This is a genomic window from Mycolicibacterium boenickei (assembly GCF_010731295.1).
In the GTDB taxonomy this organism is placed as follows: domain Bacteria; phylum Actinomycetota; class Actinomycetes; order Mycobacteriales; family Mycobacteriaceae; genus Mycobacterium; species Mycobacterium boenickei.
The window spans coordinates 1,130,819-1,242,835 of sequence record NZ_AP022579.1 but is presented as its reverse complement, the minus strand read 5'-3'; the positions used below and the strand labels follow the sequence as shown (position 1 = coordinate 1,242,835).

Below are 112,017 nucleotides of genomic sequence, written 5' to 3'. Positions count from 1 at the left end.
TACTCGGTTGCGGTCTCGGGTGCCGGTGTCACGTCGGCGCCGCCCGCACCCTTGACGGAAGCCTTCGCGCGATTCTCGGCCCGGACGGCCCGCTTCCCCCGCACGAACCCGGTCGGGGAGATCGATGCCGACAGCAGCGCATCCTCGCCGTTGACGAACGGATGGAATCCGACACCTGCACCGCCGCGGCCCTTGACCGGGATATCGGCGACTTCGGTTACCTTCCAGCCCTTTTCGGAAATCGACAGGATTGCTTCGCCGTTGCGACACGAGACGGGCAGCGCCGCGATGACTTCGTCTCCGTCGCCCGCCAGCTTCACCCCGGCCACGCCATTACCCGCCACGCCCTGCGGATTGACCGCCCCCGGGTCGATGCGCAGGATCTTCCCGCGCCGGGTCACCAACGCCAGGTGGTAGCCGTCGGCGAGCACCCCGGAACGCAGCAGCCCGGTGATGTCCGGCGCCACCGGGATGTCGCGGATCTTGAACGGCAGACCGTTGCCGGCGGTGAACTTCACCCGCCCGTCGGTCCACACCGCCCAGCCGAGACCCGAGGTGAGCAGCTCGCCGTGGCTATCGGAGAACACGCCGCGGTCGTCCAGTCGCCAGGAAGCGTTGACCTTCCGCTCGCGCGGGCCGTCGTCGTCGGAACTCGACACGGTGGGGGTGGCATCGAAGTCCAGGACGGTGCGCCGGTCGAACTCCGGGCCCTTGAACAGCTTCGCGGTCTCCACGAGCTCCTTGTCGATCACCACCCGGCGCGCGTCGGGATTGCCCACCAGTTCGGTGAGCTCGGCGAACTCGGCATCCAGCTTTTCCGCCTCGGCCTGCAACTCGATCACATCGAGCTTGGTCAGACGCCGAAGCTGCAGGCTCAGAACATAATCGGCCTGCTCGGAGTCGATCGAGAACCGTTCCTGCAATCCCTGGCGGGCCTCGTCGACGGTCTCGGACGCCCGAATGATCGCGACGGCGGTGTCGATGTCGAGGTGGATTTTCATCAATCCGGCGACCAGGTGACGCCGCGCGGAGACCTTGTCCAGGCGGTACTCGCTGCGGCGCAGCACCACAGAATCCCGCAGGTGCAAGAAGGCTGAGATCAGTTCGCGCACCGACCACCAGCGCGGCACCCGATCCTCGTCGAGCGCGACCAGGCTGGCCGCGAAGGTCGACTCGAGCGGAGTCAGGGCCAGCAGTTGCTCGCGGATCTGTTCGGCACTGTGGCCACGCTTGGCGGTGACGACGATGCGCAACCCGTTACGGCGGTCGGTCAGGTCCGACATGTCGGCCACGCCGGACAGCTCCCCGGACTCGACCATGGCCCGGATCCGGTCCTGCACAGTGTTACTCGCCACACCGGGGGGTAGCTCGGTGATGACACAGTTCTTACCGTCGACGGACACCGTCCCGCGGACCGTGAACTGGCCGCGGCCGGTGGTGATGTACTCACGCAGGCCGGCGGTGCCGACGACGGTGGCCCCGCATCCCCAGTCGGGACCGGGGATGAGCTTGACCAGCCTGTCGTCGGTCATGTTCGGGGTTTTCAGCAGCGCCCGGCAGGCTGCGAGCACCTCGCGCGGATTGTGGGCGGGCACCTTGGTGGCCCACCCTTCGGCGATGCCGACGGCGCCGTTGCACAGCAGCACCGGCCACTGGGCCGGAAGCCAGGTCGGCTCGGTCCATTCACCGTCGAAGGTTTGGACCATCGGCACCGCGTGGCTGTCGAGCTCGGCGGTCAGGGCCGCCCCCTGTGCAGACAGCCGCATCTCGGTGTACCGGTCGGCCGCGGGAATGTCGCCCTGGATGCGGGGGAAAGCGCCTTGTCCGTCAATGACTTTGACGCGCTGGAACTCGGCAGCCATCAGGGCCGCCGCCCCGTACATCGACGCACCGCCGTGCGGGTGCAGGTTGCCGGTGACTGCCGAGCAGATCTTCGACGACTTCTGCGGCTTGTTTCCGGGCAGCAGTTTCGACTCGTGCATCTGGTAGAGCAGGCGCCGTTGACCGGGTTTGAGCCCGTCGAACGCGGACGGGATGGCCCGGTCGCTGACGCTGTAGAGCGCGAAGGTCAGCTGGTAGTGGTTCCAGTAGTCGTCGGCGCTCTGGTCGAGCACCAGATCTTGGTTCTGTTCGGGAACGTCCAGGGTGGCGGTCACGGTACTTCTTCCTAGGTCAGGTCCAGCGCGGAGGTGTCAACACGGGCGGCCACATCGGCCATCCACGTGCGCCGGCCCTCCGGTGGCCCGCCGAACAAGATGTGGTGCAGCTTCTTCTCACTGTCATCGGGATGTACCCGAATCACTGTGCGGCGCTGGGGATCCAGCACGGTATTCCAGAAGTCGTCGGCGTCCATCTCACCGAGACCTTTGTTGCGCTGAACCTCCACTCGCCGCTTCGAGGTGGCTTTCATCTGGGCCACGGCGGTGTCGCGTTCGGACTCGTCCTGGCAGTAGACCCGCTGCTGGCCGTCTTTGACCACAAACAGCGGCGGCAGCGTCACGTAGACCATCCCGGCCGCGACGAGCGGGCGGTAGAAGTCGAGGAACATCGAGATGAGGCTGGAGTTGATGTTGCCGCCGTCCGGGTCGGCGTCGGAGGCGAACAAGATCCGGTCGTACCGGCACAATTCGGGGTCGCAACTGTCACGTATCCCGCAACCCAGGATGCGTTCGATCGAGTCGAACTCGTCCTTGGCCCGCGCCTTGCTCACGGCGAAGCCGTAGACGTTGGGCGGCTTGCCTTTCAGCGGGAAGGCGGCCTGGAATGTCGCGTCGCGCGCAGCCTTGATGGTGCCCAGCGCCGAATCGCCCTCGCACAGGAACAATTCGGCACCCGAGCCGCGTCCGGTCTCCCGGCTGGGTAGCAGCTTGGGCGGCAGCGACAGATTGGTACCCAACCCTTTGGCTTTCGACGCCGCGCGGGATCGGGCTTTGGCCCCCTCGGCGCTGCGGCGGGCCCGGGCCGACTCGAGTGCCAGCTTCGTCCACAGCGTGACGGTGTCGCCGTTGGCGGGGTTGGCCGCCCAGATCGTGACGCTGCGCGCCACGTCCGGTGCCATCGCCACGTTCAGCGAACGTGACGACACCGCGGTCTTGGCCTGGGAGTCCCATCCGACGTCCGGCGCGCGGGTGTCGACGGCCAGCGCGGTGACGGCGGCGAAATCCTGGGGCTCCGGGCCGTCCTCACCTTTGGCCAGGCCGAGATCGCGGATCCGGGACGCGCGATCAGCCAGTGCCTCGGACAGGCCCTTCACCGCGGCGGTCAGATGCGATCCGCCACCTGGGGTGCGCACGGTGTTGCAGAACGCGGCCACGGTGATCGGTTCGGCCGGTCCGGCGGTCAGTGACCAGCGAAACGGAGTGGGACCGCGCCCGGTGGTGTATTCGCCGCGGCCCTCTACGACCGCGCGGACCGCCGGGAGGGGAGTTCCGGCGGCGGTGCACATGAGGTCCAGGAGGGCGTCGGTGCCCCACGGGCCGCTGAACGGCTCGAGCAGTGCAGGCGGCACTTCCTCGCCGGGCCAGCCTTCGTCGACGACGGTCAGGTGCACGCCCGGACACATCCGGGCCGCGGCGTGTGCCCGCAGCAGGACCTCGCCGATGTCCACACTGGCGTCCGGAACCACGGCGGCGTCGAACAGGATGCGCACCGTGGTGCCGTGCGCGTCGGGCTTGCGGTTGCCCGCGCCCTTGAGCTTCTGCGTGTCCGCTCGGGTGAAGGGGGCGTCCGGGTCGAACTCTTTACCCTCGAACGTCCCGGGATAGCCGTGGCCGAAGCTCTGTAGGTAGGTCTTGCCGGCGCGGCGCACGGTCACGTCGGTGCGGGCGGAGATGAACACCGCTGCGGCGGCGCCGATCCCGTTCAAACCAGCTCCGGTGCTGGTCGCGTCGGTATGGGCGGAGAACTTGCCGCCGGCGCGCGCGGTGCCCAGCGTCTTGACGATGCCGTTCTTCCCGGTCACCGGGTCGGAGTCGACGGGCAGGCCGCGGCCGTCGTCGGCGACGCTGACCGATCCGTCGGTGTGCAAGGTGATCGTCACCGTGGATCCGCCGTGGCTGGGGTCGGCGACCTCTTCGATCGCGTTGTCGACCAGCTCACGCAACGCGGTGTTGAGGACGTCGAGGCCCAGGTTTACCGCCGGCCGCAGGCGTGTGTGCTGGACATCGTCGAGCTCGGTGATGTCTGCGGCGTTGTAACTCACTGCTGTCCTTTCCTACCAGGGCCGATGCCCCGCGCAGCCACCCCTGTGGCACGGGAGGCATACGCATTCTGCCCTGAGTTGCCGACACCGGGCCCCACTGCCACGGCCAAACCGGCCATGAACCTGGCGATATCGGGAGAGATTGCCGGGAATGCGACCATATGGCCATGACCGCAACGCTTGTCGCGAAGAACGTGGCCGGCGGATTCGCCCACCGCACCCTGTTCGAGGGGCTGGACCTGACTGTGGCGCCCGGAGATGTGGTGGGGGTCGTGGGCGCCAATGGTGCGGGTAAGAGCACGTTGCTGCGCATCCTGGCCGGAGATCTCGAGCCACTCGAGGGTGTGATCAACCTCGCTCCCGTGGACGGTTTCGTCGGGTGGCTGCCGCAGGAGCATGAGCGGGTGCCGGGCGAGACCGTCGCGGCCTACATCGCGCGGCGTACCGGCTGCACTCAGGCGACCGTGGCGATGGACACCGCCGCGGCGGCCCTCGCCGATCCGGACGCAGATGCCGACGCCTATTCCGCCGCGCTCGATCATTGGCTGGCCACCGGTGCGGCGGACCTCGACGAGCGGATGCCGGTGGTGCTGGCCGAGCTGGGGTTCGATGCCGACACGATGCGACCCGATTCGACGCCGATGACCGCGTTGTCAGGCGGGCAGGCGGCACGGGTCGGGCTCGCCGCGCTGATGCTCTCGCGGTTCGACATCGTCCTGCTCGATGAACCGACCAACGATCTCGACCTCGACGGCCTGGACCGGCTGGAGAACATCGTCTCCGACCTCCGCGGTGGCGTGGTGCTGGTCAGCCACGACCGGGAGTTCCTGGCCCGCACCGTGACCCGCGTCCTGGAACTGGATCTGGCGCAGAACCGCACCACGGTCTACGGCGGTGGCTACGAAAGCTATTTGGAAGAGCGGGAAGTCGCGCGCCGGCACCGCAGGGAAGAGTACGACGAGTTCGCCGAGAAGAAAGCCGATCTCGTGGCTCGGGCTCGCACCCAACGGGAGTGGTCGAGCCAGGGGGTGCGCAACGCGATGCGCAAGGCGCCGGACAACGACAAGAACCGGCGGCGGGCGCAAACCGAGTCCAGCGAGAAGCAGGCGCAGAAGGTGCGGCAGATGGAGAGCCGGATCGCCCGGCTGGAGGAGGTCGAGGAGCCCCGCAAGGAGTGGACCCTGCAGTTCACGATCGCCGCGGCACCACGGTCGAGTTCGGTGGTGGCGACGCTGGACAATGCTGTTGTGCGGCAGGGTGATTTCACACTCGGTCCGGTATCGCTGCAGGTGAATGCCGGCGAGCGGATCGGGATCACCGGCCCGAACGGGGCGGGGAAGTCGACGTTGCTGCGGCTCCTGCTCGGCCGTCGGCAACCCGACGAGGGTCGCGCGAGCCTGGGTGCGAATGTCGCCATCGGTGAAATCGACCAGGCGCGAGCAGATTTCACCGGCGAAGGGCGGCTGGTCGACCGGTTCGAGCGCCATGTGCCGGAGTGGCCGACGGCCGAGGTCCGGACGCTGCTGGCGAAGTTCGGCCTGAAGGCCGACCACGTGGAACGCGCAGTCGACGACCTCTCACCGGGCGAGCGGACCCGGGCCGGGCTGGCGCTGCTGCAGGCCTGTGGCACGAACGTGCTGGTGCTCGATGAGCCGACGAACCATCTCGACCTCCCGGCCATCGAGCAGCTGGAGCAGGCGCTGGAGTCCTATGACGGTGCCCTGCTCCTGGTGACGCATGATCGCCGGATGCTGGAGAACGTTCGCCTCGACCGGTCGTGGCTGGTCGACAAGGGGCAGGTCACCGAGTTGTAGCCACAGCGGTCAGCCCGGCCACCCCATCTCCATCGGGAACTGGCCCTCGATCAGGTGACGTTTCAGCACCTTGCCGGTAGCGGTGCGGGGCAGCTGATCGACGAAGGTGACGTCGCGCGGAATCGAGAAGCGGCTCAGGCGGTTCCGGACGTAGTTCTTGACGGTGTCCGCGTCGAGCGACGACCCGTCGGTGCGCACGACGAACGCGGCCAACCGCTGGCCGAATTCCGGATCCGGTACGCCGACCACCGCGACGTCGGCGACCTGGGGCAGCACGGCGATCGCCTCTTCGACCGGGCGGGGGAAAACGTTCTCGCCCCCCGAGATGATCATGTCGTCGTCACGTCCGGCGACGAACAGACGGCCGCTGCCGTCGAGGTACCCGAGGTCGCCGGTGTCCATCAGCCTGTCCTCGATCGCAGGCGATTTCGCATTGGTGTAGCCGTCGAACAGCATGTCGTTGCCGACGAAGATGCGGCCGACGGCGCCGACCGGCGCCACCCGGCCGCGCTCGTCGAGGATGGCGATACGGGTGCCCAAGGGTGGCCGGCCCGCGGTGGTGGGAGCGACGCGCAGGTCGGCGGGATCGGCGATGGTCGCCCAGGACACCTCGGTGGATCCGTAGAAGTTGTAGAGCACGTCGCCGAAGATCTCCATGAACTTGGTGACGGCCGCGCCAGGAATCGGTGACCCACTGCTGGCGACCACCTTCAGCGATGAGGTGTCGTATCGGCTGAGTACGTCGGCCGGCAGTTCGAGAATGCGTTGCAGCATCACCGGAACCAGGATCACCACGGTGCAGCGGTGGCGCTCAATGGCTTTGAGACATTCCTCGGCGTCGAACCGTTCCATCAGCACCACAGTCGCCAGCAACGGGGTGCTCACTTGCAGCGCGGCCAGGCCCCAGGTGTGAAACAGCGGCGCGCTCAGCAGCATCACTTCGCCGTGCCGCAGCGGCATGCGGGACAGCATCGCGGCAATAGCGCCGAAGCCGGGTGGCGTTGGCCTCCGGGCGCCCTTGGGTGTGCCGGTGGTGCCCGAGGTGAGTGCCACCAGCTTGCCTGGTTGTTTCGGTGGCGATACCGGGGCGGCGCCGGTGCCGGTGGCGATGAGGTCGTCCACCGACCTGCGGTGCCGCGTAGCCGAATCGGCGTGGATCGAGATTCGTGGGATGTCCGCGGAGACATACCGCACTTCCGGTTCGAAGTCGCCGTCGACGAATATGGCGTCGACGTTGTGGCGGTTGACGATCTCTTCGATCGCACGGGCAGCCAGGCCGGTGTTCAGCAACACCAGGTCTGCGCCCAACTTGCTGGCCGCCACCATGCACTCGACCATCGCCGAATGGTTGCGGGCCAGAACCGCGAACGTGCTGTCGCTGCTGAATCCGATCACCGCAAGGCCCGACGCCAGGTGGGTGGTGCGTTCGGCCACGTCGGCGTAGGTCGATGTCCCGTATTCGTCGATCGACGCGATGGTGCGGGGTGCCCGCGCGGCGGCGGCGGTGAGGCCGCCGGCGAGCGTGAATCCCCATTTGGCGAGCGAATTGAGTTGGCGAAGACCGCGATCGGGGCGGGATGCGCGGACCACACCGCTGGTGATCATGGTCCTCAAGACGTTGAGCTGCAGAGACCGCCCGTCACCCATGTTGACCAGCTGTGCCGACGGCTCGCCCGCGAGGTAGTCCGAGATGCGCTGCAGCCCTTCGCGGATCCAGTTCTCGACGGCGTTGTCGCTGGCTTTCGCGATGTCGGGGTGCAGCGTGCCGACGGCAAAGATCCTCAGCGCGATCCGGGCGCCGCGTCCTTCGGGGGTCAGCCGGATGGAGGCGAAACACCGACCCGTCTGCGTCGCGTCGAGCCGTAACTCCACACCCGACAGGCGGACCGTCCGGCGCATCTCGTGGACCACGACGGCGCCGCGGGACGTGGACAGCCGCACCTCGAAGAGTTGCGGGTCGCCTGCGACCTGTTCGCACGACCCGATACCGCGAAAGAACCGCGGGTAGAGATCGGGTGCCTCCAGGATGGGCCAGATATCGGGACATGGGTGATCGAGCGTCGTGTCGACGGCGATCACGTCTCGTGCCACTGTGGTTCTGCCAGGATGTCGGTAGTTAGCTGCGACTAGCCATTCTGGTTCATCCGTCCCCGGTGCGGGCCTGTTTTCGCCGACGAATGCGATTGTGATCGTTTCCCGGGCAACTTTCGGGGGTGGAGTTGGGCCAGATCCGCGGATACGCTTCGGTCCGTGCCGCAGTCTGCTTCACGGCGCGACGTACTCAGGTACGCCGCGTTGTTCGGCCCGGTGTTGGCCGTGCCCGGTGCCCTGACCGCGACGGCCGGCGCTCCACGGGCCGCTGCCGGCGGCTTGCAGATCGTCGATTTCGCCGACCGGTTGGTCCAGCCCGAGCAGTTGAAGTCCGCGGGCTTCGGTGGCGCGCTGGTCTACGTCTCCGAACTGCGCCCGGGAGCCACGTTCGATTTCAAACCCGTGACCCGTGACTACGCCGACCGCTTGCGGGCGGCAGGTCTTCAGGTCGTCAGCTGCTATCAGTTCGGCAAACCGGGTTGGCCGACGCCGTCGGACTTCACTCGCGGCTATGACGGGGGAGTGGCCGACGCTCAGACTGCGTTGGGCCTGCACACCGCGGCCAGCGGTCCGGCGTCGGCGCCGATCTTCTTCAGCGTCGACGAAGACATCGATGCCGCAACCTGGAAAAGCCAGGCAGTCAGGTGGTTTCGGGGCATCAACTCCGTCTTGGGTGTTGGCCGCACCGGGATCTACGGCGGCCGCCGTCAGTGCGGGTGGGCCATCGCCGACGGTGTCGTCGGGTCCTCGACCAGCCCGGGCTATCGTTGGGCCTGGCAGACGAAGGCTTGGTCTCGGGGTGAGCGTGAACCGGCTGCCGTGTTGTTCCAGAGGGAAGTGGTCACCGCGTCCGACCCGGGTTTCGTGATCGACGGCATCCATGTTGACGTGAACGATGTTCTCGCAGCCGATTTCGGCCAGTGGGATCTCGCCAGATAGGAGTCATCGCCTTGAGCAACACCGACATGGCCGACGCTGCGGCTGCCGCGGGTACGGCGATGGAGCAGGCCGTCGCCGTCTTCATGCTGCATCCGGAGAACTTCGGTGCCAGTGTCGCCGCGGGTTATGAGAACCCGCTGGCCGGCTACGTGGCCGGCCGTGGCGGAGTGCTGGGCGAGGCCACCGGCGCCACAGTCAGCGCGGTGTTCGCGGTATTCGAGCCGAACGGGCTCGCGGCGATGTGGGACGAGGGTGTTGCGGTGCGCGGGGCTGCCGGTGCGGCGCAACAGTATTGGCAGCAGGCCGCCGATTTCGGGCGTAAGTATCTGTCGGGCGCCGAGGGGCTGGATCGTATCGCCGCACTGGGGGAGAAGATCATCGCCGTGACACCGATCGCGGGGTTGCCGTTGTTCGCCGGCTGGCGGGCGATGCCGTTGGCCGACGATCCCGCGGCCCGCGCGTTGCAGGTGATGTTCGTGCTCCGTGAGCTGCGCGCCGGGGTGCACTTCAATGCGCTGACGATCTCGGGCATCGCTCCGGTGGAGGCGCACATGCTCAACAAGGGGCCGCAGTACACCACGATGTTCGGCTGGCCCGAGCCGTTCGCCGACGGTGCGGACAAGAAGGACCGCTACGCCGAGATCGAGCAGGCGACCAACCGGCGGATGACCGAGATCTTCGCGGCCGCTCTGGATCCGGCCGAGGCCCGGGAGCTGGCCGATCTGAGCACCGCGGCGTTGGTCTCGCTGAAGGCCGGCGTCCCGCGCTGAGCAGGCCGGGCTGTGCGGCTGGGCGCGGAGGAACGCGAGCGGGTGTTCGCGGCGGTGGCCGACGGGCGCCGGGCGATCGCCGACCTGGTCGAGGGTCTCGACGCGGAGCAGCTTGGCACACCCAGCCTGTGCGCCGGGTGGGACGTCAAAACCGTTGCGGCCCATTTGGTCAGCGATTTCACCGACGGGTTCTGGGGGTTTCTGGCCAGCGGCGTTCGCCACGGCAGCGTCGACCGCGGGATCGACGCGCTGGCCCGCCGCCGAGCGCGGGCCTCGGCGGCCGAGATCGCCGAGACGCTGCGCCGCGGCGCCGACTACCGACTGAGCCCGCCGGTCACGGGCCCGGTCTCGGGGTTGACCGACGTGTTGGTGCACGGCGCCGACATGCGGATCCCGCTGGGTCTTCCGCATCGGCCGGATCCACACCAGGTCGCCTGGGTGCTCGACTTCCTCACCAGCCGAACGCAACTCGGCTTCTTTCCGCACCGGCGCCTGCGCGGCATCGAATTGCGCGATGCGGATACCGGGCGAACCTGGGGTGAGGGCCGGGTGATCACCGGCCCGGGCGTTGCCCTGATGCTGGCGGTGTGCGGACGCACCGTCGCGTTCGAGCAGCTGTCAGGCGACGGCCTGAGCGTTCTGAGGTCGCGGCTGTCTTAGCTGAAGCGGACGTTCATGGTCGCCAGCCCGAAGATCTTCTTGCCGTCGGACTTCGCGGCGACGATGACGACACCGGTTCGGGTCTCCGGATCCAGCGACTTGATCTTGCCGCTGAACTCGATGTCGGCGCCCTCCTTGGCCGACACGATGGCGGGCTGGGACAGCCGCACCGCGTAGCGAGTGACCGCGCCGGGATCGCCCGTCCAGGTGGAGACGAATCCGGCACCCAGACCCATGGTCAGCATGCCGTGGGCGATCACGTCGGGAAGCCCGGCCAGCTTGGCGATGTCCTCGTCCCAGTGAATCGGGTTGGCGTCGCCGGCCACGCCGGCGTAGTTCACCAGGTCGCCCCGGGACAACCGGGTGTGGTGCACGCCGAGCTCGTCGCCGACCTTCACGTCGTCGAAGGACGGCGTGCCCGGCGTGCGGGTCGTGCCGCCGTCGGCGATCCGGATCTCGCCTTCGGGGCGCACGGTCTTCTCGTACTCGTCGTCGCCGACGCCGAAGATGTCGACGTCGTGCATCATCGCGCGTTGCACGGCGGTCTTGATCTCGGGGTTGAGATCCTCGGCGGTGACACCGACGACGGTGGTGTGCAGCGTGTGCACGCGCTCCCCGGCCCGGTCGGTGAAGGTGTTGGTGACGGTGATCATGTCGCGTCCGGCGATCCTGCGCACCGATGTCAGTTCGACGTCGACGTGCAGCTCGTCGCCGGCCACGATCGGGCGGTGCTGCTCGAAGACCTCTTCGGTCTGCAGGTAGGTGTCATAACCGACCACGATCGACTCGAACATGCGCCGGTTGCAGGCCATGGCCGGGGTCGAGGTGAAGGTCAGCGGCGCGACCAGACCCGAATAGCCCAGCTTCGCGGCGGCGTCGACGTCCCAGTGTGCGGGGTGGTAGTCCTGCACGGCCCGGGCGTACTCACGTACCTTCTCGCGGCCGACCAGGTAGAGGCCGTCCGCCTCGTAGTAGTGGCCGACGCGGGCTTCGAGCGCCGATGCTTCTGGTGCTGCGGTCATGAATCTGCTCAACTTTTCTATCGGCCTGTTCGCTGAAGCCGACGAAAGCACACTAACGTCTGGCCGGCGCTACGCGTAAAACCGGCAGATATGGTTCGCACCGTGCCGGGCCTCCGTATGTTCAGCGCGTGGGTCACCGAGCCGCAGGACACGGTCATCGAAGCGGCGGGCCCGCCGCGGCCAGGCGCTGTTCGATGACGGCGAGTGCCCGGCCTGCCCAGGCGACGTTCTCTTCTTCGAACTGGATTCCGCGCAGCAAGGTCAGGTAGGGGCCGACGCGCTCGGCCTCGGCCAGGTAGGCATCTTCGGTACGCCCCGCCAGGAGGTGGTCCTGCGTGCGCCGGTAACGCGCGAGTTTTGCGGTGGCCCACTGCAGACGTTCGGCCAACGCGTCGCGGACTGCCCCGATGTTGCCGGAATCCACCGCCTGGATCTGCACCAGCAGGTCCTCGCGAATCGCGCCGGGTTTCGGCGGTGTCTCGGAGAACTCGAGCAATGCCTGCCGGCCCGCGTCGGTCAATGAGAACAGGCGCTTGTTCGGCCGGCGGTCCTGTTCGACGAGTCGCGCGGCGATCAACCCATCGGCGGCCATCCGGTCCAGCTCGCGGTAGAGCTGCTGGGGCGTCGCCATCCAGAAGTTGGCCACGGACGCGTCGAACCCTTTGGCCAGGTCATAGCCCGATGCCTCGCCGTCGAGGAGCGCGGCCAGGACTGCGTCGCGTAGCGCCATGGGCCGATGCTAGCAGCGAAGTGATTAATCAAAATGTTGACTATGGGAACTGGCCGCGCCTAGCATCGCGCTAATCGATTGAGTTGGGTGATGGAGGTTCAGATGCATCCGTTCCGGGAAGCCGTGGAGGCCCGTGACGAGGCCGCGATGGAGGCACTGCTGGCCGACAATGTGGTGTTCACCAGTCCCGTGGCGTTCAAGCCGTATCCGGGCAAGCCGATCACCGCGGCGATCCTGCGCGGGGTCATGCGGGTGTTCAAGGATTTCCGGTACATCCGCGAGATCGCCGATGCCGACGGTCACGACCATGCGCTGGTCTTCGAGGCCACGGTGGACGGAAAGAAGATCACCGGATGCGACTTCCTGCACCACGACGCCGACGGCAAGATCGACGACTTCATGGTGATGGTCCGGCCACTGTCCGGCGCCACCGCCCTGGCCGAGGCCATGGCCGCACAGTTCGACCAGATCAAACAGGAAGCCGCGGAACAGATTCAGCGAGAGTCCGCTTCTGCCTGACCACCGGCGCGCCGCTCACGGCCTGATCAGCGTCCCCGCATCCGACGCCGCCTTTTGCAGCTCCGGAATCGTCATGTCGGCGTAGTCGGCGTTCACCGGCCCCGATGCGTTGCCCAACCACGGCACCACGCCGGGGTCGGGGTCGACGCCCAGGTGGTACGCCTGGATGCCGGGCAGGTGGTACTGCAGGAAGTTCACCAGGATGTCGACGACGAAGATGGCGCCGCCGATCGGTCCGGTGTTCAGCAGTGCCGCCGAGTTCATCAGGGGGAGGGCGGCGTCGGGGTTGCCGATCATCACGATCGCGCCGTAGTGCGGCTTGCTGCCTCCGCCGGGCACGTACTCGGGCATGAACGGCTGCAGTCCGGGCAGGTCGGTGGAGAAGTAGGCCGCGGTGTCGCCGTAGGTGAGGACGTTGACGAACCCGGAATCGGCTCCGTTGCCCGGCACCGTGGTGTTGAGGCCGGGGCTCTCGAAACCGATGCCCCCCAGGCCCGTCTGTTGTGCCACGTATGCGGCTTCCCATCCGCCGAGTGAGTGGCCGGTGACGAAGATGTCTTCCTTGCGGTAGCCCTGCGCGATGGCCGCGGCCTCTACCTCCTGCTCGAAGTCCACTGCGTCGAAGAAGGCCTGGGGCGGGGTGTCGGTGAAGATCACCTGGGTGTCCGCGATCACCTGGGAGATCGCGATCAGCGGGTTGTGCAGCAGGTTCGTGCCACCCGTCGTGCCCTGGTAGGCGATGATGATCTGGCCCTCCGGCGTCACCCACGCCTTGCCGGACATGCCGGTGAGCACGTTGGTGGATTCCATCTGTTTGCCGTCGACCACGAAAGGTTTCAGGTCGCCCGGGGTGCCGCCCCACACGTATGCGGCGGTCGCGGCGTTGAGGAACTGTGACACCGTCGGGGTCTTGCCGGTGGTGGGCCCGTTGTAGGTCATCGTCGGCGGTACCGGTTGCGCGGCAGGCGTTTTGGTCAGGCCCAGCTGCCCTTCGATCTCGCGGAACGCCGCGAAGAGGGCGTTGTTGACAGGCGCGAAATCGATCGGGCTCTTCGGCCCGTTGGCCGAGACGGTGATGTCGAGCACCTGCAGCACCGTGTTGACGATGCGGCCGGGCAGTTCGGCGATCTTGGCGATCGGCGACAACGGCTCCGGGGGTTTCGGAGTGGTCTCGGTGGTGCTGGATACCGCGGCGACCTTGGCGGTGAGCGGAACGGTGCTCACCGCGGACTTCGGGGCTGCCTGGAAGACGGCCGTGATCCGTGGGTGCGCGGCCTTGCTCGCCGGCAGGTCGATCTTGCTCGTGACCGCCGAGATCGCGGAACGGATCTCCTCGGGTTCGGGCGTCGCCGAGGGGGCGACCGCCACGAGGCGCCTCGCGGTGGCCCGGGGTGAGAAGTCGGACTTGGCCGGTTCGGTGTCCTCGGCCCGTGCTGGCCCGGCTGGCTTGATGGCGCGGAGCTTCCCGCGCACGATGTCGGCAATCGACTCGAGCTGCGGCGCTGCCGAATTCGGCTGGGCGGCGGGGGTGTTGTTGCCGTCGTCCGCGGTGGTGCCGGGAGCTGTCTTGTCAGCTTTGTCGGCGGTCTCGGACGCGTTGGTCTTCGTGGGTGACGACGGCCGCTTCGGCCCTGTGCTGCGCCGGCCGGCAGGTTTCTTGGGCCCATGGCCGGTTCCCGCGGTCGAGCGATTCGCGGTCTGGCCCGATGAGGCCGACGACGTCGACGAGCTCGATGAACCTGTGGTGCCGGGATCCGCCCATGCCACGGGGTGCGCACTGACGCCCGCGAGGCCGATGCCGATGGCCACGACCGACAGGCCGTACCGCAGCGGTATGCGTCTGGCGTTCTCCGGGCAGCACGAACTGTTCACCATTACCGATGTCCCCCTTGACATTCCGCGATGGTGTTCGGAGCTGCCGGTGGCGGGAATGCCAGCCGTCGCGAACACACGCGGGGTCAATATATGACATCGGCTGATGTCGGCATGGCGTTTTGGCGACCAAGGTGACACTCCGTCGTAGTCTCAGGTATGCGTGGACGCAGCGGACTCAAATGGGCGAGTGTCGGTGCTGTGTTGGTTGCCGCGGCGGCCACAGGGTGCACCACGACTACGGGAACACCGGTGGCGATGACGACGAGCGCCGCGGCATCGGAGTCTCCCGAGGTGTCCGAGCCGACCGGCCCACCGGTAGGCACAGCCGTCATGAAGGTCACCGGTGGCAGCGCTCCGGTGACCATTCGCTACCGGATCAACGGCGGCGCGGAGCAGACCGAGACGAATGTGACGCTGCCGTGGGAGAAGCAGTACCCCGTCTACGACGAGCTCGAATCGGAGGTTGCCGCGGACGGCGGGAGTACCGCACTGACCTGCACGATCATGATGGATGGCGACAAACTCGTGTCGTTCAAGACCGAGGTGAACCCGGTGTGCAACTTCTCGTACTGGGGTTGACCCGCGAACACTCTTGACAACATACAACCAATCGGTTGTATATTGGAGTGGTGACCGAGAGCGATGAGGACCGGGCGGATGCCCTGTTTCACGCGCTCGCCGATCGGACCAGGCGGGACATCATGCGCCGGGTCCTGGCCGGTGAACACTCGGTCTCGGTGCTCGCGGCGAAGTACGACATGAGCTTCGCGGCAGTGCAGAAGCACGTCGCCGTGCTGGAGAAGGCCGGGCTGATCATCAAGCGGCGCAACGGTCGTGAGCAGCTGGCCAGCGGTGACGTGGAGGCAGTGCGGTCGGTGGCGTCCATGTTGACTGAGCTGGAACAGGTTTGGCGTGGCCGCATCGCCCGTATCGATGAACTGATCGCATCCGATCCCAAGGAGGACTGACCATGCCCGTGACCGATGTCAAACACGATCTCGACAACCTGACGCTGACGATCACCGCGGACTTCGCCGCGCCGGTGCAGCGCGTCTGGCAGGTGTACGCCGACCCGCGCCAGCTGGAGAAGGTATGGGGGCCGCCGACTTTCCCGGCGACCGTGGTCGACCACAGCTTCGCACCCGGCGGCCGCGTCACCTATTTCATGACCGGCCCGGAGGGCGAGAAGTACGCGGGATACTGGGAGATCACCGCGGTCGACGAGCCGGCGAGCTTCTCGTTCGACGAGGGATTCGCCGACGAGGATTTCAACCCCAACCCCGAGCTGCCGGTGTCGAAGAACGTCTACACCTTCGCCGAACACAACGGTGGCACCCGGGCGGTCTACGTCAGCACCTACGCCTCCGCCGAAGCACTTCAGCAGGTTCTGGACATGGGTGTGGTCGAGGGCGCTTCTTCGGCGATCAACCAGATCGACGAACTCCTCGCCGCCTGACCTACCGGTGCCGGCCGCCGGCCGTGGCGGCCACCGGACGCGACTCGGCTTCGCTCTCCTCGGCGTTGCGATCGGGAGCCAGCATGACGGCGGTGATCGGCACGCCGAGTGCGAGCAGGCCGATCACGAAGACCGGGAACAGGAACGAGAACACCTCGGGCCCACCGGGAACCGGCATCATGTGATCGACACTCACCCGGACCGCGGCCATGCCGGTGTAGTGCATGCCGACGACGGCGACGCCCATCACCAGGCCGGCCACGAATCGGAGCCCGCGCGATTTGAGGACCAGGGTGAACCACAGCGCTGCGGTCGCGGCGACCACGGCGATCACGAAGGAGAGCACGACGAGGGTGGTGTCGTAGGTCATGGTGCCCTGCATCTGCACCGCCCACATGCCGGTGTAGTGCATCACCGCGACCGCCAGGCCGGTGATCACGCCGCCGGCCAGCAGTCGGCGCAGGTCGAATTCGCGGCCGATGGTGATCAGCCCGACGAAGACGGCGGCGATCGCGATCACAGCCGAGGCGATCGTCCAGCCGAGGTGGTACCGGACCGTGCTGTTCGGGATCGCGAAGCCGAGCATCGCGATGAAGTGCATGAGCCAGATGCCAACCCCGCCAATGGCGATCGAGGCCATGAGCAGCCAGCGGAGGCGATCGCGTCCGCTGGTTGCCCTGGCACCGCAGCGGGTGCAGGCCAGGCCGACGACCGAGCCGGTCACCGAGACGATGTACGCCAGGAACAGCAGCCAGAGGCCCATGTCGAAGTGATGTACTTGGTGGTTCATGACGGGTTTCCTCGAGACTGTGAGACTGGCGGACGGTGGATCTAGAACGCTGACGACGGAAGACGTTCCAGCGCGAACGACGTGATGGCGATCAACGCGTTCTTCGCCGAATCACGTTGCCGTGCATCGACATTGATGATGGGTACGTTGGGGGACACCGACAGTGCCTCGCGCAGCTCGTCGATGCTGTACTTCGGGGAGTCGTCGAACTCGTTGACGGCGATCAGGAACGGCAGGCTGCGGGCCTCGAAGAAGTCGACGGCCGCGAAGCTGTCCTCGAGCCTGCGGGTGTCGACGAGCACCACGGCGCCGATCGCACCATGGACCAGGTCGTCCCACATGAACCAGAACCGCCGCTGCCCCGGAGTGCCGAACAGGTACAGCACCAGGTCGTCTGCGATCGTGATCCGGCCGAAATCCATGGCGACCGTGGTGGTCTCCTTGCCGGGGATCGCCTCGAGGTCGTCGTGGCCCTGCGAGGCGTTCGTGACGAGTGCCTCGGTGCGCAACGGCACGATCTCCGACACGGCGCCGACGAACGTGGTCTTGCCGACGCCGAATCCGCCGGCAATCACGATCTTCGTCGAAGACACCGTGGGGCCGGAGTCAGAGTGCGCGTAAGCCACTGAGGGTCCTTTCGATCAGTAGGCGCCGTTCTGCAACGGTCGAGCGGTCGGTCAGGGTGGCGTGAACACGAAGGTGGCCGCTGTCCACCAGGTCGCTCACCAGCACCCGGGTCACGCCGATGGGCAGACCGGCGTACGCCGAGATCTCCGCGATCGACGGCCGGCTGTCACACAGCCGGACGATGACGGCGGGGATGTCGCCCGGCGCGCAGTCGAGTTCACCGGCTGACAGCAGGGCCTCCACCGGAGCTTCGATCGGTACCTCGACCCGGGCCCGGGTTCGTCCGCCGGTCAGGGTGTACGGGCGCGCACGACTGGCGGCCCGTTTCTGCTCGGGTCTGTCCATGCTCAGGGTCATCGAGCTCCACGCGTGCCGCGCGGCGTCGCCTCGACGGTCTTGCCGACCCGGTCGACCAGCAACGCCATTTCGTACCCGACCTGTCCGATGTCGCACGAGATCGAGGCCAGGGTGGCCAGATACGAACCGTTGCCGACGCCCATCAAAAGCAGGAAACCGTCGTCCATCTCGACGATCGACTGGCGTACGTTGCCGGCCTCGAAGAGCCGGGCGGCGCCGGTGGACAAGCTCGCCAGACCGGAGGTGACCGCGGCCAGTTGCTCGGCCCGATCGGACGGAAGGTGCGAGTTCGAGGCCATCAGCAGACCGTCGGCCGACACCAGAATCGCGTGGGACACACCCGGCACGTCGCGGACGAAGTTGGACACGAACCAGTCGAGGGTGCCGGAGGTCCCGGACGGTGTTGCAGCAGACCCCGCGGACCGTTCATGTGGTTGCGTGCCGGTGTTCATCGATCTCCTTCGATTCGGCTGTGTGCTGCATCGGTTTCGGCTCGGCCCCTGCGTACGCCGGCCAGCTGGCGGCTCAGGATGTCGCGGATGGCGGCGGGATCGTTGGCGCCGTCGGCTCTGGCCTGGGTGTCCGATCTTGCCTCATCCGGCACCAGACGCGCGCCACGTTCGCGAATCGGCAGCCCGGATGCGGTGTGCCGCTTGGGTTCCTGGTCCGCGGCTTTCGCCGCGGCTTCCCAGCTGGCGTCGGCGGAGCTGGCCCAGACCCGGCTGCGCGATTCCGGCGTGGTCGGATCCATCAGCCACTCGGAGGCCATCCGCTCGAAGATCGGCGCGCTCTCCAAACTCTCCGCCTCGATGCGCCGTGGCTCGGATTCGGTGCTCGGCTCGGGTTCCTGGCTCTGCGGCGTGGAGGTGTCCGGTTCGCCCGAACCGGCATTGCCCGAGGTGAAGTAGGAGAGCGGGTTTCCGCGTTGCGGGCGTTCGGGCTCTTCGGGGGCCGGGGCGGTCAGCCCGTTCACCGGCGCCGGGATACCGGTCACACCGCTGGCACCTGGCGACCGTTTCGGCAGCCCGCTGGCGGTCGACCGGGCCGCAGCCTCCGGTCCGCGTTCGGGCTGCGCCGGCGGCGCGCCGGGCGAGCCGTTGGTCGCGGCCAGTGCCCCGATGCCGGCGCTGGTGTGCGGACCCCGCCCGTCGGGAGCAGTCCGTGGCGAGGGTTCGGTGAACGAGCCGTTGCGCAGATCGTCCAGGGTTTCGCCAACGCCGAGGGGCGTGACCAGCGTGCCCGGCAGGTGCACGCTCGCCGTCACGCCAGGCCGGTCGGTCAGTGCCGAGGTGGTCCGCAGCCGCACCGTGGCCTCATGTCGTCGGGCCAGTCGGCCGACCACGAAAAGACCCATTCGCTTCGCGGTTTCGGATGTGACCTCGCCACCGAGCGCGAGCCGCTCGTTCGCGGCGGTCAAGTCGTCCTTGGACATGCCCAGTCCACGGTCGGCCACCTCGACCAGCAGGCCGGCGTCGACCGCGCGCCCGACCGTCACGATCACCGGCGAGTCCGGCGGCGAGTACCGCAGGGCGTTGTCGAGCAGCTCGGCGATCAGGTGGCCGATGTCGCTTGCGGCGGAGCCGGCGATCGAGACGTCGGCCATGTGCCCGACCTGCACTCGTCGGTACTCCTCGACCTCGGACATCGCGGCGCGCAGCATGTCGGGCAGTGCGACGGGGGCCGCGGCACGGTGGCGTTCCACGGTGTCGGCGAGGACCAGCAGGTTGTCGCCGTTGCGGCGCATGCGCGTCGCGAGGTGATCGAGTCGGAAGAGGTGATCGAGACGGACCGGATCTTCTTCGTCGAGCTCGAGGGTCTCGATGAGGGCCAATTGCTCTTCGACCAGTGACCGGCTTCGGCGCGACAGGGTCTCGAACATGTCGCCGATCTGCAGGCGGACCCCGTGCTCGCTGGCGAGGCGGACGGCTTGGGAGTGGATGTCGTCGATCGCGCGGGCGAGCTGACCCACTTCTTCGTTGGTCCGGAACGGCAGCGTCTGGATCTCCGGCATGCCGCCGCCCTTGCTGAGGCGTTCGATCTCCTCAGGTAGCTCGACCTGCGCGACCTGCAGCGCTCCCTGGCGCAGCCGGCCGATCGACCGGATCAACGAGCGGCCGACCGCCAGGGCGAAGACGAGGGCGGCAAGCACGGCGCCGAGGATGATCGCGGTGTCACGCAGGGCGTCCGAACGCAAGATGTTGGCGCGGTGGTGCAGCGTGCCGTCGAGGTCGGCGGACAGGCGTTGCGTCATCGCGCGGTACTGGTCGACGCTGGCCCGCATCGCCTCGGTGAAGGCCGGTGTGCGCACGTTGTCGGTGGACGGCTGCGTGTAGGTGCCGCGACGAACGTCGGATTCCTTGGACAACGCCGCGGTTTCATCCGTGGGCGTCAGCCGGCTGAGCCGGTCGATGGCTGCTGCTTCTGCGCCTGCCGCGTCCGCCACCTTGGTGCGCAGGTCGTCGGAATCGGCGAAATCGGGGCTGGCGATCAGCACCCGCTGCGTCGTCAGCGCGCGTTGCGCCGTGAGCGCGTCCACGAGTTGGTCGGCGAGCGGCCGCACGACGCGGTCGTCGACGGTTCCGGTGGTCGTCGCGATCGCGGAGACCACGCCGGATGCCACGTTGGCCGCACGGTCGGCGATCACCCGCTGGGGGAGCGGTCCGGATTTGATGTCGTCGCGCAGGGTCTTGGCGGTCGAGGTCGCGGCCGTCAGCTGTGCGGCGGCGGTGGGATCGAACTCGGCGGACGTGATCAGGGTGTCGAGGGCCTTGGCGCTCTCGTCGAACTGTGTCAGCGGTTCCTCGAGCGGAGCGCCCGAGGCTGCGGCGTAGGCCAGTCCGTCGAGCCGGTCGACCAGCTCGACGGCAGGCACGACGACCACCGAGTTGTCGGATGCCACGTTCAGCCGCGACGCGGCCGACAGCTCGCTGTAGATACGGACAGCGCCGAACGTCGCCGCGAGCAGGATCGGCAACACCAGGGTCGCCGCAACCTTCCATCGCAGCGGCCAGCTCTCGATCGATGTGCGAGACGCCCGAGTCACGGTCGGACGCGCATGTTCTCCGACGCTCGGATCATGTGCATCCACAGCCGTACCACCCTTCACCGAGCTAATTGACGTTCCAGCAGGGGAGCTCGGCCACGGGACAGGTTAAAGGATAGGTAACGATTGTGCATCGACGGGGCTAACGGCGGCGCGTTCGCTGGCGCGCTTCCTTATTTTATGGGCCGCCCCTACGTGCGAGTTTCTTGCGAATGTAAGAAAGTGGGCCGATTCCTGTCAGTGTCGGCGACGGCCGGCTGTGGCGAGGAGCGGAATCCGGTAGCTGGAACCTTCGGGGGCGACCATGAAAACCCCGAAATAGCCGAACCGCGTCGGTCAGTCTGAGACTCGCAGGGTCCGGCCGGGCGATCCCCGGGGCGCGGCGTCCTCGGCACTTGTCGGATGGCTGTATATACGGCAAACCACAGGCCGGTTACCGGCCGGTCGCCGCGCAGCTTCGGCGGAGCGCCCGGGTGATCTTCACCGCTTCGTCGAGATCCGGAAATGACTGGCCCGGTTCGAGTTTGCCCCGTTCCCCGGTACCGGGAGTATCGGGATTGACGGATTCCGTTGTGTTGGAGGATGATTCGTGATCAGAACCCCGCGGAGGGTATGGCTGGCCCGGTGCGGGGGCCGCCAGGTGCCCTCCGGGCGGGCCGGGCCACCTTCCCGCGGCCTCGCAAGGATGCGCAGGTCATCGCGGCGGCAGCCCCTGCTTCGACTTGCCGGAGCAGCCACAGCAAATAATGTCAAATTCAGGAATGTGAATTACGTCTCTGTTCAAGCTCTTTGGATGTGTAAAAGACGTTTAAGAGGGATCCTTAAGGTGTCCACGGCCAACTCGATGCACCGTCTCAGCTTGGCCGAGCACGCTTGGCACTGAAGAGAAGTGCCGTGAAGCTCCGCTGGAGGTCATTGAACATGGCGATTAAGGCTGCCGGCTCGACTGTCATCGAGCTGGCGACGCATCCGCTTTGGTGTTCGTCGCAGCGGTACGCCCGTGAGCTCGCCGCGGCCAAACGCAGGCATCCGTCGTCCTACCGGTTCGACGACGAAGGTGAGGAGCCGGATCCGGAGTCCCAGCGCCTGGCGCAGTCGGGGCTTCGGACCAACGCGCTGGTGACCCCGCTGGCCTGCGCCCGCGTTCTCACGTTGAACGCTGCCCGCGCCGAGGTCATCGGCGACTGACGTCAGGGAAGTTCCGCGCCGGGTCTACAGCGTTCGCAACGCTCCGCCGTCCACCGCGATCGTGCAGCCGGTGAGGTAGGACGCCGCGGGCGATGCCACGAATGCGGCGGTTCGGCCGAACTCGGCCGGATCGCCGATCCGCCCGAGCGGGATGTTGCCGAGTTCTCGGGCGCCTGCACCGGCGCCGCGTGCGGTGTCGAACAGGCCTGGCAGCAGGCTCACCACCCGGATGCCGCGCGGCCCCAGCTCGTCGGCGATGTCCTTGGCCGCCATCGCGAGGCCCGGCCGCAGCCCGTTGGAGATCCCGAGCCCGGTCAGCGGGGATTTCACCGACGTCGACAGGACCAGGACGATCGCACCGCCGTCCGGCATTTCCGGGACCGCGGCGCGGATCAGCCGGAGCGCCCCGAGAAACACTGACCGGAAAGAACTTTCCCAATCTTCATCGGTGGCGGCCAGTGCGGTCGACGGTGGCGGGCCGCCCACGCTGATCACCAGCCCGTCGAGCCGGACCCACCGCGCGACGGTCGATGCGACGAGGTGTCCGGCCGCCGCGGGGTCCCCGTTGTCGGCGGCCACGCCCTCGACCGCGCCGTGCCAGTCCGCATCGAGTCGGTGCACCGCGGCGGCGACCTTGGTTTCCGAGCGCGACGCCACGGTCACGACGGCGCCCTCGCGAAGGAGTTCGCGTGCCGAGGCGAAGCCAAGGCCTTCGTTGCCGCCGGTCACCACGAATGCCTTGCCGGACAATCCGAGATCCACGGGCTCAAGCCTAGATCTGGCGACGCGGGCACGGCCGGGCACCGTGGCCGAACCGTGATGAACGCTTGACCGAATTGTCTACGTGTGCCTACACATTCGGGCAGGTCACGGCCAATACGATGACATCGTTCAAGATCATGGGGGCATCGCAGAGAGATCGGTTTGATGCGCGCGGTAGTACAGGGTGTTCTCGTTCTGGTCGTGGTCGTCATGACCTATTTCTCTGGAGGTACGAACAGCGTCGACACGGCGGCGGTGAGCCTGCCGTTGACCTCGACCATCGAATCGATCGCACCGGCCCAGGGCGCCGTTGTCGGCGTCGGTCATCCCGTGGTGGTGACGTTCAAGAACGCGATCACCAATCGGTCGTCGGTGGAACGTGCCCTCGGGCTGAAGACGACACCGGCGCGTACCGGCACCTACGAGTGGCTCGACGCCAACGTCGTGTCCTGGACCCCGGCGCAGTTCTGGCCCGCACACAGCACGGTGATGCTGTCGGTCGGTGGGATGCGGACGGAATTCCAAACCGGCCCAGCGGTTATCGGTGTCGCCGACATCTCCGATCACACCTTCACCGTGACCATCGACGGGATCGGTGAGGACCCGCCGATCGCCCTGCCGGCACCGCACCACCTGCCGCACGCCGGCGAACCCGGGGTGCTGCTGGCCTCTCTGGGGCGGCCGGAATACCCGACCCCGGTCGGCACCTACACGGTGCTCGGGAAAGACCGCACGGTGAAGATGGATTCGAGCAGTGTCGGCATCCCCGTCGATGCGCCGGACGGCTACCTCCTCGACGTGGATTACGCGGTCCGCTTCACCCACCGGGGTCTGTTCGTGCATTCCGCGCCGTGGGCCGTGCCGTCGATGGGGCTGGACAACACCAGCCACGGTTGCATCAGCCTGATCCCGGCGGCCGCCGAATGGTACTTCAACACCGTCAACATCGGCGATCCGGTGATCGTGCAGGAGTAGCGAATCCCGGTGTGGGACAGTTCAAGGCCAGCCCACACACCTGCAGGCACTCACCTGAAGACACCTGAAGACACGGAAAAGGCGCCTGGCTCACGAGCCAGGCGCCTTTTATGGTGCGGAGAGGAACTACTCGGCGGGGCCGGGCAGCGTGGGCGTTCCGGCGACGGGTCCGCCGCCGGGCGAAACGGTCGGTACACCCTTGCCGGACGGTGCGCCTGCCGCGACGGCCACCGGAGCGGCGGGTACCGGCGCCGCTGCGGGCACGACGGGAGCGGCGGCCGGGACGACCGGCACCGGCGGCGGCGCCAGCGGTACCGGCGGAACTCCCACCGGCGGAGGCACCACGGGAACCGGAGGCGGCGCCAGGGGCACCGGGGGCACGGCTGCGGGTGCCGCTGCGGGCACGACCCCCGCGGCTTCCACGGCGGCAGCTGCGCACACGGGCGCGCCCGGTGCACCGGCGGCGCCGGCGGCGGCATCGACGCACTTGTACCCGCCGGTCTTGAGTTGCAGGGCTGCCGCGGCATGCGGACTGAGCGCCAGCGCGGCCGCTGCTGCGGTCATGCACAATCCAGTGCTGACAACAGTTTTGACCGTGAAGTGAGCAAAGGTGGCCATCCCCGATCAGCTCCTTTGATTCGTGTGGAAATTACATCGATGAAAATTGTGACGAGCTGAACCGTAGAACTGTCTGAAATCGGTGTCTACACAAGTTCTCAGATGGTTGCGGGGTTGAAATGCGAGCGAGCCACAGTCGTGACCGCATCGTTTCCCACCGGCGGTGTGCGTCGTGATAGTGCGGAGCGGGGCAACGGCGCAACTGCGCGGAAGGGCGCAATTTTCGCAAACGTCATTGACCGAGCTGCATCCGGATCCCTTTTGCCACAAGCTGTTCGAAGCTGTAGCTGAACTCGCCGCGCCGTCCGACGGACAGTACGTAGCGATCCTGGCCTTCCGTCAATGGCACCGTGAAGGTGAAGGTGCAGGTGGCGGGGCTGCCCTTGCCGGTCCCCAGCGTGGTGGTGGCGAGCATCTCGCCTTTGCCGTTCTTGACCGTGACGATCGTGCCGGGATTGACATCGGAGTAGCCGTTCGCGCCTTGGCATGTTTCGCCATCAGAGACGATGCCTTCCGCGCCCGCATTGTCAGAGAGCACAAAAGTGCCTGTGACCGTGGTCTTTTCGAGCACATGGAAGCCTTGCGAGAAATTGGGGCAGAACGTGTCGACAGCGATCTTGTCGGCCAACAGGCCCTGTTGCGCTCCGCCGTCCTCCAGTTGACGGCACACCTGCCGTCCGTGTGCGATTGCGTTGGCGTCGGAATTGAACTGATCGCTGACCCCGGCATCCTTCAGGGCGGCAAGGTATCCGGCTTCCGGCGGGGGTGGCGTCCTTCGGCCTGCCACCAGCAGGACCCACACCACCGCGGCGGTCATCACGATGATGGCTGCCGCCGCGGTGGTTCCCAGCCAGGTCGAGCGGATGCCTGACGTCTTCAACTCGAGATAGTCGGGCAGCATCCGGCCGCCGACAGGGTCGGTCGACGTGGTCCTGCCGTCGCGCACTCGATTCGTCGGGTGTCCGGTGACGAAGTAGCGGCCTTCGTGGCGGGCGGTCGGGTCCGGCCTCCACCCGGTCGGCGCGGACCCGTGGAGCTGTCCGCACCGGCTGCAGGTGTCGGTTTCATCGAGCGGGGATCCGCAATACGGGCAGGTCATCACTACCTGTTATATGCCGGTCGGTTCGCCCGCACAGCGGGCCGCCCATATTGGCGTAGTGCGGTCCTCGCGGCTGCTCGTGGGTTCGGCCAGGGACACCCCGCCCTGAGGATGCTGAGCAGTTGCACGACCCCCGACGCGACCGGGCAGGAATCGGCCATTACGGTGCTAGGCATGACTCGGGTGACGGTGATCACAGGCGGCGCGGGTGGCATGGGATTGGCGACGGCCAAGGTCGTCGGCCGCGACCAGGCGGTCGTGCTGTGCGACGTACGGCAGGACCGCCTCGACGACGCGGCCACCGCCCTGGGTGACCTGGGTATCCCGGCCACGATCGTCAATGCCGACGTGACCGATCGGGATGCCGTTGATCGGTTGTTCGAGACCGCAGCCGGGGTCGGGACGGTCAGCGCCGTCGTTCACGCGGCAGGCGTCAGCCCCAGCATGGGTGACGCCGAGTACGTGATGAGAACCAACGCATTGGGCACGCTGCATGTCAACGAATCCTTTTTCGCGTCCGCGGCCGAGGGCGCGGCGATCGTCAACGTGGCGTCGATGGCGGCACACCTGCTGCCCGAGGAAGTGATTCCTGCGCAGCACTTCCCGCTGGCGCTACAGGATCAGGACCGGTTCGTCACCGAGATGCTGGCTGCCTGCAACATGGCGCCGGAGGACATGAGGTCGGGTTTCTCGTACGCCATCAGCAAGGCGTTCGTGAAGTGGTACAGCTCGTCGCAGGCCGAGCGGTACAACGGCCGCGGCATCCGCATCGTCTCGGTCTCCCCGGGCTCCATCGACACCGAGATGGGCCGGCTCGAGGAGCAGGCCGGCGCGGGTGCGATGGTGGCGGACGCCGCTGTGCCGCGGTGGGGCAAGCCGGAGGAGATGGCGGACCTGCTGGCCTACTGCGTCAGTGATCGGGCCGGTTACCTCACCGGTACGGACATCCTCAACGACGGCGGCGTCGTCGCGTCGATGCGGGAACGCGCCCGCGTGGCCGCTGCAGGCGGTTAGTCAGCCGAACCCGACGACGGGCGGGAAAGCAACGCTCAGCCAACGGAACCGGGCGCCCGCCCAGGTGATGCCTGCCCGTTCGGCGGCCGAAACTCGGCGAACTCGTAGGTGATGGAGTCGGCCGGCTGGACGGCCATGGCATCATCGATGACGGGGTGGGGACGGCGGGCCGGGTGGCCCGGCCGTTCAGGGTCACAGGGCGGTTTCCGAAACGCCGGTCAGGGCGCTGGCCCTGGCCTTCTTGGAGACCTTCTCGCGGTCAGCGTGTTCCACCGGAGCACCGCTACCGGCGGATGCGGAGTCGACAACTCAGCGTGGAGTTGAGATCCCTTGTGGTGGGTACTCGTCGACCGTCACGGTTTCGTACAGGAGATTGCCATTTGATTCGTAAAGTGATGCAGGTCAACAGGAAAGACGACGGTGCCAGCATGGGCCGTCGTGCCGCGTTCAAGCTCTCACTGCTCATCACGGCGGGCTTGTCGGTGGCCAGGGCGCCGGGGGCGCAGGCGAAGGTCGACGGCCACGGGTCCCGCTGGTCACCCGAGCGGGCGCACCGCTGGTACGCCGCACAGGGTTGGCTGGTCGGTGCCAACTTCATCCCGTCCAACGCGGGCAATCAGCTGGAGATGTTCCAGTCGGAAACCTATGACCCGCAGCGGATCGACAACGAGTTGCGCATCGCCCGGCTGGCCGGATTCAACACGGTGCGGGTGTTCTTGCATGATCAGCTGTGGGCCCAGGGCCACGCGGGTTTTCAGAACCGCTTGGCTCAATTCGTTTCCCTGGCATCCAGTCACGGCATCAAACCGCTGTTCGTGCTGTTCGATTCCTGCTGGGATCCGTTTCCCCGGTTGGGACGCCAGCGGCGGCCACGTCCCGGGATCCACAATTCGGTATGGGTGCAGAGCCCGGGCGCTGAGCACCTCGACGATCGCCGGTACCGACGCATGTTGCGTGAGTACGTGGTCGGGGTGATCAGCCAGTTCCGCCATGATGACCGCGTATTGGGGTGGGATCTGTGGAACGAACCCGACAATCCCTCAGCCACCTACCGCGAGGTGGAACGGCAGGACAAGATCAGCCTGATCGAGGAACTGCTGCCGCAGGTTTTCGCCTGGGCCCGGTCTGTGGACCCCGTGCAGCCCTTGACCAGCGGCGTGTGGGACGGACCGTGGGCCGACCCGGCCAAGCGCAGCCGGATGGCGACGCTGCAGCTCGACCTCTCGGATGTGGTGACCTTTCACAGCTACGACCATCCTGCGGGATTCGAGGCCAGGATCGGAGAGCTGGCCCCCATGGGACGTCCGATCATGTGCACCGAATACCTGGCGCGAGGTGAGGGCAGCACGGTGGAGGGGGTGTTGCCGATTGCCAAACGGCACAACGTCGGCGCCTACAGCTGGGGCCTGGTGGCCGGCAAGACGCAGACTTACCTACCGTGGGATTCCTGGGACCATCCCTACAAGTCGCCCCCCAAGGAGTGGTTCCACGACCTGTTCCATGCGGATGGGCGACCGTATCGGGACGGTGAGATCCGCGTGATCCGGGAGCTGACCGGACGTCCGTATCCCTGACCTTGGCGGGCTAGCGACCGCCCATGCGACTGACATCGGTGATCGCGGCGACGAACTGCTCGGGCGCCTCCTGGGGCACGTTGTGTCCGATGCCGTTGAGGATGCGGTGTTCGTAGGGTCCGGTGTAGAGCGCGCGGTATCCGGCGCCGTCCTTGGCCGCACCGTCGAAGTCGGACCCGATCGTGATGGTCGGGACGGTGACGGGCGGCTTTCCGGCCAGCCGTGCCTCGTCGGCATCGAAGCGGGCCTCACCGGGGGCCAGGCTGAGCCGCCACCGGTAGTTGTGCACGACGATGTCGACGTGGTCGGGGTTGTCGAACGCCGCGGCGGACAGGTCGTAGGTGGCGTCGTCGAAGTGCCACAGCGGTGAGGCCTTGGTCCAGATCAGCCGGTTGAATTCCTTGGTGTTCTGGCGGTAGCCGAGTTCGCCGCGCGGGGTGGCGAAGTAGTACTGGTACCACCAACCCAATTCGGCCTCCGGCGCGAGCGGCTTCAGGTTGGCTGCCAGGTTCACGGTGATGTAGCCGCTGACCGCGACCAGTCCCGCGCAGCGCTGCGGCCACAGGGCGGCGACGTTGTTGGCGGTGCGTCCACCCCAGTCGTATCCGCCGAGCACGGCCTCGCGGATGTTCAAAGCGTCCATCAGTGCGATGACGTCGGCAGCCAGTGCGGCCTGCTGCCCGTTGCGCACGGCGCCTGCCGAGCGGAACCGGGTGGAGCCGAAGCCGCGCAGGTAGGGCACGATGACGCGGAAGCCCCGCTCTGCCAGCAGCGCCGAGGCGTCGGCGTAGCTGTGGATGTCGTAGGGCCAGCCGTGCAGCAGGATCACGGGCTGTCCATTCGCGGGACCGGCTTCGGTGTAGCCGACGTTGAGTTCTCCGGCGTCGATCTGCTTGACCGGGCTCATGGGGTGCGACGGCTTCGATGGGGCCCCGGTCGGCGGCCCCGGCGACGGCGCGGGTGAGGTGCCGCAGGCCGCCAGGGTCGCCGCGCCGGCAGCGGCCGCCGTGAGGAAGCCGAAGTTCCTTCTGCTCAAACCATTCACCGTCGCTGCTCCTTCTCGCGGACTCGTGGAATCCATCTCACCCGCTCGACAGCATCAAGTCCAACGATTGAATGTGATGGAACCGATCACCCAAATAGATAAGCTGTCGCGGTGGAGTTACGACAGATCGAACACTTCATCGCGGTGGCCGGCGAGATGAGTTTCACCCGGGCTGCCGAGCGGGCGCATGTTGTGCAATCGGCGTTGTCGACGTCGATCGCGAAGCTGGAGCGCGAGCTCGGGGTGGAGTTGTTCGACCGGTCGCGGCAGCGGATCAGCCTGACCGCGGCGGGGGAGGCGTTCCGGACGCATGCCTACGAGGTGCTGCACGCGGCCCGCGCGGCGGCCGAGTCGGCGGCACAGTTCCGTGGATCGCTCATGGGCACGGTCGAGTTCGGCTCGCTGATCTCGTACGGGCCGGTCGATGTCGCCGGTGCCCTCGGTGACTTTCACCGTGCGCACCCGTCCGTGCGGCTGCGGTTGAGGCTGAGCCAGTCCGGCGCGTCGGCGTATCTGGCCGCGCTGCTGGAGGGCTCGCTGGATCTGGCCCTGGTATCGCTGCCCAACCGGTTCCCGGCACAGCTCGACATGAAGCTGCTGTTCGAGGAGCCGATGGTGTTCGTCTGCCGCGGGGACCATGCCCTGGCCCGCCGTCGCCGCCTCGATCTCGCGGACCTGGCCGACGAGGATCTCGTCGGCTTCCCGCCCGAATTCGGGTTGCGCCGCCTGATGGACGAGGCGTTTCACCATGCCGGTGTGCAATCGCGCACGCAGTACGAAGTTCCGGCCGGGTTCGCCGCGATCGCCGAACTGGTCGGCAACGGACTGGGCACCGCCTTCATGCCGGCATCCGAGGCGCGCCGTTTCGGCGACCTGCGGACCGTCGTGTTGCGTGACCCGCCGACATGGCAGGTGTACCTCGCCGCGCCGCCGGCCGAGCGGATGACGCCGGCGGCCGCGCGGCTGGCCGAAACCCTGCTCGACGCCGCGGCTTCGGCGAGCGGTCAGCGAGCCAATGGACTTCCGAGCGGTCAGCGAGCCAATGGACTTCCGAGCGGTTAGCGAGCCAATGGACTGTAGAACACCAGTCCGTTGCCCTTGTTGTCGTAGACCACGGCCCGGCGCTCGTGGGCATCGTCGTAGGGGTGCTTGATGATGCCGCCGCCGCTCTCCTCGATGGCCTTGGCTGCGCCGTCCACATCGGCGGTCTTGATCCCGACGACGACCTGACCGGGGATGGGGTGGTCCACCGACGTGGCCAGCGCGAGCGTGAGCGATCCACCGTCGAGCGCGGCGAAGTGGGCGCCATCGCGGAACTTCAGTGGCATTCCCAAGGTCTCGGTGTAGAAGCGGATCGACTCATCCAGATCGTCGGTCGAGAGGATGATCATCCGTACGTCGTGGTCGCTCATCGGTGCCCTCCTATGGCTGAACGCATTCAGGTTAGGGCGTGCCCGGGTGCGCTCATAGGGTCCTTGGTCCATCTGGGCCCCGGGATCCTCGCCAGTTCGGCGCAGTGCTCTACATATATAGAGACTTTGTGGAGTAGGTTGTCCGGAATCGAACCGAACCGCAGGAGAGCTCGCCGACGATGACATTGCAATTCGATCTGTCGCCCCGACGGGTGATGATCACCGGCGCCGGACAGGGTGTCGGCCGCGGCCTGGCCGATGCGTTCGCCGCGGCCGGTGCCACCGTGCTGGTCAACGACCTCCGCACGGAACGGGCCGAGGCCGTCGCCGCGGAGCTGCGGGACGCGGGCGGTGCCGCGCTGGCAGTCGCGTTCGATGTCACCGACTACCGGGCCGCCTCGGAGGCGATCGCCGGCGCCGGGCCCATCGATGTTCTGGTGAACAACGCGGGCAACGCCGGGGCAGAGGGCTTCGCCGCCCGGATGCCGTTCGCGGAATCCACTCCCGCGGATTGGGATCCGTTTCTCCAAGTGAATCTGTACGGGGTACTGCACTGCACGCGCGCGGTGCTGCCGACGATGGTGGAACGGCAGTGGGGCCGGGTGGTGACGATCGTGTCGGACGCCGGACGAACCGGGGACGCGAGCGGCGCGGTGTACGCGGCCGCGAAGGCCGGTGCTGCGGGGCTGACCCGGTCGATTGCGCTGGAGAACGGTCGCTACGGCATCACCGCCAACAACATCGCGTTGGGCACCATGCGGACACCGCTCACCGAACCGTTGTGGGCCGAGATGGCCGACTCTCCGCAGGCCAAGGCGATCCTGTCGCGTTACCCGATCCGCAGGCCCGGCCTGCCCGAGGACGTGGCGTATCTGGCGGTGCTGCTGGCCAGTGACCACGGATCCTGGATCACCGGCCAGACCCTACCGGTCAACGGCGGTTACTCCTTCGCGATGTGAGGCCGCCGGGGCCGCCGCGACGATCGCGGTGATGATGTCGTGGAGCTGTTCGTCGGAGTCGATGGTGCGGTCGCCGCGGGCCAGTGCCAGCATCAAACCGCTGATGAAAGTCAGTAGTACGTAAGCTTTTTCGTCGATCAGCTCAGGGTCGGCATCGGTCGGGCAGAGGCCCACCACAACGTTGCGGTGCAGTTCGAAGAACCGCTGCTGATTGTGGCTGAACGCGGCGGCCAGTCCGGCATCGCGGCTCGACGGCATGACCAGCTCGTAGCGGGCCTTGCTGCGGACCAGGCGCGCCCCGGTACCCGACCGGATCACCAGCCGGGCCAGGCCGCGCACGTCGCCAGGGGCACCCGAGCCGGTGGCGGCGGTCAGATCGGCCAGGTCGAGATCGGCGATGCGGTCGGCGGCCGCCCGGATCAACGCCGAACTGGTGCGGAAGTAGAACGATGTGGTCCCCTCCGGGACGCCGGCCTTGCGGTCGACCTTCAGATGGGTGACCCCTTTGATCCCCTCGCGCGCCAGCAGAGCTATTGCCGCGTCGCATAATTCGCGCCGGCGTTGTTCGGGGTTCTGTTTGCCTCCCACGTGCGACCTAACGGCGCGCCGGCACGGGGACGTGTTCGGGCCGCACCCCGGTGCCCACCAGGTACGCCGGTATCGCGCTGAGTTGGGGGAGCCGGCGCATGACGCCCACGAGTGCGCCCGGCGGGGTGATCTCGGCACCGGCCATCACCGGCTCCATCACCTGACGGTGCAGGATCCGTTGGAGGCCTTGGGTAATCGCCGTCGGCAGAGTGCGTTGACGCTGCACGGCGGCCAGGTCGGATTCGGTGACCCGGTGCTCGCGCAGCGGCTGGTAGAGCAGACGGGCCGCCGCGGCGGCGTCCTGGATCGCGACATTGATCCCCACCCCGCCCACCGGTGACATGGCATGTGCCGCATCGCCTATGCACAGCAGACCGTCGCGGTGCCACCGCGGCAGGCGGTTGAGCTGGACATCCAGATGCTTGACGTCGTCCCAGGAGGTGAGGACGCCCGTATCGGCCTCGGGGATCAGCTCGGCCAGCTCGGCACGGAACGCGTCCAGGCCGCGGGCCCGCAGCCCGGCGTCGCTGCCCTTCGGGATCAGATAGGCGACCTGGAAGTAACCGGTGCGGGGAATCATGATCAGCGCGCGGCCGGGTCCGGTGCGCGGGATCAGGGAGTACTGGCCGTCCTCGTTGCGCGGCAGCCGGAACCACCACACGTCGAAGGGCACCGGATAGTCCCGTGTCGTCAGCCCGGCCTCTTGCCGCACCACCGAGGTGCGCCCATCGCAGGCCACGGTGAGCTCGGCGCGCAGTTCACCGTCCCCCTCGGGGCCGGTGTAGCGGACCCCGGTGATCCGATCACCGTCGCGCAGCAACCCGGTCACCTCGGTCCGCATGCGCAGGGTGAAATTGGGTTCGCTGCGGCCCGCATCGGCCAGCAGGTCGAGGAAGTCCCACTGCGGCACCATCGCCACGTACCGGTGACGCTGCCGCAGCCGACGGAAGTCGACGAAGGTAGCCGGGTTCCCGTCGACCGGGAACTCGGCCTTCTCCACCTTGCTGTAGCCGATCTTGCTGAACTCGGCGAACAGCCCGAGCTCGTCGAGCATGCCCATGGTGCTCGGATGCACTGTGTCACCGCGGAAATCGCGCAGGAAGTCGGCGTGCTTCTCCATGACGGTGACCGCCACCCCACACCGGGCCAGGATCAGCCCGAGCATCATCCCGGCGGGGCCGCCGCCGACGATCGCGCAGGTGGCGTCAGGCACGGGCGAGTCCGTTCAGCGCTTCGGGCAGGGATTCGGTGTGCAGCACGCCGAGGCGCTGCGTGGCGCGGGTGAGGGCGACGTACAACTCGGCGGCGCCGCGGTCACCGTCGGCCAGGATGTGTGCGGGTTCGACGACGAGCACCGCGTCGAACTCAAGGCCTTTGGTTTCCGACGGGGCCACCGCGCCGGGTACTTCAGGTGGGCCGATGACCACGCAGGTGCCTTCGCGAGTGGCTTCGTCGCGCACGAATTCCTCAACTGCAGAGGGGATTTCCTCCGCGGTCAACTGCCTCGCCCAGGGCTGGACACCACAGGCCCGCACCGATTCGGGCGGCTGGACCCCGGGTGCGAACTCGGCCAGCAGCGCGCCGGCCACGGCCATGATCTCGGCAGGGGTGCGGTAGTTCACCGACAGCGTCCGGTAGATCCACCGGCCAGGTACATACGGCTCGAGCATGCCGCCCCAGGACCGGGCCCCGGCCGCCGAGCGGCGCTGCGCCAGATCGCCGACCACCGTGAAGGACCGGCGTGGGCAGCGACGCATCAGCACCCGCCAGTCCATCTCGGACAGTTCCTGGGCTTCGTCGACCACAACATGACCGTAGGTCCAATCCCGGTCGGCCGCAGCGCGTTCGGCCAGTTCACGGGTGTCGCGTTCGAGGAACCGGTCGGCCAGGTCCTCGGCGTCGATGAGGTCGCTGGCCAGCAGGTGGTCCTCGTCGTCCATCAGATCCTCGCGGGCGATCATCAGGTCGAGCACTCCCGCGGCGTAGGCGGCCTCCTCCCGTCGTTCGCGTTCCGCGGCTTCCTCGCCCGCCTTGTCCCGGCCCAGCAGATCGACCAGCTCGTCGAGTAACGGCACGTCCGAGACCGTCCAGGCGTCGCCGTCGGCCCGGAAGAACCGGGGGTCGGCGCCGACGGCATTCAGCCGGTCGGGCGAGGAGTAGAGCGTGGCAAGCAGGGATTCCGGGGTCAGGATCGGCCAGAGTGCGTCAAGGGCCGCGGCGAACGCGGCGTTCTCGTCGAGTTCGCCGACCACGCTGGCCCGCAGTTCCTCCCATGCCGCCTTGTCGGCACGGCTGAGCCAGCCCTTGCCGATGCGGGCGACGGCGCGTTCGGTGAGGACGTAGGTGACGATGTCGCGGAACGTCGCTCGTGCCTCGTTGTGCGGGAGTCCGGTCTCGCGGGCCTCCTCGATGGCCCACTGCGCGGTCTCGGCGTCGATGCGGACGGTGACGTCGGGCAGTTCGATGTAGATCGGTTCGTCCGGGACCTCCTGGCGGTTGGCCACCGCGGCGGCCAACACGTCGAGCATCGTCAGCGAGCCCTTGATCTCGGCCACTTCGGGTGCGTCCTCGGCGGTGACGTGCAGGCCGGGCACCAGGTCGCCGGGTGTCATGAACACCGCGTCGGACTCGCCCAGCGAGGGCAGCACCCGGCCGATGTGGTGCAGGAACGCCTCATTGGGACCGACGACGAGAACGCCGTGGCGCTCGATGCGCTCGCGATGGGTGTAGAGCAGATAGGCCACCCGATGCAGCGCCACCACGGTCTTGCCGGTGCCCGGGCCGCCCTCGACCACGAGCACCCCGGTGTGCTCGTTGCGGATCACCTCGTCCTGCTCGGCCTGGATCGTCGCGACGATGTCGCGCATGCCCTCGCCGCGCGGTGCGTTCACCGCGGCCAGCAGCGCGGCGTCCTCGTCACCTCCGTCGCCCTCGGTCGGCCGGCCCAGCACCTCGTCGGTGAAATCGAGCACCCGACGTCCCAGGGTGCGGAACTGGCGGCGACGGCGCATGTTCTCGGGGTTGGCCCCGGTCGCGGTGTAGAACGGCCGCGCCATCGGTGCCCGCCAGTCCAGCAGCAACGGTTCGTAGTCGTCCTCCCGGTCGAAGAGGCCCAGGCGCCCGACGTAGAGATGTTCTCCGGCAACGGTTTCCAGCCGCCCGAAGCACAGTCCGTTGTCGGCTACGTCGAGTCGGTTGGCTTCTTTGGCCAGGGCCCGCACCTCGGCGTCGCGTTCCACCGCGGAACCGCCGTGTTCGCGCAGCGCGGTGCGGTACCGGTCACGCACCCGGATGCGCTCGGCGTCCAGGCGGGAGTAGAGCCCGTCGACATAGGTCTGTTCGGCCTGTACTTCGACATCGTGATCGTCAGCTGGCACGTGCTCTCTGTTCCTCCATGGTTAGGTCCGGCCAGCGATTGTGCGCCATCACCGGGGCCTTGCCGCAAGGCCCCGGGGTCGCGATAAAATTGGGGTCAGCAACCGCTCATCCCATCCGGCCCACATCGACGATACGCAACACCGCGGCACCTTCCTCGTCGCTGGCGGCCAGGTCGACTTCCACGTCGAAGCCCCAATCGTGATCTCCGGCAGGATCTTCGAGGATCTGTCGAATCCGCCACACCTGCGGCTGCCGGTCGAAGATCAGCAACGCCGGGCCACGGGCGTCGGGTCCGGTGCCCACCTCCGCGTGCTCGTCGAAGTACGCCTCGCCCACGTCGGCCCACCGCTCGGCCGTCCAGCCGGATGCGGCATCGAGTGCGCCGAGCTCGTCCCAGCGGCCCCGGGCGAACAACTCCACCCGCCGGAACAACGCGTTGCGCACCATCGCGGTGAATGCCCGCTCGTTGCCGGTCAGCGGGCGCGGCCGGGCCGGCACGGCCACCGGAACATCGTGGGGCTGGTCGGGGCTGGTCAGCTGCTCCCACTCGTCGAGCAGGCTGGAATCGACCTGGCGCACCAACTCGCCGAGCCATTCGACGATGTCCGAAAGCTGCTCGGTGCGGGCGGCCGTGGGCACACCCGAGCGCAGCGCCTTGAACGCGTCGGACAGGTAACGCAGCACGGCGCCCTCGGAGCGCGTCAGCCCGTAGAGGCTGATGTACTCGCGGAACGTCAGGGCACGCTCCCACATCTCGCGCACCACGGATTTGGGCGACAGGTGCCCGTCGGCCGCCCACGGGTTGCTCTGGCGGTACACCTCGTAGGTGTGCTCCAGCAGTTCCTGCAATGGCTTGGGGTAGGTGACCTCGTCGAGCAGCTCGATGCGTTCGTCGTACTCGATCCCGTCGGCCTTCATCTGGGCAACCGCCTCGCCCCTGGCCTTGTTCAGCTGGGCGGCCAGGATCTGGCGGGGATCTTCTAGGGTCGCTTCGATCACCGAAACCACGTCCAGCGCATAGGTTTCCGCTTCGGGGTCCAAGACGTCGACGGCGGCGAGCGCGAAGGTGGACAGCGGTTGGTTCAGTGCGAAATCGGGCGGCAGGTCGACGGTGAGCCGGTAGCGGCGCCCATCGGGTTCGGGCGTGTCCAGCCGCTCGATGACTCCGGCCTGCAGCAGCGAGCGGGCGATGCCGACCGCCTCGCGGATGTGCTTGAGCTGACGCTTGCGGGGTTCGTGGTTGTCGGTGAGCAGTCGTCGCATCGCCACGAACGGGTCGCCCGGACGGTCGACCACGTCCAGGATCATCGCCGTTGAGACGCGCATGTTGCTGGTCAACGCTTCGGGCGCGGCGTCGATCAACCGGTTCATGGTGTTCTCGCCCCACGGCACCATGCCTTCTGGTGCCTTGCGCCGCACCAGCTTTCGGCGCTTCTTCGGGTCGTCGGCAACCTTGGCGAACTGCTTGAGGTTCTCCACCTCGTGGTCGGGTGCCTGCACCACGACGGTGCCGGCGGTGTCGTATCCGGCGCGCCCGGCCCGCCCGGCGATCTGATGGAACTCGCGGGCGTTGAGCAACCGCATCCGGGTGCCGTCGTACTTGGACAGGGCGGAGAACACGACGGTGCGGATCGGCACGTTGATCCCGACGCCGAGGGTGTCGGTGCCACAGATCACCTTGAGCAGTCCGGCCTGGGCCAGCTGTTCCACCAGCCGGCGGTACTTGGGGAGCATGCCCGCGTGATGGACGCCGATGCCGTGGCGCACCAGCCGGGACAGCGTGGTGCCGAACGTGGTGGAGAACCGGAAGCCGCCGATCATGTCGGCGATCGCCACCTTCTCCTCTTTGGTGCAGACGTTGACGCTCATCAGGGCCTGCGCGCGTTCCAGCGCCGAGGCCTGGGTGAAGTGCACGACGTAGATCGGCGCCTGTCTGGTGTCGAGCAGATCGGCGATGGTCTCGTGCATCGGCGTGGTGGCGTACGAGAAGAACAGCGGCACCGGCCTTTCCGCCCCCGCGACCCATGCTGTCTCCCGCCCGGTGCGCCGGGTCAGGTCCTCGCGCAGGAACGTCACGTCGCCCAGCGTCGCCGACATCAGCAGGAACTGCGCCTTGGGCAGTTCGAGCAGCGGCACCTGCCACGCCCAGCCGCGGTCCGGGTCGCCGTAGAAATGGAACTCGTCCATCACCACCAGGCCGATGTCCGCGTCGGCACCTTCCCGGAGCGCGAGATTGGCCAGGATCTCGGCGGTGCAGGCGATGATCGGCGCGTCGGCATTCACCGATGCGTCCCCGGTCAGCATGCCGACGTTGTCGGCCCCGAACACGTCGCACAGCGCGAAGAACTTCTCACTGACCAATGCCTTGATCGGGGCGGTGTAGAAACTGACGCGGTCCGCGGCGAGCGCCGCATAGATCGCCCCGGTGGCCACCAGGGACTTGCCCGAGCCGGTCGGCGTCGCGAGGATCACGTTCGCTCCGCTGACCAGTTCGATCAGCGCCTCCTCCTGCGCGGGGTAGAGCGTGGTGCCGTTGGCCTCGGCCCAGCCGGCGAAGTCGGTGAACAGCGTGTCGGCGTCACCGCCCTTGGCGCGCAGCGCCGACAGGTCGTTCGGATCGTCGAACAGGGGAGTGGTCATATTGATGACCAGCGTGCCAGTTCGCCCCTGCCGACGATCGTCCCGGTCGACCGCGGTTACCCGAACTGTCCCGGCTGGTAGTCGCCTGCGGGCATCTGAACGATCACGTTCAGGCGGTTGACGGTGTTCATGAAGGCGATCAGGCACACCAGCGCCGCCAGCTGATCCTCGTCGTAGTGCTTGGCCGCGTTGGCCCACACCTCGTCGCTGACCCCGCCCGCCGCATCGGCGATCCGGGTGCCCTGCTCGGCAAGTTCCAGGGCCGCGCGTTCGGCCTCGGTGAACACCGTTGCCTCCCGCCATGCGGCCACCAGGTGGAGGCGCTGCTGGGTCTCCCCTGCGGCAGCGGCGTCCTTGGTGTGCATGTCGGTGCAGAAACCACAGCCATTGATCTGGCTGGCGCGCAGCGCCACCAATTGCTGGGTTGTCTCGGGGAGCGCGGAGTCCGTGATCACCTTGCCCGCGGCCGTGACGTACTTCAGCATCTTGGTGGCGGTCCGGTTCTCGAACAGATTCAAACGAGCATCCATGGTGCACTCCTGTGTCGTTGGTGATTACCCCCTCGAGACACCGCGCACCGACGAAATGTGACATGCGGCGATAATCATCGGGTGCCGATGCCGTCCACTGTCGAGTTCGTTCTGCTGGCGGTCGTCGTCGTGCTGTTCGCGGCGTTTGTGACGTTCCTGGTGCTGTTCATCGTGAGCCGGCGGCAGCTGACGAGTGCGCGACGCGAGATCGAGCGCATGAAGCTCGAGGACGAGGACCGCAAGCGCAAGCGTCGCCGTGGTGTCGCGCCGTTGGCCATCAAGACGGTGTTCCAGACCGCGGACATGCTGATCAACAAGGGGCTTGGTGCGACGGTTCGCAACTCGATCGAGGATCTGGCCGGATGGGCACAGGTGGAGCGCCCGGATCTGGCCCGGCTGACCGCCGACGGGCGGGTCGTCATCGTCTTCTCCGACATCGAGGGCTCGACCGAGTACAACGCCGCGATGGGCGACCGGGCCTGGGTGAAGCTGCTGGAGAAGCACAACAAGCTGGTCCAGGCGCGGGTCGACAAACACGGAGGTCACGTCGTCAAGACCCAGGGCGACGGATTCATGATCGCCTTCGCCGACCCGGAGAACGCGGTGCGGTTTGCCACCGACGTGCAGGGCGCACTCGCGGAGAGCCCACAGCGGTGGCAGGCGATCCGGGTACGGATCGGTGTGCACATGGGTACGTCTGTGCGCCGGGGCGACGACCTGTTCGGGCTGGACGTCGCGATGGCGGCGCGGGTGGCCGGACAGGCCGACGGCGGCGAGATCCTGGTCAGCGAGCCGGTCGGGGAGGCGGTCCGGCATCTCGACGACATCGTCCTTGGTGCGGCCCGCGAAGTGGAGTTGAAGGGCCTGCCCGGGACGCACCGGCTCTATCCGGTCCTCAGCGTCGAGCAGCGGGCGCTGGAGGCGGCGGCTGGACGTGACGCGTGACCCATTGCGCGGCCAGCTTGATCAGTCCCGATTTCGGATAGGTGATGTGCGCGTTCCAGTCCTGGCCGAGCGAACAGATGGGGTCGTTCGTGTTGCACAGGTCCGCTGTCCTGGCGCCGAAGTCCGGGCTCATCCGGGTCAGCGGCTGACCCAGGCGCGCCGAGGGGTTCCCGAAGACCACGACCGAGGCGACGCGGGGGACGACCGCGGCCGGTAGCGGTGCCGAATAGCCGAGGCCGCCGACGGGTGAGGTGGCCACCACGTCGACCACGGCCGCGCCCTGCGAATAACCGCCCATCACGATCTTGGTCTTGGGGCACCGCGCGGCGGTGGCCTGGATGCGCTTGCTCATGTCGGTGGCCCCGGCAGCGGCCTTCCAGAAGTCCCACGATGCCGGGTACTGCACCGCGTAGGTGCCGATCGTCGAGCCCTTGACCATGGGTTTCAGCGTGTCGACGAAGGCCTTGCCGACATTGCCGATGCCGGCGGGTTCGTCTGTGCCGCGGGCGAAGACGACTTCGATGTCGGGACAGTCGGGCGCCGCCGAGGCTGAGGGAATCGCGATGGGCGTCGCCATCGTGCCCAGCGCGGCTGCCGCAGTCACTGCTGCGATGCCCGCGAGGGCCGATACCTTACGGACACCCACAAACCACTTCTACCACTGTTGTCACAGCAATGCCCAGGCATACCAGGCGCGGGTAACGGGTATCACGTATCAGTGACCAGCCCTGTTCTCGACGAACTCCTGCATATCGAACGTGCCGGGTGGGATTCGTTGTGCGAGTCGACCGGCGCGGATTTCTACGGCGAGCTGATGCTGCCCGAGGCCGTCATGGTGCTCGCCAACGGCATGGTGATGGACCGCAACACCGTCGTCAGCGCGCTGGCGCAATCCCCGCCGTGGCGCGCGTACGAGATCAGCGGTGTGCGGCTCATCGTCCTCGACGACGACAACGCCGCTCTGGTCTACACCGGGACGGCCTACCGCGACGAGGAAGAACCCGCGTTCGTCGGCGCCATGTCGAGCGTCTACAACCGGGTCGACGGAGTGTGGAAGCTCGCGCTGTATCAGCAGACCCGCAAGCCCGACCACTGAACGACCTGACCCGCCGGTCTCTCCGCCCGGGTCCCGCATATGGTCGAGCGGTGACGATCGCCTATGACGAAGCCCTGCGGGAACGTGTCGGGAAGCATCTGGCGGGGCACGAACGTCGCGCCGTGACCGACCCGACGAAGCGGCACGCGGCAGTCGCGGTGGTCCTGGTCGACTCCGAGCTCGGTGAGGACCGGGTGGATCCGGCTCCGGTCGACGAGTGGATCGGCGGCCGGCCGATGCCGGAACCCGGGCTCGACGGCCGGATGGTCGACGTGTCCGGCGGCGCGGCTTTTCTGTTGTGCCGTAGGACGTCTCGACTCTCTTCGCACGCCGCGCAGTGGGCATTGCCCGGTGGGCGGCTGGATCCCGGGGAAACGGCGGTCGAGGCCGCGCTGCGGGAGCTGGACGAGGAGGTCGGGGTCGGCCTGCCCGAATCTTCGGTGCTGGGCCTGCTCGACGACTATCCGACCCGCTCGGGATATGTCATCACCCCGGTGGTGATCTGGGGCGGCGGACGGCTGGATCTGCGCCCGTCGCCCGACGAGGTGGTGGCGGCGTATCGGGTGGGGCTGCACCAACTGCAGCGCGAGGATTCACCGCGGTTCATCACGATTCCGGAGAGCCCGCGCCCGGTGGTGCAGATTCCGCTGGGCAACGACCTGATCCACGCGCCGACCGGTGCGGTGCTGCTGCAGTTGCGGTGGCTGGCCCTGGAGGGACGCACCGATCCGGTCGACGAACTCGAACAGCCGGTCTTCGCCTGGAAGTGATCGTCAGGCGTCGTGGCCGGGTTTGAGGTCGGCCACGTCGGCGAGGCTGACCCATGGCCGCGGCTCGTCGGGCGCTTGGCCGGCAATCGGATTCAACAGGTAGCCGACGTGGTCACCGAGATCGAACCGGTCGAGGATGACGCCCACGAACCAGGCCGCTGCCGCGTCCAGGATCGGCGTTTCGGCGGGGCCTGCGTGCCAACGGCATTCGGCGAACTTGTCGACCTCGTCGCCGGTCTGTCCGCCGAACCAGCGGGCCAGCTCCAGGTCTTCGCGGGCCAGCAGGTGCACCGCGAGATAGGTCGCCGCCTCCGCGGCGGTGAAGGTGTGGTTCGCCTTCGAGATGCCGACCAGGAACCGGGGCGGGTCGATGCTGGCCTGCGTGGTGAATCCGACCAGGCAGCCCGCCGGTCCGTCGTCGGCCCGCGCGGTCACGACGAACATGGGGTAATCGAGCAGCCCGACGAAATCGTCGAAACCGCCCCAGCTCTGTGCCATCAGACCATTGTCGACCACGCCGCACCGGTTTGGCGCCCGCCAGGCGGGGTAGCCCTTCACCTGCGACACCGCGAGCGATGGGAGAAGATCTTGAAAGCCGTTACCTGGCACGGTCGGCGGGACGTACGGGTCGACACCGTGCCGGACCCCGAGATCCAAGAGCCCACTGACGCGATCATCGAGGTGACCTCGACCAACATCTGCGGTTCCGACTTGCATCTCTACGAAGTGCTTGGCGCCTTCATGCATCCGGGCGACATCCTCGGCCACGAACCGATGGGCATCGTGCAAGAGGTGGGTTCGGCTGTCGGCAACCTGACGGTGGGCGAGCGGGTGGTCATCCCCTTCCAGATCTCCTGTGGGCATTGCTTCATGTGCGATCAGCAGCTCTACACCCAGTGCGAGGAAACCCAGGTACGGGGTCAGGGAATGGGCGCGGCATTGTTCGGCTACTCAGAGCTGTACGGCCGGGTTCCTGGCGGCCAGGCGCAGTACCTGCGGGTGCCCCATGCGCACTTCACGCACATCAAAGTGCCTGAAGGGCCGCCGGATTCGCGGTTCGTCTACCTCTCGGACGTGCTGCCCACCGCGTGGCAGGCCGTCGCCTACGCGGAGATTCCCGACGGGGGCTCGGTGACGGTCCTCGGGCTCGGACCGATCGGCGACATGGCGGCCCGCATCGCACGACACCTCGGTTATCGCGTGATCGCAGTGGATCGGATCCCCGAGCGGCTGGCTCGGGCGGAAGAGCGTGGCCTCACGACCATCGACCTGAGCTCGCTGGACGAATCGGTGGGCGACGCGGTGCGGTCCATGACCGACGGCCGCGGTACGGATTCGGTGATCGACGCCGTGGGTATGGAGGCGCACGGCTCGCCGGCGGCTTCCGCCTTGCAGAAGATGACTGCACTGATGCCCGATGCAATTGCGAAACCGCTGATGCAGAAGGCCAGTCTGGACCGGCTCGACGCGTTCCTGACGGCGATCGACGTGGTGCGCCGCGGCGGCACCATCTCCTTGATCGGTGTCTACGGTGGCATGGCCGACCCGTTGCCGATGCTCACGCTGTTCGACAAGCAGGTCCAGCTGCGGATGGGCCAGGCCAACGTCAAGAAGTGGGTGGGCGACATCCTGCCGCTGCTCGGCGATGACGACCCCTTGGGCGTCGACGATTTCGCCACCCACGTGCTGCCGCTTGAGCAGGCGCCGCACGGCTATGAGATTTTCCAGAAGAAGCAGGACGGCGCCGTCAAGGTCATGCTCAAGCCGTAGGGGTCCTACGGGCTGCGGGTCCGGCGCCCGCGCCGGACGGTGGCGATCGTCGGCGGCGCGGCGGGCGGCGGCGTCGCAGGCGGTTTCAGCCGCTGGAACGACTGCAGAATTCGCTCCCGGTCACCGCCGAGTCCGACCAGCAGATTGGTGATGTGGGGAGCCAGCACCCGGGACACACCCCCGCCGTCGGCGCCGAAAACGCCGATGATCTCGCCGAGTACGTAGCCGTGCATCATGGTCCAGATCTGGGCGGCGACGGCCACCGGATCGCCCTCGTCGATGGCGCCGATGTCCATGCAGCGCCGCACGAAGGCGGGGATCTGGGCGTACACCGAATTGATCTCGGACAGCGCTGCCGGGTGGCCGTCCACCGTGACGTCACGGCCGATCGGCAGGGTGATGGACGGCGAGGTGATCCCGAACATCAGCCGGTACCGCTGTGGGTAGGTGAGTGCGTACTCGCGGTAGGCCAGGCCCGAGGCGAGCAGGTCCGCCACCGGATCGTCGGTGTCCGGGCGCCGGCGCAGGTGCTCGCCGAAGCGGACGTAGGACTCCCGGACGAGTGCCTCGTAGAGGCCGGGCATGCCGTCGAAGTGGGTGTAGACCGCCATAGTGGAGGCACCGATCCGCTTGGCCAGCATGCGCGCGCTGAGCGCTTCGGGCCCGCTCTCTTCGAGGACCTGCAGGCTCTCCTCGATCAGGCTTTCGCGAATTCCCATGGTGGACATCGTTCTAGACATGCTGCCATAACAATGTTATACCTGCCAATAACATTGTTATGGATGGGTGGGGAGCGATGTTGGAGACCATTGCGCGAGCGGCGAGCAGGTACGCACTCCTCGTCGCCGCCGCCTGGCTGTTGCTCGCCGGTGTCGGCAACATCGCGGTGCCCCAGCTGGAACACGTCGTCAAGGAGCAGTCCCGGGCGTTCTTCCCGACCGACTCCGGTGCCACGCAGGCCGCCCAGCGGATGGGGGACCTGTTCGGGGATTCCGACAGCAACAACATCGCCTACGTCGTTCTCGATGCCGAACGGACGCTGGGGGATTCCGACCGCGACTACTACCGCGCGCTGGCCGACCGGCTGCGCAGCGCCACCCCCGGCGTCGAATCGGTGATGGACCTGTGGGACGACCCCGCCGCTGCTGCCGTATTCGAAAGCCAGGACCACAAGGCGGCTTACCTGATGGCGCGGCTGTCGGGCCAGCTCGGCAGCAGCACCGCCACCGACGCCGTCGCCGCGCTGCGCGCAACCGTCGACGCGGTTGATCCGCCGGACGGGCTGCATACCTACGTCACCGGACCGGGCCCCAGCCTGGTCGATGAATTCGACGCCCTGGATGCACAATTGGCGAGAATCACGGTGTTGACGGTCGGGATGATCGCCGCACTACTGCTCTTCGTGTACCGATCACCGATCGCCGCCGCCGTCCCCCTGGCCTCGGTGGGGCTGTCGCTGGCTGTTGCGCGTCCCGTCGTCGCACTGCTGGGCGAGCACGGTGTGATCGAGGTGTCGGTGTTCTCGGTGGCGTTGATGTCGGCGATGGTGCTGGGCGCCGGCACCGACTACGGCATCTTCCTGCTGGGCCGCTACCACGAGAACCGGCGCGCGGGCCTGGCACCGCCGGACGCCCTGGCCGACGCCTACCGGCGGGTCGCACCGGTGATCGCCGGGTCGTCCGCGACCATTGCCGCTGCGCTGTTCTGCCTGACCTTCGCCAAGGTGAACTTTCTGCGCAGCGCCGGGATACCCAGTGGGATAGGTGTTCTCGCCGCGATGCTGGGTGCCCTGACGCTGACCCCGGCGTTGATCGGGCTGTTCAGCCGACGTGGGTGGGTGGAGCCGCGGGCAGCGCGAATCAACCGCCGGTGGCGCAAGATCGGCACCGCCGTCGCCCGATGGCCCGGGCCGATCCTGGTGGTCGCCACCGGCGCGCTGATCGCCTGCACGCTGCCGCTGCTCGGCGCCAAGATCAGCTTCGCCGAGCTGTCCGCACAGCCGTCCGGCACCGACTCCAGCCGCGGATACCAGGCGGTTCACGGACGATTCCCGGACAACCGCCTGTTGCCGGAGATCGTCTCGATCCAGGCCGACCGTGACCTGCGCACCCCGGCTGGGCTGATCACCATCGAGCGGGTCACCAGAAAGGTCCTCGAGGTGCGCGGGGTACGGACGGTGCAATCGGCCAGCCGCCCGGCCGGAACCCCGGTGCGCCAAGGCACGCTGACCTACCAGGCCGGCCAGATCGGTGAACAACTCGACGGCACAGCACAATCCGCACTCAACGGGGTGAACTCGGTGGACACCGTCACGGCCACCATCGGGCAACTCGACACCGCACTGAACGGCATGCAACGGGGGTTGACAGGTGCCGTCGACGGCCTGAACCGGGTCGGGGCAGGCTCACAGGACATCGGCGCAGGTATGACGGGACTGCAGGGCAACCTGCAGGAGGTCTCCGGATACGCCGATCCGCTACGTCAATTCGTCGGCAGCAACCCCGACTGCGCGGCCAACCCGATCTGCGCGGCGGTGCAGAAGATCGTGAAGCCCCTCGACGACGCGGTCAGCGCGACGGGCACCCTGGCCGGCGGTGCGGGTGCCCTGCAAGACGGCGCTTCCAGCGCCACCAATTCACTCGACGGCGCCGCCAAGGGCGTGGCGACGATGCGCGCGGCGCTGGATCAACTGCGCGGCCTCACCGCCACCTTGCGCTCCAGCCTGAGCGGGGTGGCACCGCAGATGCAGCAGATGACGGGCTATCTGTCACAGCTCAGCACCGATTTCGACGGCAGCTCCGAAGGCGGGTTCTACCTGCCGCCAAGGACTTTCGACGATCCCGAATATCGGCGGGTGATGGACATGATGTTCTCCCCGGACGGCCACGCGACCCGGCTGCTGGTCTACGGTGACGGTGAGTCCTGGGGGCGGGATGGTGCCGACCGGTCGACCGAGATTCGCATCGCCGCGGCCGAAGCCCTCAAGGACACCCCGCTGGCGGCCGGCGGCGACGTCGACCTCACCGGGGTCGGAACCGCCACCGCCGAACTCATGGAGTATGTGGAACACGACTTCGCCCTGCTCGTGATCGCCACGCTCATCCTGATTTTCGTGATCGTGGCCCTCATGCTGCGCAGCCCGGTCGCCGGCGTCGTCGTGCTGGCCACCGTCACGATCTCGTATGCCTCGGCGCTCGGGGTCAGTGCCGCCATCTGGCAGCACCTGGTCGGCCAGCCGCTGCACTGGGCGGTCCCGGCACTGGCGTTCATCGCGTTGGTCGCCGTCGGCGCCGATTACAACCTGCTGCTGGCGATGCGCTTGCGGGACGAGGCCGCCGCCGGCGTGCGGACCGCGACGATCCGGGCCTTCGCCGGGACCGGCAGCGTCGTCACCATCGCGGGGATCGTGTTCGGGCTGACGATGTTCGCGATGCTGGGGGCGACCGTGGTGACCATCGCGCAGGTGGGATCCACGATCGGCATCGGATTGTTGATCGACACCCTGGTGGTGCGGACCTTCGTGGTGCCGCCGATCGCCGTTCTGCTCGGCCGCTGGTTCTGGTGGCCGCGGCGCACCGTTCGGACTGCGAGCCGGAGTCAGGTAGGCGAGCCCGTGCCGGCGTGAATGCCCTTGAGCAGGCCGGTCATCTGTCCGACTTCGATGAGATAGCCGTCGGGATCGCGCATGTAGCAACGCACCTCGGCCTTTCGGTCGATCGGCGGAGTCAGGAACTCGGCTCCTCTGGCGCTCCATTCGCGGTAGCACGCGTCGATGTCGGCCACCCGGATGTTCAGGAAGCTGGTCGCGGTGTGCGGATCGGTCGGCGGATGCAACGTCACGTCCGGCTTGTCGGGCGTGGGGCCGCCGCCGGGGTTCATGATCAGCCAGCTGTTGGCCAGCTTGACGATGCATGGGTCCTCGGCCATCACCACCTCGCCGCCGAGCACGTCACTGTAGAAGGCCCGCGAGCGGGGCACATCGCCGACGGTGAGGAAGTGGGTCAGCAACAAACCCGTCTCGGGAGTCGGAAGGTCCTTGCTTTCCATCGGTGCCCCTTTCGCGGTGCCGTTGAGCTCGGATACCCGCCCGGATGCTCCGGCTAATCCCCGGGGCTTGAGATCGGCGAAGTCCGGGTACATCGAGTGGGTCTGGGGAAGGGGGACGACCGACCGGAGAGGATCCATGACAGCACCACGACTGCGGCCTGACCAGCGTGATGCCGCCGAAGCCCGGCGCATCGTGGACGCGGTGACCTCGGCGTTCGCCGCCCGGGTGGTCGGCCAGCATCACCTACGTGAATCGATGCTGGTGGCGCTGCTCGCCGGCGGGCACCTGCTGTTGGAGAGCGTCCCCGGTCTGGCGAAGACCACCGCGGCCAGGGTGGTGGCCGAGTCCATCGACGGCAGCTTCCGGCGGATCCAGTGCACGCCCGACCTGCTGCCCAGCGACATCATCGGAACCCAGATCTACGAGGCGGCGAGCAACTCGTTCGCCACACAACTGGGCCCGGTGCACGCCAACATCGTGCTGCTCGACGAGATCAACCGCTCCAGCGCCAAGACCCAGAGCGCGATGCTGGAGGCCATGGAGGAACGCCAGACCACGATCGCCGGCGTCGAATATCCCATCCCTGAGCCGTTTCTCGTCATCGCCACCCAGAACCCCGTCGATCAGGAAGGCACCTATCCGCTGTCGGAGGCCCAGACCGACAGGTTCATGCTCAAGGAGATCGTCGGCTACCCCTCGATCGAGGACGAGGTCGAGATCGCCGCCAGGATGGATGCCGGTCTTTACGACCGGGGGCACCGCGCCGCGCCGGTCGTCACCATCGACGACGTACGCCGCGCCCAGGACATCGTCGCTTCGGTGCATCTGGATCGTGCATTGGTCGAGTACGCCGGCCGGCTGGTCGCCGTCACCCGCGAGCCCGGGCATTACCTGCCTGCCAATCTGGCCAGGGTGATCGAGTACGGGGCCAGCCCGCGGGCGACCCTGGCGTTCTGCCGCACGGCGCGTGCCCTGGCCGTACTGCGCGGCCGCGACCACGTGGTGCCCGATGACATCGCCCGGCTGGCCCACCGCGTGCTGCGGCACCGGCTGATCCTCGGGTTCGAAGCCGCCACCGCCCGGATCACCCCCGACGTCGTCGTCGATGCGGTGCTCCGCGCGGTGCAGGTCCCGTGAGGGCGCGATGGGCAGATACCTGGACTCCGCCAAGGCGCACGCCGGCCGCGATATCGGTGGGCTGCTCGAAGGCGGCCGTTACGCGCTGGTGCACACCCGCAGCCTGGAATTCGACGAGCTGCGCCCCTACGTGCCCGGTGACGACGTCCGCGATATCGACTGGAAGGCGACCGCACGGTCCGGGCACACCCTGATCAAACGGTTTGTCTCCGAAAAGCACCACAAGGTCCTGGTGGTCGCCGACGCCGGACGCAACAGCGGCGCGCTGGCTCCCTCGGGTGAACTGAAAAGGACTGTGGCTCTGCACCTCATCGGTGCGATCGGATTGATGACGCTGCCCCGATCCGACGAGATCGCCATGGTGCTCGGCGACAGTCGCGGCAATGTGGACATCCGGCTGCGCCGCGGCGAGACCCACATCGAGAGCATGCTGCACCGGTTCGACCATCACGCGACCGACCATCCCGGTCCGAGCGACATCCTGGTCCAGCTCGAGTGGGTGGCCCGCCACTATCGGCACCGACTGTTGATCTTCGTCGTCTCCGACGAACCGGAGGTCAGTGACCGGCTGGCGGAAGTCCTGGGTTCGTTGACCGCCCGCCACGATGTGCTGTGGTCCTTGCTGAGCGACATGCCCGCGGTGAGCGCCCACCGGGATGCCGGCCGGAGCTACGAGGTCGCTGACGGAAGGCCCATCCTGACCGGTCTGGATCAGCAGGTCGTCGAGGCCTATCGGAGGGCAGAAGCGCAACGGCGCGAACAACTTTCCGAGTTCCTCACCCGGCAGCGGGTACCGCACGCCCGGGTCACCGGCAGCGTACGGATCAGGGCGGCATTGACCACGATGACCGGGGTGTACGCCCGTGCCGGATGACCTGCTGCAGCACGTGATCGGTCCGACGCCCTACTCGCCGGTGTGGCTGTGGACCGCGGTCGGCCTGACCCTGCTGCTGGGCGGGTGGTACGTGAGCGTATTCGTGTTGACGTCGAGGCGGCGCCCGGCGCGGGAGCTACCCATCCTGGGCGCCGCACGCGCCGAACTGCTGCGCCGGCGCTCGGCTCGAGCGGTCCGGAACATCGGAAATCGTTATCGTGCGGGCGATCTCACCGCCGCCCGCGCCGGCGCCGCCGTGAGTGGTGAACTGCGGGCATTCCTGCACGCCGCGACGGGCGTGCAGGCGCAGTACATGCAGGTCGACGCCATCGCCGACAGCGCCGCCGCACCGGCGGCACCGATCCTGGCGGAACTCACCGACATTCAGTTCAACCACCGCTCGACGCTCGACGCCGGAACGGCCAGCGCCACCGCTGAGGAGTTGATCCGCGGATGGACCTGATCTGGTGGTTGGTGGCGATCGCCGGTTGCCTCGCACTCGCCGGGTGCGTGGGCCTGGCCCTGCTCCCGACGCAGTCGGTCGACAAGGACGAGTTCATGCCGCTGGCCAATACCCGGCGGCTTACCCGACTGCCCGAGTACGTACGCGCCGCGCGAAGGCGAACGGTGTCGGCCGTTGTCGCGATGGTGATGCTGACGGTCGCATTCGTGGCATCGGCGCTGATCGCGGCACGCCCCACCGGCTTGCCGTCGTGGAGTCGGGCCAGCCAGGTCGCGACCCCGGAGGACGTCATGGTCTGCGTCGGCGGTCCGTTGACCGATCCTGCGGTCGGCACCACGCTGCGGTACTTCGCCGATCGGGCCGGTTCCCTCGGGACCGAACGGATCGGGTTGACCTCGGCAAACCGGCGGGTCATCCCGCTCACCCGCGACTACCAGTACGCCGCAGCCCAATTCGCCGCATTCGGCAGGCGGGAAGGTACCCGGCCCTTCGTCGCACCGATGTCCTACGTCGATTACGCCGCCAGCGTCGAGGACGTGTTGGCGCTGTGCCTGACCGGGTTCCCGTCCTTCTCGGAACCGTCCGCACAGCGACGGTCGATGATCTACGTCGGCCCCGAGTCGCTGCCCCGCCCCGGCGACGTGGCGCCGCTGTTCAGTGCGGACCGGGTCCACGACCTGGCGGCGACGGCAGGTGTTCAGGTCAACGCGATCACTCCCGGCTCCGGCGACGGGGCCGCGGGTGCGCTGGCCCGCAGTACCGGTGGCCGATGGTTCTCCGCCTCGTCCGATGTGACTGCGCATCTGGACGAGATCCGCGATCATCCGCCGCAGGCGGCCACAACCGGGGAATCGGGGGATGTCCGATCTGCCGAAACTCCGGGAATTCCCGTGCTGCTCGCGCTGCTGGCGATGGCGGTGCTGTGGTGGTGGCCGGTGGTGATGCGGCGATGAGACTCGAGCCGGTCCTGCCTTCCCTTCTGGTCGCAGCGCTCGCGGTGGTGCTGCTCGTGGCGCGCGCGATGACCTTCGGACGGGTCCGGGCGCAGGGCGGCGGCTGGGCCTCGGTGTGGCGTTGGTCCGCACTCACTACGGCCGGACTACTGCTGCTGGTGTCCGCGCTCGGTCCGGTCGCCGGCGGCAACCGTGACACCGTGCCCCGGCCGGCAGGCGACCGCGAGCCCAACATCTTTGTGCTCCTTGATCGTTCGCCGGACATGGCGGCGCAGGACACCGACGGCCGGCCCCCGATCGCGGCGGCCCGCGACGACATCACGGCCCTGATCGAACGCTACCCGCAAGCCCGATTCGCATTGATCGGCTTCGCCGACCGCCCGTCTGTGGACTGGCCGCTGTCTGCCGACACCTGGAGCCTGCGCCCGCTGGTGGCGGCGACGAATGCGCGCCCGGCGGCACCCGATGCGAACGTCGGCGCGGCCGCCAACGTCCTGCGTTACCAGCTGATCAGCGCCGTGCAGCAGTTTCCGCGAGCCCGGAACCTCGTGTTCTATCTCGGTGCCGGAGCCCCGGAATCTCAAGCACCGCAACGCGAATTCCAGCTGCCCGAGGATGCCGTGGACGGAGGCGCAGTCCTCGGGTACGACGATGCCGGGGCACAGACACTTCGCGGGGTCGCCGACCAGATCGGGGTGCCATTCGTGTCGCGCACCGACGGGGCGCCGTTGGCCGAGGCGCTCCCCGGCGACGGGACCACGAGCCAGGCACCTCCAGCCGTACCGACGGCCACCGCCGTCGAGCTGTACTGGGTCTTCTCCGCCGTGGCAGCGCTGCTCATCCTGGTCGAGCTCTATCTGGTGCTTCGCGACTTCCGGCGCACTCAACCAATTGAACCGGGGCCGTGGTCATGAGCACGCTGCGTCGTCGCCTTCTGGTCTATTCGGCACCGGTGGCGCTGGTGCTCGTCGTCGCGATCGTCAAGCTGCTGTCCGTCGTGGTGATCGGCCAGTCGGCGGCAGCCAGCTTCACCGCCCGTGACACCGAGGCACTGGCCGGCGAAGTCGGGCGGCTTCAGATGTTGAACGTCGTCCAACCCGGTAAGGCGAGCTTCGCCGCCGGCGCACTGGCCGTTCTCCAGGACCGGCTCACCGACGCCGATCGGCACTTCACGGACGCGGTGGCCCGGCTGGACGGGGATGAATCATGTTCGGCGAGAGTCAATCTGGAACTGGTCCGGGAGACGCTCGGCGACCGCGCGACCGCGGTCTCCGACAGTCGGATGGCGCTTGGTCATTACCTGGCCGCACGAGACGTGGTCGCCCGGGCGCCCGACGGGTGCTTCGCCGGCAACACCGACCCCGACGAGGATCGACGGGCCATCCGCGACGCCGCGCCGGCGCGGTTGAACAGCAAGATCGATGCCAGCACGATTGTGCCGCCGGCCGCGCAGGCTCCGCCGCCGTCAGCGCCACAGTCTCCGCCACCGGGATCGGCGGGTACGGCACCCTCGCAGCAGCCGCCCAACCGGCTCGACCCCACGGCCGGGGACCCGCTGGACCGGCTGCAACAGATTCTGCGGGACGCGGCCAGGGGTTAGATTCGGTTGAGTCGGTGCGGTTGAGCCGGTTCGTTGTTCTCGGGCTCAAGTGGAGGAATGGAATGGCGGTGGCGGACGGGCTGTCTGCGCGGGAGACGAAGCGTCTGCAGACGCGTGAGCGGTTGATGGGTGCGGCGATCGCAGAGTTCAAGCGCGCGGGGATGGCTGATGCGGACGTGGGCGCGATCGTGACCGCGGCGGGTGTCGCGCACGGCACGTTCTTCTTCCATTTCCCCACCAAGGAGCATGTGCTGTTGGAACTGGAGCAGCGTGAGGAGGAGCGGATCGCCAAGCAGTACACGCAGTTCCTCAAGAAGCCGCACAGCTTGGAGGAGGGGCTGCGTGAGGCCATGCGGCTGGTGGTCGGCTTGGAGCGCAGGCTCGGCGGCGTGCTGTTCAAAGACTTTCTGGCCCTGCATTTCTCACAGACCCGGCCGCCTGCCCCGGACAGTCAGGAGCATCCGGTGATCTCCGGGGTGGCGCGCGAGGTCGAGCTGGCCCAGCAGCGGGGTGAGGTCGCCGCCGACGTCAACCCGTGGAACAGTGCGGTGTTCTTCCTGCTCGGTTTCTATGCACTACTGATCACCACCAACGATTGGCCGACCCGCGACGCCCTGCTGGACGACTACGTCGTCAGGACCATGCGCAGTCTGGCGCCCTGAACCGGCACGGGCGCGCTGTGTTGCGGAGACCTAACGATTCGGCGGCCTCTCGGTGCTGACGCTGCCGTAAGCAGCAAAGCCGTGGTTCAGTGGTAACCGATGTCTGGTGCCTGGTCCCCGCGTCGCTGTCTCACCGTTGCGGTGACGGCGGGTGTCACGTTGCTCGCGGTGAATATCCCGTCGGCCTCGGCCGCGCCGTCCAGTGACGGCCGCGGATATGTCGACTCGACGGCGCGGTGCGCCACTGCGGAGGCGACCGTGCTGTTCGGCAGCACCGACGCTTCGAGGGTGGCGATCTGCTCGGTGCCGGGCGGCAAGTACGAGTACCGAGGCGTCCGGCTGCGTGACGGTGCCAAGCTGGTCGTGCCCGCGACCCGCAACGACGACGGCGCGTTTCGCGTGGAGAACGCCGGGATCGAGTACCTGGTGACGTCGAAGTCGCTGGTGCTCAGCGTGGGGGAGAAGGTGATCCGCGAGGAGGCGATGGTCGATTTCCACCGCCCGGGTGCTCCCGCCGCTGCCCAGGACACCGCGAAGTCTCCGGGCGCGGCGCCTGCCCCCGCAACCGCGTCGCCGACGCCCACCACACCGTTGCCGCCGCCGCTCGCCGCCGAAGTGGGCGGCAGTAGCGCCAAGCGCTGACCCGCTGAACAGCGCAGTTGCCGGCGCGGTTGAGCGCAGCTTCTGAAAATGATAATCATTAACGGTATGCGTGCGTGCCTGTCGTCCCTACGAGCGTCCGATCTCGACCGATTGCGTCGGGGAACGACGTTGCTGACCGTCCCGCTCGTCGGGGACGTGGTCCAGGTGGGTATCGGTGGCGAGTTCGCGACCACCACCATCACCCTCTCGGCGACGGCGTCATCGGTGTGCGTGCGCCGTCTCGACGGCAAACCACTGCAGGTGCATATCGTCGACGGCTGGCGCGATGCGGCCGATCCCGGCGTGGCGACTCCGGTTTTCGACGAACCGGTCGAGGCGTTGGTGCTCGAGCGCTGCGGAGGTCGTTGGGTTACCGACCCGGGAACGCGCGGCCGGCTCGCCGACCTCGACCGGTTCGTCGGCACACTCGCCCGCTTCGCACTGGCCAAGCAGGACCGTGCCGTCGATCAGGCGGTGGGCGCCGCGTAGGTCTGCAGATACTGGGTCAGGGCTCGTTCACCCTCGGTGAGGATTGCGCGGTCCTTTTCTGGGCCGGCATGAAAAGCCATCTCCAACAGACGATCACCCATTTCCACCGCAACCATCGTCACCAGCGGATCGGTGCCCTCGGGCAGCAGGCCCCAGTGCAGCAGCCCGGCATGGAGTGCATTGGCGAACTCGGCTCGGCGCGCCCGCGGGTCGGCGAGAACGCCGTTGGCCAGGCTGGTGTAGTGCAGGTTCACCAGGTGCGGATGGTTGCGCAGGTGCTCGTAGTGGAACTCGAAGATGCCGTGGGCGACCTCGGCCAGGCTGCGTGGCGCCAGTGCGGCCAGGATCGCCGCACCCTCGGCGTCACGCCGGTCGAGGTGGTCGGAGACGATCTCTTGGAGGATCGCGTCGCGGTTCGGGAAGAACTGATAGACGGTCGCCACAGGGACTTCGGCGCGCTGCGCGATGGCTCGGGTGGTGACGGCGTCCACGCCCTGGGTCTCGAGCAGCTCGAGCGCAGCGGCACGGATTCGTTCGACGCGGCGTCTGCTGCGCTCCTGCACCGGTTGGCGTCGCCGTAGTGGCTTGTGGGTGACCACGCCTAAATCGTCGCATATCACTAACCTGAGCCATGTTCATGTTTGTCGCCTGCGGGCGGATTTCAAGGGCTTTTCGGTGGCCGGGCCATGTTCGGCGTGGTCGGATTCACAATGCGCGGCCGGGTGTGTGACGCGGCCTGCGCGTGGGTCAATAAACGAACACGAAAGGCCTTCCAGTCATCCAGACAACGAAATCCTCACTGGCCGCAGAGCTGTGCAAATTCGACGAGAACCGTTGGTGTGGAGCACATTTCGGGAATCAGTGGGCAGGAGTGGCGTAAGCGGAAATGATCCGGGCCGCCCATGATCGCGATAACCTCAATCCGGTTGAGCACACAGCCGGTTCACGTGGTTTGAGGGTCACCCTCCCCCTGCGCTTAGGCGATGGAGTGCATCATGACTGCTACTCGCTATTACCCGGATCGGCTACGACCGGTTCGTTCTACGGATTCCGCCGTTGTCGACTGCGCCGGAGCGCGGGTGTCGGCGCATGCTCGGGGGCCGGCCACGGTGCTGGTGGTCGAAGGCGAAGTCGACATCTGCAATGCGGAACGACTGGTCGCGGCGGTCCGTGGTCTCATCCGGCCGGGCACCCCGTTCGTCCTGGACCTACGTGCGGTCGACTTCATGGCGGTCAGCGGATTCCGCGAGTTGATGGCATTCGCCGACGACTGCGACCGGGCGCACGTGGGCTGGCATGTGGTGGCCGGGGATGCGCTGCGTCCGCTGTTGCGGGTGTTCGCCGATCATCACCTGCCCATCGTCGGTGGTAGCAGGCCAGCGGCCAGTTCCGGGTGATCTGACGGAGGTTCCGTCGATCGCCGTATACAACGTAAGCGTCCCAGGTAGGATGGCTTTCTCGGGGTGCGACCGCACCCCGTGAGGCCACTCCGAGCGAAGCGTGATGACGGCGAACGAAGACCTCGATTTCACCAGTGCGGACCTCGGCGCCACCGAGGACTTCCTGGTGCGTGCCTATACGAAGATGTCCATCGGCCGGGGCCGCGGTGAGCGTCCGACGACCCGCATCGTCCGAAAGTGGCTCGGGCCGATCAATTTCGACGAACTTCAACTTGACTTCCACATGTCGTATGACGCGGATCCGCTGAATCGGATCTGTTTGTGCCGAGTGCACTCCGGCCGGATCGAGGAGAATTTCATCGGTGAGCCGCAGGATGTCTTCGGACCCGGCGACGTCACGTTGTTCTCGCCTCCGGAGCTGCCCTACTCGGGCCGGGTGTGCCGGGCCAGTTACGACCTGACCATGTTCGATGTCGAACTGCTGGGCCGCGTCGCGACGCCGGACTCCGGCGAGCGGGGCGGAACCGTGCGGTTGACGGGCCATCGTCCGATATCGCCGCGGGCGGGTTATCAACTGACGACGGCGATCGAGTACGTGCGCTCGGTGGTGCAGCGCGGCAGCGAGCCGGTACCGTCACTCGTCGCCTCGACCACCGCGTCGATGCTGGCGGCGACCGTGGTCTCCACCATGCCGACCAATGCCGGCCTGGAACCCGGGCCGACCGACCGGCGCGACGCGAAACCGGCGCTGCTGCGGCGGGCGATCGCATACATGGAATCCAACGCGGACCGTGACATCGCTCTGGCCGATATCGCCGAGGCGGTCTACGTCACGCCCCGGGCACTGCAATACATGTTCCGTCGTCACCTCGATGTCTCGCCGATGGGATACCTACGCCGGGTACGGCTGGACCATGCGCGCCGGCAGCTGCTGAAAGCCGATCCGGCGACAACAACGGTGCAGGCGGTCGCGGCCCGATGGGGGTTCGCCCATACCGGCCGTTTCGCAGCCGCGTACCGGAACGCGTTCGGTGAGAATCCGTCAGACACCCTGAACTGAGCTGTGCGGGTAGCGTCGAGTGCGATTGTTGTTGGCTCGACCGCTCATTCGAAGGAAATCGTGTCCATACTGTCCACCCCGTTGCTGGCCGACGCCCTGGCCCGGTTGTTCTCCGCAGCCGTCAATCCGGCCCCGAAACCGGGCGTGCGGTTCCCCGAAATCCCGGGTCGCACAACGCTGATCGACATCCCGACCCGGCACGGCGCGGTAGCCGCGACGGTGTATCACCCGGCATCCGGCGAGGCGGAGCCTGCGGCGTATGTGAACGTGCACGGCGGAGGTTTCGTCGTCGGGCACCGCGAGCAGGACGACCCGTGGTGTCGTTTTCTGGCCGCCCACGCGAATGTCGTTGTGGTCAACGTCGATTACCTGCTGGCACCGATCCGTAGGTTTCCCACTCCGGTGGAGCAGATCTACGACGTGCTGGGTTGGGCCTCGGCGCCCGAACGGGACTGGGACGGCAGCAGGTTGTGCGTCGGAGGGCAGAGCGCGGGCGGCAGTTTGTCCGCGGCCGCCTCGCGGTTGGCCCTCGAGAACGGTGGGCCGCGGATCGCACTGCAGGTGTTGCACTACCCGCCGCTGGACCTCGTCACCGCCACCAGGGACAAGAACTCCCCATTGGGCGCGAAGGCGGTGATGAAGCCGTGGATGGGTGAGGTATTCGACACCGCCTACATTCCCGACCGGGCTCAGCGCAGAGATCGTCTGGCGTCGCCGGCGTGGGGCACCAACGCCGACGGACTCGAAGGCATCGCCCCGGCGCTGATCGTCACCGCCGAGTACGACCGGCTGCGTGACGAGGCTCAGCGGTACGCGCAGAAGCTCGAGGCCGTCGGTTCCCTGGCCGAGTACATCGAGGTGCCCGACGTCGACCACGGCTACAACATCATGAGCGACGACGCCGAGGTCACCCGGACGATGTATGAGCGGATCGCCGCGCACGTCCGCCGCGCCACCGCCCAGTGACGGGGATCTCGTTGGGGAGGTCTTGCGGGATTCGCACCTGAATTTAGGCTTGCCTTACCTAAATATGTAAGGGCGGTCATGAGGAAGATCCAGGTAGCAGTCATCGGCGCGGGCCCGGCGGGCATCTATGCCGCCGACATCCTGACCAAGGAGTACGAGCATGCGCGCGTCGACGTATTCGACCGGCTGCCTGCGCCTTACGGGCTCGTGCGGTACGGGGTCGCCCCGGATCACCCGCGAATCAAGGAGATCATCAAGGCGCTGCGCCGGGTGCTCTCCCGCGACCAGGACAGCGTGCGGTTCATCGGCAATGTCCACTACGGCACGGACCTCCGCCTCGCCGATCTCCGGCGACATTACGACGCGGTGGTCTTCTCCACCGGGGCCAGGGCCGACCGGGCACTCGACATCCCGGGTATCGACCTACCGGGAAGCTACGGCGCCGCCGACTTCGTGTCCTGGTACGACGGGCATCCCGACGTGCCCCGCACCTGGCCTCTGACGGCGAAACACGTCGCGGTGCTCGGCGCGGGCAACGTGGCGCTCGACATCGCCCGGATGCTCGCCAAGCCGGCCGACGAGCAGTTGGGTACCGAGATCCCCGGCAACGTCTACCAGGGCCTGGCCGCCAACCAGGCCACCGACGTTCACGTGTTCGCGCGTCGCGGGCCGGCGCAGATCAAGTTCAGCCCCATGGAGTTTCGTGAGCTGTCGCACTCTCCGAGCGTCGACGTGGTCGTGCACCCCGAGGGCTTCGAGATCGACGACGCCAGCCAGCACGCGATCAACACGAGCAAGTCGACCAGGCTTGTGGTGGACACCATGATGAAGTATCTGCAACGCGAGCCCACCGGCGCGCCGCACCGCATTCACCTGCATCTGTGCCAAGCACCCGTGGCAGTGTTGGGCACGGACCGGGTCGAGGGTCTGCGAACGGAACGAACCGAGCTCTGCGGGGACGGAAACGTCCGAGGTACGGGAGAATTCACCGATTGGCCGGTCGAAGCCGTGTATCGCGCCGTCGGTTACCTGTCCACCCATCTGGCGGACTTGCCGTTCGACCACCACGCCGGGGTGGTGCCGAATGACGCGGGCCGCGTGCTCAACATCGACGGGGGCCTGATCGACGCCGTGTACGTGACGGGGTGGATCAAACGGGGACCGATCGGCTTGATCGGGCACACGAAGTCCGATGCCGCCGAAACCGTCACGAGTCTGCTCAACGACCTGCCCGGCCTTCGGGCCCCCGAAACCGCTGACCCTGACGCGATACTCGCGCATCTGGCGGCCAACGGTGTCGACTACACCACCTGGGCGGAATGGGAGCGCCTCGATGCCCGTGAGATCTCGCTCGGTGAGGTCCAGGGACGCGAACGCGTGAAGGTGGTCCCGCGCGAGGACATGATCCGGGCCGGCCGCGACGCCCTGGTGCGCGACTAACCCAACGAGTCGTGTAGGGCGAGGGTGGCCGCCACGGCGTTGGCCGCCTCGGCACCTTTCTTCACGAAATGCCTGGTGAAGTAGTCGATGTGCTCGTCATGCTCGTGGAAGTGGTGCGGGGTGAGCACGACCGAGAACACCGGCACGTCGGTGTCGAGCTGTACGCGCATCAGCCCGTCGATCACCGCGGTGGCCACGAAGTCGTGGCGGTAGATGCCGCCGTCGACGACGAGCCCGGCCGCGACGATCGCCCGGTAACGCCCCGTGAGTGCCAGACGCTTTGCGGTGAGCGGAATTTCGAACGCGCCGGGAACCTCGAAGAACTCGAGAGCCGCATCGGCGAAGCCATGGGTGCCGATCCGTTCGGTGAACCCTTCACGGGCCTTGTCGACGATGTTGCGATGCCAGGTGGCTTGCACGAAAGCGATCTGAGTGGCTGCGTCGGACATGTGGTGACGCTATCGCACGTCGAGGTAGGCATCGGCCCAGGCGCCGATGATCCGGCCGGCGCGTTTTGCCTGCCCGGGCCCGGTCAGCAGGTGTTCGGAACCTTCCAGCGAGACGAAGCTGCGCGGATGGCGGGCGGCCCAGAAGATGTCGCTGGCGTTCTTGATGCCCACGGTGTTGTCGGTCGGCGAGTGCAGGATGAGCAGCGGCAGTTTGAGTCCCTTGATCTTGTCGAGCAGCTCGGTGGCCCGGACGTCCTCGACGAAAGCCCGCTTGAGCGTCAGCGTCTTCCCGCCCACCATCCACTGGCCGCTGCCCTCGGCGCAGACCTGATCGATCACCGCGTCGTACTGACGCTCGACGTGGGTGGGGTCGAACGGCGCACCGACGGTCACCACGGCCCGCACGCCGGGGGATTGCCGGGCTGCGGCGATCACCGCCGCGCCGCCCCACGAATGTCCGATCAGGAGGTCGGCCGGGGTGCCGCGCTCGGCCATGAACGTGCAGGCCGCGATCACGTCATTGACCTTGACGGTGAACGAGCCGTCGCCCCAGTCGCCCGCGGAATCGCCCAGGCCCAGCGCATCGAACCGCAGCATCCCGATGCCGTCGGCGGCCAGCTGCTTGCAGATGCGGGAGGCCGCCGGAGAGTCCTTCCCGAGAGTGAAGCCGTGGGAGAACACTCCCCAGCCCCGCACCGGCCCGTCCGGCCGATCGATCACACCCGCCAGTGTCGGGCCCGTCGAACTGGGGAATGTGACGCGCTCAGCCATGCAGGTGGTCTACCACGGGGCGGTAATGGTCCGCACGCTACTTAGCCTGGCGCCGTACTTCGCCTGAAATGCGGCGTTGGGTGGGAGGTACCTGTGTGGTTGCCAGCCTGGCTCCGTAGTCTGGAGGGCATCGTCAGCTGCTGGTCAGTGCCGCCCGGCAGGCTGCGAATGAACGTCTGAGATGTGGAGCAAGTCCGTGCCCCTGAACACCATCGCGCTGGAACTCGTCCCGCCGAACCTGGAACGCGGCCTGCAGTACCCCGTTGACGAGGCGCGGAAAGTGCTCGCCTTGGCCGCCGAAACCGGCATCGAAGGCCGGATCCGGCACGTCATGATCCCCGGCATGATCGACGAGGACGACGACCGTCCCATCGAGATGAAGCCGCGGATGGATGTCCTGGACTACTGGAACATCCTGCAGCCCGAACTGCCCGGCATGCGCGGTCTGTGCACGCAGGTCACCTCGTTCCTGGGCCAGGAGGCACTGGGCAAGCGCCTGACCGCGCTCAGTGGGGCCGGTTTCGACGGCATCGCATTCGTGGGCGTGCCGCGGACCATGAAGGACGGCGAGGGTGAGGGCGTCGCGCCCACGGACGCTCTCACGATCTATGAGCAGCTGGTGCCCAACCGGGGCGCCATCCTGATCCCGACCCGTGACGGCGAGCAGGGCCGCTTCAACTTCAAATGCGAGCAGGGCGCGACGTACGGCATGACTCAGCTGCTGTACTCCGACGCCATCGTCGGCTACCTCAAAGAATTCGCGGCGACCACCGAGCACCGGCCCGAGATCCTGCTGTCGTTCGGCTTCGTACCGAAGATGGAGTCCAAGGTCGGGTTGATCAACTGGCTGATCCAGGATCCGGGTAACCAGGCCGTCGCCGCCGAGCAGGAGTTCGTCAGCCAGCTGGCCGATCGCGACCCGGACGAGAAGCGCAAGCTGATGCTGGATCTGTACAAGCGGGTGATCGACGGGGTGGCCGATCTCGGCTTCCCGCTGAGCATCCACTTCGAGGCGGCCTACGGGGTGTCGAAGCCGGCCTTCGAGACGTTCGCGGAGATGCTCGCGTACTGGGCGCCTGACCGCGTCAGCTGATACCTCGCGCGGCCGCACCTGTCGGTGGTCGAATGTATGTTCGAATCATGCAGGCGGGTGCGGTCCACGCGGTGGCGGGGTTGCGGGCCGCGTTCGACGCGTTCGCTGCGTGTGACTTCGGTTCGCTGACCCGCGCCGAACTGCTGGCGGTCCTCGACGAGTTCGAGGCATTGAGCTGTCAGCTGCCTTCCCCGCTGCATCGACTGCTGGCCCAACTGCAGGCCGACACCACGCCCCGCGAGCTGGGCGCCAAGTCGTGGAACGAGGTGCTGCGCATCCGTTGGCGCCTGTCGCGTGCCGAAGCCGGCCGCCGGCTGGCCGAGGCCGCCGAGTTGGGGCCACGCCGCGCGTTGACCGGGGAACCGCTGCCGCCGGTGCTGCCGGCGGTGGCCGCCGCCCAAACCGCCGGAATGATCAATCCCGACCACGTCAAAGTGCTGCGCGACGCCATCAATGGGCTACCGGCGTTCGTCGACCACACCACGCGCGAACAGTTCGAGGCCGACCTGGTCCGGGTCGCGGTAGGGGTGGGCCCCAAAGAACTCAAAGACACCGCCGAGTTGCGGTTGTTTCTGCTCGATCAGGACGGACCCGAACCCGACGACACCGAACGTGCCCGCCGACGCGGGCTGTCGGCCGGCAAGCAGGGTCGTGACGCGATGACCGCACTGACGGGCAACCTGACCCCCGAAGCCGCCGCGGTGTGGGAGGTGCTGTTCGCCAAGTTCGCCGCCCCTGGCATGTGCAACCCGGATGACGACGAGCCCTGCACCTGCGGCACCCCCACCCAAGCCCAGATCGACAACGATCACCGCAGCCTGGCTCAACGCCAACACGACGCGCTACTGGTCGTCGGACGCATCGCGCTGATGACGGATCTGGGTCAGCTCAACGGGCTGCCGGTGTCGGTGATCGTCCGCACCACATTGCAGGACCTCGAATCGCGCGCCGGGATCGGGGTGACCGGTGGGGGCACCAAGATTCCGATCCGCGACGTCATCCGCATGGGAGCCCACGCCAGTCACTACTTGGCGGTCTTCGATCAGGCCACCGGCGCGGCGCTGAACTATTTTCGGTCCCGCCGTGTCGCCAGCCCCGCCCAACGCATCATGCTCATTGCCCGCGACGGAGGGTGCACCAAACCGGGCTGCACCGTGGGTGCCTACGGCTGCCAAGCCCACCACGGCGACGCCGACTGGGCGGCCGGCGGCCACACCAACGTGGACACATTGGGCTTGGCCTGCGGCCCCGACAACCGCCAGGTCGACGACGACGGCGGCTACACCACCACCATCAACGCACACGGTCAGGTCGAATGGCATCCCCCGCCTGGACTCGACCACGGCCAACACCGCGTCAACTACTACCACCGCCCCGAACTACTGCTCACCCCACCCGAGCCCGCCCCACCCGAACAGAACCCAGAGCCGGAACCGAAACCGGAAGCCACGCCGGAGTGGGAAGCCGAACCGGAAGCGGAGTCGGGATGGGAACCCGAGCCGGAGCGCGACCCTGATTCGGAGCTGGCGCCGGACCCGAGGTGGGGCGGGATGCCGGACCCGGAATGGAACCGGGCGCAGGAGCTGCAGTGGGCATCCGAGTGCGACTTCGACCCTGGTCCCGAGTGGGAGCTGCAACCCGAGCCCGAATGGAACCTGGACTGGGACGACGACTTCGACCAACCCACACCCACCCCACCCCACATCGAACACCTCTGGGACACAGATCAGTTCGACCCGGACCCGTTGGACTCGGGACTCCCACCCGGCTGGACCCTGCTCGACGGCTCCGACCAATGGCACCCCAACGACACAGCTCCGATCGGCAAGGCAGTACGCGGGCCCTAGCTCTGTGCTCAGGCCCGCCGTGGAGAGCGGGTGCGACCCGGTCTAGACGTCCGGGTCCGGCCGTACCGCGTAGTGGTCGACGAGCATCGCGATGAGTTGGTCCAGATCCGTGGCGGAGCGATCTGGGTCAGGGTTCACCACGTGCTGGATGATCAAGCCGTCCAGGCCGGCGATGATGAGCCGGGCCAGCTGTTCGTGGCCGAGCGCGCTGCTCTCGTGCGCACGGGTGGCGGCAGCCTCGCACCATTCGGTGACCACTCTCGTGTACTGCTCGTACTGCCACCCGGCCAGAGGTTCCAGGCCGGGTGTGCGCAATGCGTGGGTCACGAGTTCCAGCTGGACCAGCTGTAATTGCCGGTGCTCCTCGACGGGCGTTTTCCAGAACCGGCGAACACCGTCCTTGATCGCGACTTCCAGGCTGTCGTCGAGGTTCGCTGATCTCCTGAGCACCTCGGCGATCTCCTCGACCACATCTTCGATGACTGCGCGGAGCAGGAGTTGCTTGCTGGGATAGACGTACTGGAGTGTGCCCAAAGGTATTTGGGCCTCCGCGGCTACCGCGCGCATCGTCATGCCGGCTACGCCGTCACGCACCAACACCGAGCGAGCAGCCGCAATCGCCTGCTTGCTGCGACAACTCACCGCACGACGGTTCGTGTGGCGCCTGGTTCGACTACTCACACCCGATGAAGCCGGCCGTCGTCCTGCCGACGGGATCGACGCCGGCGCCCCGGCGGTATTCACCGAACTGCTGCGTCTCGATAGCCCCGTCCAGGCGACCGCTCGCACCGCGACTGTCGATCAGACCCTCGGTGGCATCGACATCAGTTGTGGTGAAACTGTTCTCGCCTGCGTCGCGGCGGCCAACCGCGATCCGGCCGTCTACGACGATCCAGACGTGTTCCATCCCGGCCGACCCGGGCCGGCCCCACTGACCTTTGGTCACGGCGCCCACTACTGCCTGGGCGCACCGCTGGCCCGGCTGGAAACAACCGCGGCGTTGTGCCACATCCTGCGTCGCCGACCCGTCCTCGCGGGCAGCCCGACTTGGCGCGACACCGCTGCGATCCGCGGGCCGGCGACCGTACCCATCCGCTTCGGCGCGTAACGACGCCGGTCAGCTGCCCATCGCCGCGGTGACCGCCTGCGCGATGAAGCGCACCGCGTCGTTGCGGCTGACCGAGGCCATCAGTTGTGCGGCTGCCTGAATCTCCGGGCCCACCAGGCAGGTCGGTCCGTCGGTGAGGTTGGCGAATGCGGCCGCGACCACGTCGTCGACGCCCGCGGCGCCCGGCGGCGTCTGTTCGGGAGAGGAGATCTGGCCGCGCTCGTGCTCGAGCTTGCGCAGTGCGGGGGTGTCGGTCTTGCCCAGGATCAGTCCGAGGACGTCGACGCCTTTGGGACTCAGTTCGGTCCACAGCGCCTCGGCGAACACCATGTCGAATGCCTTGCTCGCGCCGTAGGCCACCATGTTCGGACCGCCGGCGAATCCGGCCCCTGACCCGAAGATGATGATGCCGCCACGACCGCGGTCCACCATGGGCTGTGCGTAGTGATGGCACAACTGCATCGGCACCATGCAGTTGCGCTGCACCAGTGACTCGGCGTCCGATAGCGGCCCGGACAGGAACGGTGCGAACTTGGGGTCCGCCCCGGCGCAGTACACGAGGAAGCCGATGTCCAGGTCCGCGGTCGCGTCGATGACCTCGCGGGCAGCGCCGGGCGCGGCGAGATCGATGGCCAGCGTGCGGGTCTGCACGCCCGCGCTCTCCCTGATACCGGCCGCGACGTCGTCGAGAACCTCTTGCCGCCGGGCCAACAGCACCACGTTGAGGCCACGCCGGGCCAGCTCTGCGGCCATCGCCGACCCGACTCCGTCGGAAGCCCCGGCCACCAATGCCCACGGTCCGTACCTGTCCGCGAATTCAGACATTGGCGATCCGCACCGCAGTGAAGCGCCGCCGGGCGATCTGCCAGCCGCCCGGGGTCCGCACCAGATCGTCATCGTAGAAACCGATACCGCTGACGCCGGAGCTGTTGTCCTGAGCCATGATCAGCGAGTCCACATACGTCCGTGCTGTCGCGGTGTCACCGTCGACGGTGATCGCGTGGTTGCTCAACCGGTGCATGGTGTGCCCGGCCATCGCGTGCACCTGGTCCATGAACTCGGTGACGGCGTCCACCCCGTTCCACTTGCCGATCTCGCCGTAGTCCAGCACGCAGTCTGCGGTGAACACCGTCCGGAACAGTGGCCAGTCCCTTCGGTCGATCCCCGTCGCGTAACGCACCAGGACATCGATGATGTCGGCGCGGTCTTCGTGGTGGCTCATGCGTGATCTCCGTTCGGATGCACAATGATTCGTGCCGGCCCGGCGGAACGGCGGGCCAGGTCGAGCGCGTCGGGAACCCCGTCCAGCGGCACCACCATGCCGATGCTCGGTGTCGGGTCAAGGTCGCCGGTGACGATGGCGTCCAGCGTTCCGTACCAGTCCTGCGGCCACGGCCCGCCACCGAACTGCAGGGTCACTCCCTGACGGGTGGCCGTGGTGATGTCGAGAGTGTCGCCGGTGTACCAGCCGCCGGCGCAGTAGATCCGGGTGCCCATATCGGACTCTTCGACGATTTTCCGGATCAGCCCGGAGGTGCCGACGCATTCGAACACCACGGCCGGGCCCCACAGATTGCGTTCGTCGCGGACTTCGCGCCAGAGGTCCATCGGTGAGCGCTCGGACGGGTCGACAGCGATGTGGGCGCCGAACTCTTTGCAGGCCAGCGCCCGTCGATCAGCTTGGTAATCCGCGACGATGATCGGTTCGGCGCCGCGCCGGGCCAGGGCAGCCACAGCTGACAGCCCGATGGCTCCGGCCCCGATCACGATGGGGATCTCGCCGGGCTCGAGTCGCGCGCTGCGCACATAGAACTCGCCAACCGCGAAGGCGTCTGTCAGCGCGACCGCGTCATACGATGCATTGGGACTGACAGCGCGGGCGACGGCTTCGGTGACCACCACCAGCTCGGCGAAGCTGCCGGGGGATTCGGGATGCTGACCGATGATCTGTGCCCCGTCGGCGCCGCCGTTGATCAGGCGGATCGGGATCGAGGTGACCCGGGTGCCGACCGGGAACTGGTCGCCGCAGCCCGGGCCGTGTCCGATGACCTCGCCGACGAACTCATGTCCGAGGACGACGTCACGGTCCGCGTCATACAGCGAGCGACCCGTCGGATCGTTGACCCCGAGCTCGGGATGGTCCATGAAATGAACATCGGACGCGCAGATCGCGGTACTGAGCACCCGCAACAGAAGCTCACCCGGACCCGGTACGGGATCGGGGATCTCGCGCACCGAAAGTGCGCCCCCTCGTAGAACGGCCGCGCGCATGCCACCTACCAATTCTCGAATAATCGAGATAGTCTCTCGAAACTGTGAGACCGACTGTAGAAACCGGCCGGAGAGGAGTCAAGGGTGCGCGGTGCGGGTTCGGCGCCGACTGGGCGCGTGATCGATGTGATCGAGTTGCTGGCCGGCTCCGGCGATACACCGCTGCGGTTCTCCGATGTGGTCAGCGCTCTCAACCTGACCCAGGCCACCGCGCACGCGATTCTCAAGACCCTGTGTGACCGTGGCTGGCTGATCCGTGATCCCGCTGACAAGACGTTCTCGCTCGGTCCGGGACTTGCCGTGGTGTCGACCCGCACCGAGGCCGCGCGACCGTTGGCGCACGCGGCCCGCATTGCCGCCCAGGAACTTTCACATCAGCTGGGAATGGCAGCATCGGTGGTGGAGCGGGCCGGGAACGAGCTCGTGATCACCGCGTTCGAAGGCGCGGGACCGGGCGGCCCGCCGACGGACCGCATCCGATACGCGCCACCGTTCGGCGTCGCCTTCGCGGCCTGGGACTCGCCTGCCGAGCAACGTGCCTGGATCGACCGGGCACCCACCGCGAGTGATGCGCTGACCGAGCGGCTTGTCGAGGTGCTCGCGCAGACCAGGGACCGCGGCTTCGACGTCGACTGGACGACACCGGATCTGACCCGGGCCGCACAGGTCGTCGGCGCATTGCCGAGCGACGGTCTGCCCGAGCACGTCCGGGATATCACCGATCAACTGCTCGCCGAGTTCACCACGATCGGGCTGGCCCCGGCCGGCGATGCGGCCCGCAGAGCTCAGCCGGTGGCCACGATTGCGGCGCCGGTCTTCGACGCTCAGCGTGGCGTGGCGCTGATCCTGTCCGTGCATCCGCTGCGGCCCATGACGTCGCGCCAGGTGGAAACGACGGGGCGACGGGTCAGGCGGGCCGCCGATCGGGTGAGCCGACCGTGAAGGTGAACTCCGCGACTCCTGCGACGCCGCCGAAGACGACGTCGCCAGGTTGCATCGGTCCGACCCCGGCCGGGGTGCCGCTGTAGATCAGGTCACCGGGGGACAGGTCGACAGCCGTCGAGATTGCGCTGATGACCTCGGGCACCGACCAGATCAGGTCTCGTAGGTCGCCGTGCTGCTTGAGCTCGCCGTTGACCCGCAGCCAGATCTCGCCGCTGTCGGGGTGGCCGACGGCGGCGACCGGGTGAATCGGCGTACACGGTGCCGACGCGTCGAAACCCTTGGCCCAGTCCCACGGCCGGCTTAGCTTCTTGGCCTCGTCCTGCAGATCGCGGCGGGTCAGATCGACGCCGACGCCGTAGCCCCAGATCAGGCTCAGCGCATCGTCGGGCGCCACGTCGCGACCTCCCGTGCCCAGCGCCACCACGAGTTCGATCTCGTGGTGGAACGACGAGGTCAACGAGGGGTACGGGACGGTGCCCTCGGCATCGATCACCGCGTCGGCAGGCTTCATGAAGAAGAACGGCGGCTCCCGGTCCGGGTCCTTGCCCATCTCCCGCGCGTGGGCCGCATAGTTGCGGCCCACGCAGAACACCCGCCGGATCGGAAAGCGCCCGGCCCCGCCGCTGACGGGTAGGGATGCCTGCGGCGGGGGAGGGATCACGAAGTCGGCCATGGGAACCATCTTCCCCGGCCGGCGTCAGAACGCGTCGTTGTCCAGTTGCATCACGTCGCCGTCGACCGACTCGATGACCTCGCGCACCGCGGTCAGCATCGGCAACATGTTGTGCGCGAAGAACTTCGCCACGGCGATCTTGCCTTCGTAGAACGGCCGGTCCCGATCGGCCGCCGAGGCCAGCGCGGCCTGAGCGACTTCCGCACCGGCCAACAGGCGCCAGCCGATCAGCAGGTCGCCCACCGCCAGCAGGAAGCGCACCGAACCGAGACCGACCTTGTACAGCTGCTCGGGCTGCTCCTGGGCGGCCATCAGGTAGCCGGTGAGGGTGGCAGCCATCGACTGCACATCGGCCAGCGCGGTGGCCAGCCTGGCGATTTCGGGTTCCAGCCCCGCGGCGTCGGCGTCGATCGTCGCCGAGATCTGGGCCGCCACGTGGGCCAGCGCACCGCCCTGGTCGCGAATGATCTTGCGGAAGAAGAAGTCCAGCGCCTGGATGGCGGTGGTGCCCTCGTACAGCGAGTCGATCTTGGCGTCGCGGATGTACTGCTCGATCGGGTAGTCCTGCAGGTAGCCGGATCCGCCGAGGGTCTGCAGCGACTCGGTGAGGATCTCGTAGGCCTTCTCCGAACCGACGCCCTTGACGATCGGCAGCAGCAGGTCGTTGACGCGGTGTGCCAGGCCGGCATCGGCACCCGAGACGTGTTGCGCCACCACCGAGTCCTGGTGCGCCGCGGTGTACAGGTACACCGACCGCAGTCCTTCGGCGTAGGCCTTCTGCGTGAGCAGGCTGCGCCGCACGTCGGGGTGCTCGATGATGGCGACCCGCGGTGCGGTCTTGTCGGTCATCTTGAGCATGTCCGAGCCCTGGATACGTTCTTTGGCATAGGCCAGCGCGTTCAGGTAGCCGGTGGACAGGGTGCCCGCCGACTTCACCCCCACGGTCATGCGGGCGTTCTCGATGACACGGAACATCTGAGCGATGCCGTTGTGCACGTCGCCGACGAGATAGCCGACGGCGGGGGTGCCGTGTGCGCCGAAGGTGACTTCACACGTCGGCGACGATTTGATGCCCATCTTGTGCTCGAGTCCGGTGACGAACACGCCGTTGCGGTCCCCGAGTTCGAGCGTCTCCGAGTCGAAGTGGAACTTCGGGACGTAGAACAGGCTCAGTCCCTTGGTGCCGGGCCCGGCGCCCTCGGGGCGGGCCAGCACGAGGTGGAAGACGTTCTCGGCGGTGTCGCCGACGTCGCCGCCGGAGATGAACCGCTTCACGCCGTCGATGTGCCAGGTGCCGTCGGGCTGCGCGATGGCCTTGGTGCGCCCGGCGCCCACATCAGACCCGGCATCCGGCTCTGTCAGCACCATGGTGCCGGACCAGCCCTTGTCCATGCTCATGCGTGCCCAGCGCTGCTGCTCTTCGGTGCCGACCTCGGCCAGGGTGTGCGCCATGGCCGGGCCGAGACCGTAGAAGAACATCGCCGACGGATTAGCCGACATGATCATTTCCTGGATGGCCCAAACCAGCGACGCGGGCGCCGGTGTGCCCCCGGCGTTCTCGGCGATGCCGATGCGCCACCACTCGGCGTCCTTGACGGCCTGCACGGTCTTGGCGAGCGGCCCGGGCACCGTGATCTCGTGGGTGGCCGGGTCGAACTCGGGCGGGTTGCGATCGGCGTCGGCGAACGACTCGGCGACAACACCTTCGGCGAAGCGTGCGACCTCGTCGAGCATGGTGCGCGCGGTGTCGGTGTCGAGGTCGCCGAACGCGCCCGAGTCGAGGACCTGACCCAAGGTCAGCACCTGGAAGAGATTGAATTCGATATCGCGGACATTGGCGATGTAGTGACCCACGATCCGCAAGCGTCGCCGACACCGGATGGGGTACGCAAGCGTAGGTTGCGGCAACCTACGGCTACGGAACCGGAGGTTGCCAGCTCCGGATGGGATGTGATCTATAACACATTTGATCGAGCACCTATCCTTGACCGAGTGTCCGAACCGTCAGTTGCCGAGCTGCGCTCCCGCCTCGACGGTTTGACGATCCGCGACGCCGACCGGCTGCGCCGTCGGCTCCGGAATCTCCGGGGTGGTGACACGGCCAAGATTGCCGAACAGATCGCGACCGCGGAAGGCCTCGTGCTGACCCGCCAGGCCGCCGTCCCGGCCATCACCTACCCCGACCTGCCGGTCAGTGAACACCGCGACGAGCTGGCCAAGGCCATCAGCGAGAACCAGGTGGTGGTGGTTGCCGGCGCGACCGGCTCGGGCAAGACCACGCAGCTGCCCAAGATCTGCCTGGACCTGGGCCGTGGCATCCGCGGCACCATCGGCCACACCCAGCCCCGCCGGCTGGCCGCTCGCACCGTGGCCCAGCGCATCGCCGACGAACTCGGCACCCCACTGGGCGAGGCCGTTGGCTACACCGTGCGCTTCACCGATCAGGCCAGCGACTCGACCCTGATCAAGCTGATGACCGACGGCATTCTGCTCGCCGAGATTCAAAGAGACCGCCGCCTGCTGCGCTACGACACGCTGATCCTCGACGAGGCGCACGAGCGCAGTCTCAACATCGACTTCCTGCTCGGCTATCTGCGCGAGCTGTTGCCGCGCCGTCCCGATCTCAAGGTCATCGTCACGTCGGCCACCATCGAGCCGGAGCGGTTCGCGGCGCACTTCAACGACGCGCCGATCGTCGAAGTCTCGGGGCGGACGTATCCGGTCGAGATTAGGTACCGGCCGCTGGAAGTCCCCGCGCCGACGTCGGATGACGAGGACCCCGACGATCCCGACCACGAGATCGTCCGGACCGAGCTACGCGATCCGACCGAAGCGATCGTCGACGCGGTCCGCGAACTGGAAGCCGAGCCACTGGGCGACGTGCTGGTGTTCCTGTCCGGTGAACGCGAAATTCGGGACACCGCAGAAGCTCTCAAAGACCTTCGCAACACCGAGGTGCTGCCGCTGTATGCCCGGCTGCCGACCGCGGAACAGCAGAAGGTGTTCCAGCCGAGTCGCAGCGGTCGGCGAATCGTGTTGGCCACCAACGTGGCCGAGACCTCGCTGACCGTTCCCGGGATCCGCTATGTCGTCGACCCCGGTACCGCGCGGATCTCCCGCTACAGCCGTCGGACCAAGGTGCAGCGGCTGCCCATCGAGCCGATCTCGCAGGCCTCGGCCGCCCAGCGGGCCGGTCGTTCGGGACGCACCGCCCCGGGTGTGTGCATCCGGCTGTACTCGGAGGAAGATTTCGAATCCCGGCCCCGCTACACCGATCCGGAGATCCTGCGAACTAACTTGGCGGCGGTCATCCTGCAGATGGCCGCCCTGCAGCTCGGCGACATCGCAGAATTCCCCTTCCTGGACCCGCCGGACGCCCGCAGCATCCGCGACGGGGTCCAGCTGCTGCAGGAGCTCGGCGCCTTCGATACCGCGGGTGCCTTGACCGACATCGGACGACGCCTGGCCCGGCTGCCGCTGGACCCGCGCGTCGGGCGGATGATCCTTCAGGCCGACACCGAGGGCTGTGTGCGCGAGGTGCTGGTGCTGGCGGCCGCGCTGTCCATCCCCGATCCCCGGGAGCGGCCGACGGACAAAGAGGAGGCGGCCAGGCAGAAGCACGCCCGGTTCGCAGACGAGCATTCCGATTTCATCTCCTACCTCAACTTGTGGAACTATCTGCGCGAGCAGCGAAACCAGCGTTCCGGCAATGCTCTCCGGCGGATGTGCCGCGAGGAGTTCCTGCACTACCTGCGGATCCGCGAATGGCAGGACCTGACCGGGCAGCTGCGCAGCATCGCCCGTGACATCGGGATCCGCGAGAGTGACGAGGCCGCCGAACCGGCGAGCATCCACGCTGCGCTGACCGCGGGCCTGCTCTCGCACGTCGGGCTGCGCGAAGGCGAGGGCCGCGACTACCAAGGTGCCCGCAACTCCAAGTTCGTGCTGGCCCCCGGCTCGGTCCTGACCAAGAAGCCGCCGCGCTGGATCGTGGTGGCCGACCTGGTCGAGACGAGTCGGCTGTTCGGTCGCATTGCGGCCAAGGTCGAGCCCGAAGCCATCGAGCGGGTCGCCGGACATCTGGTGCAACGCAACTACAGTGAGCCGCACTGGGAGGCCAGGCGCGGGGCGGTGGTGGCGTTCGAACGGGTCACGCTCTACGGGCTGCCGCTCGTCCCGCGTCGCAAGATCGGGTACACCCAGATCGATCCGGAGCTGTGCCGTGAGTTGTTCATCCGGCATGCGCTGGTCGAGGGAGACTGGCAGACCCGGCACCACTTCTTCCGCGACAACGCCCGGTTGCGGGCCGAACTCGAGGAGATCGAGGAGCGGGCCCGTCGGCGTGACCTACTGGTCGGCGACGACGACATCTACGCCCTCTACGATGCCCGCATCCCGGCCGACATCGTGTCCGCGCGCCATTTCGACGCATGGTGGAAGAAGCAGCGGCACAAGACACCTGACCTGCTCACCTTCACCCGTGACGACCTGTTGCGTTCCGAGGACGGCGCGGACAATCCCGACACCTGGCAGACCGGCGACCTCGAACTGCCGCTGACCTACCGGTTCGAGCCGGGTGCCGCCGACGACGGCGTCACGGTGCATGTGCCGGTCGGCGTGCTGGCCCGGCTCGGCGGCGACGGCTTCGCCTGGCAGGTACCGGCTCTGCGGGAGGAACTGGTCACCGCACTGATCAAGTCGTTGCCCAAGGACCTGCGTCGCAACTTCGTCCCCGCTCCGGACACCGCGCGCGCCATCCTGGGGGACATCGACCCCTCCGCCGGGTCCCTGCTGGACGAGGTCCAGCGCGAACTGCGCAGGCGCAGCGGCATTCTGGTGCCCATCGACGCGTTCGACCTGAGCAAGATCCCGGACCACCTACGGATGACCTTCGCCGTGGAAGCGGCCGACGGCAAAGAGGTGGCCCGCGGCAAGGACATCGACGCACTGCGAGAGCAGCTGGCGGTTCCCGTCGCGCAGGCCGTGGCCGACGCGCTGGGCGGGGATCTGGACCGCACCGGCCTGAAGGCCTGGCCCGAGGATCTCGACGAACTCCCACGCACCGTGGAGAGCGTCAGCGGCGGGCACACCGTGCGCGGGTACCCGGCCTTCGTGGACAACGGAAACTCGGTCGGCATCAAGGTGTTCGCCAACCCCGCCGAACAGGCCGCGGCCATGCGGCCGGGCCTCCGCCGGCTGCTGCGGCTCACCGCACCGTCGCCGGTCAAGGCGATCGAGCGGGGTTTGAGCACCCGGACCCGGCTGGCGCTCAACGCGAACCCGGACGGCACCCTGGCCGCCCTGCTCGAGGACTGCGCCGACGCGGCCGCCGATGTGTTGCTGCAGAAAGCGGTGTGGACCAGGGCCGAGTTCGCGGCGGTCGTCGGCCGGGCCGGCAAGGAACTCGGTCCCACGATGCAAGCGGCGGTGACCCGGGTCGAGAAGGTCTTGACCGCGTCGCACGAGGTACACGTCGCGCTGCCGGACAAGCCGTCGACCGCGCAGGCCGACGCCGTTGCGGATATCCGGTCTCAGCTGGATCGATTGCTGCCCAGTGGATTTGTCACCGTCACCGGAATTGCGCGGCTCGGCGACCTGGCCCGATACCTCACCGCAATCGCCCGTCGGCTGGAGCGGCTACCGCAGGGGCTTGCCGCCGACCGGGAGCGGATGGCCCGCGTGCACGCCGTCGAGGATGCCTACGACGATCTGGTCGTGGCGTTGTCGGCAGCCCGGGCCGAGGACCCGAAGGTGCGCGATATCGCATGGCAGATCGAGGAGTTACGGGTGAGCCTGTGGGCCCAGCAGCTCGGCACCCCGCGACCGGTCAGCGAGCAGCGCATCTTCAAGGCGATCGACGCCGTCGGACGTTAGTCGGCGGGAACTCAGGGGACGCGGCGCAGTTTCATGCGGTACGTCCGAGCTGCCCGCGCAGGAACGCGGTGAGGTACCCGGCCACCACATCGGGCTGCTCGAGCCAGGGCCAATGCCCGGTTCCCGGCACCGGTTGCACCTGACAGTTGGCGAAGATCCGCTGGTAGTCCTCGGTTTGCGCGAACGGCACGTAATGGTCGTCGGCACCCCACACCACCAGGACGTCGCCGCGGTAACCGGCGAGCCGATCTACATACGGGGCAAGGGCGTTCGGCCCGGTGGACCGGTACAGCTTCACCACGGCATCGGGCGTCCCGCGGGCGAACATGTGCTCCGCGATCGAGTCGAGCGCGTCGGACGGCAGGCCGGGATCCCGCATGGCGAGCACACGTCGCAGCACGGCCGGGTTACCGACCCGCGACAACGCCTCGGCCAGTACGGGTGTGCGCCACAGCTTGGCGGCGAAGTGGTTGATCACCACCGGTGCGTTGATCAACGTGATGCTGGCGACCGAGTCGAGATGGTCGACCGCCCACGCGAGCGCCCATGGCCCACCGAAGTCGTGGGCCACCAGATGCGCGCGTTCGACCCCGAGCTGACCCAGGATCGCGTCGAGGTGCGCCGCATAGGCAGCCACCGTGTACGGCCACTGAGAGGGCTTGTCGGCCGCACCGAAACCCGGCATCTCCGGAGCGATCACCCGGGTGAACCCCGCGACCGGCGTCAGCAACCGGTCCCACTTGGCCCCGGCGTTGTTGCCGTGCACGAACACCACAGCCTCGCCGGGGTTCGCCCCGGAAGTGCCGGCGACGAGCACCGGTGAACGGACCCCGTCGACAGCCAGCGTGCGGTGTTCGACAGGGCCGTCCATCAGCGGGATTGTACGGTCGCCTAACGTTTCCCGCGCGATTTCAAGCGATCAGTGCGTGCCCGTCGCCACCCACGGCACCCGCTCGGCGGTTGCGTCGTCAAGCACCAGTTCGGCCACCCGCGATCGGTGCGCCTCGGCGCTGCCCAACAGCGCGGCATCGGTGGTGGCTCGTTTGAAGTACAGATGCGCCTGGTGCTCCCAGGTGAATCCGATGCCGCCGTGCACCTGGATGGTGTCGGCGGCAATCTTGGCGAACGCCGCCGACGCGGTGGCCTGCGCGATGCTGGCCGCCAGCGCCGGGTCGTCGGTGCCGTCGGTCAGCGCCCACACCGCGTGATACGTCGCCGAACGCGCGTGCTCGAGATCGACCAGGCAATCCGCCAGGCGGTGCTTGACAGCCTGGAACGAGCCGATCTGCCTGCCGAACTGCAGCCTCGATTTGGCGTATTCCACCGACAGATCCAGCAGATGCTGTGCGGCGCCGACCTGTTCGGCGGCCAATAGCGCCGACGCCACCTGGAACGCGTGGGTGACGACGCGATCGGCCTCGTCGGCGCCGGCCACCAGTTGCGCGGCGGCAGCGGTCAACACGATGGTGGCCTGCGGCCGGGTCAGGTCGAGCGTGACCAGGGGGCTGCGCTGTACGCCGGGGTCCGTTGCCTCGACCGCGTACAGGGCGACGCCGTCGGGTCCCGTGGCGGCCACCAGCAGGACGTCGACGACTCCGCCATCTACCACCCGCTCGACCGTCCCGGTGAGCGTCCCATCCTCGGCGACAGCGACATTCACCGCAGCGGGATCGAAAGCGCCCGCCCGATCCGGGACCGCGAACGCCGCGGTGCGGGTGCCTTCGGCGAGGGCGCCGAGGAGGTCGTCGCGCACCGGACCGGCCGCGGCGGCGACGAGCGCCGGGATGGCCAGCAGCACCGTGCCGAACACCGGACCGCAGGCCAGTGCCGCCCCCAGCTCTTCGACCGCGATGGCCTGGTCGACGAGCGTGCCACCGGCTCCGCCGTCGGCCTCGGGAACCGCCAGGCCGAGCACGCCGAGCTCAGCACCCAACCGCGCCCAGACCTTCGGATCGAACCGCGATTCGGACTCCATCAGGGTCCGCACCGTCTGCTCGTCGAAGTTGTCGGCGCAGAACTTGCGGACCGCCGTCCGCAATTGCGTCTGCTCGTCGGTGAAGCTGAATTCAGCCCGGTCGTCAGCCACGGGGGATCTCCTTCCACGGCATACCGGCATCAGCCCGCAGATCGCCGGGCAGCCCCAGGATCCGTTCGCCCAGAATGTTGCGCATCACCTCTGACGTGCCACCTTCGATCGTGTTGGCCTTGCTGCGCAGAAAGCGCTGCTGGATGGGACCGCGCCAGTCCTTGCCGTTCTCGTCCTCGTCGCGGTCACCCGATCCGTACCCGTGATACAGGATCCCTTCGGGCCCAAGCAGATCCATGCACCACTGGTAGATGTGCTGGTTGAGTTCGGCGCCGACGAGCTTTCCGATCGAGCCCTCCGGGCCCGGGCCACCGACGGTGGCGGCCGCGCGGGAACGTTCCGCGGTCAGCCGCTGGGCCTCGGAGCGCAGCCAGAGCTGTGTCAGCCGGTCCCGCAGCACCGGGGTACGCAGGTCGGGGCGTGACGCCCACAGCGCCACGGCATCCGAGATGGTGCCGGCTCCGCGCCGGTTGCCGCTGCCGCCGAGCGCGCTGCGCTCGTTCATCAGCGTCGTCATCGCGACATTCCAGCCGTTGCCGACCTCGCCGAGCCGATGCGCGTCGGGGATGCGGGCGTCGGTGATGTAGACCTCGTTGAACTCGGCCTGCCCGGTCATCTGCCGTAGCGGTCGGGTCTCGACACCCGGCCCGTGCATATCGAGCACGAAGTACGTGAGGCCTTTGTGTTTGGGCGCATCGGGATTCGAGCGGGCCAGCAGCAGGCCCCAGCGGGCGCGGTGCGCCAGGCTGGTCCACACCTTCTGACCGTTGAGCACCCACTCGTCACCGTCGCGGACCGCGGACGTGGCCAGCCCGGCCAGGTCCGATCCGGCACCGGGCTCGGAGAACAGCTGGCACCAGATGTGTTCGGTGCTCGCCAGCGGGCGCAGCCAGGACTTCTTGAGCTCATCGGACTGAGCGTGTTCGCGGACCGTGGGTGCGGCCATGCCGTAGCCCATCGGATTGAGGCTCAACGGGATGGGACCGCCTGCACCCTGGAGGATGCGGTCGGCCACGGCCTGCAGACCACGTGACACCCCGAGACCGCCGAGGCCCTCCGGGAAGTGCACCCAGGACAGACCCGCGTCATAACAGGCGGCCAGGTACTCGGGGATCGGGACTTTCTTGGGGTCGTGGTCGGCCACGACCCGGCGGGCGAGGTCGGCGACCCGGTCCGCATCAGCGACGCTGCTCATCCAGTCACGATAGGGAAAGGCATTCGGCGGCCCGCGGGCGGGCGGTAGCGTCACCGATCGTGGACCGAAAGCGCGTGGTGATCGCCGGCCTCGGTGACACCGGCGTGCTCACCGCGATCCGGCTGGCGCGGCGTTTCGACGTCGTCGGCATCTCGGTGAACCCCGGCTTGGTCAGCGGTCAGGAGCTCGGCACCCGGCTGGCCCGGCCCGACGACTGGGCGCGCAACTACTGGATCGGCTTCGACCGGTTCCGGGAACTCGATCGCGTCCGCACCGTGCACGGCACCCTCACCGGTGCTGACCTGTCCGCCCGGACGGTCAGTGTGGTTGATGCCGACGGCACGACGCGGGTGGAATCCTATGACGCCCTGGTGATCTCTACCGGCGTCGCGAACGGCTTCTGGCGGCGGCCAGTTCTGCAGTCCACGCGGGATGTCGATACCGGACTGCGAACCGCGCACGAGCGTTTGGGTTCGGCGCGTTCGGTGGCCGTCATCGGCGGTGGCGCGGCGGCGGCCAGCGGCGCGGCCAACATCGCGGTCCGGTGGCCGGACACCCGGGTGGGGCTGTACTACCCGGGTGAACATCCTCTGCCGCAGCATCATCGGCGGACGCGGAAGCGTGTCGAAAGCCGGCTCGCCGCCGCGGGCGTGACGCTGTACCCCGGGCATCGAGCAGTGGTGCCCGAGGGCTTCGACTGCGCGGCCATCACGTCCGAACCCGTTCACTTCAGCGGCGGGCAGGCTCCGGTTCAGGCGGATGCCGTGCTGTGGGCGATCGGCCGGGTGCGGCCCAACACCGCCTGGCTGCCGGCGGACATCCTCGACGAGCGCGGGTTCGTGCGGGTCACGCCGGAATTGCGGGTGCCGGGGTGCGATGGCGTATTCGCCGTCGGTGACGTCGCGGCCACCGATCCGCTGCGCTCGTCGGCCCGCAACCGGGCCGACGGACTGCTGGCCCGAAACGTGGCCGCCCATTTCGCCGGAGGCCGGATGCGCAGTTATCGCCCGCCCGCCAGTCGTTGGGGATCTGTGCTCGGCGTGCAACCGGACGGGTTGGAGGTATTCGCGCCCAACGGGTTTGCTTTCCGGTTCCCGTCGTGGTCGATCGAGCGGGTGTTGCAGCCGTGGATCGTCCGCCGCGGCATCTATCGCGGTGTGCGGTCCGAGGATCAGAACATCGTCACCAACGGCTGATCGACGGGCACCACGTAGGTGGACAGCATCAGGGTCCGCACCGTTCCGACGTTGTGGGCGTTGTGGACGACGCCGGCGGGGATGAGGAACGGGTCGCCTGAATGGAGATGCTGGGTCGGGCGGTCGTCGAAGACCATGTCGACGTCTCCCTGGACGATGTAGCCGACTTCCGGCCCGGGATGGCTGTGCCGGCCGGACTCCTTGCCGACCGGGATCTCGAACCTGGTCTGGATGATCTCGAAACCCGGTGTGGGCGCGGCGGAACGCTGAAGCTCGGTGCGTGACACGCCCGCAGTCGGATCGTCGGCGAGCGCGGCAGGAGCAGTGAGGGTCGCGGTGGCGACGGACACGGCGAGGACGGTCAGGGTGAGGCGGGTGCGGGTCATGCCTCCATGACAGTCGCCTCAAGTCATCGAGTCCAACGATGGTTTTTGATCTAGATCATCTCTAGAAGTGATGATGCCTTCGCGTATGTAACGCCACGGCGAAAATTCGGCCGAATTCCCGCCATGGCGTTACGAACGTGGCTCAGGCCCGCGGCAGCGCTACGGGCACGGTCTGCAGGCCAGGGCTCACCGGAGCGACCGGAGCCGGGGCCACCCCGGGCACTCCAGCTACCCGGGGCACCGCGGCCACACCGGGAACCTGGCCGGGGATGGCGGGTACCGCGGGGGCCGCAGCCACTCCGGGCAACTGACCGGGCACCTGAGCGACCTGACCGGGCACCTGCCCGGCGACGCCGGGAATCTGCCCCGGCACCGGAGCGACCTGGCCCGGCGCCACCGGTGCCGCCGGTGCGGGCGGCGCGGCTGCCGCCGCTGCGGCCTGGTTGAGCACCCGCAGCATGTCGGGCTTCATCTGCTGCAACTGCGATCCCCAGTAGTTCCAGTTGTGCGTGCCGTTCGGCGGGAACTCGAACCTCGCGTTGCGCCCGCCGGCGGCGATGTACTTCTGCTGGAACTCCTTGTTGGAGTTGATCGTGATGTTCTCCAGGAACTGCGCGCTGTAGAGCGTGCCGAAGTTGCCGCCCGGGTCGTCGAGTTCGGAGGGAACGCCGTTGCCGCAGTACACCCAGATCGCGGTGTTGTTGGCGACCAGTCGGTTGATGTTGACCGTCGGGTCGTTGCGACGCCAGGCCGGATCGTTGGAGATACCCCACATGTCGGTCGGGTTGTAGCCACCGGCGTCCTTCATCGCGAAGCCGATCATGGTGGGCCACAAGCCTTGCGAGGGATTCAGGAAGCCGGACAGGGCACCGGCGAAGATGAACTGCTGGGGGTGCCAGGTCGCCAGGGTCAGGGCTGCCCCGCCGGACATCGACAGTCCGACGACGGCGTTACCGGTGGGCGCCACCTCGTGCTTGGCGGCCAGGTAGGCCGGAAGTTCCTGGGTGAGGAAGGTTTCCCACTTGTAGGTGGTGGTGCCCGCACTGCCCGCCGCGGGGCGGTACCAGTCGCTGTAGAAGCTGGATTGCCCGCCGACGGGCATGACCACCGAGATGCCGGACTTGTAGAACCACTCGAATGCAGCGGTGTTGATATCCCAGCCGTTGTTGTCGTCCTGCGCGCGCAATCCGTCGAGCAGGTAGAGCGCGTGCGGCCCGCCGCCCTGGAACTGGACCGTGATGTCGCGGCCCATCGCGGCCGACGGCACCTGCAGGCGTTCCACCGGCAGGCCGTCGCGCGAATACGCTGCGGCGGTCGGCGTCGGTGCGGCCATCACCAGCCCCGGCAACATCAATCCTGTAATCGCCGCGGCCGCCACGCGGCGCGACATCCGACCGAACATTCTCAGTCTCACACCGGCACGTTAACAACGGCTGAGCTGGGCCTACCGAGACCACGCCTGGCGTAACCCCTCTGTTATCAAGGTGATTCGGTTCCGATGCCAGAAAGTCGGGACCGGCGCCACTCGCGTGGCGAGAGGCCGTGGGTCCGCCGGAACTGACGGCTGAAGTAACCGGGGTCGGCCATTCCCACCCGGGCGGCGACCTCGGCAACGGACAGGTCCGTATCGCCGAGCAGGGCCCGCGCCTGGCTCATCCTGCGCTCATTGATCCATTCGCCGACGGTGCGTCCGGTCCGGCGGCGGACCAACGTGGTGAGATGGCCCGCCGTCATTCCGACCTCGTCGGCGATGTCGCGCAAGGACAGCGGCTCCGACAGCCTGCGGTCGATCGCCGAGAACACCTCGGCCAGCAAAGGCTCGCCACTGCGTCGCAGGTCGCTGACCACGTCGTCGGCGAACCGGGCCAGGTCGATGAGCAGCAGCGTCAGGTGGGCCAGTGCGGCCTGCCGGTAGCCCGCGCGACGGTCGCCGAGCTCAGCCTCGATCGCCTGGATCGTGCTGTCCCACAGTGGTTGTCGATCGGCGGGTACGTGCAGAAGGAGTAGGCCACCGGATTGCCCGTGGATGAACGGGAACAGCAGAGGATGAGCCTGCCAGGTGGGCCAGGGTGAGCCGCCGTCGTGCCCCAGCGCGGTGGGGTCGAAGTACACGCCGATCCCGTCGGACTCGGCGGTCAGCGGTCGTGGGTCGATCACCTCGCCGGCCGCCACCACGTAGACCACGCCTTCGGCCGGCACGTACCAGAGCACCGGGAAGTCGTGGATGTGCGGGCGGTGTTCGGGCAGATCTGCGCGCCGGCCCCTGGTGACTGACACCGGCGGGGCGTCGTGATCCGTCCAGTACCGGTAGACCGGGACGCCGTCGCGGTGGCGCACCAGGCGAGACGCGTCAGGCATGAAGCCAAAGATAATCCTGATTTTGCCAATCTTCACCCAACTATCGGTGTCTGTCCGGATAGATCATGGAGTTCATGACCGAACATCGTCCACATCTTCTGAAGAACCGGCATGACTACCTGCCGGCGGCAGGTCATGACGCGTTCCTGCCCGGCTACGACCTCCTGACCCGAGTGCTCGGGATGAACCCGGCCTACCGCGACCTGGTCGCGCGGGCCGGACTGTCGGCCGGCCAGCGGGTGATCGAAATAGGGTGTGGCACCGGAAATCTCACTGTTCGCGCCAAGAAGGCGTACCCGGCCGCCGAGATCGTGGGGACCGATCCCGATCCGCGAGCGCTGCAGCGGGCAGAGCGAAAGGCCAAGGGCCTCAAGGGTATCGGATTCACGCGGGCGTATGCCCAGGAACTGCCGTTCGGCGACGGCAAGTTCGACCAGGCGCTGTCCTCGATGATGCTGCACCATCTCGACGAAGCCACCAAGATCGCCGCCGCCCGCGAGCTGTTCCGGGTTCTCAAGCCGGGCGGGCGACTGCACGTCGTCGACGTGCGCGGCGACGCCCTCTCTCAGCTGTTCGAGGCTGCGGGGTTCGACTGCGCGGTGGTGGGATCCGGGCGCATCCGGCTGGCCGGAAAGCTCACGTATCTCCGCGCGACTCGTCCGGCGTGAACGCGGCGGGCTCGGCCAGCGAGATGAGCAGGCTCGACGGCGCGTCGCCGCCCTGACGGATCCGGTAGGTGCCCCCTTCCAGAGCGTGGCGGGCCGGTTGAGTGGGCACCAGGTGCGGGAAGTCGTAGGTGGTCAGCGTGAGCCGCAGCCGGTGGCCTGGCTCGATCAGCGCCGCGGTGGGGAAGACGTCCAGGTCGTAGCGGGTCAGCTCACCGGGCACCACCGGCTCGACGGCGGCGCGGGTGCTGATGTGATGCGGCCGCAGAACATTTCCGTCCGCCGTGTACCACGTCGTCTCCGGATCCAGCGCCCGGTGCGATCCGAGCAGCGCGCCCTGGGTCAGCGGCCGGCTGGCACCGTCCGGTGCCACATCGTCGAGATGGGCCACCCACAGAGTTTCGGTGGTGTCGGCGGTCGCCTGCACGGTCAACGTGACCGGGCCCGCGATGAGCCGGGCCTCGGTGAACTCGTCCGTCGTGTAGGTCAGGGCCTCGCGTTGCAGCCTGCGGTTGTCCAGGTCGTACCGGATTCGCCGCCCCCTCTGCGCGGCCATGAAGCTGCCCATCCCGAGGGTCCACTGTTCGAGGCTGCGGCCGGATATCGGCCCACGCACCGTGTAGCGCAGGGTGGCCTCGGTCTGCTCGGCGGCCGGTTCGGAGGCGAGATGGCCGCCTTCGGCCAGATACAGCCGCGTCGGCGTGGCCTCGGGGAACGGATAGTCCTCTGCCCGGAACCACGACCGGCTGCCGATGGCCTGGAAGCGGATGGGCGAACCGGTGACCGCGGCCGAGGCATCGTCCTTGAGCCAGCGGTCGAACCAGCGCAGCTGCAGCGCATGCAAATGCAGGCCGTCCAGATCCGAGACGTGATACCAGGGGCCCATGATCAGCTGCACCCTGTCCGAGAGCGGCTGGCCGGGCTCCATCGGGGCGTTGGGCGGCCTGCCGGTGTAGGCGTTCTGCAGCGCGGCGTAGTTGAGCGGGGCACCGCGCTGGAAGGCGTCGTGCCAGCCGCCGACCAGAAATACCGCGACGTCGTTCTTCGCGATGTCGGGCAGCACGTCCGAGGCGCGCATGGTGTCCCAGAACGGGCCGTCGAAGGCCGTGTCCCCGCCTGCAGCAGCGTCACCGATCATGCTGCGGAAGTACTGGCGCTGGTCACGTCCGCGTTGCCGGACCGCTGCCAGGCCGCCGGCCCGGGGACGCTCATGAGCGCCGCGCTTGGCGAACTCCAGCGCCGGGTTGACCACGTTGAGCAGTGAATAGACCGCACCGTAGGCCCGCACGGTCCGCATGTGCGGCACGCCGCCCATGGTGACCACGTCGCGGTAGAAGTCGTTGGCCGCCATCACCGGGAAGATCGCCTTCAGCGGCGAGTCGGGGCCGACGGCGGCGGCGGTGAGCAGCTGGTTGATGGCCAGGTAGGAGATACCGAACATCCCGACCCGGCCGTTCGAATTCGGCAGCCGCGCAGCCCAATTGACCAGATCGACACCGTCGGAGACCTGGACGGCACCCAGCATCTCGAACGATCCACCGGACGCGCCGGTTCCGCGCACGTCGGCCATCACCTCGATGTAGCCGCGCCGGATCAGGTACGGGGTGGCCCCGCCGCCGATCTGGGCGGCCGGCGGCGGGGCCTTCTTGCCGTAGGGCGTGATGGACAGCAGCACCGGGAACGGTCCGGGTGCCGGCGCCCCGGTCTCGGGGACCGTCGGATAGTGGATGTCGGCCCGCAGCACCGTGCCGTCGGACGCGCGGACCGCCACATTGTGGTGGACTCCGACGCCGTAGCGGGCCGGGGGCGGCGTCCAGGCCGGCTCCAGTGGTGACGGGTTGCGCTTACGGACGCGAGTCGCCGATTGCCCGGCCACCCTCTTGCCACGGACCACCTGCCACGGGTTCGCCATCCGTCCTCCTTGACGTGTGTCGGCCTGGCTCCACCGTAATCACTACCCGGCCATGAACTCCGAGTAGGCCGAGGCCAGCTCGGGTGACAGCGCCGTCACGTTGCATGCCCGCTGCGTGTCCCCGATGGGTGCCAGGATGCCGCGCAGGTCGTAGTACTCCTGCGGGTTGGCGGTGAAGTACCCGCGCAGTGTGGCTGCGGCCTGCGGACGCGGCTGGGTGAACGCCGTGGTCACGGCCTGGTTGGCGCCCGGATGGCTGTCCAGGTAGGCACGCGCGGCACCGGTGGTGCTGCTGACGGTGCCTGCCACCGCACTGGCGCTGCAGTCGGGTGCGGCTGCAGCCGTCGGTGCGCCGATCATCGCCGCGGCCACGCCGCCGAGCAGGCCTGCGGCACACGTGCCGGCAATTCCACGGCGCGCGGTGATACCAGTGAATTTCATGATCGTTTTCCTTCGGGATTCTGATGTCCCCCGACCCGAATTCGAAGGTAACCGGATCGTGGTCGAGCAAATCCGCCGCCACCTGAAACGGCTGTGACGGGTGTGAAGGTGTTACGGGGAGCGACGGTGAATTACACCTCAATGCCGCCGAATTCCGGCCGATGATCTTGAAATGTCTCAGAGACCGGTCGGCATTCTTAATTGATCGTGATCTGCGCCGCCGGGCGTAGTGACCGAATTGTTATCCAGGTACCGCACAGCTAACCGATCGGTTCACCGTTTCAGGGTTAGCCCGGACAGGGAATTGCGGAGGCCGCCGTCGCGGTAGATCTGCACACCGGCCACGGCCAGCATGATCGCGGCGGTTGCCAGGTGTACGACCGCGTCGGTGATGTTGTTCGGGAAGGCGAATATGAGGGCCACCTGGTTCGAGAAGAACGCCCAGATTCCCGGCAGCGCTCCGGCCGCCGCGGCCAAAAGGAGATAGAGCACGGCCCAGGATTTTCGCAGGCACAAAATCAGGCCGGGGCCGAACAATGCCAGCCCGGCCACTGCATGCCAGCCGTTGTAGTCCATCCCGAGAATGGGTGTGGTGGGCGCGTCCGGGCCGATGGCGAAACTCGGCTCGGCAATGAACCCGATGATTGCCTGGACCACGTGGAACAGCGAGATGATCAGCAGTCCCCATTGAGCGAAACTCCACTGCCGCATATCGGCGACGCTACGTCTACTACAGCGTGTAGTCAATGGTTCGAGTCGTATGGTCGGGGAGTGCAGATCCGTGCCGCTACGCCCAGTGACATCGGCGAGATCGCGCCGTTCTTCCGCGCCATCGTGGCCGACGGGGAAAGTTACACCTATCCAGAAGGCTTGACCGACGAACAGATTCGCGAAGTGTGGCCGGCTCCCGAACCCGGCCACACCATCGTCGCGGTCGTCGACGGCACCATCGTCGGCACGGCACGGATGGGGCCCAACAAGCCCGGCCGCGGTGACCATGTCGGCACCGCGAGCTTCATGGTGGACCCGGCCTCGTCCGCCCGCGGCGTCGGGCGGGCCATGGCGCAGTGGGTGATCGACTGGCACCGGGAAAACGGTTACCGGGCAATCCAGTTCAATGCTGTCGTGGAGACGAACGTGCGGGCGGTGCGACTCTGGGAGGACCTGGGCTTCCGGATCATCGGCACCGTCCCCAAGGCGTACCGCTCCCGTACCCACGGCCCGGTCGGCCTGCACATCATGTACCTGGAGCTGTGAGCGTCACCAGGTGTCGACGAACCGCCGAGGCGGCGCGAGTCGTTCGTGCTGAGCGGCGGCGGCCAGAGTGGCGGCGATCAGTCCGCGGGTCTCGGCCGGATCGATGACATCGTCGATCTCGAACAGCGAGGCGGAGTTGAGCGCTCGGGCGTTCTCCTCGGCTGCCGCGGTGGCGGCCCGCACCGCCCGCTCGCGCTCGTCGTCGTCGGCGATGGCCTCCAGTTCTTTGCGCAGGCCCAGCCGCACCGCCCCTTCCAGACCCATCGGACCCAGGTGGGCACCGGGCCAGGCGACCGTGAGCAGCGGCTCGTGCAGGCTGCCGCCGCACATCGCCTGTGCCCCAAGGCCGTAACCGCGCCGCAGGATCACCGCGATCAGCGGCACCGTGAGTGCCGCGCCGGCCACCAGCAGGCGTGAACCCCGCCGCACCAGGGCGTCGGCCTCGGCTGCCGGGCCGACCATGTAACCGGGACAATCGACCAGTGAGACGACCGGCAGGCCGAATGCGTTGCACAGCTGCAGGAACCGGGCGGCCTTGTCCGAGGCTGCGGCCGTGATGGCACCGGCCATCACCATGGTGTTGTTGGCGATGATGCCGACCGGCCTGCCGTCGATGCACGCCAGGGCGGTCACCATCTCCGGGGCGAACTTCTCCCGGAGGAAGGTGACCGAGTCGGTGTCGGCGAGTGTCTCGATGATCGGCGCCACCGGGTAGGAACGCCGGGCGCGTTCGGGAATCATTGTGCGCAAGGCAGTTTGGTCGGCGGCGGGTCCGGAGTCGCCGGCTCCGGTGAAGTAGCCCATCAGCTTCTTGGTTGCCGCGACGGCGTGCGTCTCGTCCGCCACCACGACGTCGACGACGCCGTTGGGCGCCTGTACCGAGATGGGGCCGACATCATCGGGTGCGACGTCACCGAGCCCGCCGCCGGCGATCATCGCGGGCCCGCCCATCCCGATCGAGCTGTCCTGGGTGGCGACGATCAGGTCGGCAGCTCCGGCGATCACCGCGTTGCCGGCGAAACACCGGCCTTTGACCACGGCGATGCGGGGCACCAGGCCGGACAGGCCGGCCCACAACGCGAACGCCCGGACCTCGAGCGAAGAGACCGTGGGGATGTCGGTGTCACCCGGGCGGCCGCCGCCGCCCTCGGCGAAGAACACCGTCGGCAGCTTCATCCGCTCGATGATCTCGAACAGCCGGTCCTTCTTGCGATGGCCAAGAGCGCCTTGGGTTCCGGCGAGCACGGTGTAGTCGTAGGACAGCACCGCGCACGCCGCGCCGCCGATCCGTGCGGTCCCGGCCAGCAGACCGTCGGCGGGGGTCCGTTCGATGAGGTCGTCGAGGGCGCGGCGCTGCCGCTGCGCCGCGATCGCGAACCGTCCATATTCGACGAAGGACCCCTCATCGACCAGGTCGGCGATGTTCTCGCGGGCGGTGCGTCCCCCGGCCGCGTGGCGGCGGGCGACGGCGTCGGGCCGGCCGGCGTCCTGCGTCAACGCTCTCCGGCGCAGCAATTCGGTGAGGTCGTCGCGGAGTGGTTCGTCGGGCATCGGCAGGCTCCTGGAATAGGGGGCGGGTGGCCGGAGGTTGCGCACACATGTGACCGCCACCTCATCATCTAACCCGGCCGCTGACTCGTTCGATCCGCACGACCTGCTGGCCGAGGCCCGCCTGGGCGTGTTGGCCACGATCAAGGCCTCAGGTATCCCGCAGTTGTCGCCGGTGACGCCGTTCTACGACCGGGCGGCCGGCGTCATCTACGTGTCGATGACCGAGGGCCGCGCGAAGACCGTCAATCTGCGTCGCGACCCCCGGGCCGCTCTGGAAGTGACCAGTGCCGACGGCTGGGCCTGGGCGACCGCCGAAGGACCGGTGACGTTGACGGGCCCGGGCACCGATCCGCACGGCCCCGAGGTCGAGGCGCTGGTCGACTACTACCGCAGCGCGGCGGGGGAGCACCCCGACTGGGACGAGTACCGGTCGGTGATGGTGTCCGATCGGCGGGTGCTGATGAAACTGACCGTCGAGCGGGCGTACGGGGAGAAGCTGCGCTGACCCGGCCTCAACCGACCGGGATCTCGGTGGCGATCCGGTCCAGCACCGCGGGATAACGGTTGGCCTCGCGGTGGGCCCCGGGCTTTCCGCTGCTGACGATGGCTGCCGAGAGGCTGCGCTGCGGGTCGGCCCACACCGCGATGTCGACCAGTCCGGTGTGCCCGAACGCCGACGGCGTGTTGCGCCCGAACGGCCCGAAACGCTTGCCGCCCAGCATGTAGCCGGTGCCCCAGCGCATCGGCTTCAGCCCGGTCGCCACATCCGGTCGCATCCGCCGGGCCGGCGCCGTCGCTGCCCGCAGCGTCTCCGGCTTCATGATCCGCACCCCGTCGAGTTCGCCTCCGCGGCGCAGGATCTCGGCGAACCGGGACAGTTCGTCGGCGTTGGACACGGTGGTCGACGACGGGATGACGCTGGTCAGGAACAACGGGGTGTTGCTCAGCGGGATGATCCGGTCCAGTGTGCCGCCGACCGCGGCCCGGAATGCGGCGGCGATCGGCGCGGGCAGCGGCTTGCCCGTGACATGGCTGGGTGCCACCAGCGGAACCTCTTCCGGCGCAACGCCGTAATTCGTCCACCGGAATCCCAGCGGGTTGAGAATCTCGTCGGCCAGGATGTCGCGGATGTTGCGGCCGGTCGCCGCCGAGACGATCTCACGGACCAGCGGACCCCAGGTCAGGCCGTGGTAGATGTGCACGAGGCCGGGTCGGTACACCGGTTTGAGCAGCGCCAGCTGCTCGCGGGTGTACTCGCTGTCGTCGACGCGGGTGACGTCCGGACGCGGTCCGGTGTGGATCGGCACCCCGGCACTGTGGGTGATCACGTGCCGGATCGTGGTGCGGTCCTTGCCGTGGCTGGTGTAGTTGGGCAGGTAATCGCAGACCCGGTCATCGAGGGAGAAATGCCCCTGCTCGACGAGCATGTGCACCACCGTCGTGCTGATCGCCTTGGCTGCCGAATAGACGCAGAACGGCGTTGTGGTGGTGACGGGGATCTTCTCGGCATCCGGGGCATCGGTGGGGCCGTTGCCCCAGCCGTGGCCGATCGCGCGGTTCAGCACCGTTTTTCCGTTGCGTCGCAGGCAAACCTGGATGGCCGGATGCAGGCCGGACCCGTACCAGTACCGGACCGATTCCCAGATCCGCTCGATTGCCAACGGGTCGATCTCCGAATGGTCCTCTTCGCCGATGTCGGTGACCGAGTCGAGGTCCGACGGGAGGGCGATCTTGCCGGTCGGTGCTGGTTGGCTCATTCGCTCTTCCTGGTCAGGGTCGCGGAAAGGTGGTGTTGCAGTGGCTGACCGACAGCACCCATCTGCAGGTCGTACGTCAGCTGATCGCCGGCGACGCGGACGGAGCGTGACAGTGCCGCAACGTTTTTGGCTGTTGCGGTCAGCCCGATGGTGGTCGCGGCCAGCTCCATGTCGATGCGCCCGTCTTCGACGCGCACCGTGCCCTCCTGGATCTCGGTGATGCCGGTCGGATGCGCCAGCACCCATTCGACCCGGCCGGGCGCCGGGACCCGGAGGTACCCGGTCTCGGCGTGCAGCGGCCGGCCGTCGTCGCGGGCCCTGGTGCGCTGGCTGTAGGTCAGGAACGGCTTGCCGACGTGGCCGAAGGTGATCTCCTCGAGGTACTCGAACGAGTCGATCGTCGGATACTCGCCCGCCCCGGGACCGGCCCAGGTACCGAGCAGCGGAGCCAGCACGGTCAGGTTCGGGTGGAGGTCGGGCACAACGACAGGGTACGGCCCGGCTCAGGTGGCGGTGTAGGCCGCAGCGGTACGGTCCGCCGCGGCGCGGGCCTGTGCCGGGTCCTCGCCGGCGGCCAGGTCCGCCTGGTACCAGAGTTCGCTCGCCGCGGTCATGAACGCGCGGCCTTCGTCGCCGGCCGCCCAGGCCGCGCCCTCCTCCGGAGTGATGCGGTCCCCGCCGCTGAGGTAGCCGGCGAGGCCGAGAAGCCCGGAGTCCCAACCGACTCCGACGGCTCCCGGCCCGAACTGCAACCAGAACTCGTCGTCGTCGCCGGAGTGCATGATGTGGTCGAGCGTGAAGGTGGCCCGGTTCTCACCGGCTTCGGTGATCGTGACCTCGACCCAACTGGTCGCTCCCATGGACTCCCACGTCGTCGTGAAGGTTCGTGGCGGGTCGCAGCTCAGCACCTCACCGGCCGCATTGCCCTCCAACTGGAATCGGCCGCCCACCTGCAGGTCGCCGGTGATCGGCAGGAACCAGCGGGGGATCCGCTCGATGCTGGTGCAGGCATCCCACAGATCGGCGGCATCGGTGTCGTAGGTCTGGCTGACGCTCACGACGCGCGCTTCGCGGGCCTCGAACGTCTTGCGGCCCACCCTGCGGCGCACGGAGTTGAGTTGCTGCTGGACGTCGATCATGGGGAGGTCTCCTTGTTCGTGGTTCTGCGTCGTTCCCGCTTGCCCCGTGCGATCTCGGTCGCCAGTGCGTCCAGGTGCGGTGTCCAGTTGCGCCGAAACCGCTCCAGCCACTGGTCGACCTCACGCAACGGTCCGGTGTCGACGCGGTACAGGCGACGCGTGCCTGCGGCCCGGACGCTGGCGAAACCGTTGTCCCGCAACACCTTGAGATGCTGGGACACCGCCGGCTGGCTGATGTCGAACTCGGCGCGGATCACCTCGGTGATGGCCCCGGATGACAGCTCGTCGGTTTGGATGAGCTCCAGGATCCGCCTGCGCACCGGATCTCCGAGGATGTCGAAGGCGTGCACGAGATCAGACTAAAAGCTGGCGCTTATATAAGTCAAGAGTGATCTTTGACGTCGCGAGCATGCGCGATGACCATGGCCTGGGCCGTGGGCTCATCCAGCTGCGCCTGCCGCGCCCGCTTGGTCGTGGCGTACACGGTGAAGCCCGACCGTTCCAGGGCGTCGCACACCATGGCGGTGTCGTGTCGCAGGAAGGTCAGATTCACGTCCCGGCCGAAGGCCTGGTCGTAGACCGCCGTCTCGCCCTCGGTCTGGAACGCCAGCAGCAGCCAACCCGGATCGGTCAGGACGCGGCGGTACTCCGCGAACAGCTCGGGCAGTGCCTCGCCCGGCGTGTGGATGATCGAGTACCACGCGCACACCGCGTCGAACGTCTCCGCCTCGAACGGCAGGTCGAACATGTCGGCGGTCTGAAACCGCACCTCCGGCCACTGTTGCCGGGCGAGGGCGATCATCGCCGCAGAGCCGTCGACACCTTCGGTGCGCAGCCCGCAGGAGGCCAGCTCGGCGGCGGCCTGGCCGGGCCCGCATCCCACGTCGAGGGCCCGCGTGCCGCCGGACCGCACCGCCAGCTCCGCGAAGGAGTGCAGGATCGCGCGATCGAGGGGCCGGGATTCGAACCCGTTGGGGAACGTCCGGGCGTACTCATCGGCGATCACTTCGTACTGCTCGTATGCCTGGGCACCCACGGCGCCCAACTCTAGGGCTCGAGGCCGGAAGCCCAGCTCAGGCGCACGGTAAGGTTCCGCGGGTGAGCACGTCAGCCGAACAAGCCGCGCGTCTGCGCGGTGGTTTGGTCGGTGCGTGCTCGGGACTGACCGCAACCGTGGCGCACACCGCGGCCGGCGGCATGGCCCCGACGAGCAGCCCGCTGATCGTGTTGGTGTTGCTGTGCGCGGCCCTCGGTGCGGCCGTCGGTGGGCTGAACCCGCAGACGCGCTCGGTCAAGACCGGTCTACTGATCGCCGCTCTCGGCGCCGGGCAGCTGCTCGGTCACTTCGCCTTGGCGATGGCAGGCGGGCATCATCACGGTCCATCGCTTCTCAGCGCGCCCATGGCCGGGATGCACGTCGCCGCGGCGGTGGGCCTCGGCCTGGTGATCGGTGTGGCCGAGTACCTGTTCGTGGTCGGCGCCTCGGTGCTCACCTGGTTGCGGATCTTCGCCGCCGCCCGGATCCGCCCGTTGATCCGTGTGCTCTGGTGGTCTTCGAGTGCGGTTGTGCCGCGGCCGGTTCTGCTGCGCGCCGGTCTGGGGATGCGGGCGCCTCCGGCAGTGCCCGGCCTGGGCCTCTGACGCCCACTTCTGCATTTTGAGCCCGTCCGTCGGACGGGCTGTTACCTGTTTGTGCGCCCGCGCACTTTCCCCACAGTTCTTTTCTGCGAAGGCATTTCCATGACCATCACCCCTGACGATCGACTGCGCGAGGAATCACCTCCGCCTGCCACAACCCATTCCATTCGCCCCCTTCTGGTGCGGCTGCACTTCTACGCCGGCGTGTTCGTCGGCCCGTTCATCCTGCTCGCAGCCGTCACCGGTCTGCTCTACGCGCTGATTCCGCAGATCGACACGTTCGTCTACCGGCATGAGCTGACTGTCGAGCGCGTCGGGACCGAGCGTCTGCCACTGGCCCAACAGCTCGCCGCCGCCCGCCACGCGCATCCCGAAGGCACCGTGGAGAGCATCCGCCCGCCCGCCGCCGCTGACGAGACCACCCAGATCAGGCTGCTGGTGGGGCCGGAATTCAAGGACGTCCCACCGGACTACTCACGCACGGTGTTCGTCGATCCGTACACCGGTGAGGTACGCGGGGCGCTCACCACCTACGGGCAGTGGATGCCGGTGCGGGCCTGGTTCGACGAGCTGCACCGCAACCTGCACCTCGGAGCGTTCGGGCGCAATTACAGCGAGCTGGCGGCCAGCTGGATGTGGGTGATCGCCCTGGCCGGGCTCGCCCTGTGGATCATGCGGCGCCGGGAGAACCGCACGATGCGCGATCTGGTGCTGCCCGACCGGAGCGCCTCGGGTCGTCGACGCACGCTGTCCTGGCACGGCGCGGTAGGGGTGTGGACGATCGCGGTGCTGTTGGCGCTGTCGGTGTCGGGTATCACCTGGTCGCGGTATGCGGGGGAGACGGTCAACGGCATCCAGGCGCAATTGAACACGACGGCACCGGGCGTTGACACGTCTCTCTCCGGAGCGCCGGCCGCCGAGGCTGCACACCACGGTCACCACGGCGGCCAGTCACAACTGAGCGGCGCCGACACCGTGCTGCGGACCGCCGAGCAGGCCGGGCTGCGCGGCCCGATGTGGATGTACCCGCCGACCGAAGCCGGTCAAGCCTGGAAAGTGGCTGAGCGCAAACGCGATTGGCCTACCCGTGCCGACGAGATCGCCGTCGACCCCGATTCCGGCGCGCTGACCGACCGGGTGAACTTCGCACAGTGGCCGCTGCTGGCCAAGCTCACGGACTGGACGATCGACGCCCACATGGGCCTGTTGTTCGGGATTGCCAACCAGATCGTGTTGGCGCTGACCATGGTCGGGCTGATCACCGTCATCGTGCGTGGCTACCGGATGTGGTGGCAGCGCAGGCCCACCCGTGGTTCGGCGTGGGCGGTGGGGCGTGCGCCGCTGCGTGGGGCGCTGAGCCAGTTGCCGCCCTGGGGCAGCGTGGTGGTCGTCGTGGTCGCGGCCGTCATCGGCTGGGCCCTGCCGTTGTTCGGGTTGAGCCTGGTGGCCTTCCTGCTGGTGGACACGATCGTCGCGGTCCGGAAGCGGCGCGCAGCTGACTAGGCCACCGGGCGCAGGGTGAGCAGCAGCCGCACCAGTTCCACCTGGCGGTGGGTGTCGGTCTTGTCGAATATCCGGTGCAGATGGGTGCGCACCGTGGTGATCGATATCGAGAGGTCCTCGGCGATGTGTTTGGGGTCGGCACCGTGGGCGACCCGCAGGGCGATGTCGGCCTCGGTGCGGGTCAGGTGATACAGGCGTTGCAGAAGTGCCGTGCTGGGTTCGGGTTCGTTGGCAGGATCGACCAGTACCACCAGCGCCCGGCGCCGGTCCGGCTCCTCCCGGCGGTGCAACGGCAGGATGTGCAGGATGAACGGCCTTGTGTCCGATGGTCTTTGGACCGTGAACGAGTAGCCGCCGCGAATGTTGTCGGAGGTGCCGGTCAGCGCTGAGTTGAGCGCCCGGTTCAGGATCCGGTTGGTCGTCGTGCCGGCTGCTGTGAGGCGACCGGCGGTCAGCTGGAGTCCGTCGGAGCCGCGGAGGGCCTTCTCGGCGGCCGCGTTGAGGTTGAGCACCTGCCCGTTCGGTCCCACCACGACGATGCCATGGTCCACCGAATCCAGGGCGGCGTGCAGGTCGGCGTCCTCGTGGGCGAAGTCGTCGAGGGCGCCTTGGGCCCGCAGCGCCTGTTGCAGATGCGGGACCAGCCCGCTGATCTGCCGGATCCTCTCCCTGGTGCCGAACGGCTCCGCGGTTTCGGCGGTGTGCAGCAGGAAGCACACGGGGTGCGAGCCTCGGGACAGCCGGATGAACAGGCCGTCCTCCAGTTCGTTGGGATGCAGCCAGTCGGTGTAGAACTCTGTCTGCCGAATCGGGTTGACCAGTTCTGTTCCGGTGCGGACGGTACCGACCGCGCCCGCTTCCACGGCGGCCATCGGGGAGTCGAGTCGGTGGTAGTAGGCGGCATAGCTGGTGGCCGCGCCGACCGGCAGGATCGAGTTCTGGATCGACCACACCGACTTGTCGGCGGTGAGCAGTGCACCGCCGTTGCCGCCGATGGTGCGATGGATGTCGCGGATCGTGGACTCCCAGTGCTGGGGAGCGATTGCGGCGGCGTAGATGCCGGCTACCAGGCGCGAGAATCCTTCGACCGTGAACATGCCACGGGCCCCGATTCGTTCGTCGTTGAGTACATGGTCGTCGCCTGACGCCAGAGTAAACCAAAGTCGATATCAACCGGATGGATGATGTTTCGCCGACGGCGGGATGGTTTTCTGCGGGGACCAGCGAAGGGGGGACCCGCATGTTTTCGTTCACCCAGTCACGCCCGATGGCAGCTGCCCATCCGCCGTGGCATCTGCCGATCGACGGCCACGACCACGGCCGCCATCCGTTCGAGTGCGCATCGCGGTTGATCTATTTCGAGTGGTCGGAGATGGCGCGCGAAATGGACCGGCTCTGAGCTGACGGTTGCCCTGCACAGAGGGCACAGTGCTGATCTACTCTCGCGGTATGACCGATCACGACAAAGCCGCGGCGCGGCGCGAAATTGCCGACGCTCTGCTCAACGCCCTCAACCGGCGCCACGAGGTGCTCGACGTGATCGTGGACGCCGATGACCGCGCGGCGGCCGTCGAGGCGGTTGCTCAGCTTCTGGGCACCTCGCACGCGGCGTCGGAGGCGGTGGTGGGGCTGTCGTTCGCACAGATCACCAAGGATTCGCGGAAGGCGATCGCCGCCGAACTCGACGACCTGAACAGCCAGCTCAGTTTCACGGTGGCCGAGCGCCCGGCCGCCTCGGGCGAATCGCTCGAGTTGCGGGCGTTCAGCGCCGATTCGGACCGCGACATCTTCGTCGCCAGGACCACCGACGTCGGTGCCTCCGGTGACGGGTCGGGTGCGCCGGCGGCCGATGTGGACGACGAGATCCGCGCTGCCCTGCGCCGGGTGGACGCCGAAGAGGCCGCCTGGTTCGTGGCGCTTGAGGGCGACCAGAAGGTCGGGATGGTGTTCGGCGAACTGACCCACGGCGAGGTCAACGTCCGAATCTGGATCCACCCGGACTTCCGCAAGCGTGGCTACGGCACCGCGGCGCTGCGCAAGTGTCGCTCGGAGATGGCGACGTACTTCCCGGCCGTGCCGATGGTGGTGCGGGCACCGGGCGCCGTTCCCGGCGCATAACCCGGGCGTCTTAGTCGGCGGTCTACGTGCGCAGGCTCGTCACGATGAGGCGGGCCATATCTTCGGCCCGTTGCCGCGAGTAGTTCCGGCCCTCCGACAGGATGGGATAGACCACGCCGCCGAGGAGTGCGTCAGCGGCGGCCGAGGCCAGGTCGGCATCGATGTGGTCGGCCAGCAGCCGGTTGCGCGCCGACTCGACCAGCGGCCGGCTGAAACCCGCCCGCAGCCGCTCGGCGGTGTCCTCGTGTTCGAGTGAGGCGGCCGTCAGGATGCGCAGCATCGCGTTGCCGCGCTTGGAGGTGAGCGCCGCCGCCAGCGTTCCGGCCCAGGACATCAGGTCCGCGGTGACGTCGTCGGTGTGCGGCATGGCGGCGAGGATCTTGTCCGCGTCCTCCAGCAGCACGTCGGCGACCAGTGCGGGCCGGCTGGGCCACCAGCGGTAGATGGTCTGCTTGCCGACTCCGGCCCGGGCGGCGACCGCCTCGATACTCAGCCCGTCGAAACCCTTGTCCAGCAGTAGCGCGCGGGTGGCCTCGATGATGGCCACCCGCGATCTCTCGCTGCGCCGCCGCGGAGGCACGGCCTCGTCGGTGATCGGGGTCATCGGCATGTCCTGGTCGGTCCTTTGCAGGGATCTTTACACGGAAAGCTACCCACCGTAGTCTCCCACAAGACGAGACGTAGCGTCTCGTGAATAACGGAGAACGACGAACGCAAGGGCGCATGGCAAAAAAGAAACTGGTCATCGGGGCCAGCGGATTCCTCGGCTCGCATGTCGCCCGGCGGCTGGTCGAGCGCGGCGAGGACGTCCGGGTGCTCATTCGCAGCACCAGCTCCACCCGCGGGATCGACGACCTCGACGTGGAGCGGGTCTACGGCGACATCTTCGACCCCGAGTCGGTGCGCGACGCGATGGATGACTGCGACGTCGTGTACTACTGCGTCGTCGACGCCAGGGCCTGGCTGAGCGACCCGGCACCGCTGTGGCGGACCAATGTCGAAGGACTGCAAGAGGTCCTGGATGTCGCGGTCGAAGCGGGGCTGAGCAAGTTCGTCTTCACCAGCTCGATCGCCACCATCGGTATCGCCGAATCAGGCTGCGCCACCGAGGATCTGCCGCACAACTGGCTCGACGTGGGCGGCGACTACGTGCACACCCGGGTGCTGGCCGAACAGATGGTGCTTCGCTATGCCCGTGAGCACGGCCTGCCCGCGGTCGCGATGTGTGTGTCCAATACCTATGGTCCCGGCGACTGGCTGCCGACGCCGCACGGGGGTCTGGTCGCCGCGGCGGTTCGCGGCCGGATGCCGTTCTACGTCAAGGGCGCGGCGGCAGAGACCGTCGGCATCGCCGACGCCGCCGAGGCGCTGATCCTGGCCGGTGAGCGGGGCCGCGTCGGCGAACGCTACATCGTGTCCGAACGTTTCATGACCGCCCGGGAGATCTATCAAACCGCCTGTGCGGCGGTAGATGTCGAGCCACCCCGGCGCGGGATCCCGGTCCGGGTGCTGGCGGCCGCCGGGGCGGTGGTCGATCCGCTGGCCCGGCTCCGCAAGAAGGAGAACCAGCTCAGCCCGCTGACCGTGCGATTGATGCACGTGATGTCGCCGATGGACCACGGCAAAGCGGTCAGGGAACTCGGCTGGCAGCCACGACCGACCACCGAGGCCATCGCCGAAGGCGCACGGTTTTTCACATCCAGCTCATTCACATCGAGGCGACACGCATGACCACCTACGTCTCCATCGCCCTGACACCCGAACAGCAGCAGTTGAGTGAGGCGGTCACGCAGTTCGCGGGGCGGCATGCGCCCATCGACGCGACCCGGGCCGGGTTGGACCAGCTGGCGGCCGGCGAGCTGCCGTCGTGGTGGGGTGCTCTGGTGGACAACGGCTTTCACGCCGTGCACCTGCCCGAAGCCGTGGGCGGGCAGGGCGGCGGGCTGGACGACATGGCCTGCGTGCTGGAGGCCGCGGGTGCGACGCTGTTGCCTGGTCCGCTGCTCACCACGGCGATCGCCGGGGCGGCCGTAAGGTCGCAGCAGGGTCCGGCGGCCCAGACCTTGCTCAAGGAGCTCGCCGAAGGTGCCACCGCTGTCGCGGTGGCTGGCGAGCAGTCGGACTTTCTGGGCCGGCGCGACGGCGACGGCTGGCGCCTCACCGGGTCGTCGGGCCTGACCTTGGGAATGTGCTCCGTGCAGCACGTCGTGGTGCCGTTCGCCGACGAGGCGGGCGCCGTGCTCTGGGCGGTGGTGAATCCGGTTGCGGAGCAGATCGAATCGCGCCGCGGCACCGACCTGACCACGGATCTGGGGATCCTGAACCTGAGCGATCACGCGGTGTCCGCGACCGCGGTGCTGACCGGGATGGATACCGAACTCGTCACCGGGCTGACCGTCGCGTTCACCGCCTCCGCGGCGGCAGGCATCACCCAATGGTGTGTGGAGACCGTCACCGAGCATCTGCGCACCCGCGAACAGTTCGGAAAGCCGATCGGGACGTTCCAGGCGTTGCAGCACAAGGCGGCCATGCTGCTGGTGAACAGCGCGCTGGCGACGGCGGCGGCCTGGGATGCGGTACGCGCCCTCAACGGATCCACGGACACCGACCAGCACCGGCTGACCGCTTGCTCGGCCGCGGTACGGGCGGTGATGCCGGTTCCCGGTCTGGTGCTCGAGGCGCTCACCATGTTGGGCGCGATCGGGTTCACCTGGGAACACGACCTGCACCTGTACTGGAGGCGGGCCACCAGCCTGGCGGCATCGATCGGGCCCGTGTCGCGATGGACCCGCAACCTGGGCGAGTTGTCGGCGACCGCCACGCGGGACATGACGGTGCACCTCGGTGAGGCCGACGGCGAATTCCGGGCTCGGGTCAGTGAAACCCTGGACCGCGCACTCACCCTGTCCGACAACGGTTTCAGTCGCCAAGGCGACTACCCGGAGTTCGCGGTCGGGGCACGGCGGGAGTTGCTGGCCGAGGCCGGGTTGATCGCCCCGCACTGGCCGGCACCGTGGGGGTGCGACGCGACGGTGCGCCAGCAGCTCATCGTGGACGAGGAGTTCGGAAAGCGCGCCGCCCTGGTGCGGCCGTCGGTGGGTATCGCCGAGTGGATCCTGCCGAGCCTGATGACAGCCGGATCTACGGAACTGCAGGAGCGTTTCGTGCCGACCACGCTGCGCGGGGAGCTGTCGTGGTGTCAGCTGTTCAGTGAGCCCGGAGCGGGATCGGACCTGGCCTCGCTGAGCACCCGCGCGGTGCGGGTCGAAGGCGGGTGGCGGATCAACGGGCACAAGATCTGGACCTCGCTGGCGCACCGGGCCGATTTCGGTGCATTGCTGGCCCGGACCGATCCCGACGCTGCCAAGCACCGGGGTATCGGCTACTTCATCCTCGACATGCGTTCGCCCGGAGTGGAATTCCGCCAGATCACGCAATCCAGCGGGCGGGCCGAGTTCAACGAGGTGTTCCTGACCGACGTCTTCGTACCCGACGAGATGCTGTTGGGCGATCCCGCGTCGGGCTGGCAGCTGGCGATCAGCACCATGGCGCACGAGCGCGTGGCGATCAGCGGTTACGTCAACATCGACCGGATAGGGGCGCTGCGCGATCTGGTTGGGGTGAGCCCTGATCCGGATCCGGTGCTGCACGCCATCGGCGAGATCGACGCCTACACCAATGCGCTCAAGGCGCTCGGGGTGCGGGAGACGCTGCGCCTGCTCGACGGGCAGGTGCCGGGGCCGGCGTCGAGCATCGCGAAGGTCGCCACCAACGTGATGTTGCGGCGGGCGGCCGAACTCACGCTGGGGCTCACGGGGCCGCTGGCATTGGAACAGGACAGCCAACCCGCGGTGGTGGCGCCCTACCTCGACCTACCCGCCGAGCTGATCGGCGGCGGCACCACAGAGATTCAGCTCAACATCATCGCCCAGCTGATCCTGGGCCTACCCCGCAAGTGAGGAGTGCGTATGAGACCGCGTAGGGGATTGCAGGGCGACGCCGCGATCGTCGGCTACGTCGAGTTGCCGCCCGAACGGTTGTCGAAAGCCTCGCCTGCTCCATTTACCTTGGAACAGTGGGCCCTGCTGGCGGCGGCCGCGCTGGAGGATGCCGGTCTGTCCGCTGAGCAGGTCGACGGCATCGTCACCTCGCATCTGGGCGAGTCGGAGATCTTCGTACCGTCGACGGTGGCCGAATACCTGGGCGTGCGAGCGAACTTCGCCGAGTTGCTCGATCTCGGCGGGGCGAGCGCCGCGGGCATGGTGTGGCGGGCGGCCGCCGCGATCGAGCTCGGCCTCTGCGACGTCGTGCTGTGCGCCCTGCCTGCGCGTTACATCACCCCGAGCTCGGAGCTGAAGCCGAAGACGTTGACCGATGCCGTGTTCTTCGGCTCGTCCAGCAACCAATTCGGTTCACCGCAGGCCGAATTCGAGATTCCGTACGGCAACCTCGGCCAGAACGGCCCGTACGGGCAGGTGGCCCAGCGCTATGCCCACGAGTACGGCTACGACGAGCGGGCGATGGCAAAGATCGTGGTGGACCAGCGGTTCAACGCCAACCACACCGACGGCGCCATCTGGAAAGACACCCCGCTGAGTGTCGAGGACGTCCTGGCAAGTCCGGTGATCGCCGATCCGCTGCACATGCTGGAGATCGTGATGCCGTGTGTCGGCGGGGCGGCCGTCGTCGTGGCCAGCGCCGAGGTCGCCGCGCGCGCCCGCAACCGGCCGGTGTGGATCAAGGGTTTCGGTGAACACGTGCCGTTCAAGACACCCACGTATGCCGAGGACCTGCTCGATACGCCGATCCGCAAGGCGGCCGACACGGCGTTCGGGATGACCGGGTTGACCCGCGAGGACATGGACATGGTGTCCATCTACGACTGCTACACGATCACGGTGCTGCTCAGCCTGGAAGACGCCGGGTTCTGCGAGAAGGGCAAGGGCATGTCTTTCGTGACCGACCACGATCTGACGTTCCGCGGCGATTTCCCGCTGAACACCGCCGGCGGCCAACTCGGTTTCGGGCAAGCAGGTTTGGCCGGCGGCATGCACCACGTGTGCGATGCCACGCGACAGATCATGGGCCGTGCTGGGGCCGCCCAAGTCGCCGACTGCCATCGCGCGTTCGTGTCCGGCAACGGCGGCATCCTGTCCGAGCAAACCACCCTGATCCTGGAAGGTGAGTGAACCGATGACCGGATTCGCCCGGCCCATGCCGGTGAAAACCCCTACCAGTGCACCGTTCTGGGATGCGTTGGCTGAGCACCGCATCGTCGTCCAGTACTCGCCGTCGACGCAGGCCTACGTGTTCTATCCCCGCGTGCTGGCGCCGCGCACCCTCGCCGATGACCTGGAGTGGCGGGAGATCTCGGGGATGGGCACGCTGTATTCGTTCACCGTGGCCCGCCGCCCGGTCGGCCCGCACTTCGCCGACGCCGTTCCGCAAATTCTGGGTATCGTGGAATGGGATGAGGGTCCGCGGTTCTCGACGGAAATCGTTGACGTCGCACCCGAGGAACTCAGTGTGGGAATGCGGCTCAAGCCCGTTTTCTGCGATTACCCGGACGCCCTTGCCGGGACTGGTGTGACAATGCTGCGCTACACGCGGGCTTGATCACATCACTTGGCAGGAGGCTCACAGGAGAGGAGTATGGAGTCATGCTAACCATACGAAAACTCATGGGGTCAGTGTTCGTAGCGGGAGCCGCGGTGGCGATTGCAGCAGGACCGACCGCCGCACTTATGACTGACGCGCCCGCAACGACGATCAGTGCTCAACCCAGCGGTGGCGGTGACGCCGGCGGTGGCGGTGGCTGCGACAGCGGACCCGGCTGGCAGGGCTGCGGTGGCTGGAACCCGGCCCAGGGTGGCTGGGGTCACGGCTGCCTCAACGGCATCTGCGGTGGCTGGGACGGCCAGCGCGGCTGGGGCAACTGATAACCCGGTGTGGATCGTCCCGGCATGAGCGTGCCGGGATGACCACGCTCGCATGACCACACATTGGACGCCCGGTCGTCTCGGCGATCTGACCGGGACACGCGTCATCGTGACCGGCGCGACCAACGGGGTCGGTCTCGGCACCGCCAGGGCGCTGGCGCACGCAGGCGCGCACGTGATCCTTGCGGTGCGCAACACCGCGCTGGGCGCACAACGTTCGGCAGAGATCGGCGGATCCACCGAGGTGATCGAGCTCGACCTCGCCGATCTCTCGTCGGTGCAGGCCTTTCCGGGACGCCTCGATGGCGAGGTCGACATCCTGATCAACAACGCCGGTGCGCTCTCGCAGCACCGGATCGACACGGTCGATGGTTTCGAGATGACCATCGGCACCAACCTGCTCGGGCCGTTTGCGTTGACGAACCTGCTGTTCGGCAGGATCCGCAGGCAGATCGTCAATGTCGGCTCGGAAGCACACAGGTCGGCGACACTGCGGCTCGACGATATGCACCTGCGCCACCACAAATGGACGGTGATGGGCGCCTACGGCCGGTCGAAGCTGGCCGTCATGCTGTGGGGCCTTGAACTCGACCGCCGGTTGCGGGCCGCCAAATCACCGGTGGTCACCCAACTCACGCATCCGGGCTGGGTGGCCTCCAACCTGCCCAACGTCTCCGACAAACCGTTGATGAGCGCGGTGCAGCGCGGCGTCAAGGCGGTGGCCGACGTGTTCGCCAACGACATCGACGCCGGGGCGGCGCCGACGCTGTATTGCCTGAGCGAACCGATCCCGCCGGGAAGCTACGTCGGTGTCGACGGCAGATTCGGACTGCGCGGCGGGCCCGTGCTGATCGGCCGCTCCGCGGTGGCCTGCGACTACGAAATCGCCGCAGGGGTCGTCGAATTCGCCGAGCGGGAGACCGGAACCGCCATTCCGGTCTAGCCGGCCGTTCCCGACTGGACGGATGTCAGGGCCGCGACGGCGGGACCGAACATGCCCTGCTTGATCGCTCCCAGCGTGCCGGAGTCCTTGCCGCCCAACGGGCGCAGCAGATCTGTGGCCGTCGTGGTCACCGTGCCTTCGCGTGCGGTGGCATCGACCAAACCGTAGGCGTGAGCGTCGACTCCGCCGAACCGGCGACCCGTCGTCATGGACGCGACCGCGGCCTGCGGGGTCAGCTTGGCCTGGATCAGCGCGGCCATTCCCGGGGTGAACGGGATGCGGATGTCCACCTCGGGGAAGCAGAAGAAGCCGCGGTCGTCACGCATGACGCGGAAGTCGTGGGCGACGGCGAGCATGGCGCCGGCACCGAAGGCATGCCCGACCACCGCGGCAGCCGTCGGGATCGGCAACGTCAGCACCCGCGCCAGTAGACCCTGCACCCGGCCCACGTACCAGTCGCCCTGATCGCTATGGGCGCCAAGCCAATCCAGATCCAGGCCGTTGGAGTAGAACTTGCTGTCGGCGGTCGTCACCAGGCCGTGTGCGCCCTTGGCCAGGATCGCATCCAGATGGGCGTCGACCTCATCGAGGAATTCCGGCGAGAACCGGTTTTCGTCGTCGCCGAGATCGAGGATGGCGATCTCGCCGTCGTAGTCAAGGGTTGTCGTCATGGGATTCCTTTCTTCGGGGGAGTTTCGGCGTATGCCTGGGGCCCGGGCCCACCGCCAGTACGGCGGCAACTGCCGCATTGAGGTGATCGCGGGCGGTTGGGTCGTCGAGGCGGTTGCGGTGGAGCAGGACGGCCGTCGGCAGGTCGACGATGCACGTCGTCACGGTGTCCACGGCGGCCCGGTCGCGCCGGTCCCACGCCGCTGCCGCGAGCTCGATCATCAAGTCCACCAACTGCTTTTCCAGCTCGCGTGCCTGCTCGGCCAGCTCGGCCGGAAGGTCATGGCCGAGCACCTGCTCGCGCCGGACCTGCAGTAGCAGCCGTGCCGAGGCGGCGTGGCGCTCGGCGAATATCACGGGCGCGTAGGCCGCCGCGGCGATCGCGTCGGCGCCCTGCTGTGCCGACTCGACCAGTTCCCGCTGCAGCGCCAGAAACCGCCGTCCGGCGCGCAGCCAGACCTGCCCGAGCAGACCTGCCCGCGAGCCGAACGAGTGATACAACGCGCCGTTGGACAGCCCGACCGTGTCACTGATCGCCCGGATCGTCACCGCTGCCGGCCCGGAGTGCACGGCCAGGGCCTCGGCGGCATCGAGGACCGCATCGGGGTCGTAGAGACGAGGCCGTGGCACCGGATCACCATAACAGAGCAAACGCTCTGTTACTGGAGGGAGCGGTTGACTGGGACTAAGGTGACCCTTAGTTTGTGGGGGTAACTTTCCTGTGGAGGTAGTAGTGACCGGATCCGGGGTCCCCGCGCGGGTCGCGCGCGTGGGTGGGCGCCCGCCGCTGATCACGGTGTCCGACATCGTCGCCGCGGGACGCGAGCTCGGCATGCGAAACCTGAGCGTCAACGCGGTGGCCACGCGGCTCGGCGTCTCGGCGACCGCGCTGTACCGCCACATCACCGGCCGCTGGGAGCTTGAACGCCTGGTCGGGGAGAGCCTGCTCGCGGAGCTCGAGTTCACCGACGACCCAGCCTGGTCCGTCGAAGACCACCTGCTGGCATTCGGGGTGACCGTGCACCGCTACGCCCTGGCCAACCCCGGCCTGGCCACCTACATGCAGGTGCTGTTCCCGCGCGGGGAGTCCGGCGACCGGCTGCTGGCCGACGAGATCGCCGCGTTGGGCCGGCGCGGTTACGCGGCCGAGGCCGCCGCATTGCTGACCAGTTCGGTGGCCGTGCTGGCCATCGGGCTGGCCGCCCAGCACGAGCTCAAGGCCGAGGCCAGCGGCGGCGACGACGGATTCGTCCTGGAACGCGACGCCGCCGCCGAACGGCTGGCCGGCGACGCGGCGCTGGGCCCGGTACACACCGCGGGCGCGCGACTGCGCAGTCCGCAGTACCTGGAACTTCTGATGAACGCACTGATCCGGGGACTGTTGACGTCCGTGGTCCCCGGCCGGGCGATTACCGACATCGTGGCGGATCTGACCGCCAGGGGAGGGGACCGCTGATGGCACGCGGATTTCAGGGAGTGATGATGCGCGGCTTCGGCGCGCGTGATCACCAGGCGACGGTGGTCGAAACCATCTACCTGACGCCGAACCTGGTGCGCCTGCGCATGGTGTCGCCGACGGTGTTCGAGGACGCCGTGGCCGAACCGACGTCGTACCTGCGGTTCTGGGTTCCGGACCCCGACGGCTCGAAGACCGAGTTCCAGCGCGGTTACACGATGTCCGAAATGGATCCGGCCACCGGTCATTTCGCCGTCGACGTGGTGCTGCACGAACCGTCGGGCCCGGCGTCGAAATGGGCCAGGGCCGCCAAGCCGGGCGACTCCATCCCGGTGATGAGCCTCGGGTCGACGGGGTTCACCGTGCCGGAGGAGCTGCCCGCCGGCTATCTGCTGATCGGTGACGCGGCGGCCACCCCCGCCATCAACGGCATCATCGGCGCACTGCCCCAAGACATCCCGATCGAGGTCTATCTCGAGGAGCACGACGAGAACGACCTCTTGATCCCGATCGCCGAGCACCCGCGGCTGCGGGTGCACTGGGTCAAGCGCCATGACACGACGTCACTGGCCGCAGCGATCGAGGCCAGGGACTGGTCGGATTGGTATTGCTGGGTGACGCCGGAGGCCGGCTCACTCAAACATCTGCGCACGCGGTTGAAGGACGAGTTCGGCTTTCCCAAGTCCGAACTGCACGCCCAGGCCTACTGGACCGAAGGCCGCGCCATGGGCACCGATCGCACCGAGGAGACCGAGAACCCAGCCGAGCCGGAAACCGCTGTGGCCGAGCCCGTTCCCGCGCCGGCGGCTGCCGCGGCGTCCCGCGGAACCTGGCGCGCACAGGGCGCGGGCCGACTACTGGCCCCGCTGAAAACCCCGCTGATCATCTCGGGGGTACTGCAGGCGATCATCACGCTGATCCAGCTCGCTCCCTTCGTGCTGCTGGTCGAACTCGCTCGGCTGCTCCTGGCCGGCGCCGAGGAATCCCGGTTGTGGACACTGGGTTTGACCGCCGTGTGGCTGCTGGGTCTCGGTGCCTTGCTGGGAGCCGGACTCACCCTGTGGCTGCACCGCCTTGACGCAAAGTTCGCCCGTGACCTGCGGACCCGGCTGCTGACCAAGATGTCGCGGCTGCCGCTGGGGTGGTTCACCGCGCGGGGCTCCGGCTCGATCAAGCAACTGGTGCAGGACGACACCCTGTCGCTGCACTACCTGGTGACCCACGCGATCCCGGACGCGGTGGCTGCGGTGGTGGCACCGGTGGCCGTGCTCGTCTACCTGTTCGCCGTCGACTGGCGGCTGGCCCTCGTGCTCTTCATCCCGGTGCTCACCTACCTGGTGCTGATGTCGGTGATGACGATCCAGTCCGGCGCCAAGATCGGGCAGGCGCAGCGCTGGGCCGACCGCATGAGCGGGGAGGCGGGCGCCTACCTCGAAGGCCAGCCCGTCGTGCGGGTGTTCGGCGGGGCGGCGTCGTCGAGTTTCCGTCGCCGCCTCGACGAGTACATCGGCTTCCTGGTCGGCTGGCAGCGCCCCTTCACCGGCAAGAAATCCTTGATGGACCTGGTGACCCGGCCGGGCACCTTCCTGTGGCTGATCGTCGCCGTCGGCACCCCGATGATCATCGGCGGCTCGATGGACCCGGTCGACCTGCTGCCGTTCCTGTTGCTGGGCACCACGTTCGGGGTTCGGCTGCTCGGCGTCGGATACGGGCTCGGCGGGATCCGCGGCGGCATGCTGGCCGCGCGTCGCATCCAGAACGCGCTCGACGAGGCGGACCTGGGGCTGCTTGAGCAGCAGGGCGCGGCGGGCGCACCCGGTGGCGTGGAGTTCGCTCGCGTGACCTTCGGGTACCGGCCGAGCGTCCCGGTGATCAAGGACGTATCGCTGACCTTGCGCCCGGGCACCGTGACCGCGCTGGTCGGCCCGTCGGGGTCGGGCAAGTCCACGCTCGCGGCGCTGCTGGCCCGCTTCCACGATGTCGACTCCGGGTCGATCCAGTTGGACGGCAAGGATGTTCGATCGTTGCCGGCCGACGAGCTGTACCGCCGGGTCGGGTTCGTGCTGCAGGAAACCCAGCTCGTGGCAGGCACCGTCGCCGAGAACATCGCGCTGGCCGACCCGGAGGCCGACCAGGCGCGGATCGAGCAGGCCGCCCGCGACGCCCAGATCCACGAGCGCATCCTGCGGCTGCCCGACGGGTACCAGACGGTGCTCTCGGCGTCGTCGGCACTGTCCGGCGGTGAACGGCAGCGGTTGACCATCGCCAGGGCCATCCTGGCCGACACCCCGGTGCTGATCCTGGACGAGGCCACGGCCTTCGCCGACCCGGAGTCGGAATACCTTGTGCAGCAGGCACTCAACCGGCTGACCAAAGACCGTACCGTCCTGGTGATCGCCCACCGGCTGCACACGATCACCCACGCGGACCAGATCGTGGTTCTCGACGCCGGGCAGATCGCCGAGACCGGCACGCATGAAGAACTGCTGGCCGCGGGCGGGCGCTACCGCCAGCTCTGGCAGACCGGACAATCCCTGCGCCCCGGCGATACCGTCACGGCAGGAGAGGCCCGATGATCCGCACCCTGATCGCCCTCATCCCGGCGGACCGCCGCGGGAAGGTCGGCATCTACGCCGCGCTCACGCTGGCCTCGGTGGTGATCCGCGCGGCCGGCACCGTGCTGTTGATCCCCCTGGTGGCGGCCTTGTTCAGCGACGTGCCGCGCGACGCTCTGCCCTGGCTGGGCTGGCTCACCGCCGCGACCGTGATCGGCTGGATCGTCGACACCGCGACCTCGCGGCTCGGGTTCGACCTCGGCTTCGCACTGCTGGACCACACTCAGCACGACGTGGCCGACCGGCTGCCGAGCATCAGGATGGACTGGCTGGGTGGCGATGGCGGCTCGAACACCGCCAACGCCCGCCAGGCGATCGCCGCCACCGGACCGGAACTGGTCGGCATGGTGGTCAACCTGCTCACGCCGCTGATCGGAGCGATTCTGCTGCCTGCGGCCATTGCCGTTGCGCTGCTGTTCATCTCGGTTCGCCTCGGGCTGGCCGCGCTGGCCGGTGTGGTGATCCTGCTCGGCGCGTTCTGGGCCTCGGGCCGGTTGAGCCGCAAGGCCGACAGTGTGGCCGACGAGACGAACCGGGCGTTCACCGAACGCATCATCGAGTTCGCCCGCACCCAGCAGGCCCTGCGTGCGGCCCGACGGGTGGAGCCGGCCCGCAGCATGGTGGGCGATGCGCTGGCCGCGCAGCACGGGGCCAGCATGCGGCTGCTGCTGATGCAGGTGCCCGGACAGCTGTTGTTCAGCCTGGCCAGCCAACTGGCGCTGCTGATCCTGGCCGGTATGGCCACCTTCCTGACGGTGCGCGGCGCCCTCGGCGTGCCCGAGGCGATCGCGATGATCGTCGTCGCCGCGCGCTATCTCGAGCCGTTCACCTCGCTCTCGGAGCTGGCCCCGGCGATCGAATCCACCCGGGCCTCGCTCGGCCGGATCCGCGCCGTCCTGGATGCTCCCGTGATGGCCACCGGGACCGCCACGTTGTCCGCGGACACCGCGCCCCGCATCGAATTCGACCGGGTGACTTTCGGTTACGGAACCAACCCGGTGCTTGAGGATGTCAGCTTCGCCCTGGAGCCCGGCGGCACCACCGCGATCGTCGGCCCGTCCGGATCGGGGAAGAGCACCATCCTGTCGCTCATCGCGGGGCTGCACCAGCCGACCGCAGGGCGGGTGCTGATCGACGGGGTCGACACCGCCCGGATGGACGCCGAAACACGTAGGGCGGCAACGAGCGTGGTGTTCCAGCACCCCTACCTGTTCGACGGGACCATTCGGGAAAACATCCTGGTCGGCGATCCGAATGCCGATGCCGAGCAGCTCGCGAGCGCGGCGCGGCTGGCTCGCGTGGATGAGCTGACCGACCGGCTGCCCGACGGTGACGGCGCCAAGGTCGGCGAAGCCGGGACAGCGCTGTCCGGTGGCGAGCGGCAGCGGGTCAGCATCGCCCGTGCCCTGGTCAAACCGGCGCCGGTGCTACTGGTGGACGAGGCGACCAGCGCGCTGGACACCGAGAACGAGGCCGCGGTGGTCGATGCGCTCACCGCCGACGAGCGGTCCAGGACCCGCGTGATCGTCGCACACCGGCTGGCCAGCATCCGGCACGCTGACCGGGTGCTGTTCCTCGACGGCGGACGAATCGTCGAGGACGGCACCATCGAGGAACTGCTGGCCGCGCGCGGACGGTTCGACGAGTTCTGGAACCAGCAGCGCGAGGCCGCGGACTGGCAGATCACCCACTAGCCGCGTACCAGCCGATCGGATACTTGAACCGAACCTACTGTAACTATTACAGTTGGGCGTCCCGGAATGACATCGGGACAGGTTGCCGATCCGGTGGGAGGTCACGTTGACGACTTCGCAGGTGGTACTCGACCGGGTTGGGTTGCGGCGATGAAGGGTGAAAAGGGCAGTGGTGCCGTCACCTACCGCATGCACGTGATCGCCGGTGATGCCGCGGAACTGGCCGCGAACGCCGGGGGACTGATCGTCGACCGGATGATGAGCGGTTGGCGAGTGAGCGTGCAGCTCCTCGAGAACTCCGACGCGCCGGCTGACACCCGACCGGTCCAGATTCTCGGCGCCGAGCTCGTCGACGCGGCGGCATCACCCGGGCCCCCGGACGAGGAACAGTGTGTCCTGGTGATGGGTGCCGAGGCGTATGCGCGCGCGATTTCCGGTGACGGTCACCAGATCCCCACCGGCTGTGCCGAGGTCCTGGTCTGGGGTGAATCGCCGGATCCGAGCCACCTGTTCGGGCACAGCCTCAGTGCGGCCGCACGGGCATTCAAGTCACTCGCCGTCACCGCCGCGAGCATCCCCGCCGACCAAGTGTCCGCCGCAGAGGCCTTCACGTCGATGAACGCAAAGGGCGGTGGAGTACCTCTTCGCGCCTGAGGCTACTTCGCCTGCGCGCAGGCGGTCAGGAAGTCTTTGCCGTCGCGGGCGGAAACCTGAGTGGGATCGAGCCAGCCGAATCCTTGGAACCAATAGGTGTCTTCGGGGTGCTGGGTGGATTCGGTGCGGGCAGGGGCCAGGTCGGTGGGCGTGGTCCAAGGGTCGGTGTTGGTCTGCTGAAACACGCGCAGAAGGACCGTGGCGGCGGTATTCCAGTCGAATCCACCGGGCAGTGGTCTGGTGACGTCGAAGTCGGACAGCGGGTTCCCGATGGTGAGCTGATCGAGTCGAACGCTGTAGGGGTGGGATGCACTGAGGACGAGGTCGGCTTGTCCGGGCTGGAACGTGACGATCACGTGCTCGACGGCGTCGCAGTGGGATCCTGGCCAGATCCGTAGGCTCCCATCGGTAACGCGAACGCCGAAAAGCCTTGGGAGCTCATGGTTCTTGGCTGGGTCGGGGCTGCAGATCGGGATGAAGGTCCTGCCGGCCTGCTCGGCCACCTGGGTTGGGTTCAGCCACCCGATGCCCTGAAACCAGTAGGTGTCATTCGGATGCTCGCCGGAGTGTTCCTTCGCCTCGGCAAGTTGGCTGTCCGCTCCCCAGGTGATCGGAGCTCCGCGGGTGAACAGAGACACCATCTCGGCTGTGCGCCAGTCGAAACCGTCAGGTAGCGCCGAGCGGACCTCGAATCCGGAATAGGGGCCGCCGATCGTCAGATGCTCGACCTCGACCCCTGGGTACGGTGCGGCTCCCCGTTGCGCGGCGGGTCCCGGCATGGTCAGCTTCAGCTCAGCCCGATCGGTCTGTTCCTGATCGAAGGTCACGTCCACTTCGGTGGTTCCGGGGCAGGGCACGCCCGTCCAGATGCGCAGGTTGCCGTCGGTGACGCGAATGCCGAACGCGACGGGGACCGAGGGGGCAATCGGGTTCTTGCCCAGCGGATTACAGCCGCATATCGCGAGAACCAGCGTCAGCGCGATCAGCATCGAACCTGAAATACGAGTCATCACTGATAACCGCCATCCGACGCACCGGCGTTGGTCTCGAACGGATTGCGGCTGCCGGTGACCTGCTCCTCCAGCATCTTCTGCCCGTACTGCTCCACAAAATTCTCGAAGCCGAGTTGAGCCCACTGCTGGGAGTGGCGCTCCTCGTGGTGCAGCAACCGATCAAGGTCCAGCGCTCCGGGGCGGGCCGGCCCGCCGTTGTCGCTCTCATAGAACGCGTGCCCGTTGCGGACGATGTCGCGCAGTTGTTGAGCGGGATCGGACGGATTGTCGATGTTCAGCAGGAAGACGTCCCCATAGGTCGAACCGCCCTGCTGGCTCAGCGGATCTTCGATCAAACTGCCGCCCAATCCCATCAGCATGCCATTCGGTGTGGTCGTGAGGCGGCCGGTGAAGTGTTCGGCAGCCGCGTAGCTCCATCCGTTCGCATTCTGCCGGTCGACGATGCGCTGCACATCGGCCGCGGTGTACGGCGTCTCGGAGAAGTCATTGCCGGCACTGCCCTCTGCGTCTCCATATCCGGTGTCGGCATTGAGGATGTACGTCATCAGGGCAGCCTTGCGGGCATCCTCGCTGCTGGTGCCTTTCGGTAGCAGGAAGTAGGACTTGCCGTTGTTGTCGGTGACCCGCTCTGCGCCCTTGAGCACATCGAAACTCTGAGGTGTGATGTGCTGGCTGCGGGCGATATCGACTATCACCTCGGGCGGAACGTCGTTGTCTACCGCGTTCTGTAACCACTCCCGGTAGAACCCCTCGGACGGGCCGTCGAGCAAGCCAGCGTCACGCAGCGCCTCCTCGTACTCGTTGACCGGGTCGTAGCCGGGCTCACCCGGATCGTCGCCGATACGCTTCTCTTCTTCTTCGGGCGGGTCGAACTCGATCCGTTCGGCGGCTGCGATATCGCCGTGCTCGTACAGGAACGCCCCCGAATCCAGTTTTCCGGCGAAGGTCGACGCCGCGGTCCCGAGAACCTGCGCACGCCGCAGAAAGGCGTCACCGACTTCGCGGCAGGCCGAGCCGCTGTCCAGCCCGGCGACCGGACCGGCCGCAGCCGACAGCATCGGTCCGCCGCCGTCGTTGTAGAAACCGCTTGCCAGATCCTCCAGACCGGTTGCGGTCGCCCGCATCGTCGCGACCGTCACGGTCAACGGCGGGGTCACGAGAGGTCCCAGCCGATCTTGCGCAGCTTGTAGGCGGTGTCGCGATCGGCGGCCTCGAACTGGGCGAGTTTCAGTTTGATGTCGCACTCGATCGGGATCCGCCTGGATTCCACGATCAGTGCGTTCACCCGAGAGCGCGACGCGAACCAGGCCAGCATCCGGCCGGGCTTCACCGCGCCGTCGTCGGCGACATCCCACCACTCCTCAGCGGAATCGACCGCCTTGTCGAGGCTGGAGCGGATATCGGCGAGTTTTCTGCCGCCACTCGACAGTGGAGTGGTCAACGCGCGCAATTTGTCCCGGTATTCCGCCTGGTCCTCGAACATCTCGCGGCCCTGCTTCTGCGCGGCGTCCGCGGCAGTACCTGTCCAGTCGGTCGCCAGGGTGACGAACTGCGACTTCGCCTTGCTGATCTGGGCGTCCACCCGCGCCGCTGCCGTTTCCGCGTCGCGGGATGCGTTGAGCAACGACTCAGGATCGGACGCTCGAACCTGCGACACCGTATACGGCACCTCGTGACCCCTCGTTCGCGTGAGTGATCACATTGTCACTCACGGAACGAGGGGCGCGCGGCACCAAAATCGACCCGGCGCCAGGTCAGGCCTTCGTGAGCTGCTTCTGTTCGTAGAGGCGGGCCCACTCCGCGCGCGGAC

At 67.7% G+C, this 112,017-nt stretch carries 112 protein-coding genes (2 of these 112 only partly in view); 55 read left to right on the top strand and 57 right to left on the bottom strand.

All coding sequences use genetic code 11. The annotated features are described in order from the left end of the window. Positions 1-2,156: the 5' portion of a DNA gyrase subunit A gene (locus G6N57_RS05760; RefSeq protein WP_077739663.1), read on the bottom strand. The gene continues 1 nt to the left of window position 1, outside the view; the window shows 2,156 of its 2,157 coding nt (coding positions 1-2,156); its start codon is at positions 2,154-2,156; its stop codon straddles the left edge of the window (only 2 of its three bases are visible, at positions 1-2). Positions 2,157-2,167: 11 nt separating this feature from the next. After that, positions 2,168-4,201 (bottom strand): toprim domain-containing protein, encoded by a 2,034-nt coding sequence (locus G6N57_RS05755; protein WP_077739662.1) that lies wholly within the window; start codon positions 4,199-4,201, stop codon positions 2,168-2,170. Between the two features lie 167 nt (positions 4,202-4,368). Here G6N57_RS05755 and G6N57_RS05750 point away from each other — a divergent pair, with 167 nt between their 5' ends. Further along, positions 4,369-6,015, top strand: coding sequence for an ABC-F family ATP-binding cassette domain-containing protein (locus tag G6N57_RS05750; protein ID WP_077741786.1), 1,647 nt, complete (start codon positions 4,369-4,371; stop codon positions 6,013-6,015). A 9-nt stretch (positions 6,016-6,024) separates the two neighbouring features. On the opposite strand, the gene G6N57_RS05745 is transcribed toward G6N57_RS05750, so the two are convergent. Beyond that, a complete protein-coding gene (locus G6N57_RS05745) occupies positions 6,025-8,106 on the bottom strand; it encodes an AMP-binding protein (RefSeq protein WP_077739661.1) in 2,082 nt (693 codons plus the stop codon). 159 nt (positions 8,107-8,265) lie between these two features. Between G6N57_RS05745 and G6N57_RS05740 the strand changes: the two genes are divergently transcribed. The 3 genes from G6N57_RS05740 to G6N57_RS05730 are packed head-to-tail and all read left to right on the top strand — an operon-like array spanning position 8,266 to position 10,475. Then, positions 8,266-9,045, top strand: a complete 780-nt coding sequence (locus G6N57_RS05740) for a DUF1906 domain-containing protein (protein ID WP_077739660.1) — start codon at positions 8,266-8,268, stop codon at positions 9,043-9,045. Positions 9,046-9,071: 26 nt separating this feature from the next. After that, positions 9,072-9,815 carry an SCO6745 family protein gene (locus G6N57_RS05735; protein WP_234815742.1) on the top strand — a complete coding sequence of 248 codons (744 nt, stop codon included), beginning with the start codon at positions 9,072-9,074 and terminating at the stop codon, positions 9,813-9,815. A gap of 12 nt (positions 9,816-9,827) precedes the next feature. Then, the gene (locus G6N57_RS05730; protein WP_097926177.1) at positions 9,828-10,475 is read left to right on the top strand and encodes a maleylpyruvate isomerase family mycothiol-dependent enzyme; all 648 of its coding nucleotides are present in this window, start codon (positions 9,828-9,830) and stop codon (positions 10,473-10,475) included. On the opposite strand, the gene G6N57_RS05725 is transcribed toward G6N57_RS05730, so the two are convergent. Together G6N57_RS05725 and G6N57_RS05720 are read right to left on the bottom strand one after the other, a co-directional pair. After that, positions 10,472-11,497, bottom strand: coding sequence for a fused (3R)-hydroxyacyl-ACP dehydratase subunits HadA/HadB (locus G6N57_RS05725; RefSeq protein ID WP_077739658.1), 1,026 nt, complete (start codon positions 11,495-11,497; stop codon positions 10,472-10,474). The genes G6N57_RS05730 and G6N57_RS05725 overlap by 4 nt on opposite strands. 154 nt (positions 11,498-11,651) lie before the next feature. After that, a complete protein-coding gene (locus tag G6N57_RS05720) occupies positions 11,652-12,227 on the bottom strand; it encodes a PadR family transcriptional regulator (RefSeq protein ID WP_077739657.1) in 576 nt (191 codons plus the stop codon). Between the two features lie 102 nt (positions 12,228-12,329). Here G6N57_RS05720 and G6N57_RS05715 point away from each other — a divergent pair, with 102 nt between their 5' ends. Continuing rightward, positions 12,330-12,746 (top strand): nuclear transport factor 2 family protein, encoded by a 417-nt coding sequence (locus G6N57_RS05715; protein WP_077741785.1) that lies wholly within the window; start codon positions 12,330-12,332, stop codon positions 12,744-12,746. A 15-nt stretch (positions 12,747-12,761) separates the two neighbouring features. Here the strand turns inward: G6N57_RS05715 and G6N57_RS05710 are convergent, their stop codons facing one another. Continuing rightward, a complete protein-coding gene (locus tag G6N57_RS05710) occupies positions 12,762-14,621 on the bottom strand; it encodes a hypothetical protein (RefSeq protein WP_077739656.1) in 1,860 nt (619 codons plus the stop codon). A 255-nt stretch (positions 14,622-14,876) separates the two neighbouring features. On the opposite strand from G6N57_RS05710, the gene G6N57_RS05705 reads away from it, so the two are divergent. The 3 genes from G6N57_RS05705 to G6N57_RS05695 are packed head-to-tail and all read left to right on the top strand — an operon-like array spanning position 14,877 to position 16,077. Then, entirely contained in the window at positions 14,877-15,200 is a 324-nt protein-coding gene (locus tag G6N57_RS05705) for a hypothetical protein (RefSeq protein WP_234815740.1), read from the top strand. A 50-nt stretch (positions 15,201-15,250) separates the two neighbouring features. After that, positions 15,251-15,589 (top strand): ArsR/SmtB family transcription factor, encoded by a 339-nt coding sequence (locus G6N57_RS05700; protein WP_036443559.1) that lies wholly within the window; start codon positions 15,251-15,253, stop codon positions 15,587-15,589. A gap of 2 nt (positions 15,590-15,591) precedes the next feature. Beyond that, entirely contained in the window at positions 15,592-16,077 is a 486-nt protein-coding gene (locus G6N57_RS05695) for an SRPBCC family protein (protein ID WP_077739654.1), read from the top strand. Between the two features lies 1 nt (position 16,078). Here the strand turns inward: G6N57_RS05695 and G6N57_RS05690 are convergent, their stop codons facing one another. From G6N57_RS05690 to G6N57_RS05670, 5 genes are read right to left on the bottom strand one after another with little or no spacing between them, the layout of a single operon-like run. Then, a complete protein-coding gene (locus tag G6N57_RS05690; RefSeq protein ID WP_077739653.1) occupies positions 16,079-16,867 on the bottom strand; it encodes an MHYT domain-containing protein in 789 nt (262 codons plus the stop codon). A gap of 41 nt (positions 16,868-16,908) precedes the next feature. After that, positions 16,909-17,493: a GTP-binding protein gene (locus G6N57_RS05685; RefSeq protein ID WP_077739652.1), complete on the bottom strand. Its 585-nt coding sequence runs from the start codon at positions 17,491-17,493 to the stop codon at positions 16,909-16,911. Continuing rightward, positions 17,474-17,851 carry a DUF742 domain-containing protein gene (locus G6N57_RS05680; protein WP_097926176.1) on the bottom strand — a complete coding sequence of 126 codons (378 nt, stop codon included), beginning with the start codon at positions 17,849-17,851 and terminating at the stop codon, positions 17,474-17,476. The genes G6N57_RS05685 and G6N57_RS05680 overlap by 20 nt, the downstream gene beginning before the upstream one ends. Then, positions 17,848-18,303, bottom strand: a complete 456-nt coding sequence (locus G6N57_RS05675) for a roadblock/LC7 domain-containing protein (RefSeq protein ID WP_234815739.1) — start codon at positions 18,301-18,303, stop codon at positions 17,848-17,850. Before G6N57_RS05675 ends, G6N57_RS05680 begins: the two co-directional genes overlap by 4 nt. Further along, on the bottom strand, positions 18,300-20,894 hold the full coding sequence (locus tag G6N57_RS05670) for an ATP-binding protein (protein ID WP_133118342.1): 2,595 nt from the start codon (positions 20,892-20,894) through the stop codon (positions 18,300-18,302). Before G6N57_RS05670 ends, G6N57_RS05675 begins: the two co-directional genes overlap by 4 nt. A 921-nt stretch (positions 20,895-21,815) precedes the next feature. Between G6N57_RS05670 and G6N57_RS05665 the strand changes: the two genes are divergently transcribed. Next, positions 21,816-22,082, top strand: a complete 267-nt coding sequence (locus G6N57_RS05665; protein ID WP_077739650.1) for a hypothetical protein — start codon at positions 21,816-21,818, stop codon at positions 22,080-22,082. 24 nt (positions 22,083-22,106) lie between these two features. Here G6N57_RS05665 and G6N57_RS05660 read toward each other — a convergent pair whose 3' ends face one another. Beyond that, on the bottom strand, positions 22,107-22,844 hold the full coding sequence (locus G6N57_RS05660) for an SDR family oxidoreductase (protein ID WP_077739649.1): 738 nt from the start codon (positions 22,842-22,844) through the stop codon (positions 22,107-22,109). Between the two features lie 165 nt (positions 22,845-23,009). Here G6N57_RS05660 and G6N57_RS05655 point away from each other — a divergent pair, with 165 nt between their 5' ends. Then, positions 23,010-23,819 (top strand): L,D-transpeptidase, encoded by an 810-nt coding sequence (locus G6N57_RS05655; RefSeq protein ID WP_077739648.1) that lies wholly within the window; start codon positions 23,010-23,012, stop codon positions 23,817-23,819. 126 nt (positions 23,820-23,945) lie between these two features. On the opposite strand, the gene G6N57_RS05650 is transcribed toward G6N57_RS05655, so the two are convergent. Further along, positions 23,946-24,383 carry a hypothetical protein gene (locus tag G6N57_RS05650; protein WP_163646608.1) on the bottom strand — a complete coding sequence of 146 codons (438 nt, stop codon included), beginning with the start codon at positions 24,381-24,383 and terminating at the stop codon, positions 23,946-23,948. Between the two features lie 286 nt (positions 24,384-24,669). Next, positions 24,670-25,536, bottom strand: a complete 867-nt coding sequence (locus tag G6N57_RS05645) for a DUF732 domain-containing protein (RefSeq protein ID WP_077739647.1) — start codon at positions 25,534-25,536, stop codon at positions 24,670-24,672. A 174-nt stretch (positions 25,537-25,710) separates the two neighbouring features. On the opposite strand from G6N57_RS05645, the gene G6N57_RS05640 reads away from it, so the two are divergent. Continuing rightward, positions 25,711-26,550: an SDR family oxidoreductase gene (locus G6N57_RS05640; protein ID WP_077739646.1), complete on the top strand. Its 840-nt coding sequence runs from the start codon at positions 25,711-25,713 to the stop codon at positions 26,548-26,550. A 428-nt stretch (positions 26,551-26,978) separates the two neighbouring features. Next, positions 26,979-28,124: a glycoside hydrolase 5 family protein gene (locus tag G6N57_RS05630; RefSeq protein WP_077741782.1), complete on the top strand. Its 1,146-nt coding sequence runs from the start codon at positions 26,979-26,981 to the stop codon at positions 28,122-28,124. A 10-nt stretch (positions 28,125-28,134) separates the two neighbouring features. Here the strand turns inward: G6N57_RS05630 and G6N57_RS05625 are convergent, their stop codons facing one another. Further along, the gene (locus tag G6N57_RS05625) at positions 28,135-29,205 is read right to left on the bottom strand and encodes an alpha/beta fold hydrolase (RefSeq protein ID WP_077739645.1); all 1,071 of its coding nucleotides are present in this window, start codon (positions 29,203-29,205) and stop codon (positions 28,135-28,137) included. A gap of 75 nt (positions 29,206-29,280) precedes the next feature. Here G6N57_RS05625 and G6N57_RS05620 point away from each other — a divergent pair, with 75 nt between their 5' ends. Continuing rightward, positions 29,281-30,231, top strand: coding sequence for a LysR family transcriptional regulator (locus G6N57_RS05620; RefSeq protein ID WP_077739644.1), 951 nt, complete (start codon positions 29,281-29,283; stop codon positions 30,229-30,231). Here G6N57_RS05620 and G6N57_RS05615 read toward each other — a convergent pair. Next, the gene (locus tag G6N57_RS05615; protein WP_036443520.1) at positions 30,228-30,581 is read right to left on the bottom strand and encodes a VOC family protein; all 354 of its coding nucleotides are present in this window, start codon (positions 30,579-30,581) and stop codon (positions 30,228-30,230) included. The two genes, G6N57_RS05620 and G6N57_RS05615, sit on opposite strands and share 4 nt — an antisense overlap. Before the next feature lie 179 nt (positions 30,582-30,760). On the opposite strand from G6N57_RS05615, the gene G6N57_RS05610 reads away from it, so the two are divergent. Then, positions 30,761-31,540: an SDR family NAD(P)-dependent oxidoreductase gene (locus G6N57_RS05610; RefSeq protein ID WP_077739643.1), complete on the top strand. Its 780-nt coding sequence runs from the start codon at positions 30,761-30,763 to the stop codon at positions 31,538-31,540. On the opposite strand, the gene G6N57_RS05605 is transcribed toward G6N57_RS05610, so the two are convergent. The 5 genes from G6N57_RS05605 to G6N57_RS05585 all read right to left on the bottom strand — a co-directional run bounded on the left by G6N57_RS05605 (position 31,505) and on the right by G6N57_RS05585 (position 38,676). Further along, complete coding sequence (locus tag G6N57_RS05605; protein WP_077739642.1) at positions 31,505-32,128, bottom strand: TetR/AcrR family transcriptional regulator; 624 nt, start codon at positions 32,126-32,128, stop codon at positions 31,505-31,507. The two genes, G6N57_RS05610 and G6N57_RS05605, sit on opposite strands and share 36 nt — an antisense overlap. A 7-nt stretch (positions 32,129-32,135) precedes the next feature. Further along, positions 32,136-33,296 (bottom strand): FAD-dependent oxidoreductase, encoded by a 1,161-nt coding sequence (locus G6N57_RS05600; RefSeq protein ID WP_234815741.1) that lies wholly within the window; start codon positions 33,294-33,296, stop codon positions 32,136-32,138. A 37-nt stretch (positions 33,297-33,333) separates the two neighbouring features. Next, a complete protein-coding gene (gene helR / locus G6N57_RS05595; RefSeq protein WP_077739640.1) occupies positions 33,334-35,505 on the bottom strand; it encodes an RNA polymerase recycling motor ATPase HelR in 2,172 nt (723 codons plus the stop codon). A gap of 106 nt (positions 35,506-35,611) precedes the next feature. After that, positions 35,612-38,146: a DEAD/DEAH box helicase gene (locus G6N57_RS05590; RefSeq protein WP_077739639.1), complete on the bottom strand. Its 2,535-nt coding sequence runs from the start codon at positions 38,144-38,146 to the stop codon at positions 35,612-35,614. Positions 38,147-38,202: 56 nt separating this feature from the next. After that, positions 38,203-38,676, bottom strand: coding sequence for a carboxymuconolactone decarboxylase family protein (locus G6N57_RS05585; protein ID WP_077739638.1), 474 nt, complete (start codon positions 38,674-38,676; stop codon positions 38,203-38,205). Positions 38,677-38,763: 87 nt separating this feature from the next. Between G6N57_RS05585 and G6N57_RS05580 the strand changes: the two genes are divergently transcribed. After that, positions 38,764-39,621 carry an adenylate/guanylate cyclase domain-containing protein gene (locus G6N57_RS05580; RefSeq protein WP_174814546.1) on the top strand — a complete coding sequence of 286 codons (858 nt, stop codon included), beginning with the start codon at positions 38,764-38,766 and terminating at the stop codon, positions 39,619-39,621. On the opposite strand, the gene G6N57_RS05575 is transcribed toward G6N57_RS05580, so the two are convergent. Beyond that, positions 39,572-40,198: a cutinase family protein gene (locus G6N57_RS05575; protein WP_097926182.1), complete on the bottom strand. Its 627-nt coding sequence runs from the start codon at positions 40,196-40,198 to the stop codon at positions 39,572-39,574. The genes G6N57_RS05580 and G6N57_RS05575 overlap by 50 nt on opposite strands. A gap of 141 nt (positions 40,199-40,339) precedes the next feature. Between G6N57_RS05575 and G6N57_RS05570 the strand changes: the two genes are divergently transcribed. Further along, complete coding sequence (locus G6N57_RS05570) at positions 40,340-40,717, top strand: nuclear transport factor 2 family protein (RefSeq protein WP_077739636.1); 378 nt, start codon at positions 40,340-40,342, stop codon at positions 40,715-40,717. 50 nt (positions 40,718-40,767) lie between these two features. Beyond that, positions 40,768-41,487 carry an NUDIX hydrolase gene (locus tag G6N57_RS05565; RefSeq protein ID WP_077739635.1) on the top strand — a complete coding sequence of 240 codons (720 nt, stop codon included), beginning with the start codon at positions 40,768-40,770 and terminating at the stop codon, positions 41,485-41,487. Between the two features lie 3 nt (positions 41,488-41,490). On the opposite strand, the gene G6N57_RS05560 is transcribed toward G6N57_RS05565, so the two are convergent. Further along, on the bottom strand, positions 41,491-41,985 hold the full coding sequence (locus G6N57_RS05560) for a flavin reductase family protein (protein WP_077741780.1): 495 nt from the start codon (positions 41,983-41,985) through the stop codon (positions 41,491-41,493). A gap of 90 nt (positions 41,986-42,075) precedes the next feature. Here G6N57_RS05560 and G6N57_RS05555 point away from each other — a divergent pair, with 90 nt between their 5' ends. Next, positions 42,076-43,257 carry a zinc-dependent alcohol dehydrogenase gene (locus G6N57_RS05555; protein WP_077739634.1) on the top strand — a complete coding sequence of 394 codons (1,182 nt, stop codon included), beginning with the start codon at positions 42,076-42,078 and terminating at the stop codon, positions 43,255-43,257. Between the two features lie 5 nt (positions 43,258-43,262). On the opposite strand, the gene G6N57_RS05550 is transcribed toward G6N57_RS05555, so the two are convergent. After that, positions 43,263-43,976 (bottom strand): TetR/AcrR family transcriptional regulator, encoded by a 714-nt coding sequence (locus tag G6N57_RS05550; RefSeq protein ID WP_163646606.1) that lies wholly within the window; start codon positions 43,974-43,976, stop codon positions 43,263-43,265. A gap of 77 nt (positions 43,977-44,053) precedes the next feature. Between G6N57_RS05550 and G6N57_RS05545 the strand changes: the two genes are divergently transcribed. Then, positions 44,054-46,882 (top strand): MMPL/RND family transporter, encoded by a 2,829-nt coding sequence (locus G6N57_RS05545; protein WP_077739632.1) that lies wholly within the window; start codon positions 44,054-44,056, stop codon positions 46,880-46,882. Here G6N57_RS05545 and G6N57_RS05540 read toward each other — a convergent pair. After that, complete coding sequence (locus tag G6N57_RS05540; protein ID WP_234815738.1) at positions 46,855-47,442, bottom strand: VOC family protein; 588 nt, start codon at positions 47,440-47,442, stop codon at positions 46,855-46,857. The genes G6N57_RS05545 and G6N57_RS05540 overlap by 28 nt on opposite strands. Here G6N57_RS05540 and G6N57_RS05535 point away from each other — a divergent pair. The 9 genes from G6N57_RS05535 (at position 47,441) to G6N57_RS05495 (ending at position 54,125) form a co-directional block, all read left to right on the top strand. Then, on the top strand, positions 47,441-48,442 hold the full coding sequence (locus tag G6N57_RS05535; protein WP_077739631.1) for an AAA family ATPase: 1,002 nt from the start codon (positions 47,441-47,443) through the stop codon (positions 48,440-48,442). The two genes, G6N57_RS05540 and G6N57_RS05535, sit on opposite strands and share 2 nt — an antisense overlap. 7 nt (positions 48,443-48,449) lie before the next feature. Continuing rightward, positions 48,450-49,316, top strand: a complete 867-nt coding sequence (locus G6N57_RS05530; protein WP_077739630.1) for a DUF58 domain-containing protein — start codon at positions 48,450-48,452, stop codon at positions 49,314-49,316. After that, positions 49,306-49,779 (top strand): hypothetical protein, encoded by a 474-nt coding sequence (locus G6N57_RS05525; protein ID WP_077739629.1) that lies wholly within the window; start codon positions 49,306-49,308, stop codon positions 49,777-49,779. The genes G6N57_RS05530 and G6N57_RS05525 overlap by 11 nt, the downstream gene beginning before the upstream one ends. Continuing rightward, the gene (locus G6N57_RS05520) at positions 49,770-50,732 is read left to right on the top strand and encodes a hypothetical protein (protein WP_077739628.1); all 963 of its coding nucleotides are present in this window, start codon (positions 49,770-49,772) and stop codon (positions 50,730-50,732) included. The genes G6N57_RS05525 and G6N57_RS05520 overlap by 10 nt, the downstream gene beginning before the upstream one ends. Next, a complete protein-coding gene (locus G6N57_RS05515) occupies positions 50,729-51,646 on the top strand; it encodes a vWA domain-containing protein (protein ID WP_077741779.1) in 918 nt (305 codons plus the stop codon). The genes G6N57_RS05520 and G6N57_RS05515 overlap by 4 nt, the downstream gene beginning before the upstream one ends. After that, a complete protein-coding gene (locus G6N57_RS05510; RefSeq protein WP_097926171.1) occupies positions 51,643-52,332 on the top strand; it encodes a hypothetical protein in 690 nt (229 codons plus the stop codon). Before G6N57_RS05515 ends, G6N57_RS05510 begins: the two co-directional genes overlap by 4 nt. Before the next feature lie 62 nt (positions 52,333-52,394). Then, positions 52,395-52,994, top strand: a complete 600-nt coding sequence (locus tag G6N57_RS05505; RefSeq protein ID WP_077739627.1) for a TetR/AcrR family transcriptional regulator — start codon at positions 52,395-52,397, stop codon at positions 52,992-52,994. A 99-nt stretch (positions 52,995-53,093) separates the two neighbouring features. Next, entirely contained in the window at positions 53,094-53,636 is a 543-nt protein-coding gene (locus tag G6N57_RS05500; protein WP_077739626.1) for a hypothetical protein, read from the top strand. Between the two features lie 66 nt (positions 53,637-53,702). Further along, positions 53,703-54,125 carry a hypothetical protein gene (locus tag G6N57_RS05495; RefSeq protein WP_133118340.1) on the top strand — a complete coding sequence of 141 codons (423 nt, stop codon included), beginning with the start codon at positions 53,703-53,705 and terminating at the stop codon, positions 54,123-54,125. Here the strand turns inward: G6N57_RS05495 and G6N57_RS05490 are convergent. Then, a complete protein-coding gene (locus G6N57_RS05490; protein WP_077739624.1) occupies positions 54,104-54,724 on the bottom strand; it encodes a TetR/AcrR family transcriptional regulator in 621 nt (206 codons plus the stop codon). The genes G6N57_RS05495 and G6N57_RS05490 overlap by 22 nt on opposite strands. A gap of 396 nt (positions 54,725-55,120) precedes the next feature. Here G6N57_RS05490 and G6N57_RS05485 point away from each other — a divergent pair, with 396 nt between their 5' ends. From G6N57_RS05485 to G6N57_RS05470, 4 genes are all read left to right on the top strand, one after another. Continuing rightward, positions 55,121-55,522, top strand: a complete 402-nt coding sequence (locus G6N57_RS05485) for an STAS domain-containing protein (protein WP_162563919.1) — start codon at positions 55,121-55,123, stop codon at positions 55,520-55,522. A gap of 106 nt (positions 55,523-55,628) precedes the next feature. Continuing rightward, the gene (locus tag G6N57_RS05480; RefSeq protein WP_077739622.1) at positions 55,629-56,585 is read left to right on the top strand and encodes a helix-turn-helix transcriptional regulator; all 957 of its coding nucleotides are present in this window, start codon (positions 55,629-55,631) and stop codon (positions 56,583-56,585) included. Positions 56,586-56,645: 60 nt separating this feature from the next. Next, on the top strand, positions 56,646-57,551 hold the full coding sequence (locus G6N57_RS05475; protein WP_077739621.1) for an alpha/beta hydrolase: 906 nt from the start codon (positions 56,646-56,648) through the stop codon (positions 57,549-57,551). Between the two features lie 78 nt (positions 57,552-57,629). Continuing rightward, positions 57,630-58,991 carry an FAD-dependent oxidoreductase gene (locus G6N57_RS05470; RefSeq protein WP_077739620.1) on the top strand — a complete coding sequence of 454 codons (1,362 nt, stop codon included), beginning with the start codon at positions 57,630-57,632 and terminating at the stop codon, positions 58,989-58,991. Here G6N57_RS05470 and G6N57_RS05465 read toward each other — a convergent pair. Together G6N57_RS05465 and G6N57_RS05460 are read right to left on the bottom strand one after the other, a co-directional pair. Then, positions 58,988-59,440, bottom strand: coding sequence for a 6,7-dimethyl-8-ribityllumazine synthase (locus G6N57_RS05465; protein ID WP_077739619.1), 453 nt, complete (start codon positions 59,438-59,440; stop codon positions 58,988-58,990). The two genes, G6N57_RS05470 and G6N57_RS05465, sit on opposite strands and share 4 nt — an antisense overlap. Before the next feature lie 9 nt (positions 59,441-59,449). Further along, positions 59,450-60,211: an alpha/beta hydrolase family protein gene (locus G6N57_RS05460; protein ID WP_077739618.1), complete on the bottom strand. Its 762-nt coding sequence runs from the start codon at positions 60,209-60,211 to the stop codon at positions 59,450-59,452. 181 nt (positions 60,212-60,392) lie between these two features. Here G6N57_RS05460 and G6N57_RS05455 point away from each other — a divergent pair, with 181 nt between their 5' ends. Both G6N57_RS05455 and G6N57_RS05450 read left to right on the top strand, forming a co-directional pair. After that, entirely contained in the window at positions 60,393-61,304 is a 912-nt protein-coding gene (locus tag G6N57_RS05455) for a mycobacterial-type methylenetetrahydrofolate reductase (RefSeq protein ID WP_097926170.1), read from the top strand. A gap of 32 nt (positions 61,305-61,336) precedes the next feature. Then, positions 61,337-63,151: a DUF222 domain-containing protein gene (locus G6N57_RS05450; RefSeq protein ID WP_077739617.1), complete on the top strand. Its 1,815-nt coding sequence runs from the start codon at positions 61,337-61,339 to the stop codon at positions 63,149-63,151. Between the two features lie 42 nt (positions 63,152-63,193). Here the strand turns inward: G6N57_RS05450 and G6N57_RS05445 are convergent, their stop codons facing one another. Next, entirely contained in the window at positions 63,194-63,793 is a 600-nt protein-coding gene (locus G6N57_RS05445) for a TetR/AcrR family transcriptional regulator (protein WP_234815737.1), read from the bottom strand. A gap of 13 nt (positions 63,794-63,806) precedes the next feature. On the opposite strand from G6N57_RS05445, the gene G6N57_RS05440 reads away from it, so the two are divergent. Then, positions 63,807-64,259, top strand: a complete 453-nt coding sequence (locus G6N57_RS05440; RefSeq protein ID WP_234815736.1) for a cytochrome P450 — start codon at positions 63,807-63,809, stop codon at positions 64,257-64,259. 9 nt (positions 64,260-64,268) lie between these two features. On the opposite strand, the gene G6N57_RS05435 is transcribed toward G6N57_RS05440, so the two are convergent. The 3 genes from G6N57_RS05435 to G6N57_RS05425 are packed head-to-tail and all read right to left on the bottom strand — an operon-like array spanning position 64,269 to position 66,530. After that, the gene (locus tag G6N57_RS05435) at positions 64,269-65,084 is read right to left on the bottom strand and encodes an SDR family NAD(P)-dependent oxidoreductase (protein WP_077739614.1); all 816 of its coding nucleotides are present in this window, start codon (positions 65,082-65,084) and stop codon (positions 64,269-64,271) included. Beyond that, positions 65,077-65,481, bottom strand: a complete 405-nt coding sequence (locus tag G6N57_RS05430; protein ID WP_077739613.1) for a nuclear transport factor 2 family protein — start codon at positions 65,479-65,481, stop codon at positions 65,077-65,079. The genes G6N57_RS05435 and G6N57_RS05430 overlap by 8 nt, the downstream gene beginning before the upstream one ends. Continuing rightward, a complete protein-coding gene (locus G6N57_RS05425; RefSeq protein ID WP_077739612.1) occupies positions 65,478-66,530 on the bottom strand; it encodes an alcohol dehydrogenase catalytic domain-containing protein in 1,053 nt (350 codons plus the stop codon). The genes G6N57_RS05430 and G6N57_RS05425 overlap by 4 nt, the downstream gene beginning before the upstream one ends. A 117-nt stretch (positions 66,531-66,647) precedes the next feature. Between G6N57_RS05425 and G6N57_RS05420 the strand changes: the two genes are divergently transcribed. Next, positions 66,648-67,472 carry a helix-turn-helix domain-containing protein gene (locus G6N57_RS05420; RefSeq protein ID WP_077739611.1) on the top strand — a complete coding sequence of 275 codons (825 nt, stop codon included), beginning with the start codon at positions 66,648-66,650 and terminating at the stop codon, positions 67,470-67,472. On the opposite strand, the gene G6N57_RS05415 is transcribed toward G6N57_RS05420, so the two are convergent. Together G6N57_RS05415 and G6N57_RS05410 are read right to left on the bottom strand one after the other, a co-directional pair. After that, complete coding sequence (locus G6N57_RS05415; RefSeq protein ID WP_097926169.1) at positions 67,438-68,148, bottom strand: fumarylacetoacetate hydrolase family protein; 711 nt, start codon at positions 68,146-68,148, stop codon at positions 67,438-67,440. The two genes, G6N57_RS05420 and G6N57_RS05415, sit on opposite strands and share 35 nt — an antisense overlap. 24 nt (positions 68,149-68,172) lie before the next feature. Then, entirely contained in the window at positions 68,173-70,002 is a 1,830-nt protein-coding gene (locus G6N57_RS05410) for an acyl-CoA dehydrogenase (protein ID WP_077741776.1), read from the bottom strand. A 138-nt stretch (positions 70,003-70,140) separates the two neighbouring features. Between G6N57_RS05410 and hrpA the strand changes: the two genes are divergently transcribed. Further along, complete coding sequence (gene hrpA / locus G6N57_RS05405) at positions 70,141-74,022, top strand: ATP-dependent RNA helicase HrpA (protein ID WP_077739609.1); 3,882 nt, start codon at positions 70,141-70,143, stop codon at positions 74,020-74,022. A gap of 31 nt (positions 74,023-74,053) precedes the next feature. On the opposite strand, the gene G6N57_RS05400 is transcribed toward hrpA, so the two are convergent. From G6N57_RS05400 to G6N57_RS05390, 3 genes are read right to left on the bottom strand one after another with little or no spacing between them, the layout of a single operon-like run. Next, complete coding sequence (locus tag G6N57_RS05400; protein WP_077739608.1) at positions 74,054-74,893, bottom strand: alpha/beta fold hydrolase; 840 nt, start codon at positions 74,891-74,893, stop codon at positions 74,054-74,056. A gap of 48 nt (positions 74,894-74,941) precedes the next feature. Then, positions 74,942-76,108, bottom strand: a complete 1,167-nt coding sequence (locus G6N57_RS05395; protein ID WP_407665965.1) for an acyl-CoA dehydrogenase family protein — start codon at positions 76,106-76,108, stop codon at positions 74,942-74,944. After that, the gene (locus G6N57_RS05390) at positions 76,101-77,303 is read right to left on the bottom strand and encodes an acyl-CoA dehydrogenase family protein (RefSeq protein ID WP_077739606.1); all 1,203 of its coding nucleotides are present in this window, start codon (positions 77,301-77,303) and stop codon (positions 76,101-76,103) included. The genes G6N57_RS05395 and G6N57_RS05390 overlap by 8 nt, the downstream gene beginning before the upstream one ends. Before the next feature lie 59 nt (positions 77,304-77,362). On the opposite strand from G6N57_RS05390, the gene G6N57_RS05385 reads away from it, so the two are divergent. Next, on the top strand, positions 77,363-78,499 hold the full coding sequence (locus G6N57_RS05385; protein WP_077739605.1) for an FAD-dependent oxidoreductase: 1,137 nt from the start codon (positions 77,363-77,365) through the stop codon (positions 78,497-78,499). Here the strand turns inward: G6N57_RS05385 and G6N57_RS05380 are convergent. From G6N57_RS05380 to G6N57_RS05370, 3 genes are all read right to left on the bottom strand, one after another. Next, positions 78,475-78,885 (bottom strand): cupin domain-containing protein, encoded by a 411-nt coding sequence (locus G6N57_RS05380; RefSeq protein ID WP_077739604.1) that lies wholly within the window; start codon positions 78,883-78,885, stop codon positions 78,475-78,477. The genes G6N57_RS05385 and G6N57_RS05380 overlap by 25 nt on opposite strands. A 142-nt stretch (positions 78,886-79,027) precedes the next feature. Further along, entirely contained in the window at positions 79,028-80,275 is a 1,248-nt protein-coding gene (locus G6N57_RS05375; RefSeq protein WP_077741775.1) for an esterase family protein, read from the bottom strand. Between the two features lie 89 nt (positions 80,276-80,364). Beyond that, a complete protein-coding gene (locus tag G6N57_RS05370) occupies positions 80,365-81,243 on the bottom strand; it encodes a helix-turn-helix domain-containing protein (protein WP_077739603.1) in 879 nt (292 codons plus the stop codon). A 74-nt stretch (positions 81,244-81,317) separates the two neighbouring features. Here G6N57_RS05370 and G6N57_RS05365 point away from each other — a divergent pair, with 74 nt between their 5' ends. Continuing rightward, on the top strand, positions 81,318-81,911 hold the full coding sequence (locus tag G6N57_RS05365; protein ID WP_077741773.1) for a class I SAM-dependent methyltransferase: 594 nt from the start codon (positions 81,318-81,320) through the stop codon (positions 81,909-81,911). Here the strand turns inward: G6N57_RS05365 and G6N57_RS05360 are convergent. The 3 genes from G6N57_RS05360 to G6N57_RS05350 form a co-directional block, all read right to left on the bottom strand. Beyond that, positions 81,880-83,820, bottom strand: coding sequence for a CocE/NonD family hydrolase (locus G6N57_RS05360; RefSeq protein ID WP_174814458.1), 1,941 nt, complete (start codon positions 83,818-83,820; stop codon positions 81,880-81,882). The genes G6N57_RS05365 and G6N57_RS05360 overlap by 32 nt on opposite strands. A gap of 42 nt (positions 83,821-83,862) precedes the next feature. Continuing rightward, positions 83,863-84,261: a heme-binding protein gene (locus G6N57_RS05355; protein ID WP_065509600.1), complete on the bottom strand. Its 399-nt coding sequence runs from the start codon at positions 84,259-84,261 to the stop codon at positions 83,863-83,865. 273 nt (positions 84,262-84,534) lie between these two features. Next, positions 84,535-84,972, bottom strand: coding sequence for a DUF4383 domain-containing protein (locus tag G6N57_RS05350; RefSeq protein WP_077739602.1), 438 nt, complete (start codon positions 84,970-84,972; stop codon positions 84,535-84,537). A gap of 60 nt (positions 84,973-85,032) precedes the next feature. On the opposite strand from G6N57_RS05350, the gene G6N57_RS05345 reads away from it, so the two are divergent. Continuing rightward, complete coding sequence (locus G6N57_RS05345) at positions 85,033-85,518, top strand: GNAT family N-acetyltransferase (RefSeq protein WP_077739601.1); 486 nt, start codon at positions 85,033-85,035, stop codon at positions 85,516-85,518. A 3-nt stretch (positions 85,519-85,521) separates the two neighbouring features. Here the strand turns inward: G6N57_RS05345 and G6N57_RS05340 are convergent, their stop codons facing one another. Next, entirely contained in the window at positions 85,522-87,069 is a 1,548-nt protein-coding gene (locus tag G6N57_RS05340) for an acyl-CoA carboxylase subunit beta (protein WP_077739600.1), read from the bottom strand. Positions 87,070-87,118: 49 nt separating this feature from the next. On the opposite strand from G6N57_RS05340, the gene G6N57_RS05335 reads away from it, so the two are divergent. After that, positions 87,119-87,574, top strand: a complete 456-nt coding sequence (locus G6N57_RS05335; protein WP_077741772.1) for a PPOX class F420-dependent oxidoreductase — start codon at positions 87,119-87,121, stop codon at positions 87,572-87,574. Between the two features lie 7 nt (positions 87,575-87,581). Here G6N57_RS05335 and lipE read toward each other — a convergent pair whose 3' ends face one another. From lipE to G6N57_RS05310, 5 genes are read right to left on the bottom strand one after another with little or no spacing between them, the layout of a single operon-like run. Next, the gene (lipE, locus tag G6N57_RS05330; protein WP_077739599.1) at positions 87,582-88,826 is read right to left on the bottom strand and encodes a lipase LipE; all 1,245 of its coding nucleotides are present in this window, start codon (positions 88,824-88,826) and stop codon (positions 87,582-87,584) included. Beyond that, on the bottom strand, positions 88,823-89,308 hold the full coding sequence (locus G6N57_RS05325) for a peroxynitrite isomerase (RefSeq protein WP_077739598.1): 486 nt from the start codon (positions 89,306-89,308) through the stop codon (positions 88,823-88,825). Before G6N57_RS05325 ends, lipE begins: the two co-directional genes overlap by 4 nt. A 21-nt stretch (positions 89,309-89,329) precedes the next feature. Further along, positions 89,330-89,965, bottom strand: coding sequence for an SRPBCC family protein (locus G6N57_RS05320; RefSeq protein ID WP_077739597.1), 636 nt, complete (start codon positions 89,963-89,965; stop codon positions 89,330-89,332). Further along, positions 89,962-90,315 (bottom strand): ArsR/SmtB family transcription factor, encoded by a 354-nt coding sequence (locus G6N57_RS05315; RefSeq protein WP_077739596.1) that lies wholly within the window; start codon positions 90,313-90,315, stop codon positions 89,962-89,964. Before G6N57_RS05315 ends, G6N57_RS05320 begins: the two co-directional genes overlap by 4 nt. A gap of 32 nt (positions 90,316-90,347) precedes the next feature. Continuing rightward, entirely contained in the window at positions 90,348-91,001 is a 654-nt protein-coding gene (locus tag G6N57_RS05310; protein WP_077739595.1) for a class I SAM-dependent methyltransferase, read from the bottom strand. A 62-nt stretch (positions 91,002-91,063) separates the two neighbouring features. Here G6N57_RS05310 and G6N57_RS05305 point away from each other — a divergent pair, with 62 nt between their 5' ends. Continuing rightward, positions 91,064-91,606 carry a hypothetical protein gene (locus tag G6N57_RS05305; RefSeq protein ID WP_077739594.1) on the top strand — a complete coding sequence of 181 codons (543 nt, stop codon included), beginning with the start codon at positions 91,064-91,066 and terminating at the stop codon, positions 91,604-91,606. Positions 91,607-91,705: 99 nt separating this feature from the next. Further along, positions 91,706-93,106, top strand: coding sequence for a PepSY-associated TM helix domain-containing protein (locus tag G6N57_RS05300; RefSeq protein WP_077739593.1), 1,401 nt, complete (start codon positions 91,706-91,708; stop codon positions 93,104-93,106). On the opposite strand, the gene G6N57_RS05295 is transcribed toward G6N57_RS05300, so the two are convergent. Then, positions 93,103-94,203, bottom strand: a complete 1,101-nt coding sequence (locus G6N57_RS05295) for a helix-turn-helix domain-containing protein (protein ID WP_077739592.1) — start codon at positions 94,201-94,203, stop codon at positions 93,103-93,105. The genes G6N57_RS05300 and G6N57_RS05295 overlap by 4 nt on opposite strands. A gap of 143 nt (positions 94,204-94,346) precedes the next feature. Between G6N57_RS05295 and G6N57_RS31630 the strand changes: the two genes are divergently transcribed. Beyond that, a complete protein-coding gene (locus G6N57_RS31630) occupies positions 94,347-94,505 on the top strand; it encodes a hypothetical protein (RefSeq protein ID WP_165777780.1) in 159 nt (52 codons plus the stop codon). A gap of 50 nt (positions 94,506-94,555) precedes the next feature. Continuing rightward, the gene (locus tag G6N57_RS05290; RefSeq protein ID WP_077741771.1) at positions 94,556-95,224 is read left to right on the top strand and encodes a GNAT family N-acetyltransferase; all 669 of its coding nucleotides are present in this window, start codon (positions 94,556-94,558) and stop codon (positions 95,222-95,224) included. 22 nt (positions 95,225-95,246) lie between these two features. Here the strand turns inward: G6N57_RS05290 and G6N57_RS05285 are convergent, their stop codons facing one another. Further along, positions 95,247-95,834: a TetR/AcrR family transcriptional regulator gene (locus tag G6N57_RS05285; RefSeq protein ID WP_077739591.1), complete on the bottom strand. Its 588-nt coding sequence runs from the start codon at positions 95,832-95,834 to the stop codon at positions 95,247-95,249. 113 nt (positions 95,835-95,947) lie between these two features. On the opposite strand from G6N57_RS05285, the gene G6N57_RS05280 reads away from it, so the two are divergent. The 6 genes from G6N57_RS05280 to G6N57_RS05255 are packed head-to-tail and all read left to right on the top strand — an operon-like array spanning position 95,948 to position 102,106. Next, on the top strand, positions 95,948-96,955 hold the full coding sequence (locus tag G6N57_RS05280; RefSeq protein WP_077739590.1) for an NAD-dependent epimerase/dehydratase family protein: 1,008 nt from the start codon (positions 95,948-95,950) through the stop codon (positions 96,953-96,955). After that, on the top strand, positions 96,952-99,183 hold the full coding sequence (locus G6N57_RS05275) for an acyl-CoA dehydrogenase family protein (RefSeq protein ID WP_077739589.1): 2,232 nt from the start codon (positions 96,952-96,954) through the stop codon (positions 99,181-99,183). The genes G6N57_RS05280 and G6N57_RS05275 overlap by 4 nt, the downstream gene beginning before the upstream one ends. A gap of 9 nt (positions 99,184-99,192) precedes the next feature. Next, positions 99,193-100,413: a thiolase family protein gene (locus G6N57_RS05270; protein ID WP_077739588.1), complete on the top strand. Its 1,221-nt coding sequence runs from the start codon at positions 99,193-99,195 to the stop codon at positions 100,411-100,413. 4 nt (positions 100,414-100,417) lie between these two features. Beyond that, positions 100,418-100,840, top strand: coding sequence for a Zn-ribbon domain-containing OB-fold protein (locus G6N57_RS05265; RefSeq protein ID WP_077739587.1), 423 nt, complete (start codon positions 100,418-100,420; stop codon positions 100,838-100,840). 44 nt (positions 100,841-100,884) lie between these two features. After that, complete coding sequence (locus tag G6N57_RS05260) at positions 100,885-101,163, top strand: hypothetical protein (protein ID WP_065459017.1); 279 nt, start codon at positions 100,885-100,887, stop codon at positions 101,161-101,163. Positions 101,164-101,215: 52 nt separating this feature from the next. Next, positions 101,216-102,106 (top strand): SDR family NAD(P)-dependent oxidoreductase, encoded by an 891-nt coding sequence (locus tag G6N57_RS05255; RefSeq protein WP_077739586.1) that lies wholly within the window; start codon positions 101,216-101,218, stop codon positions 102,104-102,106. Here G6N57_RS05255 and G6N57_RS05250 read toward each other — a convergent pair. Beyond that, entirely contained in the window at positions 102,103-102,777 is a 675-nt protein-coding gene (locus tag G6N57_RS05250) for an enoyl-CoA hydratase-related protein (protein ID WP_077739585.1), read from the bottom strand. The two genes, G6N57_RS05255 and G6N57_RS05250, sit on opposite strands and share 4 nt — an antisense overlap. Next, on the bottom strand, positions 102,761-103,405 hold the full coding sequence (locus G6N57_RS05245; protein WP_097926165.1) for a TetR/AcrR family transcriptional regulator: 645 nt from the start codon (positions 103,403-103,405) through the stop codon (positions 102,761-102,763). Before G6N57_RS05245 ends, G6N57_RS05250 begins: the two co-directional genes overlap by 17 nt. Before the next feature lie 103 nt (positions 103,406-103,508). Between G6N57_RS05245 and G6N57_RS05240 the strand changes: the two genes are divergently transcribed. From G6N57_RS05240 to G6N57_RS05225, 4 genes are all read left to right on the top strand, one after another. Further along, positions 103,509-104,231, top strand: a complete 723-nt coding sequence (locus G6N57_RS05240) for a TetR/AcrR family transcriptional regulator (protein WP_077739583.1) — start codon at positions 103,509-103,511, stop codon at positions 104,229-104,231. Further along, positions 104,231-106,807, top strand: a complete 2,577-nt coding sequence (locus G6N57_RS05235) for an ABC transporter ATP-binding protein/permease (protein ID WP_077739582.1) — start codon at positions 104,231-104,233, stop codon at positions 106,805-106,807. Before G6N57_RS05240 ends, G6N57_RS05235 begins: the two co-directional genes overlap by 1 nt. Next, on the top strand, positions 106,804-108,540 hold the full coding sequence (locus tag G6N57_RS05230) for an ABC transporter ATP-binding protein (protein WP_077739581.1): 1,737 nt from the start codon (positions 106,804-106,806) through the stop codon (positions 108,538-108,540). The genes G6N57_RS05235 and G6N57_RS05230 overlap by 4 nt, the downstream gene beginning before the upstream one ends. Before the next feature lie 150 nt (positions 108,541-108,690). Next, the gene (locus G6N57_RS05225; RefSeq protein WP_077739580.1) at positions 108,691-109,194 is read left to right on the top strand and encodes a hypothetical protein; all 504 of its coding nucleotides are present in this window, start codon (positions 108,691-108,693) and stop codon (positions 109,192-109,194) included. 2 nt (positions 109,195-109,196) lie between these two features. Here G6N57_RS05225 and G6N57_RS05220 read toward each other — a convergent pair whose 3' ends face one another. From G6N57_RS05220 to G6N57_RS05205, 4 genes are all read right to left on the bottom strand, one after another. Continuing rightward, on the bottom strand, positions 109,197-110,204 hold the full coding sequence (locus tag G6N57_RS05220; RefSeq protein ID WP_133118339.1) for a hypothetical protein: 1,008 nt from the start codon (positions 110,202-110,204) through the stop codon (positions 109,197-109,199). Next, positions 110,204-111,364, bottom strand: coding sequence for a WXG100 family type VII secretion target (locus G6N57_RS05215; RefSeq protein ID WP_097926164.1), 1,161 nt, complete (start codon positions 111,362-111,364; stop codon positions 110,204-110,206). Before G6N57_RS05215 ends, G6N57_RS05220 begins: the two co-directional genes overlap by 1 nt. Then, entirely contained in the window at positions 111,361-111,864 is a 504-nt protein-coding gene (locus tag G6N57_RS05210; RefSeq protein ID WP_234815735.1) for a WXG100 family type VII secretion target, read from the bottom strand. The genes G6N57_RS05215 and G6N57_RS05210 overlap by 4 nt, the downstream gene beginning before the upstream one ends. A gap of 97 nt (positions 111,865-111,961) precedes the next feature. Further along, positions 111,962-112,017, bottom strand: partial view of an amidohydrolase family protein gene (locus tag G6N57_RS05205; protein WP_077739577.1) — the 3' end only. The gene runs 1,207 nt beyond the window's last position; only the last 56 of its 1,263 coding nucleotides appear in the window; its start codon lies beyond the right edge, outside the window; its stop codon occupies positions 111,962-111,964.

Excerpts from the sequence above, each read along its gene's own strand:
- G6N57_RS05750 (WP_077741786.1), top strand. The coding sequence starts at position 4,369 with ATGACCGCAACGCTTGTCGCGAAGAACGTGGCCGGCGGATTCGCCCAC.
- G6N57_RS05735 (WP_234815742.1), top strand. The coding sequence starts at position 9,072 with ATGGCCGACGCTGCGGCTGCCGCGGGTACGGCGATGGAGCAGGCCGTC.
- G6N57_RS05725 (WP_077739658.1), bottom strand. The coding sequence starts at position 11,497 with ATGACCGCAGCACCAGAAGCATCGGCGCTCGAAGCCCGCGTCGGCCAC.
- G6N57_RS05720 (WP_077739657.1), bottom strand. The coding sequence starts at position 12,227 with ATGGCGCTACGCGACGCAGTCCTGGCCGCGCTCCTCGACGGCGAGGCA.
- G6N57_RS05715 (WP_077741785.1), top strand. The coding sequence starts at position 12,330 with ATGCATCCGTTCCGGGAAGCCGTGGAGGCCCGTGACGAGGCCGCGATG.
- G6N57_RS05710 (WP_077739656.1), bottom strand. The coding sequence starts at position 14,621 with ATGGTGAACAGTTCGTGCTGCCCGGAGAACGCCAGACGCATACCGCTG.
- G6N57_RS05705 (WP_234815740.1), top strand. The coding sequence starts at position 14,877 with ATGACGACGAGCGCCGCGGCATCGGAGTCTCCCGAGGTGTCCGAGCCG.
- G6N57_RS05695 (WP_077739654.1), top strand. The coding sequence starts at position 15,592 with ATGCCCGTGACCGATGTCAAACACGATCTCGACAACCTGACGCTGACG.
- G6N57_RS05690 (WP_077739653.1), bottom strand. The coding sequence starts at position 16,867 with ATGAACCACCAAGTACATCACTTCGACATGGGCCTCTGGCTGCTGTTC.
- G6N57_RS05680 (WP_097926176.1), bottom strand. The coding sequence starts at position 17,851 with ATGACCCTGAGCATGGACAGACCCGAGCAGAAACGGGCCGCCAGTCGT.
- G6N57_RS05675 (WP_234815739.1), bottom strand. The coding sequence starts at position 18,303 with ATGAACACCGGCACGCAACCACATGAACGGTCCGCGGGGTCTGCTGCA.
- G6N57_RS05665 (WP_077739650.1), top strand. The coding sequence starts at position 21,816 with ATGGCGATTAAGGCTGCCGGCTCGACTGTCATCGAGCTGGCGACGCAT.
- G6N57_RS05655 (WP_077739648.1), top strand. The coding sequence starts at position 23,010 with ATGCGCGCGGTAGTACAGGGTGTTCTCGTTCTGGTCGTGGTCGTCATG.
- G6N57_RS05650 (WP_163646608.1), bottom strand. The coding sequence starts at position 24,383 with ATGACCGCAGCAGCGGCCGCGCTGGCGCTCAGTCCGCATGCCGCGGCA.
- G6N57_RS05645 (WP_077739647.1), bottom strand. The coding sequence starts at position 25,536 with ATGACCTGCCCGTATTGCGGATCCCCGCTCGATGAAACCGACACCTGC.
- G6N57_RS05640 (WP_077739646.1), top strand. The coding sequence starts at position 25,711 with ATGACTCGGGTGACGGTGATCACAGGCGGCGCGGGTGGCATGGGATTG.
- G6N57_RS05630 (WP_077741782.1), top strand. The coding sequence starts at position 26,979 with ATGGGCCGTCGTGCCGCGTTCAAGCTCTCACTGCTCATCACGGCGGGC.
- G6N57_RS05625 (WP_077739645.1), bottom strand. The coding sequence starts at position 29,205 with ATGGATTCCACGAGTCCGCGAGAAGGAGCAGCGACGGTGAATGGTTTG.
- G6N57_RS05615 (WP_036443520.1), bottom strand. The coding sequence starts at position 30,581 with ATGAGCGACCACGACGTACGGATGATCATCCTCTCGACCGACGATCTG.
- G6N57_RS05610 (WP_077739643.1), top strand. The coding sequence starts at position 30,761 with ATGACATTGCAATTCGATCTGTCGCCCCGACGGGTGATGATCACCGGC.
- G6N57_RS05600 (WP_234815741.1), bottom strand. The coding sequence starts at position 33,296 with ATGATGCTCGGGCTGATCCTGGCCCGGTGTGGGGTGGCGGTCACCGTC.
- G6N57_RS05590 (WP_077739639.1), bottom strand. The coding sequence starts at position 38,146 with ATGACCACTCCCCTGTTCGACGATCCGAACGACCTGTCGGCGCTGCGC.
- G6N57_RS05585 (WP_077739638.1), bottom strand. The coding sequence starts at position 38,676 with ATGGATGCTCGTTTGAATCTGTTCGAGAACCGGACCGCCACCAAGATG.
- G6N57_RS05580 (WP_174814546.1), top strand. The coding sequence starts at position 38,764 with ATGCCGTCCACTGTCGAGTTCGTTCTGCTGGCGGTCGTCGTCGTGCTG.
- G6N57_RS05575 (WP_097926182.1), bottom strand. The coding sequence starts at position 40,198 with ATGGCGACGCCCATCGCGATTCCCTCAGCCTCGGCGGCGCCCGACTGT.
- G6N57_RS05560 (WP_077741780.1), bottom strand. The coding sequence starts at position 41,985 with ATGGCACAGAGCTGGGGCGGTTTCGACGATTTCGTCGGGCTGCTCGAT.
- G6N57_RS05550 (WP_163646606.1), bottom strand. The coding sequence starts at position 43,976 with ATGGGAATTCGCGAAAGCCTGATCGAGGAGAGCCTGCAGGTCCTCGAA.
- G6N57_RS05545 (WP_077739632.1), top strand. The coding sequence starts at position 44,054 with ATGTTGGAGACCATTGCGCGAGCGGCGAGCAGGTACGCACTCCTCGTC.
- G6N57_RS05535 (WP_077739631.1), top strand. The coding sequence starts at position 47,441 with ATGACAGCACCACGACTGCGGCCTGACCAGCGTGATGCCGCCGAAGCC.
- G6N57_RS05540 (WP_234815738.1), bottom strand. The coding sequence starts at position 47,442 with ATGGATCCTCTCCGGTCGGTCGTCCCCCTTCCCCAGACCCACTCGATG.
- G6N57_RS05530 (WP_077739630.1), top strand. The coding sequence starts at position 48,450 with ATGGGCAGATACCTGGACTCCGCCAAGGCGCACGCCGGCCGCGATATC.
- G6N57_RS05520 (WP_077739628.1), top strand. The coding sequence starts at position 49,770 with ATGGACCTGATCTGGTGGTTGGTGGCGATCGCCGGTTGCCTCGCACTC.
- G6N57_RS05515 (WP_077741779.1), top strand. The coding sequence starts at position 50,729 with ATGAGACTCGAGCCGGTCCTGCCTTCCCTTCTGGTCGCAGCGCTCGCG.
- G6N57_RS05510 (WP_097926171.1), top strand. The coding sequence starts at position 51,643 with ATGAGCACGCTGCGTCGTCGCCTTCTGGTCTATTCGGCACCGGTGGCG.
- G6N57_RS05505 (WP_077739627.1), top strand. The coding sequence starts at position 52,395 with ATGGCGGTGGCGGACGGGCTGTCTGCGCGGGAGACGAAGCGTCTGCAG.
- G6N57_RS05500 (WP_077739626.1), top strand. The coding sequence starts at position 53,094 with ATGTCTGGTGCCTGGTCCCCGCGTCGCTGTCTCACCGTTGCGGTGACG.
- G6N57_RS05495 (WP_133118340.1), top strand. The coding sequence starts at position 53,703 with ATGCGTGCGTGCCTGTCGTCCCTACGAGCGTCCGATCTCGACCGATTG.
- G6N57_RS05485 (WP_162563919.1), top strand. The coding sequence starts at position 55,121 with ATGACTGCTACTCGCTATTACCCGGATCGGCTACGACCGGTTCGTTCT.
- G6N57_RS05480 (WP_077739622.1), top strand. The coding sequence starts at position 55,629 with ATGACGGCGAACGAAGACCTCGATTTCACCAGTGCGGACCTCGGCGCC.
- G6N57_RS05470 (WP_077739620.1), top strand. The coding sequence starts at position 57,630 with ATGAGGAAGATCCAGGTAGCAGTCATCGGCGCGGGCCCGGCGGGCATC.
- G6N57_RS05465 (WP_077739619.1), bottom strand. The coding sequence starts at position 59,440 with ATGTCCGACGCAGCCACTCAGATCGCTTTCGTGCAAGCCACCTGGCAT.
- G6N57_RS05460 (WP_077739618.1), bottom strand. The coding sequence starts at position 60,211 with ATGGCTGAGCGCGTCACATTCCCCAGTTCGACGGGCCCGACACTGGCG.
- G6N57_RS05455 (WP_097926170.1), top strand. The coding sequence starts at position 60,393 with ATGTGGAGCAAGTCCGTGCCCCTGAACACCATCGCGCTGGAACTCGTC.
- G6N57_RS05450 (WP_077739617.1), top strand. The coding sequence starts at position 61,337 with ATGTATGTTCGAATCATGCAGGCGGGTGCGGTCCACGCGGTGGCGGGG.
- G6N57_RS05435 (WP_077739614.1), bottom strand. The coding sequence starts at position 65,084 with ATGTCTGAATTCGCGGACAGGTACGGACCGTGGGCATTGGTGGCCGGG.
- G6N57_RS05430 (WP_077739613.1), bottom strand. The coding sequence starts at position 65,481 with ATGAGCCACCACGAAGACCGCGCCGACATCATCGATGTCCTGGTGCGT.
- G6N57_RS05425 (WP_077739612.1), bottom strand. The coding sequence starts at position 66,530 with ATGCGCGCGGCCGTTCTACGAGGGGGCGCACTTTCGGTGCGCGAGATC.
- G6N57_RS05415 (WP_097926169.1), bottom strand. The coding sequence starts at position 68,148 with ATGGCCGACTTCGTGATCCCTCCCCCGCCGCAGGCATCCCTACCCGTC.
- G6N57_RS05400 (WP_077739608.1), bottom strand. The coding sequence starts at position 74,893 with ATGGACGGCCCTGTCGAACACCGCACGCTGGCTGTCGACGGGGTCCGT.
- G6N57_RS05390 (WP_077739606.1), bottom strand. The coding sequence starts at position 77,303 with ATGAGCAGCGTCGCTGATGCGGACCGGGTCGCCGACCTCGCCCGCCGG.
- G6N57_RS05380 (WP_077739604.1), bottom strand. The coding sequence starts at position 78,885 with ATGACCCGCACCCGCCTCACCCTGACCGTCCTCGCCGTGTCCGTCGCC.
- G6N57_RS05375 (WP_077741775.1), bottom strand. The coding sequence starts at position 80,275 with ATGTCGCGCCGCGTGGCGGCCGCGGCGATTACAGGATTGATGTTGCCG.
- G6N57_RS05370 (WP_077739603.1), bottom strand. The coding sequence starts at position 81,243 with ATGCCTGACGCGTCTCGCCTGGTGCGCCACCGCGACGGCGTCCCGGTC.
- G6N57_RS05365 (WP_077741773.1), top strand. The coding sequence starts at position 81,318 with ATGACCGAACATCGTCCACATCTTCTGAAGAACCGGCATGACTACCTG.
- G6N57_RS05360 (WP_174814458.1), bottom strand. The coding sequence starts at position 83,820 with ATGGCGAACCCGTGGCAGGTGGTCCGTGGCAAGAGGGTGGCCGGGCAA.
- G6N57_RS05355 (WP_065509600.1), bottom strand. The coding sequence starts at position 84,261 with ATGAAATTCACTGGTATCACCGCGCGCCGTGGAATTGCCGGCACGTGT.
- G6N57_RS05350 (WP_077739602.1), bottom strand. The coding sequence starts at position 84,972 with ATGCGGCAGTGGAGTTTCGCTCAATGGGGACTGCTGATCATCTCGCTG.
- G6N57_RS05340 (WP_077739600.1), bottom strand. The coding sequence starts at position 87,069 with ATGCCCGACGAACCACTCCGCGACGACCTCACCGAATTGCTGCGCCGG.
- lipE (WP_077739599.1), bottom strand. The coding sequence starts at position 88,826 with ATGAGCCAACCAGCACCGACCGGCAAGATCGCCCTCCCGTCGGACCTC.
- G6N57_RS05320 (WP_077739597.1), bottom strand. The coding sequence starts at position 89,965 with ATGATCGACGTCCAGCAGCAACTCAACTCCGTGCGCCGCAGGGTGGGC.
- G6N57_RS05300 (WP_077739593.1), top strand. The coding sequence starts at position 91,706 with ATGACCATCACCCCTGACGATCGACTGCGCGAGGAATCACCTCCGCCT.
- G6N57_RS05295 (WP_077739592.1), bottom strand. The coding sequence starts at position 94,203 with ATGTTCACGGTCGAAGGATTCTCGCGCCTGGTAGCCGGCATCTACGCC.
- G6N57_RS31630 (WP_165777780.1), top strand. The coding sequence starts at position 94,347 with ATGTTTTCGTTCACCCAGTCACGCCCGATGGCAGCTGCCCATCCGCCG.
- G6N57_RS05290 (WP_077741771.1), top strand. The coding sequence starts at position 94,556 with ATGACCGATCACGACAAAGCCGCGGCGCGGCGCGAAATTGCCGACGCT.
- G6N57_RS05285 (WP_077739591.1), bottom strand. The coding sequence starts at position 95,834 with ATGCCGATGACCCCGATCACCGACGAGGCCGTGCCTCCGCGGCGGCGC.
- G6N57_RS05280 (WP_077739590.1), top strand. The coding sequence starts at position 95,948 with ATGGCAAAAAAGAAACTGGTCATCGGGGCCAGCGGATTCCTCGGCTCG.
- G6N57_RS05275 (WP_077739589.1), top strand. The coding sequence starts at position 96,952 with ATGACCACCTACGTCTCCATCGCCCTGACACCCGAACAGCAGCAGTTG.
- G6N57_RS05270 (WP_077739588.1), top strand. The coding sequence starts at position 99,193 with ATGAGACCGCGTAGGGGATTGCAGGGCGACGCCGCGATCGTCGGCTAC.
- G6N57_RS05265 (WP_077739587.1), top strand. The coding sequence starts at position 100,418 with ATGACCGGATTCGCCCGGCCCATGCCGGTGAAAACCCCTACCAGTGCA.
- G6N57_RS05260 (WP_065459017.1), top strand. The coding sequence starts at position 100,885 with ATGCTAACCATACGAAAACTCATGGGGTCAGTGTTCGTAGCGGGAGCC.
- G6N57_RS05255 (WP_077739586.1), top strand. The coding sequence starts at position 101,216 with ATGACCACACATTGGACGCCCGGTCGTCTCGGCGATCTGACCGGGACA.
- G6N57_RS05250 (WP_077739585.1), bottom strand. The coding sequence starts at position 102,777 with ATGACGACAACCCTTGACTACGACGGCGAGATCGCCATCCTCGATCTC.
- G6N57_RS05235 (WP_077739582.1), top strand. The coding sequence starts at position 104,231 with ATGGCACGCGGATTTCAGGGAGTGATGATGCGCGGCTTCGGCGCGCGT.
- G6N57_RS05230 (WP_077739581.1), top strand. The coding sequence starts at position 106,804 with ATGATCCGCACCCTGATCGCCCTCATCCCGGCGGACCGCCGCGGGAAG.
- G6N57_RS05225 (WP_077739580.1), top strand. The coding sequence starts at position 108,691 with ATGAAGGGTGAAAAGGGCAGTGGTGCCGTCACCTACCGCATGCACGTG.
- G6N57_RS05220 (WP_133118339.1), bottom strand. The coding sequence starts at position 110,204 with ATGACTCGTATTTCAGGTTCGATGCTGATCGCGCTGACGCTGGTTCTC.